108 protein-coding genes (2 of these 108 cut by a window edge) are annotated in these 114278 nt (G+C 64.1%); 51 read left to right on the forward strand and 57 right to left on the reverse strand.

Going from position 1 to position 114278, the window contains the following annotated elements; all coding sequences use genetic code 11:
• A protein-coding gene (locus FXB41_RS19570) for a UTP--glucose-1-phosphate uridylyltransferase (RefSeq protein ID WP_007599884.1) crosses the window boundary here: on the reverse strand, window positions 1-441 show its 5' portion. 435 nt of this gene lie to the left of the window's left edge; the window shows 441 of its 876 coding nt (coding positions 1-441); the start codon lies at window positions 439-441; the stop codon falls past the left edge of the window.
• Between the two features lie 203 nt (window positions 442-644).
• Between FXB41_RS19570 and FXB41_RS19575 the strand changes: the two genes are divergently transcribed.
• Window positions 645-2042 carry a lytic murein transglycosylase gene (locus FXB41_RS19575; protein ID WP_007599883.1) on the forward strand — a complete coding sequence of 466 codons (1398 nt, stop codon included), beginning with the start codon at window positions 645-647 and terminating at the stop codon, window positions 2040-2042.
• A 170-nt stretch (window positions 2043-2212) separates the two neighbouring features.
• Window positions 2213-3901 (forward strand): SGNH/GDSL hydrolase family protein, encoded by a 1689-nt coding sequence (locus FXB41_RS19580; RefSeq protein WP_219682882.1) that lies wholly within the window; start codon window positions 2213-2215, stop codon window positions 3899-3901.
• 161 nt (window positions 3902-4062) lie between these two features.
• On the opposite strand, the gene FXB41_RS19585 is transcribed toward FXB41_RS19580, so the two are convergent.
• Together FXB41_RS19585 and FXB41_RS19590 are read right to left on the reverse strand one after the other, a co-directional pair.
• A complete protein-coding gene (locus FXB41_RS19585; protein ID WP_007599877.1) occupies window positions 4063-4437 on the reverse strand; it encodes a CsbD family protein in 375 nt (124 codons plus the stop codon).
• Window positions 4438-4455: 18 nt separating this feature from the next.
• Window positions 4456-5247 (reverse strand): SDR family NAD(P)-dependent oxidoreductase, encoded by a 792-nt coding sequence (locus FXB41_RS19590; protein WP_246648984.1) that lies wholly within the window; start codon window positions 5245-5247, stop codon window positions 4456-4458.
• Between the two features lie 98 nt (window positions 5248-5345).
• Here FXB41_RS19590 and FXB41_RS19595 point away from each other — a divergent pair, with 98 nt between their 5' ends.
• Together FXB41_RS19595 and FXB41_RS19600 are read left to right on the forward strand one after the other, a co-directional pair.
• Complete coding sequence (locus tag FXB41_RS19595) at window positions 5346-6125, forward strand: SDR family NAD(P)-dependent oxidoreductase (protein ID WP_219682883.1); 780 nt, start codon at window positions 5346-5348, stop codon at window positions 6123-6125.
• Between the two features lie 190 nt (window positions 6126-6315).
• Window positions 6316-7203: a TauD/TfdA dioxygenase family protein gene (locus FXB41_RS19600; RefSeq protein WP_007599867.1), complete on the forward strand. Its 888-nt coding sequence runs from the start codon at window positions 6316-6318 to the stop codon at window positions 7201-7203.
• Between the two features lie 126 nt (window positions 7204-7329).
• Here FXB41_RS19600 and FXB41_RS19605 read toward each other — a convergent pair whose 3' ends face one another.
• Window positions 7330-7974 carry a YqgE/AlgH family protein gene (locus tag FXB41_RS19605; protein WP_007599866.1) on the reverse strand — a complete coding sequence of 215 codons (645 nt, stop codon included), beginning with the start codon at window positions 7972-7974 and terminating at the stop codon, window positions 7330-7332.
• A gap of 142 nt (window positions 7975-8116) precedes the next feature.
• Between FXB41_RS19605 and FXB41_RS19610 the strand changes: the two genes are divergently transcribed.
• From FXB41_RS19610 to FXB41_RS19630, 5 genes are all read left to right on the forward strand, one after another.
• Window positions 8117-8956, forward strand: coding sequence for a protein-disulfide reductase DsbD domain-containing protein (locus tag FXB41_RS19610; RefSeq protein ID WP_007599865.1), 840 nt, complete (start codon window positions 8117-8119; stop codon window positions 8954-8956).
• Between the two features lie 249 nt (window positions 8957-9205).
• Window positions 9206-10573: a flippase gene (locus FXB41_RS19615; RefSeq protein ID WP_219682884.1), complete on the forward strand. Its 1368-nt coding sequence runs from the start codon at window positions 9206-9208 to the stop codon at window positions 10571-10573.
• A 53-nt stretch (window positions 10574-10626) separates the two neighbouring features.
• Entirely contained in the window at window positions 10627-10863 is a 237-nt protein-coding gene (locus FXB41_RS19620; RefSeq protein ID WP_219682885.1) for a hypothetical protein, read from the forward strand.
• The gene (locus FXB41_RS19625) at window positions 10860-11204 is read left to right on the forward strand and encodes a type II toxin-antitoxin system RelE/ParE family toxin (RefSeq protein WP_219682886.1); all 345 of its coding nucleotides are present in this window, start codon (window positions 10860-10862) and stop codon (window positions 11202-11204) included. Before FXB41_RS19620 ends, FXB41_RS19625 begins: the two co-directional genes overlap by 4 nt.
• Window positions 11205-11404: 200 nt before the next feature.
• Window positions 11405-12229 (forward strand): sulfite exporter TauE/SafE family protein, encoded by an 825-nt coding sequence (locus tag FXB41_RS19630; RefSeq protein ID WP_219682887.1) that lies wholly within the window; start codon window positions 11405-11407, stop codon window positions 12227-12229.
• A gap of 136 nt (window positions 12230-12365) precedes the next feature.
• Here the strand turns inward: FXB41_RS19630 and FXB41_RS19635 are convergent, their stop codons facing one another.
• The 12 genes from FXB41_RS19635 to cysG all read right to left on the reverse strand — a co-directional run bounded on the left by FXB41_RS19635 (window position 12366) and on the right by cysG (window position 23599).
• A complete protein-coding gene (locus FXB41_RS19635) occupies window positions 12366-13154 on the reverse strand; it encodes a 3-hydroxybutyrate dehydrogenase (RefSeq protein ID WP_007599857.1) in 789 nt (262 codons plus the stop codon).
• 1 nt (window position 13155) lies between these two features.
• Window positions 13156-14331, reverse strand: coding sequence for a DUF3734 domain-containing protein (locus tag FXB41_RS19640; RefSeq protein WP_219682888.1), 1176 nt, complete (start codon window positions 14329-14331; stop codon window positions 13156-13158).
• A 78-nt stretch (window positions 14332-14409) separates the two neighbouring features.
• The gene (locus FXB41_RS19645) at window positions 14410-14913 is read right to left on the reverse strand and encodes a CAP domain-containing protein (RefSeq protein ID WP_219682889.1); all 504 of its coding nucleotides are present in this window, start codon (window positions 14911-14913) and stop codon (window positions 14410-14412) included.
• Between the two features lie 90 nt (window positions 14914-15003).
• On the reverse strand, window positions 15004-16041 hold the full coding sequence (locus FXB41_RS19650) for a sulfate/molybdate ABC transporter ATP-binding protein (protein ID WP_219682890.1): 1038 nt from the start codon (window positions 16039-16041) through the stop codon (window positions 15004-15006).
• Window positions 16031-16942 carry a sulfate ABC transporter permease subunit CysW gene (gene cysW / locus FXB41_RS19655; RefSeq protein WP_007599850.1) on the reverse strand — a complete coding sequence of 304 codons (912 nt, stop codon included), beginning with the start codon at window positions 16940-16942 and terminating at the stop codon, window positions 16031-16033. Before cysW ends, FXB41_RS19650 begins: the two co-directional genes overlap by 11 nt.
• 10 nt (window positions 16943-16952) lie before the next feature.
• Complete coding sequence (gene cysT, locus FXB41_RS19660; RefSeq protein WP_007599849.1) at window positions 16953-17738, reverse strand: sulfate ABC transporter permease subunit CysT; 786 nt, start codon at window positions 17736-17738, stop codon at window positions 16953-16955.
• A gap of 87 nt (window positions 17739-17825) precedes the next feature.
• The gene (locus tag FXB41_RS19665) at window positions 17826-18839 is read right to left on the reverse strand and encodes a sulfate ABC transporter substrate-binding protein (RefSeq protein WP_088941139.1); all 1014 of its coding nucleotides are present in this window, start codon (window positions 18837-18839) and stop codon (window positions 17826-17828) included.
• Between the two features lie 112 nt (window positions 18840-18951).
• A complete protein-coding gene (locus FXB41_RS19670; protein ID WP_007599847.1) occupies window positions 18952-19683 on the reverse strand; it encodes a phosphoadenylyl-sulfate reductase in 732 nt (243 codons plus the stop codon).
• A complete protein-coding gene (locus FXB41_RS19675) occupies window positions 19680-20195 on the reverse strand; it encodes a DUF934 domain-containing protein (protein ID WP_007599845.1) in 516 nt (171 codons plus the stop codon). Before FXB41_RS19675 ends, FXB41_RS19670 begins: the two co-directional genes overlap by 4 nt.
• Window positions 20182-21837: a nitrite/sulfite reductase gene (locus tag FXB41_RS19680; protein ID WP_007599843.1), complete on the reverse strand. Its 1656-nt coding sequence runs from the start codon at window positions 21835-21837 to the stop codon at window positions 20182-20184. Before FXB41_RS19680 ends, FXB41_RS19675 begins: the two co-directional genes overlap by 14 nt.
• An 11-nt stretch (window positions 21838-21848) precedes the next feature.
• A complete protein-coding gene (locus FXB41_RS19685; protein ID WP_007599842.1) occupies window positions 21849-22166 on the reverse strand; it encodes a DUF2849 domain-containing protein in 318 nt (105 codons plus the stop codon).
• Window positions 22163-23599: a siroheme synthase CysG gene (gene cysG, locus FXB41_RS19690; protein ID WP_219682891.1), complete on the reverse strand. Its 1437-nt coding sequence runs from the start codon at window positions 23597-23599 to the stop codon at window positions 22163-22165. The genes FXB41_RS19685 and cysG overlap by 4 nt, the downstream gene beginning before the upstream one ends.
• A gap of 245 nt (window positions 23600-23844) precedes the next feature.
• Here cysG and cysD point away from each other — a divergent pair, with 245 nt between their 5' ends.
• From cysD to FXB41_RS19705, 3 genes are all read left to right on the forward strand, one after another.
• Window positions 23845-24639 carry a sulfate adenylyltransferase subunit CysD gene (cysD, locus tag FXB41_RS19695; protein ID WP_026232781.1) on the forward strand — a complete coding sequence of 265 codons (795 nt, stop codon included), beginning with the start codon at window positions 23845-23847 and terminating at the stop codon, window positions 24637-24639.
• 19 nt (window positions 24640-24658) lie between these two features.
• Entirely contained in the window at window positions 24659-26575 is a 1917-nt protein-coding gene (gene cysC / locus FXB41_RS19700) for an adenylyl-sulfate kinase (RefSeq protein WP_219682892.1), read from the forward strand.
• Window positions 26576-26945: 370 nt separating this feature from the next.
• Entirely contained in the window at window positions 26946-29111 is a 2166-nt protein-coding gene (locus tag FXB41_RS19705) for a malate synthase G (protein WP_219682893.1), read from the forward strand.
• Between the two features lie 152 nt (window positions 29112-29263).
• Here the strand turns inward: FXB41_RS19705 and FXB41_RS19710 are convergent, their stop codons facing one another.
• Window positions 29264-29419, reverse strand: a complete 156-nt coding sequence (locus FXB41_RS19710; protein ID WP_007599832.1) for a Thivi_2564 family membrane protein — start codon at window positions 29417-29419, stop codon at window positions 29264-29266.
• 274 nt (window positions 29420-29693) lie between these two features.
• On the opposite strand from FXB41_RS19710, the gene FXB41_RS19715 reads away from it, so the two are divergent.
• Window positions 29694-31787 (forward strand): methyl-accepting chemotaxis protein, encoded by a 2094-nt coding sequence (locus FXB41_RS19715; protein ID WP_219682894.1) that lies wholly within the window; start codon window positions 29694-29696, stop codon window positions 31785-31787.
• A 167-nt stretch (window positions 31788-31954) separates the two neighbouring features.
• Here the strand turns inward: FXB41_RS19715 and FXB41_RS19720 are convergent, their stop codons facing one another.
• Window positions 31955-32608, reverse strand: a complete 654-nt coding sequence (locus tag FXB41_RS19720) for a DUF2865 domain-containing protein (RefSeq protein ID WP_219682895.1) — start codon at window positions 32606-32608, stop codon at window positions 31955-31957.
• Window positions 32609-32625: 17 nt separating this feature from the next.
• Complete coding sequence (locus tag FXB41_RS19725; RefSeq protein ID WP_219682896.1) at window positions 32626-33471, reverse strand: L,D-transpeptidase; 846 nt, start codon at window positions 33469-33471, stop codon at window positions 32626-32628.
• Window positions 33472-33679: 208 nt separating this feature from the next.
• Here FXB41_RS19725 and FXB41_RS19730 point away from each other — a divergent pair, with 208 nt between their 5' ends.
• The 5 genes from FXB41_RS19730 to FXB41_RS19750 all read left to right on the forward strand — a co-directional run bounded on the left by FXB41_RS19730 (window position 33680) and on the right by FXB41_RS19750 (window position 37792).
• On the forward strand, window positions 33680-34792 hold the full coding sequence (locus FXB41_RS19730; protein WP_219682897.1) for an AI-2E family transporter: 1113 nt from the start codon (window positions 33680-33682) through the stop codon (window positions 34790-34792).
• Between the two features lie 78 nt (window positions 34793-34870).
• The gene (locus FXB41_RS19735) at window positions 34871-35242 is read left to right on the forward strand and encodes an ElaB/YgaM/YqjD family protein (RefSeq protein WP_007599824.1); all 372 of its coding nucleotides are present in this window, start codon (window positions 34871-34873) and stop codon (window positions 35240-35242) included.
• A gap of 76 nt (window positions 35243-35318) precedes the next feature.
• Entirely contained in the window at window positions 35319-35774 is a 456-nt protein-coding gene (locus tag FXB41_RS19740) for a hypothetical protein (protein ID WP_007599822.1), read from the forward strand.
• 179 nt (window positions 35775-35953) lie between these two features.
• Complete coding sequence (locus FXB41_RS19745; RefSeq protein ID WP_219682898.1) at window positions 35954-37096, forward strand: OpgC domain-containing protein; 1143 nt, start codon at window positions 35954-35956, stop codon at window positions 37094-37096.
• 87 nt (window positions 37097-37183) lie between these two features.
• Window positions 37184-37792 carry a TetR/AcrR family transcriptional regulator gene (locus tag FXB41_RS19750; RefSeq protein WP_198288318.1) on the forward strand — a complete coding sequence of 203 codons (609 nt, stop codon included), beginning with the start codon at window positions 37184-37186 and terminating at the stop codon, window positions 37790-37792.
• Here the strand turns inward: FXB41_RS19750 and FXB41_RS19755 are convergent.
• From FXB41_RS19755 to urtA, 15 genes are all read right to left on the reverse strand, one after another.
• Window positions 37789-39456: a CHASE domain-containing protein gene (locus tag FXB41_RS19755; RefSeq protein ID WP_219682899.1), complete on the reverse strand. Its 1668-nt coding sequence runs from the start codon at window positions 39454-39456 to the stop codon at window positions 37789-37791. The two genes, FXB41_RS19750 and FXB41_RS19755, sit on opposite strands and share 4 nt — an antisense overlap.
• Before the next feature lie 298 nt (window positions 39457-39754).
• On the reverse strand, window positions 39755-40378 hold the full coding sequence (gene ureG, locus FXB41_RS19760) for an urease accessory protein UreG (RefSeq protein WP_219682900.1): 624 nt from the start codon (window positions 40376-40378) through the stop codon (window positions 39755-39757).
• A 159-nt stretch (window positions 40379-40537) separates the two neighbouring features.
• Entirely contained in the window at window positions 40538-41266 is a 729-nt protein-coding gene (locus FXB41_RS19765; RefSeq protein ID WP_219682986.1) for an urease accessory protein UreF, read from the reverse strand.
• Window positions 41247-41861 (reverse strand): urease accessory protein UreE, encoded by a 615-nt coding sequence (locus FXB41_RS19770; protein WP_219682901.1) that lies wholly within the window; start codon window positions 41859-41861, stop codon window positions 41247-41249. The genes FXB41_RS19765 and FXB41_RS19770 overlap by 20 nt, the downstream gene beginning before the upstream one ends.
• A gap of 14 nt (window positions 41862-41875) precedes the next feature.
• Entirely contained in the window at window positions 41876-42175 is a 300-nt protein-coding gene (locus tag FXB41_RS19775; RefSeq protein WP_007599815.1) for a putative quinol monooxygenase, read from the reverse strand.
• A 143-nt stretch (window positions 42176-42318) separates the two neighbouring features.
• Complete coding sequence (gene ureC / locus FXB41_RS19780) at window positions 42319-44034, reverse strand: urease subunit alpha (protein ID WP_219682902.1); 1716 nt, start codon at window positions 44032-44034, stop codon at window positions 42319-42321.
• Between the two features lie 37 nt (window positions 44035-44071).
• Entirely contained in the window at window positions 44072-44611 is a 540-nt protein-coding gene (locus FXB41_RS19785) for an HD domain-containing protein (RefSeq protein ID WP_007599813.1), read from the reverse strand.
• A 57-nt stretch (window positions 44612-44668) separates the two neighbouring features.
• A complete protein-coding gene (locus FXB41_RS19790; protein WP_007599812.1) occupies window positions 44669-44974 on the reverse strand; it encodes an urease subunit beta in 306 nt (101 codons plus the stop codon).
• Window positions 44975-45084: 110 nt separating this feature from the next.
• Window positions 45085-45387 carry an urease subunit gamma gene (locus tag FXB41_RS19795; protein ID WP_007599811.1) on the reverse strand — a complete coding sequence of 101 codons (303 nt, stop codon included), beginning with the start codon at window positions 45385-45387 and terminating at the stop codon, window positions 45085-45087.
• 24 nt (window positions 45388-45411) lie between these two features.
• Window positions 45412-46242, reverse strand: a complete 831-nt coding sequence (locus FXB41_RS19800) for an urease accessory protein UreD (protein ID WP_007599808.1) — start codon at window positions 46240-46242, stop codon at window positions 45412-45414.
• 31 nt (window positions 46243-46273) lie between these two features.
• Complete coding sequence (gene urtE, locus FXB41_RS19805) at window positions 46274-46969, reverse strand: urea ABC transporter ATP-binding subunit UrtE (protein WP_007599806.1); 696 nt, start codon at window positions 46967-46969, stop codon at window positions 46274-46276.
• Window positions 46970-46972: 3 nt separating this feature from the next.
• Window positions 46973-47734: an urea ABC transporter ATP-binding protein UrtD gene (urtD, locus tag FXB41_RS19810; protein WP_007599801.1), complete on the reverse strand. Its 762-nt coding sequence runs from the start codon at window positions 47732-47734 to the stop codon at window positions 46973-46975.
• On the reverse strand, window positions 47731-48909 hold the full coding sequence (gene urtC / locus FXB41_RS19815) for an urea ABC transporter permease subunit UrtC (RefSeq protein ID WP_007599799.1): 1179 nt from the start codon (window positions 48907-48909) through the stop codon (window positions 47731-47733). The genes urtD and urtC overlap by 4 nt, the downstream gene beginning before the upstream one ends.
• The gene (urtB, locus tag FXB41_RS19820) at window positions 48906-50513 is read right to left on the reverse strand and encodes an urea ABC transporter permease subunit UrtB (RefSeq protein WP_007599798.1); all 1608 of its coding nucleotides are present in this window, start codon (window positions 50511-50513) and stop codon (window positions 48906-48908) included. The genes urtC and urtB overlap by 4 nt, the downstream gene beginning before the upstream one ends.
• Before the next feature lie 84 nt (window positions 50514-50597).
• Window positions 50598-51920: an urea ABC transporter substrate-binding protein gene (gene urtA / locus FXB41_RS19825; RefSeq protein ID WP_007599797.1), complete on the reverse strand. Its 1323-nt coding sequence runs from the start codon at window positions 51918-51920 to the stop codon at window positions 50598-50600.
• A gap of 479 nt (window positions 51921-52399) precedes the next feature.
• Here urtA and FXB41_RS19830 point away from each other — a divergent pair, with 479 nt between their 5' ends.
• From FXB41_RS19830 to FXB41_RS19840, 3 genes are all read left to right on the forward strand, one after another.
• Complete coding sequence (locus tag FXB41_RS19830; protein ID WP_051058446.1) at window positions 52400-53980, forward strand: DEAD/DEAH box helicase; 1581 nt, start codon at window positions 52400-52402, stop codon at window positions 53978-53980.
• A gap of 23 nt (window positions 53981-54003) precedes the next feature.
• Entirely contained in the window at window positions 54004-54291 is a 288-nt protein-coding gene (gene infA / locus FXB41_RS19835; protein ID WP_007599789.1) for a translation initiation factor IF-1, read from the forward strand.
• A 266-nt stretch (window positions 54292-54557) separates the two neighbouring features.
• Window positions 54558-54770 carry a cold-shock protein gene (locus FXB41_RS19840; protein WP_007599788.1) on the forward strand — a complete coding sequence of 71 codons (213 nt, stop codon included), beginning with the start codon at window positions 54558-54560 and terminating at the stop codon, window positions 54768-54770.
• Between the two features lie 77 nt (window positions 54771-54847).
• Here the strand turns inward: FXB41_RS19840 and FXB41_RS19845 are convergent, their stop codons facing one another.
• From FXB41_RS19845 to FXB41_RS19860, 4 genes are all read right to left on the reverse strand, one after another.
• Window positions 54848-55477, reverse strand: a complete 630-nt coding sequence (locus FXB41_RS19845; RefSeq protein ID WP_007599787.1) for a TadE/TadG family type IV pilus assembly protein — start codon at window positions 55475-55477, stop codon at window positions 54848-54850.
• A gap of 23 nt (window positions 55478-55500) precedes the next feature.
• A complete protein-coding gene (locus FXB41_RS19850; RefSeq protein ID WP_007599786.1) occupies window positions 55501-56073 on the reverse strand; it encodes a TadE/TadG family type IV pilus assembly protein in 573 nt (190 codons plus the stop codon).
• 299 nt (window positions 56074-56372) lie between these two features.
• A complete protein-coding gene (locus tag FXB41_RS19855) occupies window positions 56373-56870 on the reverse strand; it encodes a pilus assembly protein N-terminal domain-containing protein (RefSeq protein ID WP_007599785.1) in 498 nt (165 codons plus the stop codon).
• 153 nt (window positions 56871-57023) lie between these two features.
• Window positions 57024-57851 (reverse strand): sterol desaturase family protein, encoded by an 828-nt coding sequence (locus tag FXB41_RS19860; protein WP_219682903.1) that lies wholly within the window; start codon window positions 57849-57851, stop codon window positions 57024-57026.
• A gap of 261 nt (window positions 57852-58112) precedes the next feature.
• Between FXB41_RS19860 and FXB41_RS19865 the strand changes: the two genes are divergently transcribed.
• From FXB41_RS19865 to FXB41_RS19910, 10 genes are all read left to right on the forward strand, one after another.
• Window positions 58113-58277 carry a Flp family type IVb pilin gene (locus FXB41_RS19865; RefSeq protein WP_007599783.1) on the forward strand — a complete coding sequence of 55 codons (165 nt, stop codon included), beginning with the start codon at window positions 58113-58115 and terminating at the stop codon, window positions 58275-58277.
• A gap of 73 nt (window positions 58278-58350) precedes the next feature.
• On the forward strand, window positions 58351-58491 hold the full coding sequence (locus tag FXB41_RS19870) for a hypothetical protein (RefSeq protein ID WP_198288341.1): 141 nt from the start codon (window positions 58351-58353) through the stop codon (window positions 58489-58491).
• A gap of 122 nt (window positions 58492-58613) precedes the next feature.
• Window positions 58614-59138, forward strand: coding sequence for an A24 family peptidase (locus FXB41_RS19875; RefSeq protein WP_219682904.1), 525 nt, complete (start codon window positions 58614-58616; stop codon window positions 59136-59138).
• 127 nt (window positions 59139-59265) lie between these two features.
• Entirely contained in the window at window positions 59266-60063 is a 798-nt protein-coding gene (gene cpaB, locus FXB41_RS19880) for a Flp pilus assembly protein CpaB (RefSeq protein WP_219682905.1), read from the forward strand.
• An 11-nt stretch (window positions 60064-60074) separates the two neighbouring features.
• Complete coding sequence (locus FXB41_RS19885; RefSeq protein ID WP_007599778.1) at window positions 60075-61550, forward strand: type II and III secretion system protein family protein; 1476 nt, start codon at window positions 60075-60077, stop codon at window positions 61548-61550.
• A gap of 17 nt (window positions 61551-61567) precedes the next feature.
• On the forward strand, window positions 61568-62305 hold the full coding sequence (locus FXB41_RS19890; RefSeq protein ID WP_007599776.1) for a CpaD family pilus assembly protein: 738 nt from the start codon (window positions 61568-61570) through the stop codon (window positions 62303-62305).
• Window positions 62302-63570 (forward strand): CpaE/TadZ family protein, encoded by a 1269-nt coding sequence (locus FXB41_RS19895; protein WP_007599774.1) that lies wholly within the window; start codon window positions 62302-62304, stop codon window positions 63568-63570. Before FXB41_RS19890 ends, FXB41_RS19895 begins: the two co-directional genes overlap by 4 nt.
• A 21-nt stretch (window positions 63571-63591) precedes the next feature.
• Window positions 63592-65052: a TadA family conjugal transfer-associated ATPase gene (locus tag FXB41_RS19900; protein WP_219682906.1), complete on the forward strand. Its 1461-nt coding sequence runs from the start codon at window positions 63592-63594 to the stop codon at window positions 65050-65052.
• Between the two features lie 16 nt (window positions 65053-65068).
• Complete coding sequence (locus FXB41_RS19905; RefSeq protein ID WP_219682907.1) at window positions 65069-66046, forward strand: type II secretion system F family protein; 978 nt, start codon at window positions 65069-65071, stop codon at window positions 66044-66046.
• Window positions 66047-66055: 9 nt separating this feature from the next.
• Window positions 66056-67030, forward strand: coding sequence for a type II secretion system F family protein (locus tag FXB41_RS19910; RefSeq protein WP_007599767.1), 975 nt, complete (start codon window positions 66056-66058; stop codon window positions 67028-67030).
• Between the two features lie 74 nt (window positions 67031-67104).
• Here the strand turns inward: FXB41_RS19910 and FXB41_RS19915 are convergent, their stop codons facing one another.
• The 3 genes from FXB41_RS19915 to FXB41_RS19925 form a co-directional block, all read right to left on the reverse strand.
• Entirely contained in the window at window positions 67105-67947 is an 843-nt protein-coding gene (locus tag FXB41_RS19915; protein ID WP_219682908.1) for a tetratricopeptide repeat protein, read from the reverse strand.
• A 94-nt stretch (window positions 67948-68041) separates the two neighbouring features.
• Entirely contained in the window at window positions 68042-69556 is a 1515-nt protein-coding gene (locus FXB41_RS19920; RefSeq protein WP_219682909.1) for a metallophosphoesterase family protein, read from the reverse strand.
• A 266-nt stretch (window positions 69557-69822) separates the two neighbouring features.
• Complete coding sequence (locus FXB41_RS19925; RefSeq protein WP_007599763.1) at window positions 69823-70026, reverse strand: hypothetical protein; 204 nt, start codon at window positions 70024-70026, stop codon at window positions 69823-69825.
• Window positions 70027-70226: 200 nt separating this feature from the next.
• Here FXB41_RS19925 and FXB41_RS19930 point away from each other — a divergent pair, with 200 nt between their 5' ends.
• Together FXB41_RS19930 and FXB41_RS19935 are read left to right on the forward strand one after the other, a co-directional pair.
• Window positions 70227-71600, forward strand: coding sequence for a leucyl aminopeptidase family protein (locus FXB41_RS19930; RefSeq protein ID WP_219682910.1), 1374 nt, complete (start codon window positions 70227-70229; stop codon window positions 71598-71600).
• Window positions 71593-72447, forward strand: a complete 855-nt coding sequence (locus FXB41_RS19935) for a C40 family peptidase (protein WP_219682911.1) — start codon at window positions 71593-71595, stop codon at window positions 72445-72447. The genes FXB41_RS19930 and FXB41_RS19935 overlap by 8 nt, the downstream gene beginning before the upstream one ends.
• A 6-nt stretch (window positions 72448-72453) precedes the next feature.
• Here FXB41_RS19935 and FXB41_RS19940 read toward each other — a convergent pair whose 3' ends face one another.
• The 6 genes from FXB41_RS19940 to FXB41_RS19965 form a co-directional block, all read right to left on the reverse strand.
• Window positions 72454-74091, reverse strand: coding sequence for an ABC transporter ATP-binding protein (locus FXB41_RS19940; protein WP_219682912.1), 1638 nt, complete (start codon window positions 74089-74091; stop codon window positions 72454-72456).
• 4 nt (window positions 74092-74095) lie between these two features.
• Complete coding sequence (locus tag FXB41_RS19945; RefSeq protein ID WP_219682913.1) at window positions 74096-75277, reverse strand: ABC transporter permease; 1182 nt, start codon at window positions 75275-75277, stop codon at window positions 74096-74098.
• Window positions 75277-76386, reverse strand: coding sequence for a microcin C ABC transporter permease YejB (locus FXB41_RS19950; protein WP_007605353.1), 1110 nt, complete (start codon window positions 76384-76386; stop codon window positions 75277-75279). Before FXB41_RS19950 ends, FXB41_RS19945 begins: the two co-directional genes overlap by 1 nt.
• Window positions 76383-78263, reverse strand: a complete 1881-nt coding sequence (locus FXB41_RS19955; RefSeq protein ID WP_219682914.1) for an extracellular solute-binding protein — start codon at window positions 78261-78263, stop codon at window positions 76383-76385. The genes FXB41_RS19950 and FXB41_RS19955 overlap by 4 nt, the downstream gene beginning before the upstream one ends.
• A gap of 14 nt (window positions 78264-78277) precedes the next feature.
• Window positions 78278-80179: an extracellular solute-binding protein gene (locus FXB41_RS19960; protein ID WP_219682915.1), complete on the reverse strand. Its 1902-nt coding sequence runs from the start codon at window positions 80177-80179 to the stop codon at window positions 78278-78280.
• Between the two features lie 208 nt (window positions 80180-80387).
• A complete protein-coding gene (locus FXB41_RS19965; protein WP_219682916.1) occupies window positions 80388-80942 on the reverse strand; it encodes a c-type cytochrome in 555 nt (184 codons plus the stop codon).
• Between the two features lie 218 nt (window positions 80943-81160).
• Between FXB41_RS19965 and FXB41_RS19970 the strand changes: the two genes are divergently transcribed.
• Together FXB41_RS19970 and FXB41_RS19975 are read left to right on the forward strand one after the other, a co-directional pair.
• Window positions 81161-81901: a 3-deoxy-manno-octulosonate cytidylyltransferase gene (locus tag FXB41_RS19970; protein WP_007599748.1), complete on the forward strand. Its 741-nt coding sequence runs from the start codon at window positions 81161-81163 to the stop codon at window positions 81899-81901.
• A gap of 21 nt (window positions 81902-81922) precedes the next feature.
• Window positions 81923-82768, forward strand: a complete 846-nt coding sequence (locus FXB41_RS19975; RefSeq protein WP_007599747.1) for a prephenate dehydratase — start codon at window positions 81923-81925, stop codon at window positions 82766-82768.
• Window positions 82769-82813: 45 nt separating this feature from the next.
• Here FXB41_RS19975 and FXB41_RS19980 read toward each other — a convergent pair whose 3' ends face one another.
• Entirely contained in the window at window positions 82814-83827 is a 1014-nt protein-coding gene (locus tag FXB41_RS19980) for an LLM class flavin-dependent oxidoreductase (protein WP_219682917.1), read from the reverse strand.
• A gap of 391 nt (window positions 83828-84218) precedes the next feature.
• Between FXB41_RS19980 and metF the strand changes: the two genes are divergently transcribed.
• The 5 genes from metF (at window position 84219) to FXB41_RS20000 (ending at window position 91396) form a co-directional block, all read left to right on the forward strand.
• Entirely contained in the window at window positions 84219-85139 is a 921-nt protein-coding gene (gene metF, locus FXB41_RS19985; protein WP_219682918.1) for a methylenetetrahydrofolate reductase [NAD(P)H], read from the forward strand.
• Window positions 85140-85145: 6 nt separating this feature from the next.
• Window positions 85146-89009 (forward strand): methionine synthase, encoded by a 3864-nt coding sequence (metH, locus tag FXB41_RS19990; protein ID WP_219682919.1) that lies wholly within the window; start codon window positions 85146-85148, stop codon window positions 89007-89009.
• Window positions 89010-89424: 415 nt separating this feature from the next.
• Window positions 89425-89556 carry a hypothetical protein gene (locus tag FXB41_RS41535; RefSeq protein ID WP_007599743.1) on the forward strand — a complete coding sequence of 44 codons (132 nt, stop codon included), beginning with the start codon at window positions 89425-89427 and terminating at the stop codon, window positions 89554-89556.
• Window positions 89538-90305, forward strand: a complete 768-nt coding sequence (locus FXB41_RS19995) for a hypothetical protein (protein WP_311985863.1) — start codon at window positions 89538-89540, stop codon at window positions 90303-90305. The genes FXB41_RS41535 and FXB41_RS19995 overlap by 19 nt, the downstream gene beginning before the upstream one ends.
• A gap of 83 nt (window positions 90306-90388) precedes the next feature.
• The gene (locus tag FXB41_RS20000; protein ID WP_088941392.1) at window positions 90389-91396 is read left to right on the forward strand and encodes a DUF3592 domain-containing protein; all 1008 of its coding nucleotides are present in this window, start codon (window positions 90389-90391) and stop codon (window positions 91394-91396) included.
• Window positions 91397-91680: 284 nt separating this feature from the next.
• Here the strand turns inward: FXB41_RS20000 and FXB41_RS20005 are convergent, their stop codons facing one another.
• On the reverse strand, window positions 91681-92310 hold the full coding sequence (locus FXB41_RS20005) for a glutathione S-transferase family protein (protein WP_035995420.1): 630 nt from the start codon (window positions 92308-92310) through the stop codon (window positions 91681-91683).
• Between the two features lie 118 nt (window positions 92311-92428).
• On the opposite strand from FXB41_RS20005, the gene FXB41_RS20010 reads away from it, so the two are divergent.
• Window positions 92429-92848: a DUF6636 domain-containing protein gene (locus tag FXB41_RS20010; RefSeq protein WP_219682921.1), complete on the forward strand. Its 420-nt coding sequence runs from the start codon at window positions 92429-92431 to the stop codon at window positions 92846-92848.
• Window positions 92849-93130: 282 nt separating this feature from the next.
• Here the strand turns inward: FXB41_RS20010 and FXB41_RS20015 are convergent, their stop codons facing one another.
• Window positions 93131-93736: a GNAT family N-acetyltransferase gene (locus tag FXB41_RS20015; protein ID WP_219682922.1), complete on the reverse strand. Its 606-nt coding sequence runs from the start codon at window positions 93734-93736 to the stop codon at window positions 93131-93133.
• A 266-nt stretch (window positions 93737-94002) separates the two neighbouring features.
• Window positions 94003-95508 (reverse strand): glycerol kinase GlpK, encoded by a 1506-nt coding sequence (gene glpK, locus FXB41_RS20020; protein ID WP_219682923.1) that lies wholly within the window; start codon window positions 95506-95508, stop codon window positions 94003-94005.
• A gap of 417 nt (window positions 95509-95925) precedes the next feature.
• On the opposite strand from glpK, the gene FXB41_RS20025 reads away from it, so the two are divergent.
• Both FXB41_RS20025 and FXB41_RS20030 read left to right on the forward strand, forming a co-directional pair.
• Window positions 95926-97284, forward strand: a complete 1359-nt coding sequence (locus FXB41_RS20025; RefSeq protein ID WP_219682924.1) for an MBOAT family O-acyltransferase — start codon at window positions 95926-95928, stop codon at window positions 97282-97284.
• A gap of 1 nt (window position 97285) precedes the next feature.
• Window positions 97286-98179 carry a hypothetical protein gene (locus FXB41_RS20030; protein ID WP_219682925.1) on the forward strand — a complete coding sequence of 298 codons (894 nt, stop codon included), beginning with the start codon at window positions 97286-97288 and terminating at the stop codon, window positions 98177-98179.
• 14 nt (window positions 98180-98193) lie between these two features.
• Here FXB41_RS20030 and FXB41_RS20035 read toward each other — a convergent pair whose 3' ends face one another.
• The 6 genes from FXB41_RS20035 to FXB41_RS20060 form a co-directional block, all read right to left on the reverse strand.
• On the reverse strand, window positions 98194-98967 hold the full coding sequence (locus FXB41_RS20035; protein WP_219682926.1) for an SDR family NAD(P)-dependent oxidoreductase: 774 nt from the start codon (window positions 98965-98967) through the stop codon (window positions 98194-98196).
• Between the two features lie 125 nt (window positions 98968-99092).
• Window positions 99093-100235: a pimeloyl-CoA dehydrogenase small subunit gene (gene pimD, locus FXB41_RS20040; RefSeq protein WP_219682927.1), complete on the reverse strand. Its 1143-nt coding sequence runs from the start codon at window positions 100233-100235 to the stop codon at window positions 99093-99095.
• Window positions 100236-100418: 183 nt separating this feature from the next.
• Window positions 100419-101609, reverse strand: coding sequence for a pimeloyl-CoA dehydrogenase large subunit (gene pimC / locus FXB41_RS20045; protein WP_007599723.1), 1191 nt, complete (start codon window positions 101607-101609; stop codon window positions 100419-100421).
• Between the two features lie 132 nt (window positions 101610-101741).
• Window positions 101742-102929: an acetyl-CoA C-acyltransferase gene (locus FXB41_RS20050; protein ID WP_219682928.1), complete on the reverse strand. Its 1188-nt coding sequence runs from the start codon at window positions 102927-102929 to the stop codon at window positions 101742-101744.
• On the reverse strand, window positions 102926-104620 hold the full coding sequence (gene pimA, locus FXB41_RS20055) for a dicarboxylate--CoA ligase PimA (protein ID WP_219682929.1): 1695 nt from the start codon (window positions 104618-104620) through the stop codon (window positions 102926-102928). The genes FXB41_RS20050 and pimA overlap by 4 nt, the downstream gene beginning before the upstream one ends.
• Before the next feature lie 205 nt (window positions 104621-104825).
• Window positions 104826-106922, reverse strand: a complete 2097-nt coding sequence (locus tag FXB41_RS20060; protein ID WP_219682930.1) for a 3-hydroxyacyl-CoA dehydrogenase NAD-binding domain-containing protein — start codon at window positions 106920-106922, stop codon at window positions 104826-104828.
• 128 nt (window positions 106923-107050) lie between these two features.
• On the opposite strand from FXB41_RS20060, the gene FXB41_RS20065 reads away from it, so the two are divergent.
• From FXB41_RS20065 to FXB41_RS20100, 8 genes are all read left to right on the forward strand, one after another.
• On the forward strand, window positions 107051-107917 hold the full coding sequence (locus tag FXB41_RS20065) for an IclR family transcriptional regulator (RefSeq protein ID WP_007599713.1): 867 nt from the start codon (window positions 107051-107053) through the stop codon (window positions 107915-107917).
• Between the two features lie 66 nt (window positions 107918-107983).
• Complete coding sequence (locus FXB41_RS20070; RefSeq protein ID WP_007599710.1) at window positions 107984-108781, forward strand: ABC transporter ATP-binding protein; 798 nt, start codon at window positions 107984-107986, stop codon at window positions 108779-108781.
• Window positions 108778-109491: an ABC transporter ATP-binding protein gene (locus tag FXB41_RS20075; protein ID WP_007599709.1), complete on the forward strand. Its 714-nt coding sequence runs from the start codon at window positions 108778-108780 to the stop codon at window positions 109489-109491. The genes FXB41_RS20070 and FXB41_RS20075 overlap by 4 nt, the downstream gene beginning before the upstream one ends.
• A gap of 12 nt (window positions 109492-109503) precedes the next feature.
• Window positions 109504-110382 carry a branched-chain amino acid ABC transporter permease gene (locus FXB41_RS20080; protein WP_007599708.1) on the forward strand — a complete coding sequence of 293 codons (879 nt, stop codon included), beginning with the start codon at window positions 109504-109506 and terminating at the stop codon, window positions 110380-110382.
• Window positions 110383-110384: 2 nt separating this feature from the next.
• Window positions 110385-111401 carry a branched-chain amino acid ABC transporter permease gene (locus tag FXB41_RS20085; RefSeq protein WP_007599707.1) on the forward strand — a complete coding sequence of 339 codons (1017 nt, stop codon included), beginning with the start codon at window positions 110385-110387 and terminating at the stop codon, window positions 111399-111401.
• Window positions 111402-111432: 31 nt separating this feature from the next.
• Window positions 111433-112668: an ABC transporter substrate-binding protein gene (locus FXB41_RS20090; protein WP_007599706.1), complete on the forward strand. Its 1236-nt coding sequence runs from the start codon at window positions 111433-111435 to the stop codon at window positions 112666-112668.
• Between the two features lie 120 nt (window positions 112669-112788).
• On the forward strand, window positions 112789-114015 hold the full coding sequence (locus FXB41_RS20095) for an ABC transporter substrate-binding protein (RefSeq protein ID WP_007599705.1): 1227 nt from the start codon (window positions 112789-112791) through the stop codon (window positions 114013-114015).
• A gap of 239 nt (window positions 114016-114254) precedes the next feature.
• On the forward strand, window positions 114255-114278 hold the beginning of the coding sequence (locus FXB41_RS20100; RefSeq protein ID WP_007599704.1) for an ABC transporter substrate-binding protein. Its footprint extends 1206 nt past the window's final position; the window shows 24 of its 1230 coding nt (coding positions 1-24); the start codon lies at window positions 114255-114257; its stop codon lies off the right edge, out of view.

Here is a 114278-nt window from a genome sequence, read left to right on the forward strand (position 1 = left end):
GTCGATCATCTGCTTCAGGCAGCCGGGCGAATTGAGCACGAGTTCGTCCGGCAGCACGACCGCGAACGGTTCGTTGCCGACGATGTCGCGCGCGCACCAGACTGCGTGACCGAGGCCGAGCGGCGCCTGCTGGCGAGTGAAGCTGACGGCGCCGGCCTCCGGCTGGTTCTGCGCCAGAACGTCCTGCTCGGTCTTCTTGCCGCGCGCGGCCAGCGTCGCATCAAGCTCGAACATCCGGTCGAAATGATCTTCGATGACACTTTTGTTGCGGCCGGTGACGAAGATGAAGTGCTCGATGCCGGCTTCCCTGGCTTCGTCATAGACGTACTGGATCAGCGGCTTGTCGACGATCGTCAGCATTTCCTTCGGCATCGCCTTGGTGGCGGGCAGGACGCGGGTGCCGAGGCCGGCAACGGGAAATACGGCTTTGCGGATTTTCATGGGATTGATCGAATACCTGAGGAACAAGTGAAGGGAGCAATGGCATCTTGCTAGCTTGTTTGCAGCCGCCAACAAAGGCGGATGTGGGGCCTCATCCTCACAGAGTTAAGAAAAAGGCCACCATCAAAATTTCACCTTTGTTAAGCTGTTGGCAACCGTAACCAGGCCTCCTGAGGGCGGATTTTGGCCGGACAGGTGTGGACATGATGCAATCAATGGCAGGGCTGGCGAAACGGGGCGGGTCCGTGACCGGTGCGACGATGATTGCGGCCGCCCTGCTGTTCCCGCTTCCCGCCGGCGCGCAGGCTCAGAACGGTCTGTCCAATCTGTTCGGCGGTATTTTCTCAGGCCCGAACCCGGCGACTTCGCAAGCAGCGCCCGGATCCAGCGGCGCTCAAACGGGAGTTCAACCCTGGACCGGCGAGGACGGCGCCTCCGGCCATCCGCTGATGACAGCCGCCGCGATCCGCGAGGCCGCGGGTAGCTTCAACAATTGCGTCGCAGGGATGTGGCCCGATGCCGCACGGCGCAACATCACGCAGGAAAATTTCCAGCGCTTCACGGCAGGCCTCGCGCCCGATCTGCGCATCATGGACCTGATGGACTCGCAGCCCGAGTTCACTAAGTCGATCTGGGATTATCTCGACATCCTCGTGAACGACAACCGCCTCGCCAAGGGCCGCGAGGTTCTCGCCAAGTACAAAGCGCAGTTCGACGCCACTGAAAAAGCCACCGGCGTCGACCGCTATATCATCGCCTCGATCTGGGGCATCGAGTCCAACTACTCGACGCAGATGGGCGATCGCAGCGTGCTGCAATCGACCGCGACGCTCGCCTGCATCGGGCGCCGCCAAGCTTACTTCAAGGACGAATTCCTCTCGGCGCTGGAGATCCTCAACCGCGGCGATCTCAGGCCCGAACAGTTGCGCGGCTCCTGGGCCGGCGCCTTCGGCCCGACGCAGTTCATGCCGACCGCGTTCAAGCGCTTTGCCGTGGACGGCGACGGCGACGGCCGGCGTGACGTCGTCGACAATCCCTCCGACCTGATCGCGTCGACCGCCAACAATCTGAAGAAGGACGGCTGGCAGGCCGGCCAGACCTGGGGCTACGAGGTCGTGGTGCCCCAAGGCTTCAACTACATGCTGGCCGACCGCGCCAAGGCGATGACGATGGCGCAATGGGAAAAGCTCGGCCTCAAGCGCCCGACCAACCAGCCCTTCCCGCATCCGGCGGAGAAGGCCTATCTGCTTGCGCCGGCCGGTGCCCAAGGGCCGGGCTTCCTGATGCTGCAGAACTTCCGCGTCATCATGAAGTACAACCCGGCCGAGGCCTATGCGCTGGCGATCGGCCATTTCGCCGATCGCCTCCGCGGCGGCCAGCCCTTCGTGCAGCCCTGGCCGCGGCAGGAGCGGGAGCTGTCCCGCACCGAGCGGCTGGAACTGCAGCAGCTGCTGGCCCAACGCGGCTTCTACAAGGGCACCCCGGACGGCCAGTTCGGCGGCCAGACCCGGGAGGCCCTGCGCAACTTCCAGGCCTCGATCGGGGTCCCCGCCGACGGTTTTGCCTCCTCCGACGTGCTGGACCGGCTGCGCGGGCGGTAAAATCGCGTCGAAAGTAACCCTGAACAGGGATTTTGGCAGGCAGCCTTGACGGCGGCGCCTGTTCCTCGGCGTATGGGTCAAAATCTGCAACAGAATCTGCCCGTTTGGCGCCCGATTCCGTTATTATATCGAGCGTGTCCCGATCCCCCATTGCGCGTGCCCGAGATCGCATGTCGAAGAAGTCCCTGCTCAAGGCGCTGACCGAGACCGGCCCGTTGATCGCGCTGGGGACGGCGCTTGCGATTCTGGCATCGGTTGCCGGCCCGGCCTCGGCGCAGTTCTTCAACTTCCCCGGCTTCGGCGGTCCACCGCAGCGCGCGGCCCCGCCGCCGCGCAATGGCGGAGGCGGCGGCTGGTTCGGCGGAGATTTCTTCGCGCCGTTCCAGCAGCAACAGCAGCAGGCGCCGCGCCAGGATTTTTCGCGCGCGCCGGCGCCAGCCAAGCGTGACACCACGCCCGACAAGAACGTGCTGGTGATCGGTGACGCCATGGCCGACTGGCTCGCCTACGGCCTGGAAGACGCCTACACCGAGCAGCCCGACATGGGCGTGATCCGCAAGCACAAGACCACATCCGGCCTGATCAAGTACCAGCCGAAGGGCGAGCCCTCTGATTGGGTGGCTGCGGCCAAGGGCATTCTCGAGACCGAGAAGCCTGAAATCATCGTCGTCATGCTCGGCCTCAACGACCGCATCTCGATCCGCGAGCCGGTGGCCGAGAAATCCGACAAGGCCTCGGACAAGGACAAAGACAAGAAGAACGACAAGGGCGCCCGCGCCAAGCCGCAAGGAAAGCCGGGTGACAAGCCGGGCGATGCCAAACCCGACACGGCCGCCAAGCCGGACGACAAGCCCGCCGACACCGACCTGCCGCAGGATGATGCCGATAGCGCCGACACGCCTGCGGCCGCGCCCGAAAAGACGGCGCGCAATCCGAACGGTGTCTACGAATTCCGCGACGAGCGCTGGGTCGAGCTCTACGGCAAGAAGATCGAGGAGCTCGCCAACGTCCTCAAGGCCAAAGGCGTGCCGGTGCTCTGGGTCGGCCTGCCCGCGATCCGCGGCCCCAAGGGCACGGCGGACATGCTGTTCCTGGATTCGCTCTATCGCGAAGGCGCGGCCAAGGCCGGCATCACCTATGTCGACGTCTGGGACGGCTTTGTAGACGAAGCCGGCCGCTTCCTTCAGAAGGGCCCGGACTTCGAAGGCCAGATCCGTCAGCTCCGCAGCGGCGACGGCGTCTATTTCACAAAACCCGGCGCGCGCAAGCTCGCGCATTATGTCGAGCGCGAGATCACGCGCCTGCTCGCAGGCCGCTCCGGTCCGATCGCGCTGCCGAGCGAGCCGGCGACACCCGATACCAGCGCCGAGCCCGGCAAGCCCGCACCGCGGCCGCTGGCCGGCCCGATCGTGCCGCTGGTTGCGGCCTCGATCTCGACCGATCAATTGCTGGGTGGGCCGGGCTCGCGTCCTGCCGCCGTCGATGCGCTCGCTGCGAAGACGATGGTGAAGGGCGAGCCACTGGCTGCGCCTGCCGGCCGCGCCGACGACTATGCCTGGCCGCGCCGCGAAGTCGGCCGCGAGCAGGCCAAGGGCGATACGCCGGTCGCCACGACGACACCCGATGGCGGTACGCCGGGTGCGGCCGCAGCGATCGCCCCGCCAAAGCTTGCGCCGAAGAAGCCACCGGCGCAGCAGCAACCGGCACAGGCAGCGCCATCGATGCGCGATTTCTTCGGCTTTGGCTCGCCGCCGCCCCCGTCGCGTCAATTGGCGCCAGCGCCGCGCAATCCGACTCCCAACCCCGCGATCCCGCGGCCGCCTGGCAATGTCGGGCGATCGGCGGAAGTGTTCCGATAATTTTTCTAAGCTGAGGTCTTCGTGTTCCGGACGCTCTGCAGCGTGAAACGCTGCTGCGCAGAGCCGGGACCAGCACGTCCAAAAAGAATGGGCCCCGGCTCAGCAACGCGGCGTTACACGCCGTGTTGCGTCCGGGGCCTGATGCTTATCGTGCGTTGGCTTCAGCCGTAATAGCGCCAGCGCGGCGGCGGGCGGCGCGAAGGCCGTGCCATCAGCAACGCGAGGGCGAAGCCGATACCGCCGGCGACCAGCAGCGCGCCGAGCGGGTTGTCCTGCACCTTCTGGGCAATCGCCTGCGAACCGTCGCGCAAGGTTTCGGCCGGCTTGTCATAGGCGTCCTTGGCATAGCTGGCCGCGGTGTCCGTCGCGTCACGGACGGCATCCTTGGCTTGGCCGTAGAGATTCTGCACGGAGCCTGCGGCTTCCCGCGCCTTGCCCGACGCCTGTGTCTGCGCATCGCCTGCGAGATCACCGACAGCGCCTTCCGCGCGTCCGGCGAATTCCTTGGCCGATCCGACAATCCGATCTTTATCCATGATGCTCCTCCTCGGGGGTCAGCCCAAGTAACCGATCAGGAGCGGCGCAGTTCCATGTGACTTGAAATTGGACTCAAAGAATGAGCCCTCGTCGACGACCAATGTCTGGCCGATGATGTAGGACGACAGCGGCGATGCCAGGAACAGCGCCGCGCCCGCCATGTCAGCCGGCGTGCCCAATCGCCGCAGCGGAATGCGCGAAAGTGCACCTTCGAGCCGCTTGGGATTGTCGGTCGTCACCTTCGTCATCTTGGTGTCGACCAGACCGGGCGCGATGCCGTTGACGCGGATGCCGTCTTCGGCCCAGGCCTCGCCCAGCGTCCGCGTCAATCCGACCGCGCCCGTCTTCGACGCGTTGTAAGCAGGATTGCCCATGGTGGAATGATAGGCCGCGGTCGAGGACACCATGATCAGCGATCCCCGCGAGTCCCGCAGCATCGAATGAAAGCGCGTGGCGCAGGCCATCAGGCTCATCAGATTGACCTCGACGACCTTGCGGAAGCCCGCCATCTCGAACTCGCCACGGCGATAGAGCACCGCGCCCTGCGCGAGCACCAGGATATCGAGCCGTTCGAACGACGGCTTGAACGCTTCGACCGCTCCGGCATTGCCGACGTCGAGCTGCGCGTAGGAAAGACCGGTGAGATCCGAGCCCTCCGCTTGCGAATATTCCTTCGCGTGAGCCCGCGTGCCGCAGACCGCTACTTGCGCGCCCCTGACGCGAAAGGCTTGCGCGATGCCGTTGCCGATGCCGCTGGATCCGCCGACGACCAGCACCTGCTTGCCTGGGAAATCGAGTTCGTTCGTCATCGGGGCCTCCCTTTTGTTCTGCTTGTTTGACCTGTCTGCGGATCGATGCCAGCCTTGTCCATCTCATAACAAGAAACAAGACGCCGCGAGGAAACAGCATGTCCGAGTTCAAACAGCTCAGCCGGTCCGTGAAGGGCCTGACCGTTCTCGTCACCGGCGCGGCCAGCGGCATGGGGCGTGCAACGGCACGCGTGTTCGCCGCTGACGGCGCCAACGTTGCCATCACGGATTATGACGAGCAAGGCGCCCTGGCCGTCGCGAAGGAGATCGCGGCAAGCGGCGGCGCCGCGAAAGCCTGGAAGCTCGACGTTGCCGACGGCGATGAGATCAAACGCGTGGTCGGCGACGTCGCCGCGCATTTCGGCGGGCTCGACATCATCGTCAACAATGCCGGCATCTCCGTGCGCGTCGCGATCGACGACGAAGCCTATGAGGACGCCTGGACCAGGGGTATCGCGGTGATGCTGACGGCGCATCCGCGCATCATCCGCGCCGCGCTGCCTCACTTGCGCAAGTCGAACAGCCCGCGCATCGTCAACATCGCCTCGACCGAGGCGCTCGGCGCCACCGCATTGCACAGCCCCTATTCGGCGGCGAAGGGCGGCGTCGCCAGCCTCACCCGCTCGCTCGCGGTGGAGCTCGGCCGCGAAGGCATTACCGTCAATTGCATCTGCCCGGGGCCGGTCCGCACCGCCATCACCGACCGGATCTCGGAAGAGCACAAGACCATCTACGCCAAGCGCCGCACGGCACTCGGCCGCTACGGCGATCCGGAGGAGGTCGCGCACATGACGCTGAGCCTGTGCCTGCCGGCGGCGTCCTTCCTCACCGGCGCGGTCATCCCTGTCGACGGCGGCCTGATGGCGCGCAACGCGTGAGAGCTGTAGCCCGGATGGAGCGCAGCGCAATCCGGGAAGGTCTTTCCGCGGCACGATGCCCCGGATTGCGCTTCGCACCATCCGGGCTACAGGCAGCTATGCGCACCGAGCGTTGACATCGCCCGTTACGGGAGTAACTTTTTCCTCGACAGAGCGGGACCAACCGCTTGCACGCCCGGGAGAAAACGCCATGACGATCGCCATCCGGCAACTTCAGACACATTTTGTCGGCGAGGTTTCCGGCCTCGATCTGCGACAGCCTCTCACACCAGATGAGGCGCGCGAGGTCGAAGCCGCCATGGACAAATATGCGGTGCTGGTGTTCCACGATCAGGACATCACCGACGAACAGCAGATGGCCTTTGCGCTGAATTTCGGCCAGCGCGAGGACGCGCGCGGCGGCACCGTGACGAAGGAAAAGGACTACCGGCTCCAGACGGGCCTGAACGACGTCTCCAATCTCGGCAAGGACGGCAAGCCGCTGGCGAAGGACAGCCGCGCGCATCTGTTCAATCTCGGCAACTGCCTGTGGCATTCCGACAGCTCGTTCCGCCCCATCCCGGCAAAATTCTCGCTGCTGTCGGCGCGCGTGGTGAACCCGAAGGGCGGCAACACCGAATTCGCGGACATGCGCGCGGCCTATGATGCGCTCGACGACGAGACCAAGGCCGAAATCGAGGACCTCGTCTGCGAGCACTCGCTGATGTATTCGCGGGGATCGCTCGGCTTCACCGAATACACCGATGACGAGAAGCAGATGTTCAAGCCGGTGCTGCAACGTCTCGTGCGCACCCATCCCGTGCATCGCCGCAAGTCGCTCTATCTCTCATCGCATGCGGGCAAGATCGTCGGCATGAGCGTCCCCGAGGGCAGGCTGCTGCTGCGCGATCTCAACGAGCACGCGACGCAAAGCGAGTTCGTCTACGTCCACAAATGGAAGCTGCATGATCTCGTGATGTGGGACAACCGCCAGACCATGCACCGCGTCCGCCGCTACGACCAGTCGCAGCCCCGCGACATGCGCCGCGCGACGGTGGCAGGCACGGAGCCGACGGTGCAGCAGCAGGCGGCGGAGTAGGTGCTACCCAGTAATCGGTGTCATCGCCCGGCTTGACCGGCGATCCAGTACTCCGAGACGGTTGTGACAGAACCGATACGCCGCGGCGTACTGGATGCACCGCCTTCGCGGGGCATGACAGCAAGGCTACGCGTGGCCCGCCTCGTTCGAGAGCATGCCGGGATCGATGCCGATCTTGCGCAGCGCGCGTCCGTATTTTTCGTCGACGTCGTCGCCAAAGATCAAATCCGAATCCGCGTCGCAATGCAGCCAGCCATTGCTCTGGATTTCGGTCTCGAGCTGGCCCGGCGCCCAGCCGGCATAGCCGAGCGCGAGGATGGCGTGCTTGGGACCGGAGCCGTTGGCGATCGCACGCAGGATGTCGACGGTCGCGGTGAGGCAGACGCCGTCGTCGATCCGGAGCGTCGCGTTCTCGATGTAGAAATCGCTGGAATGCAGCACGAAGCCGCGGCCGGTATCGACCGGACCGCCGCGTAGCACCTTCATGCTTTCGGCATTCTCCGGCAGCTTGATGTGCTCGCCCTTCTTGATGATGCCGAGTTGCTCCAACAGCTCGGGGAAGTCGATGCTGCCGGCCGGGTGGTTGACGATGATGCCCATCGCGCCTTCGGCGGAGTGGGCGCAGAGATAGATCACCGAGCGCTCGAAGCGCTCGTCGCCCATCACGGGCATGGCGATCAACAACTGGCCGTCGAGGTAGCCCGCCGAACTCGGGAGCGCGGGGGCTGACTTGCGGGTGCTTTCGCCCGTCCTCTTGCCTGTGGGAGCCATCGGTGAAGCACTCCGGTTTCAGTTCCTATCCTGATGTCGGGCCGACCGGCTGTCAAATCAAGGCTTGCAGGGACTCGATTCAAGTGCATCCATCACAAGCAATTCAATGGTTTGCCGCGGGGTCACCCTGTAAAGACGTACCATGCTGACAAGAGTTCCCCTGCGTGCGGCGGTTGGCGTCGCGACAACCCTGCTCGCGTCGTCGCTGGCGCTTGATGCCCATGCCGACGATTCATCGCCATGGCAACGCGACGGACATTCCGCGGTGCGGTTGCTGGCGGGATCGCGCAGCGGCGCCGTCCTGCTCGGCGGTATCGCCTTCCAGATCCAGCCCGGCTGGAAGACCTATTGGCGCATGCCGGGCGATTCCGGCGTTCCGCCGCGCTTCGATTTCTCGAAATCCGACAATGTCGAAGCGGTGACGGTGATGTGGCCGGCCCCGCAGAAATTCGACGACGGCGCGGGCGGCCATTCGATCGGCTATCACAACCAGATCGTGCTGCCCCTGCGCATCATCGCCAAGGCGGCCGACAAGCCGGTGACGCTGCGCGCCGAAATCAATTATGCGGTGTGCGAAAAGCTGTGCATTCCCGTCGAGGCCCGCGCCGAGCTCGGCTTCAACAGCGTCGCCTCGACCGAGGATGCCAATCTGCGTGCAGCGCTCGACACCGTGCCCAAGCCTGCCACCATCGGCGATCCCAACCCGCTCACCATCCGCGACGTCAAGCGTGACGGGCCCAAGAATGTCGTAGTCGACGTGGTCGCGCCCGATGCGCGCACCGTCAATCTCTACGTGGAAGGCCCGACGCCTGATTGGGCGTTGCCCATCCCGGCACCGGTCGAGCCCAGCCCACCGGGCGTGAAGCGATTTTCTTTCGAGCTCGACGGACTGCCGCCGGGCGCCAAGCCCGACGGCGCAGCGCTGAAGTTCACGCTGGTCGGACCGGAGAAGTCGTACGAGTTCAATACCAATTTGGAGTGATTGTCGTCCTGGACAAGCGGAGCGTAGATCCAGGACCCATTACCCCAAGGCGTAGTGCTGGCGCGAAACTGCTAACCTCGAATCTTCGCCAAACCTCTCCCTGGGGTAATGGGTCCTGGCTTTCGCCAGGACGACGTTGGAGTTGCAACACACTCCACCCAACCGAATCTTAACGAATGGTTGCTAATCCCCTAGGCTAGCGCGGCAAGTCTGCCGCAGCATTCCTGTGCGCCTCGGGGATCCTTCGAATTGGCCGTGATGGATGCAGAACCCGCAACGACCGGACCTGCCGGCCTTATCGCGCGGCTGCGCCAAAAATTGACGGGCGGGTCGAGCGAGGCGTCGCTGACGCGGCGGCTGGCCGGCACCATCTTCGTCATCCGCGTGATCAGCGCCGGTCTTGCCTATTTCTCGCAGGTCCTGCTCGCGCGCTGGATGGGAACGTCGGACTACGGCGTCTATGTCTATGTCTGGACCTGGGTGCTGCTGCTCGGCAGCATGATGGACTTTGGCATCTCGGCCTCCGCGCAAAAAATCATTCCGGAATACCGCGGCCGTGGCGAGCATGCGCTGCTCCGCGGCTTTCTCTCGGGCAGCCGCTGGCTGACCTTTGCCGTTTCCGCACTGGTGTCGCTCGGCCTTGCCGGTATCGTCAAATTGCTGTCGCCCTGGATCGATCCGGCCGAAGAGCTGCCGCTCTACATCGGCTGCATGACGCTGCCCGCTTTCGTCGTCGCCAACACCCAGGACGGCATCGCGCGTTCGCATGACTGGATGCAGCTCGGCCTGATGCCGCAATTCATCATTCGCCAGGCGCTGATCATCGTCATCACGGCCTGCGCCTTCCTGCTCGGCTATCATCTCGGCGCGGTCGCCGCGATGGTCGCGAGCGCCGGCGCGGTGTGGATCGCGATGACCGGGCAGATGGTGGTGCTGAACCGCAAGCTCGGCGGTCATATCGAGCCGGGCCCCAAGGCCTACGACATCGGCGGCTGGCTCGCCGTGTCGCTGCCGATCCTGCTGGTCGAAAGCTTCTACCTGCTGCTGTCCTACACCGACGTGCTGGTGCTGCAGCAGTTCCGCCCCTCCGAGGAGGTCGGCGTCTATTTCGCCGTGGTGAAGACGCTGGCGCTGGTCTCCTTCATCCACTACGCGATGTCGGCGACAACAGCGCATCGCTTCGCCGAATACAACGCTGCGGGCGACAAGGCGCGGCTGTCGGCCTACGTGGCGCATGCCATCAACTGGACGTTCTGGCCGTCGCTGGCGGCGACCATCGTGCTGCTCGCGCTCGGCAAGCCGCTGCTCTGGCTGTTCGGACCGCAATTCGTGGTCGGCTACGACATCATGTTCGTCGCCGCGATCGGTCTCGTGGTCCGCGCCGCGATCGGCCCGGTCGAACGGCTGCTCAACATGCTCGGCCAGCAGAAGATCTGCGCGCTGGCCTATGCGCTGGCGTTTGCGATGAATCTGGTGCTCTGCATCGCGCTGGTGCCGCGCTTCGGCGGCCACGGTGCTGCGGCCGCGACCTCGATCTCGCTCAGTTTCGAGACGGTGCTGCTGTTCTGGATCGTGCGACAACGGCTCGGCCTGCACGTGCTGGCGTTCGGACGCTAGCCATCGGCTCAAGGCGATTGGAAAGCCATCCGCCGCCTGATATGGTCGGATCCATGGCTGCAAGCGATCTGCGAAACCTTCTGGAACGTGCCCAGACTTGGCCTGAAGAGGCCCAGAAGGAGTTGGTTGCCATTGCAAGCGAAATCGAGAGTGAGCTGCTCGGCGGCGAGTATCTTGCAACGCAAGAGGAATTGCGAAGCATTGACGCGGCCTTGGCGTCGATAGATCGCGGCGAGGTCGCTACGGATGCCGAGGTTGCGGAGGCCTTCGCGAAATTTGCGCGGGGATGAAGATCGTCTGGACGCGAGGGGCGCTTGCTGATCTCGCGGACATCGCGACCTATTATGCCAGCAACGCCAGCCCTGTGATCGCGGAAGCTGTCGGCCAGAGATTCGTTGACGTCGTGGAACGTGTCCGTGTCGCGTCTTTCTCGGCGCTACGCGTTGCGCACCGTTCCGAGGTTCGTGTCGCAGCGGTCGTCCGCTACCCATTCGGGATATTTTACCGTGTCCGTGGCGACGTCATCCATATCGTCCACATCCGCCACACGTCACCGCGACCGGTCGCGGCGCTGAATGAGCCCGGAAGGCAGTATGCCTATTCTAGAGCGTTATCTGTTCTGATTGAATGAGAACCGAAGCTCTGGATTCCGGTTTTGACGTCTAACCGAAATGTCCGTTTCGCGAGAGGGCGATGAATTGGAGAAAACGCCTCCGCTCCGCCCCCCTGCAGGAGGATTTTTCTTATTCGGTGCAAGCGGTTGCACCGCAGGGAAAGTTTATTCTACGTCATATTGCCCAACTGACGAGATAAACCTAAGATTCCCCGGACATGATCGATCCACTCTACGTCGCCTCCGGTTTCGGCGTCGGCCTGCTGGTCGGGATGACCGGCGTCGGCGGCGGTTCGCTGATGACGCCGCTGCTGATCCTGCTGTTCGGGATTCATCCATCGACCGCGGTCGGCACCGACCTGCTCTATGCCGCCGCCACCAAGACCGGCGGCAGCGTGGTGCATGGCTGGTCGCGCAGCGTGCACTGGCCGGCGGTGCTGCGGCTCGCCTGCGGCAGCCTTCCGGCGAGCGCGCTGACGCTGCTCGTGCTGTGGAAGCTCGACCTCAAGAGCGATTCCGAGCGCAATCTCGTCAACCTCGTGCTCTGCTTCGCACTGCTGCTGACTGCGACCTCGCTGATTTTCCGCAGATCGATCATGGAGCGCTATCGCCGGCGCCTGGAGCAGGTCGATGACCGCACCACGGCGATCGCGACCGTCATCACCGGAATCGTGCTCGGCGTGCTGGTTTCGATTTCATCGGTCGGCGCCGGCGCGGTCGGCGTCACCGTTCTGCTGCTGCTCTATCCGCGACTGCCGGTGGTGACCATCGTCGGCTCCGACATCGCCCATGCGGTCCCGCTGACGCTGATCGCCGGAATGGGGCACTGGGCGCTTGGCGACGTGGATTGGGCGCTGATGGGCGTGCTGCTGTTGGGCTCGCTGCCCGGCATCGTCGTCGGCAGCTTTAGCGCGACACGCGTGCCCGAGACGGTGCTGCGCCTGACGCTGGCCAGCGTACTGTTCGTGGTCGCCGGCAAGATCATGTTCGCGGAGCTGCACCTGTCCTCGGCGTTCGAGACGGCGCTGGCCTGGACACACTGAACGGAGAACGGCGTCGTCCGATATCATCTTGTAGGGTGGGCAAAGCGAAGCGTGCCCACCACTTTTTTCCTCATTCGAACAAACAATGGTGGGCACGGCGCTGACGCGCCTTTGCCCACCCTACGGCACCGCCGAACTACTCCGCGGTCCAGCCGCCGTCGATCGACAGATTCGTGCCGGTGATCTGCGCGGCATCGTCGCCGCACAGGAATAGCGCGAGGGCTGCGACCTGCTCGGAGGTGACGAACTCCTTGGTCGGCTGCGCGTCGAGCAGCACGTCGTTGATGACCTGCTCGCGCGTGAGATTGCGGGCCTTCATGGTGTCGGGGATCTGCTTCTCCACCAGCGGCGTCCAGACATAGCCCGGGCTGATGCAGTTGCAGGTGATCTTGCTGGTCGCGACCTCCAGCGCCACGGTCTTGGTCAGGCCGGCGATGCCGTGCTTGGCCGACACATAGGCCGACTTGAAGGGCGAGGCGACCAGCGAATGCGCCGACGCCGTGTTGATGATGCGGCCCCAACCCTTCTTCTTCATGCCGGGGACGGCGGCGCGAATGGCATGGAAGGCCGAGGACAGGTTGATCGCGATGATCTGGTCCCATTTCTCCGGCGGGAATTCCTCGATCGGCGAGACGAACTGGATGCCCGCATTGTTGACGAGGATGTCGACCGAACCAAAACTCTTCTCGCCGAGCGCGATCATCCCGGCGATTTCGGCCGGCTTGGTCATGTCGGCCGGCGAATAGACCGCCTTCACGCCGAAATCGGACTCGATCTTGGTGCGCTCCTTCTCGATGTCCTCCGGCGAGCCGAAGCCGTTGATGACGACATTGGCGCCGGCGGCGGCGAAGGCGCGCGCATAGGCGAGCCCGATGCCGCTGGTCGACCCGGTCACGACGGCGTTCTTGCCTGACAGACTACCCATATTACTCGCTCCTTTTTGGCGGGGGCACAGTGATGTCCCCCGTGAGATCGTAGGTCACCATGGTCTCGCCGGATTGCGGCCGCTCGAGCCAGTCCTTGTGGCGCATCGACAGATGCACGTCACGCACGCCGGCTTCCCAATGCTCGACCATGGCGACATGCGAGAAATCGTAATCCTTGGACGAGGATTCGTAATTCTTGCTGCGGTAAATCAGGTGCACGACAGTCACGGTGCTTTCGCGCGATACCTTGGCAAGGAATTCCACGGAAGGGTCGTTCTTGAGATAATCGGGCAATTTGGAAATCAGGTCGCGCACGGCCCTCCGGGCGTTGTGCACCTGCTTGTTCTTGTCGGTGTTCATCCGCGTGCGGCTGGAGAAGCGGATGTCCTTCTCGCGCTCGGTCGCCTCGAGCAGCGAGGTCGGCAGATCGCCGCGGGCGCTGAACAGGTCGATCTGAAAGATCAGGAGGTCGCGGTCGGTCTCGGCGTCCAGCACGTAGTCGAGCGGCGTGTTGGAGGCGATGCCGCCGTCCCAATAATGCTCGCCCTCGATCACAACGGACGGAAAGCCGGGCGGCAGCGCGCCGGAGGCCATGATGTGCTCGGGGCCGATTTTCTTGCCGAGCTTCCTGAACTCGAAATTGTCGAAATATTTGAAGTTGCCGGAAGTGACGCCGACCGCACCGACCGACAGCCGCGTCTTCAGATCATTGATGCGGTCGAAATCGACCAGACGCTCCAGCGTCTTCTTCAGCGGTGCGGTGTCGTAATAGCTCTCGGCCTGCGGGCTGCCGGGCGGCCAGAGCGGCGCGGGCGGAATGCGCGGCGTGAAGAAGCCGGGCACGCCGAAGGTCGCGATCAATGCGGCGCTGGTCGAGTTGAACAGCTCGCGGCTGTGGTCGCTCTTGCCGATCGGCTTCCACGGCACGGGCGCGGAGACCATCTCCCAGAATTCCTTGAGCCGCTTGACGCGCGTCTGCCCTTCGTTGCCGGCGATGATCGCGGCGTTGACCGCGCCGATCGAGATGCCGGCGACCCAGTCCGGCTCGAAGCCGGCATGGCAGAGCGACTGATAGGCGCCGGCCTGATAGGAGCCGAGCGCGCCGCCGCCCTGGAGGACCAGGACACGTTGCGCGTTCGCGGGGATTGTTGCGACTTCTGGACTATGATCAATCATGCGGGAACAGTAGCAGATGGCGAGCGACCGTGGCGACAGTCTGCCGCGGCGTCAATGCATCCCGGGATCAAGTCTGGCTTATCGGGCGTCCGTCGAGGCCAGGATCATGGTCCAGAACACCTTGTATTTGGTGCCGGGAGCATAGCCCGCCGCGATGCCCAATTTTGTGACACCGCTCTTGAGCATGTTGGCGCGGTGCGGGGGCGAGTCGCGCCAGCCGGAAAACGCTTCCGCCAGCGTATGATAGCCGGCCGAGACGTTCTCGACCGCAACGGTCGCCGGATAGCCGCCGGCGCTGAGGCGCTTAGCCAGCGGCGCGCGGACGTCGTGGTCCATCTTGTTGGCGGCAGCCATGGCCTGGGACTGAGATTCGGCGAGACTCATCAGGGCAGGATCGATCACGACGGTGCCGAGCCCGTTGTTCTGGCGGTATTGCGAGATCATGATCGCTGCCGCCTGCGCATCGAGCTTTGCGCCCGGGACAGCCATATCGGCATACATCGAGGGCTGCTGGACCGGTGCCTCGTTGCCGGCACAGCCGGCGAGCAGCAAAAGGATGAGTATCGCGGCCGCGACGCGCATGAACAGGAGCCCCCAAATCAGGCGCCGTTGTTGCATACCAACCGTGGCTGAAAGGTGAATATTGAGGAAAAATTGACCCGTTGAGCGCGCTCAGGTGCCCGCAAAGATCCGGTAGCGGCGGGGCTCCAGGCCGATCGTGTCGCCGGCGCGCAGTTCCCTGTCGCGGGGAGCGTCAATCTCGATGGTTTCTCCGCCTGATAGTGCCACCTCGGCCCGCTGCACGGGACCGAAATTCCGGACATGCCGCACGGCGCCCTCAAAGGCACCGCTGCCGGGCGGGCCAACCAACATGTCGTGTCGCCGCACGAACAGTCTTGACGCGCCAGGCGCATGCCCGTCTGCCGCGAGCCGAAGCGGCCGGTCGCCGAGCGTGATGAGACCGTCCGCGATCAGGACCGGAAGCTCGATGGATTCGCCGATGAAGCTGTGGACGAAGGCGGTCGCCGGGCTCTCATAGACGTCATCGGGCGAGCCGATCTGCTCGATCTTGCCCTTGTCCATCACCACCACGCGGTTGGCGACTTCGAGCGCCTCCTCCTGATCATGGGTGACGAAGATCGAGGTGACGTTGATCTCGTGGTGCAGCGAACGCAACCATTTGCGCAGCTCCTTGCGCACCTTGGCATCAAGCGCGCCGAAGGGTTCGTCGAGCAGCAGGATGCGCGGCTCGATCGCGAGCGCGCGGGCCAGCGCGATGCGCTGGCGCTGGCCGCCGGAGAGCTGGCTCGGATAACGGTCGGCGAGCCAGTCGAGCTGCACGAGATCGAGCAGCTCCTTGACGCGCGCGCGGATGGTCGCTTCGTCCTTGCGGATCGCGCGCGGCTGCACGCGCAGCCCGAAGGCCACGTTCTCGAACACGGTCATGTGCCGGAACAGCGCGTAGTGCTGAAACACAAAGCCGACGTGCCGCTCACGCGCGCCCTGCGCCAGCGCGTCCTCGCCGTTGAAGGACACCTCGCCGGAATCGGGCCAGTCGAGGCCGGCGACGATGCGCAGCAGCGTGGTCTTGCCGGAGCCGGAGGGACCGAGCAGCGCCAGCAGCTCGCCATTGTCGACTTTGAGGTCGACGCCATCGAGCGCTTTGAAGCTGCCGAACTTCTTGACGAGATTCCTGACTTCAATGCTCACTTGCGTCATGTCCTTCGTCGAGGTGATTTTCCAGAACGGTCTTGGCGATCAGCGTGATCAGCGCCAGCATCGCCAGCAGCGAGGCGATCGCGAACGCCGCGACGAACTGGTATTCGTTGTAGAGAATCTCGACCAGCAGCGGCATGGTGTTGGTCTCGCCGCGGATATGGCCGGAGACGACGGAGACCGCGCCGAACTCGCCCATCGCGCGCGCGTTGCAGAGCAGGACGCCGTAGAGCACGCCCCATTTGATATTGGGCAGCGTGACGCGGAAGAAGGTCTGCAGGCCCGAGGCGCCGAGCGAGATCGCGGCCTCCTCCTCCTGCGTGCCCTGCTCCTGCATCAGCGGGATCAACGCCCGCGCCACGAAGGGGAAGGTCACGAAGGTGGTCGCAAGCGCGATGCCGGGCACCGCGAACAGGATCTGGATGTCGTGATCGCGCAGCCAGCCGCCGAAATAGCCCTGCGCGCCGAACAGCAGCACGAAGACGAGACCCGAGATCACCGGGCTGACCGAGAACGGCAAATCGATCAGCGTGATCAGGAAGGTCTTGCCCGAGAATTCGAATTTTGCAATCGCCCAGGCCGCGACGAGACCGAACACGAGATTGAGACCAACCGAGATGGCCGCCACCACGAGCGTCAGCTTGATCGCGGACAACGCTTCCGGGTCGGCGAGCGCGGAGAGATAGGCGAGGACGCCCCTTGAGAAAGCTTGTGCGAAGACCAGGGCCAGCGGCAGCACGACGAACATGGTGAGAAAGATCACCGCCAGCGCGATGATGACGATGCGGACCGCCTTTGGCTCGGTGCGGAGATTGTTGCGTGCGGCCGCGGCATGCGCGCGTGCCCTGGCGTCCGGAGCCGAAAGTGAGACGGAATCTGCGATCTGCATCGTCATCGCATCCTCCTCAGCGCACAGGTATCCGGCTCTGCGCCCAGCGCTGGAGCCGGTTGACGGCGAAGATGATGACGAAGGAGACGACGAGCATGACGACGGCGATCGCGGTCGCGTCGGCATAGCGAAACTCCGATAGCCGGATCACGATCAGGAGCGGCGCGATCTCGGAGACGTTGGGCAGATTGCCGGCGATGAAGATCACCGAGCCGTATTCGCCGACGGCGCGGGCGAAGGCGAGCGCGAGGCCCGTGAGCAGCGCCGGCCCCAGCGAGGGCAGGATCACGCGAATGATGGTCTGCCAGCGACTGGCGCCGAGACTGCCCGCGGCTTCCTCAATCTCGGGGTCGATATCCTGGAGCACCGGCTGCACCGTACGCACCACGAAGGGGATGCCGATGAAGATCATGGCGACGAAGATGCCGACCGGCGTAAACGCCACCTTGATGCCGAGCGCGGCAAGCGGCGCACCCAGCCAGCCCTTCTCGGCGAACAGGGCGGTCAGCGCGACGCCGGCAACGGCCGTCGGCAGTGCGAACGGCACATCAACGATGGCATCGAAGATGCGCCGGCCCGGAAAGCGGTAGCGCACCAGCGCCCAGACGATGATGCTGCCCATTACCAGATTGACGCAGGCCGCCGCGAAAGCGAGTCCGAACGACACCCGCAGCGCGTTCAGGGTGCGGCGGCTGGAGAGGATGTTCCAGAATTGCTCGGGGCTCAGCTCAAGCGATTTCAGGAACAGCCCGGCGAGCGGAATCAGGATGATCAGGGTCAGCCAGGAAAGCGTCAGTCCCATGGTGAGACCAAAGCCCGGCAATGTCCGGCGTCGTGCTGCGATTACGCTCACCAGGCCCCCTGCTAAAGCCCCTCCGACGGCGCCCGATCAGTTCTTGTAAATCTGATCGAAGACGCCACCGTCGGCAAAATGTTCCTTCTGCGCCTTGGTCCAACCACCAAAAACGTTGTCGATCGTGAATAGTTCGACCTTGGCGAAGGCGTTTTCGTATTTTTTCGCGATCTCGGCATCGCGAGGACGATAGAAATTGCGCGCGGCGATCTCCTGACCTTCCTTGGTGTACCAGTACTGAAGGTAGGCGTCGGCAGCGTTGCGGGTGCCTTTTTTATCGGCGACCTTGTCGACAATCGTAACCGGCGGCTCGGCGAGGATCGACAGCGGCGGCGCGACGATCTCGAACTTTTCGGGGCCGAATTCCTTAAGCGCGAGATACGCCTCGTTCTCCCAGGCGAGCAGCACGTCGCCGACGCCGCGCTCGACGAAGGTCACGGTGGCGCCGCGCGCGCCGGTATCCAGCACCGGAACCTGCTGGTAGAGTTTTCCGATGAAGTCCTTGGCCTTGTCGGCCGAGCCGTATTTCTTCTGCGCAAAGCCCCAGGCGGCAAGATAATTCCAGCGCGCACCACCCGACGTCTTCGGGTTCGGCGTGATCACGGCAACGCCCGGCTTGAGCAGATCGTCCCAGTCCTTAATAGCCTTGGGATTGCCCTTCCGCACCAGGAACACGATGGTGGAGGTATAGGGCGATGAATTCTGCGGCAGTCGCTTCTGCCAGTCGGCTGCGGTGAGCCCTTTCCCGGCGATGGCGTCGATATCGTAGGCAAGCGCCAGCGTCACCACGTCGGCCTGCAATCCGTCGATCACCGCGCGCGCCTGCGATCCGCTGCCGCCATGCGACTGCTTGATCTCGACGCTCTTGCCGGTTTCCTTCTGATAGGCAGCCGCGAACGACTTGTTGAACTCGGCATAGAGCTCGCGCGTCGGATCGTACGACACGTTCAGCAGATTGATGTCAGCAGCGAGAGCCGAGCTTGCCAAAGAAGCCGTCACGAGGAGGCCTGCCGCGAGCGGGACGATACGGCGCATCATGTCCATCTCCATTTACCTCGACGACATCTGTGTCATCGATGGCATGCGGGCATAACTCGGGTCGAAACGCGCTCAAGTCAACGGAACCGGATTTCCTTGTTCGTAGCCGGGCAGCGCGACTGTGCTACGAAATCTTCATCGTATGGATGCCGCATTCTGTCTTCGCTCGGCCGCGCCAGCGACCGGCGCGTGCGTCCTCGCCTTCGGCCGTTCTGCTGGTGCAAGGCATACACCCAACCGACAGAAAACCGGAGGCGGCCAGTGGATGACGCGGCAATTTGGCGCGGACGAAAATCGCTTCGAGTTCCTCACGCGAGACATTGGCGAAGGGGTTGAACTTCAACCTTGTGCCATCGTCTTCGACCACAGGAATGTCGGCGCGGGTACTGCCCTGGAAGCGCTTGCGACCGTTGAGCCATGCATCGAACGGTTTCAGCGCACGCGCCAGCGGCTCGACCTTGCGAATACGGCAGCAGGCATCCGGATCGGAGAACCAGAGGTCGCGATCGCCATCCTCGCGCGCCAGCGTCTCCTCCGCCGGCTTGATCGAGCGGACATCCTTCAGGCCGAGCATCGCAATCAGCGTATCGCGATAGGCAAGCGTCTCCTCAAACAGCCAGCCGGTGTCGAGAAAAATCACCGGGATCGCCGGATCGACGTCGGCCATGACTTTCAACAGCGTCGCCGATTCCGTACCGAAGGACGACACCAGCGCGAGCTTGTCGCGACCGACCGCCTTCAAGGCCGCTGCGATGACCTCCGCGGGCGAGGCATCGCGCAAGGCACGATCAAGTTCCTGCGCCGAAGGCGGCGCAGAGCCGGATATGGGCGAAACCTGAGGCGCGATGACGCTCATGTGCCGACACCTTCGGAGTGGCGCAGCTGCATGCGCCGGTGCAGCGCGGTGATGCGGCCATCGCCGGTCGGCTGGTAGAACACCGAATAGCGCTTCGCGGTCTGCATGAAGGCTTCCGCGTCGGCCTGCTTCTTGACCTCGAAGGAATCGAAGCCGGCGCGCAGCATGAACACGAACTGGTCGCGCAGCACCTGGCCCGTGGCCCGCAATTCGCCGCGGTAGTTGTAACGCTCGCGCAGCAGCCGCGCCTGGCTGTAGGCGCGCCCGTCGCGGAAGGTCGGGAAGACCAGCGCGACCACGGCGATCTTGCCGAGGTAGGGCACCAGTTCGGCGATGTCGCGATTGTTCGGCCAGATCACGCCGACCTTGCCGGCCCGCTTGAGCAGCGTATCCACCTCGCCGATGAAACGCTCGGCCGGGACCAGGACATCGCCGCTCTCGGGTAGCGGCGTGTCGACGGCGAGCTTGACGAAGCTGTCGTCGGCGATCTTTCCGCCGTTAACGAGTGGCATAGACGCGCTCCTTGAAGGGTTCGACGCCGAGGCGCTTCACCGTGTCCATGAACAGCTCTTCGGGCCGCTCGCGCAGCGCCAGATAAGCTTCCACGATGTCCTCGACCACGTCGGCGACCTCGTCGAACTTGACGCCTGGACCGATCAGATTGCCCAGCGCGGCGCTCTCGTCGGCGCGGCCGCCGATGGTGATCTGGTAGACTTCCTCGCCGTTCTTCTCGACGCCGAGAATGCCGATATGGCCGACATGGTGATGGCCGCAGGCATTGATACAGCCGGAGATGTTGATGTGGAGCCGGCCGATCAGATTGGCGAGTTCGTGGTTGGCGAAGCGCCGCGTCAGCTCCTGCGCGATCGGAATCGAGCGCGCATTCGCCAGCGAGCAATAGTCGAGGCCCGGACAGGCGATGATGTCGGTGATCAGATTGACGTTCGGGGTTGCCAGCCCGAGCTTGTCGAGCGCCTTCCACAAGCCCGGCAGGTCGCGCTTGGCGACATGCGGCAGCGCCAGGTTCTGCTCGTGGCCCACGCGAATCTCACCGAAGGAATATTTGTCGGCGAGATCGGCGAGCGCATCCATCTGCTCGGCGGTGGCATCGCCCGGAGGCGCGCCGATCGGCTTCAGCGAGATCGTGACGATGGAATATCCCGGGTTCTTGTGCGGGGCGACCGAGTTCTTGCGCCATGCCTCGAAATCCGGATCGGCCGCGGCCTGGCGCAGTTCGTCCGGATTGTGCGGCAGCTTCTCGTAAGCGGGGTAGGTGAAACGCGAGCGGATGTCCTCGATCACCTCGTCGTCGATCTGGAGCGAGGAGTTGCGGATATGCTGCCACTCCTCCTCGACCTCGCGCGAGAATTTTTCGATGCCGAGCTCGTGCACCAGGATCTTGATGCGCGCCTTGTAGATGTTGTCGCGGCGGCCGTACTGGTTATAGACCCGCAGGATCGCCTCGATGTAGCTGAGGATGTCGCGGCCGTGGACGAAGTGCTTGATGGTCTTGGCGATGAACGGCGTGCGGCCGAGACCGCCGCCGACCAGCACCTCGAAGCCGGTTTCGCCCTTCTCGTTCTTGATCAGACGCAGGCCGATATCGTGGATCTTGATCGCGGCGCGATCGTGATCCGACGCGGTGATCGCGATCTTGAACTTGCGCGGCAGGAACGAGAATTCCGGATGCAGCGTGGTGTGCTGGCGGATCAGCTCCGACCAGATACGGGGATCCTCGATCTCGCCGGGCGCGACGCCGGCCCACTGGTCCGAGGTGACGTTGCGCATGTTGTTGCCGGAGGTCTGCATCGCATGGATGCCGACCTCGGCGAGATCAGCCAGCGCGTCCGGCAGTTCGGCGAGCTTGATCCAGTTGAACTGGATGTTCTGCCGCGTGGTGAAATGGCCGTAGCCGCGGTCGTATTTGCGCGCGACGTGGGCCAGCGCCCGCAACTGGTTCGACGCCAGCGTCCCGTAGGGGATCGCGACACGGAACATGTAGGCGTGCAGTTGCAGATAGACGCCGTTCTGAAGCCGCAGGATCTTGAACTCGTCTTCGGTGAGCTCGCCGGAGAGGCGGCGCTTCACCTGGTCGCGGAATTCCGAGACGCGCTCGTTGACGAGCGTGCGATCGATTTCGTCGTAAGCGTACATGAGAGAATGCCTTAAACCTGGACCGGCTGTCCGATGGTCACGCCGGTGCGGCGGATCTGTTCGCGCAGATTGCCGGGTTCGACCTTGCCGTCGGCGCCGACCTGTACCGGGGCGATATAGGGACCGATCGCGCCGACGTCATCGGCCACGGACTCGGCAAGCAACGCTTTCGCCTCGTCGGAGTTGCGCACGATCGCAGCTTCCGACAGGTCCGCGGACCAGCTCTTGGCGGCGGTACGGTACACCACGATGCCGTCCCAGGTGCGATTGGCGGTCACGACCGAGGGGCCGGCGATCTTGATCTTCTTCTGTTCAAGCGGGGAGGTCATTCGGCTGCATCCAATAGGTCAGAGATGATTTGCTTTGGGGTTTTCTCGGCGGTTTCGCGGCGAAGCGAGCCGGCATGCCGGACCACGTCGCCGATGATGAGAATGGCGGGACCGCCATGGGTCCGGCGCACCAGTTCGGGCAGGTCGCGCAGCGTGCCGATCGCGCCTTGCGCATCGGGACGCGTGACGCGGGCGAACACGCCGACGGGCGTCTCCGGCGAACGGCCGGCGGCCAGGAGACCGGCGCGTATGGCCGGCGCAGCCGTCATGCCCATGTAGACCACGACGGTCATCCTGGTGTCGGTCAGCGTCGACCAGTCCACGACTTCCGCGTCGCGCGCATTGTGCGCGGTGAGGAAGGTGATGCGGGTGGCTTCATGACGGTAGGTGAGCGGCACCTCGAAATCGGCGGCGCCGCCGAGCCCTGCGGTGATGCCGGGAATGATCGAATAGGCAACGCCGGCGGCACGCAGGGCTTCGACTTCTTCGCCGCCGCGACCGAACACGAAGGGATCCCCGCCCTTCAGCCGCACCACGCGCTGGCCGGATTGCGCGGCCTCAATCATGCGCTTGTTGATGGCGTCCTGCCCGATGCCGGGCTTGCCGACGCGGCGTCCGACCGGCACGCGCGTGGTGTCGCGGCGGATGCGATCGAGAATCTCGGGCGAGACCAGTTCGTCATGGAAGACGATATCGGCGTCCTGGAGCGCGCGCAGCGCCTTGATGGTGAGCAGATCCGGATCACCCGGACCGGCGCCGACCAGCGCGACCGAGCCTTCCGGCTTGTCGGCCCGCGCGAACGCGGATGGATCGGAGATCGCCTTGAGCGCAGCGTCCGCCTCGCTTTTGCGGCCGGCCAGAACGGCGGCGCCGATCGGGCCGTCGATGATGCGCTCCCAGAAGCGGCGGCGCAGCGGAAACTCGGCAATACGTTCGTTGATGGATTTGCGGAAGCCGCCGATGAATTCGGCCAGCTCGCCGATGCGCGCCGGCAGCAGCGCCTCGATCTTTTCGCGCACGCGCCGCGCCACCACCGGCGACGTGCCGCCGGTGCCGACGGCGACGACGACATCGCCGCGATCGACGATCGCCGGGAAGATGAAGCTCGAATGCGCGAGATCGTCCATGACATTGACCGGCAGGCCGAGTGCCTTGGCGCGGGCCGACATCGCCACGCCGACATCGCCGGCGCCGGCGCAAACGACGGCGATGATGCCCGAGAGATCGGCGGTCAGCGGGTCGGCGGCCGCGATGTTGATACGCGCCGCGTCCTCGGAGCTCAGACCCAGGTCCTGATTGCCGTCGATCGCATGCACGCGGATGCGCGCACCGGCAGCGGCCAGAACGCGCAGCTTGGCGCGCAGAAGCTCACCCGCACCGATGAGGACCACCGGACCGGCCTTGAGATCGAGGAACACCGGCAAGAACCGCATACGATACTCGCTCCCCCTAGATCCGGGGTTGACTGGAATTATTTTCTATATATGTGTCGTTTCTAGCGCGCAAAGAGAAAATTTTTTCTTCTCTCTTGCACCGCAACTATAGAATTTTCGCCTCCAAACGCAAAGTGGCAGAGATGCATCTTCTCAAGGACAATTCCACTGCTGGCGGGCTGAGCAGCCCCGCTCTCGCCGAGCGCGTGCCCGCGCAAGAATTTTCTGCCGACCTGGCACCGAGCATGGACCATCTCGACCAGCTCGAGGCCCAGAGCATCTATATCTTCCGCGAAGCCTTCGGCCGCCTCAAGAAGATTGCCCTGCTGTGGTCGCTCGGCAAGGACTCCAACGTCATGATCTGGCTGGCGCGCAAGGCGTTCTTCGGGCGTCTGCCGTTCCCGGCCCTCCATGTCGACACCGGCAAGAAGTTTCCGGAGATGTATCGCTTCCGCGATCACTACGGCAAGGAATGGGATCTCGATCTACGCGTCGAGCCCTGCCCGCCGATTGATGCCGTCGACCCAACGTTGCCGCCGGCTGCCCGTTCCGCCGCGCGCAAGACCGAGGGCCTCAAGATGGCGCTCGCCAAATACGGTTTCGACGGACTGATCGCCGGCATCCGCCGCGACGAGGAGGCAACGCGCGCCAAGGAGCGCGTGTTCTCGCCGCGCGGCTTGGAGGGCAATTGGGACGTGCGCGACCAGCCGCCGGAGTTCTGGGACCATTTCAATGCGTCGCCGCCGCAAGGCGCGCATTTGCGCATCCATCCGATCCTGCATTGGACCGAGTCCGATATCTGGGCCTACACCAAGCGCGAGAACATCCCGATCATCCCGCTGTATCTGTCGCAAAACGGCAAGCGCTATCGCTCGCTGGGTGATCAGGACATCACCAATCCGGTCGCCTCAAACGCGTCGACCATCGACGAGATCCTGATCGAACTCGAGCAGACCAAGGTGCCGGAACGTTCCGGCCGCGCGCTCGATCACGAGACCGAGGACGCTTTCGAGCGCCTGCGTGTCGCCGGCTATCTCTGATCAAGGACGCGAGCGTCGTATGAACATGATCGTCACCCCCGCTTCGCCCGCCACCCCGAACGGCACCACGCGTCCGCAGGTCCGCATCGTCATCGTCGGCCATGTCGACCACGGCAAGTCGACGCTGGTCGGCCGCCTGCTGCACGAGACCGGCAGCCTGCCCGACGGCAAGCTCGAAATGCTCAAAGCCGTCAGCGCCCGGCGCGGCATGCCGTTCGAATGGTCGTTCCTGCTCGACGCGCTGCAGACCGAGCGCGACCAGGGCATCACCATCGACACCACGCAGATCCGCTTCCGCACCAATTCGCGCGACATCGTGCTGATCGACGCGCCCGGCCACGCCGAATTCCTGCGCAACATGATCACCGGCGCTTCCCAGGCCGACGGCGCGGTGCTGATCATCGACGCGCTCGAAGGCGTGCGCGACCAGACACGGCGGCACGGCTACCTCTTGCATCTGCTCGGCGTGAAGCAGGTCGCGGTCGTCGTCAACAAGATGGACCGCGTCGACTTCTCCGCCGAACGCTTCAAGGCGATCAGCGACGAGATTTCGGCGCATCTGCAGGGTCTTGGCGTGAAGCCCACGGCCGTGATCCCGATTTCCGCCCGCGACGGCGATGGCGTCGCCGAGCGCACCGACCGCATCGACTGGTACAAGGGTCCGACCGTGGTCGAGGCGCTCGACCGGCTCGAGCCGGCGCGGCCGCTGGAAGCGCTGGCGCTGCGCCTGCCGGTGCAGGCGATCTACAAATTCGACGATCGCCGCATTGTTGCGGGCCGGATCGAATCCGGCAGCCTGGTTGCCGGCGACGAAATCGTGATCATGCCGGCCGGCAAGATCGCCAGGATCAAGACGGTCGAGAGCTGGCCGGTGACGCCGGTCGCAGGACGTCAGGGCGCAGGCCGCTCGGTCGGCATCACGCTCGACCGCGAGCTGTTCCTCGAACGCGGCGATATCATCGCGCATACGAACAGCGCGCCGCGCGAGACGCGACGGCTGCGCGCGCGGATCTTCTGGCTGCACGACAAGCCGCTGGCCAAGGGCGACCAGTTCCTGGTTCGCTGCGGACCGAAGGAAAGCCGCGCCACTGTCGTCGCAATCGAGAAGGCGGTCGATCCCGGCGAGCTGTCGAGCGTCGAGAACAAGGCGATCGGGCGCAACCATGTCGGCGAGATCGACATTTCCCTTTCGAATCCGATTGCCACCGATCCCTACACCGAGAATCCGCGCACCGGCCGTCTCGTGATCGAGGTGTCCGGGCGCATCGCCGGCGGCGGTCTCGTGCTGTCGGTCGACGCCGGTCAGCGCGCTCTGCCCGTCGACATCGTGCCGGTGGAATCCGCGCTGCGGCCCGACGAGCGCTCCGCGCGCTATCGTCACAACGGCGCCGTGGTCTGGCTCACCGGCCTCCCCGCCTCCGGCAAGTCGACTCTCGCAAAAGCGCTGGAGCGGCGGCTGTTCAGCAATGGCGGCTCGCCGATCCTGCTCGACGGCGATACGCTACGTGCCGGGCTCAACAGCGATCTCGGCTTCTCGGCCGCCGATCGCAGCGAGAACATCCGCCGTCTCGCCGAAGTCGCGACGCATCTCGCCCGCAACGGCCACATCGCCATTGTCGCCGCCGTCTCGCCCGCCCGCGAGGACCGCGCCACCGCGCGCCGCATCGCCGACACTGCGTTCCGCGAGATTCACGTCGCGACGCCGGCGGAAATTTGCGAGGAGCGCGACCCCAAGGGCCACTACAAGAAGGCCCGCGCCGGCACGCTCGCGTCGTTCACCGGCATCGGCAACGACTACGAGACGCCGCAAGCCGCTGAGCTCGTGATCGACACCTCGACGCGGACGGTCGCCGAGGCGGCGGACGAGATCGAACGGATGCTCAAGACGACCGGCGTGCTGTTCGACGAACTCGTGGACCTCGCCGCGAATATTTGAGCCGGGCTGCTGCCCCGACCCGTGCTGTCGTCCTGACGAAGGCCAGGACCCATACCGCGTGATTTATCGGTTGGGACGGCAGCAGTACCGGGACGAGTCTTCGCCTAACTCCTCCCTGGGGCAATGGGTCCTGGCTTTCGCCAGGACGACGCCGGGGAGAGATCGCGCCGAATGCTTCAGCAGCGGGCATCAAGGGCACGGCGCGTCCGCGCTCCCCACCTCGTCTTGACATTTTGACAACTTTTGGGGGCCTTCTCACGGCCCCGATTTTGGGGCTAATAAGACCCCGAAAGCCGCTCCTTGGAGCGCATTTTGCTGCTGTCGGGTCAAAAGCAGCCAAAAACAGCCATTTCCAACAAGAAAGCCCATCATGAAACGCGTCGACGCCCACGGATTGAAGATCGCTCCCGTCCTGTTCGATTTCATCGCCAAGGAAGCGGCCCCGAAGACGGGGATCGCGCCGGATGCGTTCTGGGCCGGGCTCGCCGCCATCATCAAGGAGTTGGGGCCGAAGAACCGCACGCTGCTCGCGGTGCGCGACACGTTGCAGGCCAAGATCGACGACTGGCACCGCGCCAACAAGGGCAAGGCGTTCGACCTCAACGCCTATACGGCCTTCCTGAAGGAGATCGGCTATCTCGTCCCGGAGCCGGCGACGCAGAAGGTCGAGACCGAAAATGTGGACGAAGAGATCGGCAAGATCTGCGGCCCGCAGCTCGTCGTGCCCCTGACCAACGCACGCTACGCGCTGAACGCGGCGAATGCGCGCTGGGGCTCGCTCTATGACGCCTTCTACGGCACCGACGCGATCCCGCACGATTCATCCGAGAGCGGCAAGGGTTACAACAAGGCGCGCGGCGACAAGGTGATCGCCAAGGCCAAGGCCTTCCTCGATGCCGCCGTGCCGCTGGCGACCGGCAGTCACACCGACGTCACCGCCTATAGCGTGGTCGCGGGCCAGCTCGCGGTGAAGCTGAAGAGCGGCAACGCCACCGCGCTGAAGAACGCCGCGCAATTCGCGGGCTTCCAGGGCGACGCAGCCGCACCGAGCGCGGTGCTGCTCGCCAACAACGGCCTGCATGTCGAGGTGAAAATCGACCGCACCAGCGCGATCGGCAAGGACGATCCGGCCGGCGTCGCGGACATGGTCATGGAGTCCGCGGTCTCCACGATTCTCGACATGGAAGACTCGGTCGCTGCGGTCGATGCCGAGGACAAGGTGCTGGTCTACCGCAACACGCTCGGCCTGATGAACGGCACGCTGTCGGCCGATTTCGAGAAGGGCGGCAAGACGCTGACGCGCTCGCTCAATGCCGACCGCAGCTACAAGACGCCTGACGGCAAGGGCGAGGTCAAGCTGCACGGCCGCAGCCTGCTCTTGATGCGCAATTGCGGTCACCACATGTTCACCGACGCGGTGCTGGACGAAAAGGGCGAGGAGATTCCGGAAGGCCTGCTCGACGCTGCCGTCTCCGGGCTTCTTGCTGTCCATGACTTGAAAGGCAACTCCAAGGTCAAGAACAGCCGCACGGGATCTGCCTATATCGTCAAGCCGAAGATGCACGGTCCCGACGAGGTGTCGCTGACCTGCGAGATCTTCGACCGCGTCGAGAAGATGCTGTCGCTGCCCGAGAACACGCTCAAGGTCGGCATCATGGATGAGGAGCGGCGCACCACCGTCAACCTCAAGGCCTGCATTCAGCGCGCCTCCAAGCGCATCATGTTCATCAACACCGGCTTCCTCGACCGAACCGGCGACGAGATCCACACCTCGATGGAGGCGGGTCCGATGATCCGCAAGAACGAGATGAAGGCGCAGCCCTGGATCAAATCCTATGAGGACTGGAACGTCGATATGGGCCTGACCTGTGGCCTGCCCGGCCATGCCCAGATCGGCAAAGGCATGTGGGCCGCGCCGGACAAGATGGCGGACATGCTGGCGCAGAAGCTCGCCCATCCGCAGGCCGGTGCCACCACCGCCTGGGTGCCCTCGCCGACCGCCGCGACGCTGCACGCGCTGCACTACCACCAGGTCAACGTCACCGCGCGCCAGCAGGAGCTCGCCAAGGGCGGCCCACGCGCAAAGCTTTCCGACATCCTCACCATCCCGGTGTCGAAGTCGAACTGGGCGCCCGACGACGTCAAGCAGGAGATCGACAACAACTGCCAGGGCATCCTCGGTTACGTCGTGCGCTGGATCGACCAGGGCGTCGGCTGCTCCAAGGTGCCTGACATCCACGACGTCGGCTTGATGGAGGATCGTGCCACCTTGCGCATTTCCAGCCAGCACCTCGCCAACTGGCTGCACCAGGGCGTCATCACCGAAGCCCAGGTAATGGAATCGCTCAAGCGCATGGCGGTCGTGGTCGACAAGCAGAACGCGGGCGATCCCATCTACAAGCCGATGGCGCCCGGCTTCGACGGCACAGCCTTCAAGGCGGCTAGCGACCTCATCTTCAAGGGGCGCGAGCAGCCGAATGGCTACACCGAATACATCCTCACCGCCCGCCGCCGCGAGGCCAAAGGGGCGGGATAGGCCCGAATAGGCGAGCACCAAAAGCCCCGGCTCACGCCGGGGCTTTTTTGTTGGCGCAGCAGCCCGGATGGAGTGGAGCGTAATCCGAAGCCGCTATCGATTGGGGCAAGACCCGGATTGCGCTGCGCTCCATCCGGGCTACGAAAGCGCGGCTAGAACACGGCCAGATATTTCAGTAGCGACACGATGCCGATGATGATGACGACGACGCGCGCGATCTGCTTGGCGCGGCCGTCCATCGGCAGCATGTTGATGAGATAAAGTACGAGAATGACGACGAGAAAGGTGACGAGTACGCCGACCAGCATCGCTAGGACCCCCCTTTAGGCAAAATTGCTGACCCTCTCCTAACGCGCAACTCCCGGCTTGGTTCCATCGACGCAACCCTCTGCAACTTCTAGTAAATACGTACTTCTACGATCAGCCGGCCGGCCTAAAACTTTACCCTTTTCCTTTGAGATGCGGAAACCGTTTGGGCCGTGAGCCGCAAACGGCATGCGATTGCCTCGTCTTACGGGCCCCTTTTTCTGTTGTTGCCGGGGCGACTTCACGAACTTTGTATTGGGAATTGGGGGGACTTCGATGCTGAATCGTCTGACCGTATCCGCGCTGCTGAAGGCGGTGATCGCGATCACGTCGGTCTGCGTGGTGATCGTGCTCTCCCTTACCGCCTACGAGTCCTGGGATCGCCTGAAGACCGCCAATCGCATCTCGCAGATCGCCGACACGTCCGCCGATCTGTTCAAGGCGATGCACAATCTGCGCACCGACCGCTCGACCACGGTCCGCCTGCTGAACGCGACCGAGCCGATGGACGGCGAAATCGAGAAATATCTGCGCGCCCTGCGCGATGCCCAAATGCCCGCCATGGCGCGCGCGCTCGCGCTGCTGCCGGCCATGGACTTTCCGCAATCGGGCACTCTGGTACCGGAGCTCGCGCGCCTCTATAAGCTGCTGATCGAGGAGCAGAAGCAGTTCTGGGAGGATGTCGCCAAGCCGAAGGACCAGCGCCGCGCCAGCCTGCCCAAGGAATACATGGAAACGACGCAGGGCCTGCTCGACACGCTCGACAAGCTCTCGAACACGTTGGCCGCCACCGTCAATCACCTGGACGCCGCGATCGACCAGTTGCTGTCGATCAAACAGAACGCCTGGCTGCTCCGCAACACAGCAGGCGAAGCTTCGCTGATCGTCTCGACCGGGCTGGCCGCCGGCAAGATCACGCCGGAGGGCCGCTACGCCTATACCCAACATGTCGGCGGCACGAGCGCGATGTGGAAGGCGCTGGAGTTGTCGACGGCCGGCATGCAGTTGCCGGCGGGGCTCGCCTCCGCGATGGCCTCCGCCAAGACCTCCTATTTCGAGCCGCAGTATCTGGCCTTGCGCGACCGTCTCGCGGACGCGCTGGTCAAGGGTGAGAAGCCCGAGATGACGGCGAACCAATGGAGCCCGCTCACGGTCGGCCGGATGGCGAGCGCGGTCGCAGTGGCAGAAGGTGCGCTCGATGCCGCCAAGATCCACACGCAGGAGCAGCGCGGCGCCGCAGAGCGCGCACTGATCGTGCAGCTTACGCTGCTGGCGCTCGCCGTGGGGCTTGCCGTCGGCGCGATCATGCTGGTCAGCCGCCGCGTCATCACTCCGCTCAACACCATCCGCGACGCCATGCTGAAGGTCGCCGGCGGCGACCTTGCCGTCGACAGCGGCTATCTCGATCGCAACGACGAGATCGGCGCGCTTGCCGGCGCGCTGGAGACCTTCAAGCAGCAGGCCAACGAGAAGCTCACGATCGAGGCGCAGGAGCGCGAACGCAATGCGGGCGCCTCCGCGCGCCAGCGCGCGGTCGAGACCTATGTCGGCGAGTTCGAGGGCGCGGTGCGCAAGACACTCGGCGAATTGAGCGAAGCCTCCGGCGAAATGCGCAAGACCTCGGGCGATCTCTCCGCGGTGTCGCGGCAGACCAACGACCGCGTTCAGGTCGCGGGCAAGGCCTCCAACGACGCCTCCATGAGCGTCGACAGCGTCGCCGCCGCAGCGGAAGAGCTCAGCGCCTCGATCAACGACATCAGCCAGCAGGCCGCGCATGCCGCGGGTATCGCCAGCCGCGCCGTGACCCAGGCACGCGAGACCGACGGCACGGTGCAGGGACTTCAGAAGTCGGCCGGTCGCATCGGCGAGGTCGTGGGCCTGATCAACACCATTGCGCAGCAGACCAATTTGCTCGCGCTCAACGCCACGATCGAGGCCGCCCGCGCCGGAGAAGCCGGGCGTGGCTTTGCCGTGGTCGCCTCCGAGGTGAAGTCGCTGGCGAGCCAGACGGCCAAGGCGACCGAGGAGATCTCCGAGCAGATCGCCGACATCCAGAAGGTCGCGGGCGACGCCATCAGCGCGATCCAGACCATCGGTGGCATCATCGGCGAAGTGAACGAGGTCGCGACCGCAATCGCTGCCGCCGTGCAGGAGCAGGGTGCGGCCACGCAAGAGATCACCCGCAGCACTCAGTTTGCGGCGCAGGGCACCAAGAACGTCTCGGACAACATCACCGGCGTCAAATCCGATGCTGACGCTGCTGCCGCCGCCGCCGACAACGTGAAGCATGCCTCCGAGATGCTGGAGAGCCAGAGCCGCCAGCTCGGCCATGAGGTCAGCGACTTCCTCGGCAAGATTCGCGCAGCGTAGGGTGGGTATATGGGAACGACGAGCCACACATGCCGGTGTCGTCATGGCGAAAGCCAGGACCCATAGCCACCCCACTCTGCAAGGGGCAGGCTGGTGGTCAGCGGTGTGGGGGCAACACCGGCATTTGGGGTAATGGGTCCTGGCTTTCGCCAGGACGACCTTGAGGGCTACTCCTTCGCCACCACCGGCACTTGGCGGAATCTTGCGCGCACCGAATCCGGCAGCGGGGAGAAATTCATCGCGACACCGCGGCGGTCGTTGGCATTGCGGCTGGCGACCACCAGGCCGTCGGCGCCCGCGACGATGTCACCCTTGCGCAAGGTGGGATCGTCGTCGACCTTGACCTGAGCGAGCCCGACCGGATCCTTGCCGTTGCAGGTGCAGCCTGAGACAATCTCATTGCGATAGCGGAACGCGTTAGGCAGGTCGGAATAGGATTTCCCCTTCTCCGTCGTCGCGTCGTCGATGTTGCCGCCATAGACCAGCGACGTCTCCGAGGCCGGGCAGAAGCTCTTGCAGGATTGCGCCTTGCTCTCGGAATCGTTTCCCTGCGCCGGGAAATAACGTCCGTCGCAGCCGCGCACGCAATAGGCCGTGCCGCCGCCATAGGACGCCCGCTGACGCGGCGTGTCGTAGCGTGGCGTGTCATCGGTCTGGAACGGCATGCGAATCTCGGGCGCCGGTCGCCCGCGGAAGCCGCCGAACAGCGCCGAGAAAAAGTCCTCCGCATGGGCCGATGGCGTGAGCGCGAGGCCGACGGAGGCAACGGCGACGAACGCCACCGCGCCACCGGCGAGTTTGCCGATCGAACGTCTCTTCATGTGACCTCACACGATCCTTAGTTCACGGCCGAATTCGAAACGTTCAGCGCCTGCCGGCCCGAGGGCAGCGCCGTCACGGCCGGGCGCTTGCGCACGGAATCGCTACCTTTCGCCATCAGCGGCGCGTTCTTCGGCAGCACGACGACCTTGGCGCCGACATTGACGCGGCCGAACAGGTCGGTGACGTCCTCATTGGTCATGCGGATGCAGCCGGACGAGACGAACTTGCCGATCGTGGCGGGATCGTTGGTGCCATGGATGCGGTATTCGCTCGACCCGAGATACATCGCACGCGCGCCGAGCGGATTGCCGGGGCCGCCAGCGACGAAGCGAGGCAGATAAGGTTGTCGCGCAATCATCTCAGCCGGCGGATGCCAGTCCGGCCATTCCGCCTTGCGGCTGACGCTCTGCACACCCGACCAGGTAAAACCCTCGCGCCCGACGCCGACGCCATAACGGATGGCGCGGCCCTGGCCGAGCACGTAATAGAGATAAGTATTGTTGGTATCGATGACGATGGTACCGGCCGGCTCGCTGCGGTCGAAGCTGACAATCTGCCTGCGCAGGCGATCGGGCAGCGCGGCATCCTCGTCGGCGGCCTGCGCGTTCGGGCTTGCATAGCCCTGATTCGCATAGCCTTGGTTCGCATAGCCTTGGTTCGCATAGCCTTGGTTTGCATACCCTTGGCTCGCATAACCCTGCGAATAGCCCTGGTCCTGCGGGTAGGGCTGATGCGGATAGGTGTAGCCCAGCGTCTGTGCGCTCGCGGCGCCGAACGGCACTGCCAGCAAAGCGGTTGCGAACGCGAATGCGGTGATGCGGCGCGGCGATATGCGGCGTCGGACTGCAGAGAACTTCGTCATGTGCTGCCCCGTTGGATGCCTGCATCAGGGTGATGCGCTGGTTCGATCAACGCGGTCGAACCGCTACAAGTTCCGCTGCGGGATGCAGCAGCGACGTCACAGTCAAGCGAGCCCTTCTTCACGAAGCCGCGATGGAACCCGCAGGGCGCTTGGACGTTCTCCCTGATCATAGGCGCGAGGACCGAAGACTCCGTGCCGGAGAGGTATTGTGCGCGTCCTTCCCAGTGAACGTATGATTCCCGGCAACGGCGAAGGCACTCCGCTTCCCGAGAGCCACGGCGAACTCCCCCCGGTGATCCGCCGCACAGAGTTCGTCGCCTTCTCGCTCGCCGGGCTGCTCCTCATCGCAATCGTCGCGGTACTCTATGTCGGTAAGGCGTTCTTCCTGCCTGTCGTGATGGCGTTCGTCACCGGCACGATGCTCTCGCCGGCAGCGACCTTTCTGGAGAACCGGAAAGTGCCGCGCGGGCTTGCCGCCGTCTTGATCGTGTTCGCGGTGACCGCCGTGGTCGGCTTCATCGTCGCGCTGATCGCCTCGCCGGCGATGGAATGGAGCTCGCGCCTGCCCGAACTCGGCACCCAGCTGAAAGACAAGGTCCACGTGTTCGACCGGCCGCTGGCGCTGTGGCGAGAGCTGCAGACGATGCTCGGCGGCTCGGAGGGATTGCCGAGCTTCCAGATGCCGAAATTCGATTGGGTGCAGCCGACGATCGAATTCCTGTCACCGACCTTTACCGAATTCCTGCTGTTCTTCGTCACGCTGATCCTGTTCATCGCCAGCTGGCGGGACCTGCGACGGGCGATGATCATGACCTTCAGCGATCATGAGGCACGGCTGCGCACGCTTCGCATCCTCAACGAGATCGAGGTCCATCTCGGCAACTATCTCTTGACCGTGACCCTCATCAATGTCGGCGTCGGCGTCGCCGCCGGCATCGTCTGCGCGCTCACCGGAATGCCCAATCCGGCTGGCCTCGGCGCGCTCGCGGCCACCCTCAATTTCATTCCGATCATCGGACCGGTGGCCATGTTCGCCATTCTGGTCGTGGTGGGACTGGTCACCTTCCCGACCGTCAGCGGCGGCCTGATGGCGGCGCTCGCCTTTGGCGGCATCACCTTCCTGGAGGGACATTTCGTCACGCCGACCATCATCGGCCGGCGGCTGGCGCTCAATGCGCTCGCGGTGCTGCTGGCGCTGGCGTTCTGGACCTGGCTGTGGGGCCCGATGGGCGCGTTCCTGTCGTCGCCGCTGCTGATCGTCGCCCTGATCCTGAAGGAGCATCTGTTGCCGCAGGATTCGCCGCAGCTCCCGCAGGACTGACCGGTTTCCGTGAACGGAACTTACCCGACGACGAAACGTTTCCCGGCTGTCTCAACCGTCAACAGCTCGGAGCCCCCGATGTCCACCACCAATGCCGAAGCCGGGATGAGAGACTGGACCGACAAAGCCACCCGAGAACGCCTCGAGAAGGATGTAGCAGCCGTGAAAAGCGATATCGCCGCCCTCACCGATCAGATCACCGACGCGCTCAATACTTTTGCCAACTCCTCCGGCAAGCAGGCCCGCCGCGGCTATCGCCAAGCGCGCGAAAACGTGGATTCCGCGATCGACGACATGTCGGAGCGCGGCAGCGCGATGATGGGCGCGGCACAGGAGGCCTACGGCTCGATCGAGGAGACGCTGGAGGACGCGATCAGCCAGCGGCCGCTCGCGACCGTCGGGCTCGCGCTCGGCATCGGCTTTCTGATCGGCGCGGCCTGGCGCCGCTGAGGTCGCGAATGGGTATCGAGACGGTGGCGCAGCGGCGCCGCCGGCGCCGGCTTGTGGGGATCTGAGGAGCAAGACCATGTTTCAGCGCATCATCGACGGGATCAGCGCATCCACCGGCAGCGCTGTGCGGCTGACCTCGTTGGCGGCAGGCGCGGCGTTCGCGCTCTTCATCACCACCTGCTTCCTGTGCGCAGCGGCGTTCATCTCGGTGCTCGAGAAATATGGTCCGGTGCAGGCCTGCCTTGCCGGTGCAGGCGTTTTCTTTCTCCTGACCCTGACCGCGGCGGTGAGCTATTGGGTCTACAAGCGGCAGCTGCGCAAGCAAGCTTATATCGCGGCCGAGCGCGCCACGAAGTCGGCGGCCTCGAGCATGCTCGCGGACCCCATGCTGCTCGCCACCGGACTCCAGATCGTTCGCGCCATCGGGATCAAGCGGCTGTTGCCGATCCTGGCGATCGGCGGTGTCGCCCTCGGAATCATGGCGAGCCGCGCCGGCGTACCCGACGAGGCCTCGGCCGAACCTGCCGAGTAGCAGCTAGCACGCCTTAGAAAGTTTCGTCCCAGGTCCCGTATACGCATCTATCGAATCGGCACCAGTGGCCCCGCGCCGATTTTGCGCCGTTGCCTGCGCCATCACGCAAACGCTACTCGGATAGGCAGGCGGTTGCCGGTAAAAGCAGCGCCCCTGATTCCAAAAAGCCATTTTTTTCGATGAAACCGTCCGTCCAGGCGAACCTCGCCGCATTCCATCACGACCCTCGTCTCTATTTGACGCTCGGCATCGCCAACTGGTCGGTTTTCGTCGACCACATCCCGAACAACGTCGTCAATTTGCTGACGCTGCGCAACTTCGGCTTCAGCGGCGCCGCAGACTTGTTCGTGTTCGTGGTGGGCTATGGCGTCGCGATCATTCACGGCAGGATAGCACTGGAGCGCGGCTACGTCGTCGCGGCGACGCGCATCTTTCGCCGCGTCTGGCGGCTGTATGCCGCTTATGTCGTGCTGTTCGTGATCTATATCGACACCATCGCCTACGTCGCCTCGCAATCGAAGGCGCCCGAGATCATCCACGAATACAACATATCGGGAATTCTCGAGCACCCGCTGCGCATCCTGGTGCGTGGCCTCGTGCTCCAGGAGGAGCCGCTGAATCTCGACCTGTTACAGCTTATGATCCCGCTGATGGCCTTCTTTCCGTTCGCGCTGTGGGGCCTGTTGCGGCGTCCGAACCTGATGCTTGCGGCATCGGTCGCGCTGTACGTTGCGGCGCGCTGGTTCGACTGGAATTTCCGGGTCTATCCGGACCAGGATTGGACCTTCAACCCGTTCTGCTGGCAGATGCTGATGGTGCTGGGCGGCTGGTTCGCCGTGACCGGTGCGTCGGGCCGCGCGCTGCATGGCCTGTCCTGGCTGCGCGTGCTTGCGGGCGCCTATCTCGTATTCGCAATGGCGATCACGCTGATGCGCCACTCGCCCGCGCTTGCCGCCTACTTGCCGAACATCGTGCTCGACAATATCACGCCGACCGACAAGGAAAACCTCGCACCCTATCGCGTGGTCCACTTCCTCGCACTCGCTTTCCTCGCGACATATCTCGTCCCGGCCGATCATCCCGCCCTGCAATGGAGACCGTTACGGGCGGTCATCAGATGCGGCGAGGAATGGCTCGCGGTGTTCTGCGTCGGCGTGTTCCTGTCCCTCGCCGGCCATCTCGTCCTGATCACCGGCGCCAATCTGGTGGTGATGCAGATCGCCGTGAGTCTGGCCGGCTTCGCGGCGATGGCCGCGGTCGCATATTACATCGGCTGGTCGAAGCGGCAGGACCTGCCCGCGGCCTTGCGGCAGCAGACCTAACTCGACACCTTCCGATTCCGCTAGGCCGGCCGTCACGGCTGGGCTATGCGGAGCGGCAGCGGATTGCGCGAGGAGGCCGGCGTGGTGATGGCGAATGGCGGGAGTGAGGGAGCCGACAGCGCGCCCCGGCGCGGCCGGCCGAGGTCGATCGAGACCACCAACGCCATTCTCCAAAGCGCCTATGCGCTGATGGCCACCACCGGCCTTGCCGCCACCACCATCGACGCAATCGCGCGCCACTCCAGCGTCTCCAAGATGACGATCTACAAATGGTGGCCGTCCCGCGAAGCCTTGCTGATCGACGCCTTCCTTCACCATGCCGCGCAGATGCTACCGCTGCCGCCTGCAAGCTCGGGCAGCCCCGCCGCGCGCGCACGCCGCCATGCCGCGGCCTACGCCGAAGCGCTCCAGGGCGAGTTCGGCAAGGTCCAGCTCGCCGTCATCTCCGAATGCATCTCCAAGACCGGCTCGGCGGAGCTGTTCTACGCCCGCTACCTGCAATTCCGCCGCGACGCACTGATCGAGATGATCGCCGCGGGCCAGAACGACGGCAGCATTCTGGCGGAAGCGCCGCCCCAGGATCTCTACGACGCGATTTATGGCAGCCTGTTCTACCGCTACGTCTTCGGCATCGCGCCGATCACGCCGGCCTACGCGCGGACTCTGGTTGACCTCGTGCTGCGCCCGAAGAGTTAGGGCGTTTTCCGCGCCGGCCGGATCGGTGCTGATAGCTTGTCGGTGCGGTCGCGCTCGGTCATGTCCTCGACCGTCTCCATCGGCGCGGTCAGCTCGTAGACATAGGAGACGTCGGTGAAATAGCGCTTGGCGGTGCCGCCGAGCGCCTCGGGCGCGACGCGGTCGAGCAGGATCAGGCCGAAATCGGAATCCGGGCGGCGCGTCGCTTCGCTGGTGTTGAACTCCTCCCAGCGGAAATAGAAGACCTCGCCGGCCCCCTCGTTCGTCACCGTCCAATTGGCAGTGATGTGCGGATGCTTGCCGACCAGCGACAGGCCCTCGTCGGAGTGCGAGGCGAGCTCGAAGAACAGCAGCGACAGGCTCTGCGCCGCGCGCGCGCTGACTGCGATATCAGGACCGGTGACGGCGATGCGGTCGGCATGCGGGATGGCGCGCGCCTCGAACAGGCCCTTCAGCTTGACCCCCTGCCACTGGCTCTCGCTGAGCAGTGAGACGACGTTGGACATGGCGTGGATGCGGCCGATCAGGAGCTCGCGCGCGACATCGATGTCCGAGCCATGGCGCAGCGTGCGGGTCACGATCGACTGGATCACCGCCAGGATGTTTTTGACCCGGTGGTTGAGCTCGTCGATGACAGCAGTCAACCGGCGCTCGAAGCCGATTCTGACCTGGATTTCCCGGCTGAGCCGCAAATTGTTGTAGGCGACATAGCCGAACAGGCCGCACACCATCGCGGTGATCGCAAAGCCGATCGCCGCCACGATGATCGCAGTCTGCTCGGCGCGGCGCGCCGAATTGGTCTTGGCGTAATAGCCGAGCTGCCAGTCGCGACCACCGAAGCTCACCGTGCGCGTCGCCGACGGCGCCGGCCCCTCAGCCGCTGTCGTTCGGGCCGAGACCACGCCTTGATCGTTGGCGACGAGTTCGCCCCCCTCCCGGCGCGGATCCTTCAGTGCGACCGCGAACAACGACATGTCGTCGTTGGTCAGCATCAGGGAAGAGAGCTCGTAGGAAAATGTGATGAAGCCCGCCGGCTCCGTCGCGCCCTCGGGGATGACGGGAGCGGCCACAATGATGCCGATCGGCCCGCCGCTGCGCAGGAGGGCAACCGGTTCTGAGGCAACCGATCTCTTCTCCACTCTGGCGCGCGCCAGCATGGCGCTGCGCACCTGATCCTGGTCGTAGCTGCGGCCGGGCAGCCCCTTGGTCTCGTTGCTGCGCGGCTCGAGATCCATCAGCACGTCGATCGGCTGGGTGACACCTGCGGGATCGATCGGCTTGTCGTCATAGGTGCGGATTCGCGGATTGGGGAAGCCGGCGCTCGCGATGGCGGCCTGTGCTGCGGCAAGTTCGTTCGGCTTCAGGCGGGCGACCCAGCCCGCCACCACGAAATCGGTCTTGAAGGCGTAGATGGCCGAGCGCAGCGGCTCGAGCATGTTTGGCTTGAGCACCGACGGCGCCCGGAACAGGCCGGAGGCAACCCGCGCGAGCAGTTCGCGCTCGGTGAGCCGGTCCTGGACGAGGCTCGCATGGACGTCGATCGCGCGCGCCAGCGCGATCCGGTCCAGCGCCAGCTCCTGGTCGTGGACGCGATAGGCCGCAAGCCCGGAGAGCAGGGCTCCGAGAAGAGCAATGAAGCCAATGATGAAACCCAGCCGGACCACGCGACTACTCAGGCGAAAGCAGGAGGTCGGCAATAAACACGGAGCATATGGACGCCGCTCGAACGGGCACGTGCCGAAACAGGGTGGACCCCAATGGCCGGGATAATGAAGGAGGAGACATCGGTACGCAACTTGGTCGCCTGAGAAGCTTAAATCGGCCCGCCGCTGGTCCGGCCGGGACGGATTTGCTCCGGGCACCGGAGGTAATCAATTGCCGTGACCGAAATTTGTTCCGTGGACACGGCTCTGCCCATGGCGTTAACGGGGGGAAACGCCTGCGTTAGGTTGGTCGCGCCGGTCAGCCGGCCCGTTTCAAGCCGCCTTTGGCCTCAATGAAGCCGATGATGCGGTCCAGCCCCTGGTTCTTCTTCAGGTTGGTCATGACGAACGGCCGCTCGCCGCGCATCCGCCTGGCGTCCGTCTCCATCTTTTCCAGGGAGGCGCCGACATAGGGCGCCAGGTCGATCTTGTTGATGACAAGGAGGTCGGACCGGGTGATGCCGGGGCCGCCCTTGGACGGGATCTTGTCGCCGGCCGCCACGTCGATGACGTAAATGGTGAGATCGGCGAGCTCGGGGGAAAAAGTGGCAGCGAGGTTATCACCGCCGGATTCGATCAGCACGAGATCGAGCCCGGGAAACTTGGCGCGCATATCCGCCACCGCGGCGAGATTCATCGAGGCGTCCTCGCGGATCGCGGTGTGCGGACAGCCGCCGGTCTCGACCCCGGCAATGCGATCCGGCGTCAGCGAACCCGAGCGCACGAGAAATTCCGCATCCCATTTGGTGTAGATGTCGTTGGTGATCGCCGCGATGTCGTAGCGCTCGCGCATGGTTTTGCAGAGCAGGTCCATCAGCGCGGTCTTGCCCGATCCGACCGGACCGCCGATGCCGACGCGCAAGGGACCGTGAGATGTAGGCATTGAGTCTTTCCTATCGTCGTCCTGGCGAAAGCCAGGACCCATTACCACTGAACCCGATTGTCACGGCACGCTGGAGCCGCATCTGTGCATAGCCACGCGCATTCGTGGTTATGGGTCCTGGCTTTCGCCAGGACGACGGCGGAGAGCAACTCACCCTGCTCATGACCGAAACAGCCGCGTATATTGCGTCTCGTGCCGCAGGCTGGCGAGGTCGGCGCGAAACGTCGCGCCGCCGAGATCGTCCAGCGTCGCAGCCAGCGCACGATTTGCCGTCGCGGCAACCGCGGCTTCCAGCTTCACCAGCACGCGCTGGCTATCGGTCTGGCCGAGCGGAATGAGCCGGCTGGCCGCGGAAATCCAGTTCGAGACCAACGCATGCAGGAAGGCGTGCAGCGTCGGTGCCAGCGGCACGCCGTGCATCGCGGCGACCACGCCAACAGCAACGGGATAGACCAGTGGCGTGCGGCATGCCGCAACCATGGCGTCCAGCCCGTCGGCATCCCACGCGGCGCGGGCGATGTCGACGAAGGCATGGCCCTGCGATGTCGTCTCCAGTTGCCGCTCGCGCGAGGGCACGAAGGCCGCGGCGAGCTCGGCGATATCGCTCAAGGTGTCGCCCTCGCCCGCTTCAGTGGCGCGATAGGCGTGGACCAGAAAAATCGCATCGCAGAAGCCTGAGCCATCGCGAAGCATCGCGTCGAGCCAGTCCGCCAGCGACGCGACGTCGGTGATGTCGCCGGCCTCGACCGCCCATTCGATGCCGCTGGAGTAGGAAAAGCCCCCGACGGGAAACGCGGGCGACAGCCACGTCATCAGCCGGTACAGCGCCGCCGCCTCGCCCTCCGCGAGGTCGCGGGCCGCGACCGGCTCATTTGTGGTCATGAGCATGCTTGTGGCCGTGGTGATGATCGGGGTGATCGCAATGCTCGTCGTGGTGATGGTGATCGTGACCGTCGCCATGTGCGGCATGATCATGATGGTGGTCATGACCGTGATGATCATCGTGGCCATGATCGTGATGCGCGTGGTCGTCGTGTCCATGCGCATGACCGGCATCGGCATAGGCGCCGCCCTCGGGATCGAACGGCGCCTCGATCTCGATCACGCGCGCACCGAGGCCCTTCACCATGGCTTCGATGACGTGGTCGCGGCGGATGCGCAGGCCCTTGGCCATGATCTGCGTCGGCAGATGGCGATTGCCGAGATGCCAGCCGACGCGAATAAGGTGGTGCGGATCGTGGCCGCGAATCTCGAGCAACGGCTCGGGCGCGGCGACCACCTCGACCAGTCGGCCGTCCTCCAACACCAGTGCATCGCCGCCGCGCAGGGCGACGGCATTCTCCAGGTCGAGCAGGAACTCGAGCCCCCGCGTTCCCGTCATCGCCATCCGGCGGCGGTGTCGATCGTCGAAATCGAGCACGACCGTATCCGCCGGCGCTTCCGCGAAGCGGTGTTGTCCCCTGACCTGCGTCGCCCGGATCATGCGCTTTTACCCCGTTACCGTGTCTCGACCTTCTCGGGCGTGATCACTTCGATCTTCGGCGGCGCCGTAAAACACTTCACCGCGACGCGGCCGAACGTCTTCATGTGCTCCATGGCGCGATGCGGCACCAGTGCTTCGGCATTCTCCCACTGCTCGACGAACACCATCTTGGCGGGATCGGTGACGCTCTCATGCAGATCATAGGCGATATTGCCGGGCTCTTTCCGCGTCTCCTTGATGCAGGCGGTGGCAGCTGCAATGAATTCGGCGCGCGTTTCAGGCTTGATGGTCAAGGTGGCGACGACGTAGATCACGAGAAATCCTCCCGGCTTTTCTTCTGGGCTTCAGATACCCGGCGGGTACCTTAGACCAGGCGGGATCGAACGCAAAACCCGGAAAAGCTGCCCCCGGATATGCGACCAGGACATGTTCCTGAGACATGCGTTGAGGCGCTATTTCAGTACATGAAATATCGCTGCGCCATCGGCAGCACCTCGGCGGGGGCGCAGGTCAAAAGCTCGCCGTCGGCGCGAACCTCATAGGTCTCCGGATCGACTTCGATATTGGGCGTGGCGTCGTTGTGAATCATGCTCTTCTTCGAGATCCTGCCGCGGGTGTTCTGGACCGCATAGAGCTTCTTGTCGATGCCGAGCTTACGCGCGAGGCCGCCGGTGATCGCGGCCTTCGAGGTGAACACCACTGAGGATGCGGTTATCGCCTTGCCGAAGGCGCCGAACATCGACTGATAATGCACCGGCTGCGGGGTCGGGATCGAGGCGTTGGGATCGCCCATGGGAGCGGCGACGATCATGCCGCCCTTGACGACGCAATCGGGCTTGACGCCGAAGAAGGCCGGCGACCACAGCACGAGATCGGCGAGCTTCCCCTTCTCCACCGAGCCGATCAGCTTCGAAACGCCATGGGCGATCGCGGGATTGATCGTGTATTTGGCGATGTAGCGCTTGACGCGGAAATTGTCGTTGTCCTTGCCCTTATCCTGCGGCAGCGAGCCGCGCTGCTTCTTCATCTTGTCGGCGGTCTGCCAGGTCCGGATGATGACCTCGCCGAGGCGGCCCATGGCCTGGGAGTCCGACGAGATCATCGAGAGCGCGCCGAGATCGTGCAGGATGTCCTCGGCCGCGATGGTCTCCTTGCGGATGCGGCTTTCCGCGAACGCCAGATCTTCCGCGATCGAGGGATCGAGGTGGTGGCACACCATCAGCATGTCCAGATGCTCGTCGATGGTGTTGCGCGTGAAGGGCCGCGTCGGGTTGGTCGAGGACGGCAGCACGTTCTTGAGCCCCGCGACCTTGATGATATCGGGGGCATGACCGCCGCCGGCGCCCTCGGTGTGGAAGGCGTGGATGGTGCGGCCCTTGAAGGCTTTGATGGTATCCTCGACGAAGCCGGATTCGTTCAACGTGTCGGTGTGGATCATCACCTGGATATCGTAGTCGTCGGCGACCGAGAGGCAGGTGTCGATCGCGGCCGGCGTCGTGCCCCAGTCCTCGTGCAGCTTCAGCGCACAGGCCCCGGCCTTGATCATCTCGACCAGCGCGGCGGGCCGCGAGGCGTTGCCCTTGCCAGAGATGCCGAGATTGACCGGGAAGGCGTCGAACGACTGGATCATCCGCCCCATGTGCCACGGCCCCGGCGTGCAGGTCGTGGCGAACGTGCCATGCGACGGCCCGGTGCCGCCCCCTAACATCGAGGTGACCCCAGACATCAGCGCGTGCTCGATCTGCTGCGGACAGATGAAGTGGATGTGGCTGTCGAAGCCGCCGGCGGTGAGGATCTTGCCTTCACCCGCGATTACGTCGGTGCCCGGGCCGATGATGATGGTGACACCCGGCTGGATGTCGGGATTGCCGGCCTTGCCGATGCCGGCGATCATGCCGTCCTTGATCGCGACGTCGGCCTTCACGATGCCCCAGTGATCGACGATCAGTGCGTTGGTGATGACGGTGTCTGCCGCGCCCTGCTTGTTGGTGACCTGCGACTGACCCATGCCGTCGCGGATCACCTTGCCGCCGCCGAACTTCACCTCCTCGCCGTAGGTGGTGAAATCCTTCTCGACCTCGATGATGAGGTCGGTGTCGGCCAGCCGCACCTTGTCACCGGTGGTCGGGCCGAACATGTCGGCATAGACCGAACGCTTTATTTTGACGGACATCACAAGCCCCGTTTGCGTTTGAATTTTGGACCGGTGCTCACAGCGAGGTCCTCGCTGTGAGCACCGTGTCGTCGAATGTCGTATCGAGCCAAGAGTTGCCGCCGCGGCAACCGGCGACAACCTGCTCGGCCCAGTCGGTGTAGTCGACGAGATCGTCACGTTCCTCGGCCGTCGGATCGGAATGCACGCGCGCGCCGATATTGCTGATCTTGTCGGCGATCTTGATCAGCCTGGCGCCAGCCGATTTCTTCGGTGCGTCGAGCACCTGACGCCGCCGCCGCTCCGGCTTAGGCAGGCTCATATCGTCGGTGCATTCCTCGACAAGCGACGCGACACGGTCGGAGAATTTTTGCGCGAGCTCCTCGCGCGTGGTGTCGGTGTCCTCGATCGCATCGTGCAGCCAGCCTGCGGCAACGAGTTCGGCGTCGGCGCCGTCGGTCGCGGTGGCAAGCAGGTTCGCGACCTCGGCGAGGTGGTTGATGTAGGGCTCATGACCACGGCCCTTGCGCGCCATGCCGTTGTGACGGCGCGCGGCGAGCTCGGCGGCTTCGGAGACGAGGCGGACAGGTGACAGCATGGCAAAGTCCTCCGTTTTCGCCTCAACCATGCCGCGCCACGCTCGTTCCTGTGGATTTCACAGCTTCCCCATCACGTCGCCGCGGAAGCCGTAGATGGTCTTCTTGCCGGCCACCGCGACGAGCTGAACGTCGCGGGTCTGGCCGGGCTCGAAGCGAACGGCGGTGCCGGCGGCGATGTCGAGGCGCATGCCGCGGGCTTTCTTGCGGTCGAACTTCAGGGCCGGGTTGGTCTCGAAGAAATGGTAGTGCGAGCCGACCTGGATCGGGCGGTCACCGGTGTTGGCGACCGTCAGCGTCACGGTCTTGCGGCCGGCATTGAGCTCGATCTCGCCGTCCTGGATGAAGAGTTCGCCGGGAATCATTCTATCCTCCTCGTCATTCCGGGGCCCGCGCAGCGAGAACCCGGAATCTCGATCAACAATCTCTGGATTCCGGGTTCGCCTTCAGGCGCCCCGGAATGACGAATTCAAAACTACCTGATCGGCTCGTGCACGGTGACGAGCTTAGTGCCGTCCGGAAAGGTCGCCTCGACCTGGATGTCGTGGATCATCTCGGGAATGCCCGGCATCACCTGGTCGCGCGTGAGGACCTGCGCACCCGCTTGCATCAGCTCGGCGACGGTGCGGCCATCCCGCGCGCCTTCGAGGATGAAATCGGAGATGAGCGCGATCGCCTCCGGATGGTTGAGCTTGACGCCGCGATCCAGCCGGCGGCGGGCCACGATCGCCGCCATCGAGATCAGAAGCTTGTCCTTTTCGCGCGGAGACAGGTTCATACGAAATCTCTTCCGTTCACTTCGTCAATTCAGCCAGAGCCGCGGCAGCGCCGCACCGGTGCGCGCCAATACGGCCATCATGTCGCCACGCAGGCGCGCCGCATCTTGGGCACAGAACCGCGCCATTGCAAAGCCATTCCAGGCGGACATCCCGACCTCACCGGCGAAGGATTCCGAGGCCTCGCGGAGACGCTCGATCAGGGCCTCGTCGCCGGGCACGATCAGCGCCGTCCCGATCGCAGCGCCGCCCTTCGCCACCGCCGATCGCGCAAGCTTTGCGCCGATATTGCCGTCGAGCCTGACGGTCTCGGCGAACACTAGCTTGCCGCCGCGACGCAGTCGCCAGCGGTCGACGAACTCGCCCTGCTCCATCCGCTCACCCATCGCGGTACGGCCGAACACCACGATCTCGCACAGCAGGAGCGAGGCAGTCGCATCGAGGTCTATGTCGAAGCGACGGCGCACGCGCGCCCGGTCGAACAGGATCGTCTCCTGCGGCAGCCAGCCGAGATGTGCGCCTGCGGCAACCTTCAGCGCTATATTGAGCTCCGCCGCCTGCCCTGGCGCGCGATAGACCTTTTCCGCGGCCGCCGTCGTCAGCGTCAGCTTCGCACCATCTGCGGCCGCGATTTCGATGTCGAAGCGATCGCCGCCGGCGACGCCGCCGGCCGTGTTGACGAACACGCCGGAGAGCCCCTCGTCCTCCGGCGAAGGGAAGCGCACGCGCAGGGAGCCGGACTCATGCAAGATCCCGCGACGTGTCACACCGTCGCGCGCGTGGACGTCGAAGCGCACCGCTCCGCGGGCACGGTTGGCGTCGAACACCGAAGATGTCGCTAAAACGTCGCTGCGCATCCGCCTCCCCAGCCGGTCGCGGCAGAATGGCCTACAGCGCCATCTGGCGGCTGATTTCGCTCGCGTCGAGATTGGAGCGGTCGCAGGTGAACTTCACCGCGCCGCGATCCATCACCGCAAAACTGTCGCCGAGTTCGCAGGCAAAGTCGAGATATTGTTCGACCAGCACGATGGCGATGTTGCCGAGATTGCGCAGGTACGAGATGGCGCGGCCGATATCCTTGATGATCGAGGGCTGGATGCCCTCCGTCGGCTCGTCGAGCAGCAGCAGCTTTGGCCGCATCACCAGCGCACGCCCGATCGCGAGCTGTTGTTGCTGGCCGCCGGAGAGATCGCCGCCGCGCCGGCCGAGCATGGATTGCAGCACCGGGAACAGCGAATACACGTCGTCCGGAATGTGCTTGTCCTCGCGCCTGAGCGGGCCGAAGCCGGTCTTGAGATTCTCCTCGACCGTCAGAAGCGGGAATATCTCGCGCCCCTGCGGCACGAAGCCGATGCCCTTGCGCGCGCGCTCATAGGGCTTCAGGCCCGTAATATCGTTGCCGTCGAGCACGATCGCGCCCGATGAGATCGGGTATTGCCCGACCATGGCGCGCAAGAGCGAGGTCTTGCCGACGCCGTTGCGCCCGAGCACGCAGGTCACCTTGCCGGGCTCGGCCGCGATCGACACGCCGCGCAGCGCCTGCGCCGCGCCGTAGAACAGGTTGATGTCCTTGACCTCAAGCATCGCTCACCGCCCCAGATAGACTTCGATGACCCGCTCGTTGGACGAGACCTGGTCGATGGTGCCTTCGGCGAGCACGGTACCCTCGTGCAGGCAAGTGACCTTGACGCCGAGTTCGCGCACGAACGTCATGTCGTGCTCGACCACCATCACGGTGTGGGTCTTGTTGATTTCCTTGAGCAGCTCGGCGGTGAGATGCGTCTCGACGTCGGTCATGCCGGCGACGGGCTCGTCGACGAGAAGCAGTTTTGGATCCTGGGCGAGCAGCATGCCGATCTCAAGCCACTGCTTCTGGCCGTGGCTGAGGCTGCCGGCGAGACGGTTGCGGGCCTCGGTAAGGCGGATCGTTTCCAGCACCTTGTCGATCTGCTCGGATTCCGCCCGGCTGCCGCGCCAGAACAGCGTAGCCTTGACGCTGTGGTCGACATTGAGCGCGAGCAGCAAATTGTCCTGCACGGTCTGGCTCTCGAACACGGTCGGCTTCTGGAATTTGCGGCCGATGCCGAGCTCGGCGATGCGGGTCTCGTCAAGCCGCGTCAGGTCCGTGACGCCGTCGAACAGCACGGTGCCTTCGTCGGGCTTGGTCTTGCCGGTGATGATGTCCATCATCGTGGTCTTACCGGCGCCGTTCGGGCCGATGATGGCGCGCATCTCGCCGGGCTCGAGCGTCAGCGAGAGGTTGTTAATGGCGTGGAAGCCGTCGAACGAGACGTGCACGCCGTCGAGATACAGCATTGCGGAGGTCGCGCGGGTGTCCATGACGTTCATTGCGCCTCCTCCGCCATTTTGGGTTCGGCGACGCCATCTTCGGCCGCGGCGCTCGCAATGGTCGCGGCGTCGCGCCTTTCCTTCGACGAGTCCCACCAGGCGTTGAAAGTGCCGACGATGCCCTTGGGCAGCAGCAGCGTCACCAGAATGAACATCGCACCCAGCATGAACAGCCAGTACGGCGCGAGCATGCCGGAGGTGAAGAACGTCTTTGCGTAATTGACGACGACGGCACCGAGCGCAGCGCCGACCAGCGTACCGCGGCCGCCGACCGCAACCCAGATCACCGCCTCGATCGAATTGCCGGGCGCGAATTCGCTCGGGTTGATGATGCCGACCTGCGGCACATAGAGCGCGCCGGCGACGCCTGCCATGCAGGCCGACACCGTGAACACGAACAGCTTGTAGGATTCGACGCGGTAGCCGAGGAAGCGCGTGCGCGATTCGGCATCGCGCACCGCGATCAGCACCTTGCCGAGCTTGGACGAGACGATGGCGCGGCAGATCAGGAAGCCGGCGATCAGCGCCAGGCAGCTCAGCGCGAACAGCGCAGCACGGGTGCCTTCTGCCTGCACGTTGAAGCCCAAAATGTCCTTGAAGTCGGTCATGCCGTTGTTGCCGCCGAAGCCGAAATCGTTGCGGAAGAAGGCCAGCAGCAGCGCATAGGTCATCGCCTGGGTGATGATCGACAGATACACGCCCGTGACGCGGGAGCGGAAGGCGAGCCAGCCGAAGCAGAAGGCGAGCAGGCCCGGCACGATCAGCACCATCAGCGCGGCAAACCAGAACATGTCGAAGCCGTACCAGTACCAGGGCAGCTTCGAATAGTTCAGGAACACCATGAAGTCAGGCAGGATCGGGTTGCCGTAGACGCCGCGGCTGCCGATCTGCCGCATCAGGTACATGCCCATCGCGTAGCCACCGAGCGCGAAGAAAGCACCGTGGCCGAGCGAGAGGATGCCGCAATAGCCCCAGATCAGGTCGATCGAGAGCGCCAGGATGGCGTAGCAGACATATTTGCCCCAGAGCGCGACCAGATAGGTCGGCACTTGTAGGAACGAGCCCGCGGGCAGCAGAAGGTTGGAGAGCGGGATCAGGATGCCGCAGGCCACGACGACCGCAAGGAAGATCGTCGCGCCGCGGTCCAGCGATCGCGTCAGCATGTGAGGGGTCATGCTTCCACCGCACGGCCCTTGAGCGCGAACAGGCCGCGCGGCCGCTTTTGAATGAACAGGATGATGAGAACGAGGATGGCGATCTTGCCGAGCACGGCGCCGGCGACCGGCTCCAGGAATTTGTTGGCGATGCCGAGCGTGAAGGCGCCGACCAGCGTGCCCCAGAGATTGCCGACGCCTCCGAACACGACGACCATGAAGCTGTCGATGATGTAGCTCTGGCCGAGATTGGGGCTGACATTGTCGATCTGCGACAGCGCCACGCCGGCGATGCCGGCAATGCCCGAGCCGAGGCCGAAGGTCAGCGCATCGACCCGCGAGGTCGCGATGCCCATCGAGGCCGCCATGCGGCGGTTCTGCGTCACCGCGCGCATCTCGAGCCCTAGCGCCGTGTAGCGCAGCATCGCGAGCAGAATGACGAACACCGCGAGCGTGAAGACAAGGATCCAGAGCCGGTTATAGGTAATCGTGATCTGGCCGAGCTCGAACGCGCCGCTCATCCAGGAGGGGTTGCCGACCTCGCGGTTGGTCGGGCCGAACATGGTGCGCACCGCCTGCTGCAGCACCAGCGACAAGCCCCACGTCGCCAGCAGCGTCTCCAGGGGACGGCCATAGAGAAAGCGGATGATGCTGCGCTCGATCACGACGCCGAGCGCGCCCGCCACCAGGAAGGCGAGCGGCACCGCGATCAGCAGCGAATAGTCGAACAGGCCGGGATAGCGGGTGCGGATCACCTCCTGCACCACGAAGGTGGTGTAGGCCCCGATCATCACCATCTCGCCATGCGCCATGTTGATGACGCCCATCACGCCGAACGTGATGGCAAGCCCGATTGCAGCAAGCAGCAGCACCGAACCCAGCGAGAGGCCGTACCAGGCATTCTGCACCATCGACCAGACCGCGAGCGAACTCTGGATCGAGCCGATTGCGCTCGCGGCAGCCTTGGTCACCGAGGCCGGCTGGTCGCCCATGCCGGTAAGCAGCGCCATCGCCTCCTGGTCGCCGCGCGCCTTGATGGTGGCAACGGCTTCGAGCTTCTCGACCTCGGTGGCATCAGGCTTGAACAACAGGATCGCCGCGCGGGCGTCGCCCAGCGCAGCTTTGACGGATCGGTTGGTTTCCTTGGCGAGCGCGCCATCGACGGCTTCGAGCGACGTCTCCTCATGCGACTTGAAGACGGATTGCGCGGCCTGCAGCCGCGCTCCGATGTCCGGTGACTGCAGCGTCAGGCTGCCGATCGCGGCATCGACGCTGCGGCGCAAGCGGTTGTTGAGGCGGACCGCGCTTGCACTGTCGGGCACGCTCGCCACAGCCAGGCCGGTCGCGGCATCGATCGACTTGCCGTCGGTGCCGGTGACGTAAACCTTCTTGCTATCCGGGTCGGCCATGAGTCGGCCGTCCTGAAGCGCGCTGATGATGGGGAAAGCCAGCTTGTTGCCGCTGCCCGCGACCACGCCGATCGCCTCTTCCGTGTCGGAATAATCGTCGTTGGCGAATTTGGCGACCGCATCCTCGAACGGGCCGGCCAAGGCCGGCAGTGCGAACGCGATCAGGAACAACGAGAGCAGGAGCGAACAGAGGCGGGCGGACAAATTGGCTGGCACTGTGAAAGACCCCGGCAGAAAAGGGTGGAGAAGGCGGCGGGATCGCCGCCTTCTCCGATCGTGCAATGGAGCGTCAGATCCGGATCAGGAGCCCGAACCGAGGCACTTGTTGGTCTTGGTGTTGAAGTTGCCGCACTTCTTGCCGACCCAGTCGCCGACCAGGTCCTTGGAGCCATCGAGCTCCTTCGACCAGGCGTCGCCTGCGACAAGACCCGGGGTCTTCCACACCACGTCGAACTGGCCGTTGGCTTTGATTTCGCCAATGAACACCGGCTTGGTGATGTGATGGTTCGGGAGCATCTTGGAGGTGCCGCCGGTCAGGTTCTTGGCTTCGATGCCCGGGAGCGCATCGATCACCTTGTCCGGATCGGTCGACTTCACCTTCTCGACCGCCTTGACCCACATGTCGAAGCCGATCACGTGCGCTTCCATCGGATCGTTGGTCACGCGCTTCGGGTTCTTGGTGTAGGTCTGCCACGCCTTGATGAACTTCTCGTTCTCCGGCGATTTGATCGACTGGAAGTAGTTCCAGGCGGCGAGATGGCCGAGCAGCGGCTTGGTGTCGATGCCGGCGAGTTCTTCCTCACCCACCGAGAACGCGACGACCGGGATGTCCTTCGCCTTGATGCCCTGGTTGCCGAGCTCCTTGTAGAAGGGAACGTTGGCGTCGCCGTTGATGGTCGAGACCACCGCGGTCTTCTTGCCGGCCGAGCCGAACTTCTTGATGTCGGCCACGATCGTCTGCCAGTCGGAATGACCGAACGGCGTGTAGTTGATCATGATGTCTTCCTGGGCGACACCCTTGGACTTCAGATAGGCTTCCAGGATCTTGTTGGTGGTGCGGGGATAGACGTAGTCGGTGCCCGCGAGCACCCAGCGCTTCACCTTCTCGTCCTTCATCAGATAGTCGACGGCGGGGATCGCCTGCTGGTTCGGCGCGGCGCCGGTGTAGAACACGTTGCGCTCGCTCTCCTCGCCCTCGTACTGCACGGGGTAGAACAGGATGCTGTTCAGCTCCTTGAACACCGGGAGCACCGACTTGCGCGACACGGAGGTCCAGCAGCCGAACACCACCGAGACCTTGTCCTTGGTGATCAGCTCGCGCGCCTTCTCGGCGAACAGCGGCCAGTTCGAAGCGGGATCGACGACGACGGCTTCGAGCTTCTTGCCGTTGACGCCGCCCTTCTTGTTCTGCTCGTCGATCAGGAAGAGGATGGTGTCCTTCAGCGTGGTTTCGCTGATGGCCATGGTGCCGGAGAGGGAGTGAAGCACGCCGACCTTGATGGTGTCGTCCGCGGCTTTCGCACCAGAAATGGAAGCCAGACCAAGCATCAGTCCGGCGGTCGCGGCGAGAACGCCACGGCGGCTAAATGGCGCCGCTATATCGTGAGTGGATTTGCTATGCATGAGTGTCTCATCTCCCTGACGCAGACGTGAAAAACGCTGCGAAACGGCCCCAACGGCCGCCTGCGATTAACGGATTCGCAAGAACCGTGCCATGGATTAGACACCAACTAAGCCATTGGCTTTGTTGCTAAAATGGACGGAAAACAAAGCCTCGCCATGACCGCGCCGCCTAAACACTGAGCAAATCGAATGTATGCGAATGTGGCAGACGGGCTATTTTTTGAGCAAATTTGCCACTCTGGCTAAATTTCCGGCATAACTATTTCTGCACCGCGATCGCCATTTGGGGTGAGCCTGCCTTGAAAGCGCCGCCTCAATGTTCCATATGGAGGGCGAGGTCTCTTGCGAATCAGAGACCGTTGCGAGCCGCGTGTTCTTAAGCCCTTACGGGCGTCTGGCTTGCCCCATCCCATCAAGCCATCCGACACCCCAAACACGCAGGTGTCCCTCTCGACACCCTTTTGCGCGCGCCGCGCCGAATGCGCCGGGCGCCCGCTTTTGACATGGAAAGAACCCATCTTTTGACTTCGTTTCAGGATTTCGGCCTCGCCGAACCCATCGCTCGTGCTCTCACCGAAGAGAACTACGTCACCCCCACCCCGATCCAGGCCCAGACGATTCCGACCGCGCTGACCGGCCGCGACGTCGTCGGCATCGCCCAGACCGGAACCGGCAAGACCGCGTCCTTCGCGCTGCCGATCCTGCACCGCCTGCTCGAGAATCGCATCAAGCCGCAGCCGAAGACGACCCGCGTCCTGGTGCTGTCGCCGACGCGCGAGCTGTCCGGCCAGATCCTTGACAGCTTCAACGCCTATGGCCGCCACATCCGTTTGTCCTCGACACTCGCCATCGGCGGCGTGCCGATGGGCCGTCAGGTCCGCTCGCTGATGCAGGGCGTCGAGGTGCTGGTCGCCACCCCCGGCCGTTTGCTCGATCTCGTGCAGAGCAACGGACTGAAGCTTGGAAGCGTCGAATTCCTCGTGCTCGACGAGGCCGACCGCATGCTTGACATGGGCTTCATCAACGACATCCGCAAAATCGTCGCCAAGCTGCCGATCAAGCGGCAGACGCTGTTCTTCTCGGCCACCATGCCGAAGGACATCGCCGAGTTGGCCGACGCCATGCTGCGCGACCCCGCCCGCGTCGCGGTGACCCCGGTCTCCTCGACCGTGGAGCGCATCCAGCAGCGCATCATCCAGGTCGACTTCTCCGCGAAGCCGGCCTTACTGGCCAAGCTGCTGAAGGACGAGCCGGTCAACCGAGCCCTGGTCTTCACGCGCACCAAGCACGGCGCCGACAAGGTCGTAAAGACACTCGAGAAGGCGGGAATCCCCGCCAGCGCCATCCACGGTAACAAGTCGCAGAACCATCGCGAACGGACGCTAGCCCAGTTCCGCACCGGTGAAATCCGCACGCTAGTCGCCACCGATATCGCCGCTCGCGGCATCGACGTCGACGGCATCACCCACGTCATCAATTTCGACCTCCCCAACGTGCCCGAGACTTACGTGCACCGCATCGGCCGCACCGCGCGCGCCGGCGCCGAGGGCACCGCGATCTCGCTGGTCGCGGGCGGCGAGGAACTTGCCTATCTCCGCGACATCGAGCGGTTGATCAAAGTGACGCTGCCGCGCGAAGACCACCGCACCGACGCGGGCCGCCGCGATGCGGGTCCTCCCCCGTCCCAGCAACGTCAGGGCCGGCCCAGCCGCCCAGGCCAGCGTCCGCACGGCGCACGGCATGGCGACGGGCGGCGTGCCGACGAAAGGCATGCTGACGGTCGTCACCACAGTGCCGCCAAGCAGGGCGACGGAAGGCCCGGCGAGGGACGTCATGGCGACGCCAGGCGTGCTGACGCACGGCCCGGCAGTGGCCCGAAGGCTTCGAAGACTCCTCGTCGCGACCACACCGGAGGCAAGGCGCATTCTTCGCCAAACGGCCGTCCGGAACAGCGTTCCGCGCATAGCGCCGGGGCGTCTGATGGGATACAAGGCGTTGCCTTTTTGCGCCGCGAGAGTCGGCCGAACGGCCAACCGAACCGCAAACCCCATTCGCACTAGCCGTCCACGACCTGGAGAAATTCATGGCTAAGGAAGAGCTGATCCAGTTCGAAGGACTGGTCACCGAAATCCTCCCCGACGCGCGCTACCGCGTGCAGCTCGACGCCGGACACGAGATCGTCGCCTACACCGCCGGCAAGATGAAGAAGAACCGCATCAAGACTCTGGCGGGCGACCGCGTGACGGTGGAGATGTCGCCCTATGACCTCGAAAAGGGCCGGCTGATTTTCCGCCACAAGGACGAACGTCCGAGCGGGATGGGCGGACCTCCGCGTCCCGGACAGCGCGGCGGCCAGTTCCGCCGCCGCTAGGGGCTCGGCGCGCGAGCGCGAACCTAAGATTCCGACCTGCATGCTGATCCGCCGTGACCATCACGGCGGATCAAAAAATCGTGCACGTCAGCATTGTTTTGGAGCTCTGTTTCCAATAAAATGAACTAATCGATTTTCGGCCGGACGACATTAGCATCCACCGGTACAGCCGGTTCAGACACGCTGACGACCCTTCCAAAAATTCGATCTAACCTGTCCGCGCAAGCGGGCTCTGACATTGTGTTATCTGAGAAGGGACTACCCCCATGAGCATGGGAACCGTGAAGTGGTTTAACGCGACCAAAGGCTTCGGCTTCATCCAGCCCGACGATGGCGGCCAGGACGTGTTCGTCCACATCAGCGCTGTGGAACGTGCGGGCCTCGGCACGCTGCGCGAAGGTCAGAAGATCTCCTACGAGATCGTGGCCGACCGCCGTTCCGGTAAGTCGGCAGCGGACAACCTTCGTTCCGCCGGTTGAGCCTACCGCTTACGGCCCCGATCGGCTCGAGCGAACAAATCAAAAGAAAAGGCCGGGCGCGATGCCCGGCCTTTTTTCTAGTTTAGGGGGCACGGCGACGGTACACCGTCGTAAGGAACGCAGGTGACCTGGCGCGGCCGCGTGTAGGAGACATCGCTCAGCGTGATGCCCGACTTCAGGACGAATTTGACGGAAGGCGTGTAGAGGTAACTCGCCTCACTGTAAATGAGGTAGGTCTTCGCGATCAAGAGCGTCGGCGGAATCATCGAGGTGACCGTGGTATCAGGCGCCAGAGACGGAGGCGCGTCCGTCACCGTGGCCTGCGTCGCGCCGTTCGCAATGGTGGCGGACTTGCTCCATTTAATCGTGGCGACTTTGCTTGAGTCGATATAGATCTGGGCAACCGTACCGTTCACGAGCGTAGCGTCATACGGCATGATCATCGATATGCTTGCCGTGAACGTGTCCTGCATGGCCGGACCGTTGGTCGCGATCGACTGCGACGTCAAGTCGGACAGCGTCCGTGCAATCATCGTAACTTTGCGATCGATCGCCACGGCCGATGAAAATTCGACGGTACCGAAGAACATCACCAGCATCAGCGGCACGATGACCGCGAATTCGGTCGCCGCGATCGCGCGCCTGTCGGCGACGAAGTCGCGGACGGAACTACTGGCATTTTTCCAGATATTTGCAATCGCCTGCATCGGTGGGCTCGGATCCATCTGTCTCAGAAGGGTTCATTCTTGAAGGCCGCAGTCGCAATCAGCAGCCGCTTGTTGCTGCAGCCCATGTTGAAGCCAAGGCCCGTGACGAAGAGCGGCCACTGATAGAACAGCCGCACCACGACGACCTGGTTGGCGGCCCCGGCACTGTACTGCACGCCGGTTGGATTGAAGCTGCAGGAATCGCCATAGTTGGTGAGGCTTAGCGCTCCGAACGAGCTTGTACTCACGACGTCGACGTAGAGCTTGGTGCAATCAAACAGCGCCGGGATCTGATTGCAGACGTAAGCCTTGAACGTCGTTTGCGAGCAGGGTGTGCTCACGCCGGACACCGCGCAGGCTGTTAGCGTGCCGGTTTGCGCCTGCCCGGTCAGCAACACGCGTGCAGAATTCTGCGCGGCACTCTCGAGCACCTGGCTCGCCAAGAACATCAGCGCCGACTCGATGATGGCGAACAGCAATGCGAAAAACATCGGCGCGACGAGCGCGAACTCGACGGCTGCGGAGCCGCGGCGGCTGCCGCGAAACCGGCGCAACGTGGCGAGGAGCGTGAATCTCGTAGGTGCAGGCGAAGGCATCAAATTCCCCAGCAGCAGCAGCAATCATCTGCCATGTTCAATAGCGGAAACTGATTGTTTAAGTGTTCAGGCGATCCGCACCCGGCGGCCCGGGCCGTTAACGGCGGGTTAACCGCAAACGACCCAGGGCACGGAGACGAGGGCATGGGGCGGGGCATGGAGACGAGGACGCGGAGAGAGAAACTCGCGCGCGTGCGTCGGGCGAGGACGATCCTTGCCCCGGCAAACCTGCCATCAAACTCGCTGGTTGGTCTTACTTGGTTAGTCTTGCTCAGTTCGTCTTGGTCAGTTCGTCTTGGTCAGTTCGTCTTGGCGCCCGCACCGGCATTGCCGCTGGCCGTGCTGCTCAACGAACCGGCCTGACTCATCGTGTTGTTGAAGTAGGTGTCGCTGTCGCCGAGCGTCACGCGACGCTGGCAAATCGGCATGCAGCTGTAGGACTCGCGGTCGATCCCGCGATAGACGGTGACGAGCCGATCGCTCGGACCTTCGACCTGGATCTGGCGATCGACCAGGATCTCGCCGCCCCGATCGAGCGCGATGAAATTGGTGGCGCCATAGCCCTTTCCGGTCACGACGATCATGCCACCGGGCTGGAGCGTGACGTCGGCGATCATGGGATTGCCGACCACGATGGTCGCCACCTTGCCGGGCAACCGCACCAGCTTGGCCTGGTCGACATTCACGGCAATGGCATCTGCGGTCGGCTCGGCAATGACGACAGCCGGCGATGCCAGCACCGCGGCCGCAACCAGAAGACAGACGCGCGCACGACGGCGCAGCAATTGTTTACGCATACTCTTACCCCCGGGACGTCACAAACCGGCAGAAGCAATCACATAACAGCCGAGCCGGTGCCCGACCCGGCTAACCTGCCCTCAATTCGTGAACGTTCCGCAAATTCGCCGACTATTGTTTGAACGGACTGGCGTTTCGCGGCCCTCGAGAACCTAGCGGCGGAACGGATAGGCAAGCTGCCCTCCGATTTCCTTCGGCATGGTGGCTTCATCCTTGCCGTAATCCTGCGGCAGTTGCCCCTCGGGCATGCGGAAAGTGCCGAACAGCACATCCCAGATCGGGAACGTGCCGGCAAAATTGGTGTCGCCGCCCTCTGCTAGCGAGGTGTGGTGCCAGCGGTGGAACACCGGCGTCGCCAGCACATATTTGAACGGCCCGAAGGTCCAGTTCAGGTTGGCGTGCACGAAGGCCGAATGGAAGGTCGTGAACGGGGCGAGCCAGACCATGGCGTTCGGCGAAATGCCGGCCATCAGCAGTACGACGTCGACCGCGATCGTACCAAGCACGAGATTGACTGGATGGAAGCGGGCCGCAGAAATCCAGCTGATCTCCTCCGAAGAGTGATGGATCGCGTGGTACTTCCAGAACCCCCCGCCGTGGAACAGCCGGTGCAGCCAGTACAGCATGAAATCGGACAGCACCAGGAACAGCATGGCCTGGACCCAGAGCGGCAATAGCGCCAGCGGGCCGTGGCCATTGTCGTAGAAGGCGATGAGCTCGTCGGCATCATGGATGTTGAAGACGAAGCTCGCACCGACGATCAGAAGGCCGATCCGCATGACGCGTGCGAACACCGGAACGACAAACCAGTAGCAGATGTCCGTGACGATCTCCCGCTTGCGCCACCAGGGTGCGCCGGGATTGCAGGCCCAGACATGCTCGAGCACGGTGAAGACCACCGCGAGCGCGAAGGTCGTGGGGATCACCTTCGCGATGGTCTCGCCGAGCATCAGGGCGATTTCCATGGGCAGGCTCGACATCGTCGCCTCTCTTGCGAATTGCTGGTCCTCCCTACGCGTACTCCCCTAAATTTAAGGGACGGTGAAGCCGGTGCCGCGCTTGCTGCGCATCCGGAACCGGAACGAATTGCAGATTGCGGCCTTAAGGCGAAATTCACTCTGGCCAGCGGCAAGCGCGTTTGCCCGACCTAATTAACTCTCCCGAAAGAGCTCGGATCTCATGGTCATTGCGTCAAGCACAACGCCGAACGAGGCGATCCCACCCCAGATGGAGTTTTGTTCATGAAGAACCTCATTGCGCGTTTCGCGAAAGATGAATCCGGCGCCACCGCCATCGAATACGGTCTGATCGCCGCCGGCATCGCGCTGGCCATCATCACCGTCGTCAACAATCTCGGCACCACGCTGAACGCCAAGTTCACCTCGATCAGCAGCTCGCTGAAGTAAGCGATCGACGAACGACGGCAAAAGCCCCGGGCCTCCGGGGCCTTTGTGTTTCAGACGGCGAGTTCCAGTGGCGTTGAGCAAGTACAGAACCGATGCCGCGGTCGCGGCAAATGCGGCGGAGGCCACGCAGACCGGCTCGCCGGTCTACTGGGTCTGCCTTGCCCTGCTGCTTGCGACCGTCGCGCTCGCCGCACGCATCGCCTCCCTCTGGTGAGCACGCCTTCGGCTGGTTCCACCCCTTGAGACCGCTGCCGCCGTTTTCGGTTTGTTTAGCACTGCCGGCTAGAATCCGGCGACGCCAGCTCCGCGGCAAACCCAGGCCTCAAGACGCAGCCCATGATCCTCGACCTTGCGCGCCTTCTGCTCTTCCCGGCCCTGATGGCGTTTGCCGCCGCAAGCGACCTCTTCACGATGACGATCTCCAACCGCGTATCGCTGGCGCTGGTCGCCGGCTTTTTCGCGCTCGCTCTCGCCGGTGGCATGGCACCTTACGAGATGCTGAGCCATGTCGGCTCAGGCACGCTTGTCCTGGTCGTGGCCTTCACCTGTTTTGCGATGGGTTGGGTCGGCGGCGGCGATGCCAAGATCGCGGCCTCCGTCGCACTTTGGTTCGGTTTCGCACAGCTGATGAACTTCCTGCTCTACGCCTCGCTGTTCGGCGGGGCGCTGACGCTGCTCCTGCTCCAGTTCCGGCAGTGGCCGCTGCCTTACGGGCTCGCCGGCCAAGCCTGGCTCGCGCGGCTGCACGCCAAGGAGAGCGGCATTCCCTATGGCATCGCGCTCGCACTGAGCGCGCTGATGGTCTACCCGGAGACCGAATGGGTGAAGGCGATCGATCTCGCTCACCTCGCATTGCGCTGAACGCATCGGGTAAACCCGGCGTTAAGGCGATTTAGATACGCCTCATTAACCATGCTTTGACGAATAGCTGGTCAACTGCCGATTACGGCGGCGTCAGCGTCGCGGCGTTTGGTGGAAAGTGAAGCGTATGAATAGGGCACGCATTGTCGTCCTGACGGTCGCCATCTGCGCCGGCGGTGTCGCCGCGTATCTGGCGAGCGGCTCGGACAATTCTGCGCCGCCTCCGGCTCCGGTCGCGCAGCTTCCCACCGTCGACGTCCTGGTCGCCAAGAACGACATCGGCCTCGGCCAGACCGTCAAGCCGGAAGACGTGCAATGGCAGACCTGGCCGTCCGCGACCGCCAGCGCCACCTTCATTCGCCGCAACGAGCGCCCCGAGGGCGTAACCCAGGTCACCGGCTCGATCGCACGATCCCCCTTCATCCAGGGTGAGCCGATCCGCGACCAGAAGCTGGTCAAGGCGGAAGGCTCCGGCTTCATGGCAGCAATCCTGCCCACCGGCATGCGGGCGATCTCGACCGAGATCTCGCCGGAAACCGGCGCAGGCGGGTTCATCCTCCCCAACGACCGCGTCGACGTGCTTCTGACGCGCCGTCTCAAGAACCCGGACCAGAGCAGCGGCGCTCCCGATGTGGTCACGTCCGAGATCATCCTGGCCAATATCCGCGTCCTGGCCATCGACCAGGCGCCGAAGGAGAAGGACGGGCAGAACGCGGTGGTCGGCAAGACCGTCACCCTCGAGCTCAATCCTGCGCAGACTGCGACGCTCTCCTCGGCACGCCAGAGCGGCACGCTGTCGCTGGCGTTGCGCAGCATCGTCGACGTCAAGCTGAGCGAGATCACGCTCGATGATTCCGCGCAGAAGCGCGATGGCGTCTCGATCATTCGGTACGGTATCCCAAGCTCGACGGCGAAGGCACGATGAGGACTGTCGACATGAAATGCAGGGCGAATTTGGCGACGATGCGAACCTCTGTGGTCCGCGCCCTGTCGTTTTCGGCCGCCGTCGCGCTCGCGCTCAACCCAGTGCTGACCCCTGTGGTCGCCGCCGACTATCGCCCTGTGGCGCAGGCTGCGGCCGACGGTCAGATGAACGCGCGATTCCTCTCGCTCGGCATCGGCAAGTCGATCGTGATCGACCTTCCGCGTGACATCAAGGACGTGCTCGTCGCCGATCCCAAGATCGCCAATGCGGTCGTCCGCTCGGCGCAGCGCGCCTACATCATCGGCGCCTCGATCGGCCAGACCAATATCGTGTTCTTCGATTCAGCCGGCCAGCAGATTGCGGCCTATGACATCGCGGTCAAGCGCGACCTCAACGGCGTGCGGGCCGCGCTGAAACAGGTCCTGCCGAATTCAGACATCCAGATCGACGGCCTAGGCGACGGCATCATCCTGACCGGTTCGGCCGCGAATCCAGCCGAAGCCCAGCAGGCCAACGACCTCGCTGCGCGCCTCGCCGGCGGTCCCGAGAAGGTCGTGAACTCGATCGTGGTCCGCGGCCGCGACCAGGTCATGCTCAAGGTGACCGTCGCCGAAGTGCAGCGCAGCATCATCAAGCAGCTCGGAATCGACCTCACCGCCAACCTCAGCTACGGCACCTCGGTCGTCACCTTCAGCAACTCCAATCCGTTCACGGCTCTCGGCCATAACCTCGTCGACAGTAACAACCTGACCACCAAATTCGGCGGGGCGCCGTCGGTGCAGGCCACCCTGCGAGCGATGGAAACCGCGGGCGTGATCCGGACGCTGGCCGAACCGAACCTGACCGCGATCTCCGGTGAATCGGCAACATTCATCGCCGGCGGTGAATTCCCGGTGCCCGCCGGCTACGCGTGCGACCCCACCACGCACGTTTGTACCACCCAAATCAGCTTCAAGAAGTTCGGCATCTCGCTCAACTTCACCCCCGTCGTTCTCACCGAGGGCAAGATCAGCCTGCGGGTGATGACCGAGGTCTCTGAGCTCTCGAACGAAAACGCGATCACGCTGTCCCAAGCCGTGACCTCGACCTCGGTCAACTCGCTCACGGTGCCCTCGATCAAGACCCGCCGCGCAGAAACGTCGCTGGAAATTCCCTCCGGCGGCGCGATGGCGATGGCCGGCCTGATCCAGCAGCAGACCAAGCAGGCGGTCAGCGGACTGCCGGGTCTGATGCAGCTCCCGGTCCTCGGCACGCTGTTCCGCAGCCGCGACTTCGTCAACAACGCGACCGAGCTGGTCGTGATCGTGACGCCCTATATCGTTCGCGCAGTTGCGCAAAAGGATCTGTCGCGGCCGGATGATGGCTTCTCCGCGCCTGCGGATCCGCAGGCCGAACTGCTCGGCAACATCAACCGCATCTACGGCGTGCCCGGCCGGAGCGAACCGGCCAAGAACTACCGTGGCACCTACGGCTTCATCACCGACTGAGGCGGAACGGGGACTTCATGAAGATCACTAGACCACCCCAGATTCGCAGGCGCGCCATCCACCTCGGCGGCGCGCTCGTCGGCATGGCGCTCGCCCTTGGCGGTTGCCAGCACGACGAAGCGGTCACGGCCTCCATTCCCGACGACTACAAGCAGCGCCATCCGATCGCCATCGAGGAGCAGAATCGCTCCATCGTCGTCTTCGTCGGCCATGCCCGCGGCGGCTTGACCGCGGCCCAGCGCGCCGACGTGATGGGCGTCGCTTCGGCCTGGATGCACGAAGGCACCGGCGCGATCCGGATCGACGTGCCGTCCGGCACGCCCAACGCGCGTCCGGTCGCGGACACCATGCGTGAAATCCAGGCGATCCTGTCGGCGGCGGGCGTTCCGCCGCGCGGCGTCAGCGCCCGCTCTTACCAACCGGAGGACAAGCGCTTCCTGCCGCCGATCCGGCTCACCTATTCCAAGATCGCGGCGGTCGCGGGCCCCTGCGGCCTGTGGCCGGAAGACATCGGCCCTTCGATGAAGAACAAGAGCTGGTTCGAGAACAAGGACTATTACAATTACGGCTGCGCCTATCAGCGCAACCTCGCGGCGATGGTCGACAATCCGTCGGATCTCGAGCAGCCCCGGCCCGAAACGCCGTCCTACACGCCGCGGCGGACCGCCGCGTTCGAGAAGTATCGCAAGGGAATGCCGACGGCGGTCGCCTATCCCGAGGCCGACAAGGCCAAACTCAGCGACACCGGCAGATGATCAGCTACGCTCGCCAGCCCCAAGAAGAACAGTCCGAGGCATCGCTCCCGCCGGTCGAGGAGCATATTGCGCCGGCGCCACGCGTTTCCGTCCAGGCTTTCTGCGAGACCGTGGAAACGGCGGCCGCCGTGCAGTCGGCCGGCGAAGATCGCCGTCTCGGCAAGGCCCATCTGAAGATCCAGATGGGGGGTATGGCGGCTGCGGTCGAAGCCTACCGCTCGGCACCCACGCCGAACGTGATCGTGCTCGAAAGCGACGGCCGCAACGACCTCCTGGGCGGGCTCGACCATCTGGCGACCGTCTGCGACGCCGGCACCCGCGTGGTCGTGATCGGCCGCATCAACGACGTCACGCTCTACCGCGAGCTGGTGCGCCGCGGCGTCAGCGACTACGTGCTCGCGCCGGTCGGCGCGATCGACGTCGTGCGCTCGATCTGCAACCTGTTCTCGGCGCCGGAAGCCAAGGCCGTCGGCCGCATCATCGCCGTGGTTGGCGCCAAGGGCGGCGTCGGCGCGTCAACTATCTCCCACAATGTTGCCTGGGCGATCGCCCGCGATCTCGCGATGGACGCGGTCGTCGCCGACCTCGACCTCGCCTTCGGCACGGCCGGGCTCGACTATAACCAGGATCCGCCGCAGGGCATTGCCGACGCCGTGTTCTCGCCCGATCGCGTCGACACCGCCTTCATCGACCGCCTGCTGTCGAAATGCACCGACCACCTCAGCCTGCTGGCGGCGCCGGCGACGCTCGACCGGGTCTATGATTTCGGCGCCGACGCCTTCGACGCCGTGTTCGACACGCTGCGCTCCACCATGCCCTGCATCGTGCTCGACGTTCCGCACCAATGGTCGGGCTGGACCAAACGCGCCCTGATTGGGGCGGACGACATCCTGATCGTGGCGGCGCCCGACCTCGCCAATTTGCGCAACGCCAAAAACATGTTCGATCTCCTGAAAGCCGCGCGCCCCAACGACCGGCCGCCGCTCTACTGCCTGAACCAGGTCGGCGTGCCGAAACGGCCCGAAATCGCCGCGGCGGAGTTCGCCAAGGCGATCGAGAGCCAGCCCGTCGTCTCGATCCCGTTCGAGCCGCAGATCTTCGGCTCGGCGGCCAATAACGGCCAGATGATCGCGGAAATCTCGGCCAACCATAAGTCGATCGAGATGTTCCTTCAGATCGCCCAGCGCCTGACCGGCCGCAGCGAAACGAAGAAGCAAAAATCGTCCCTGCTTTCACCCCTGATTGACAAGTTGCGGGGAAAATAGGCCGCCGCATGGAGTTTTTAAGTGTTCGGTAAGCGTAGCGGAACAGACGCCGACGCCCGGGCCCCGAAGCCCGGTGCCGTGTCGCCAGAGCCTGCCCAGGCTCCGGCGCCCGCCGTGTCGCGCGTGCCGCCGCCGGCAGTCTCGTCGCCGCCGCTCGCCCCGGCGAAGCCTGCGCCGACCATGGAAGCCCGCCGCTCGGACAATTATTACGAGGTTAAGGCGACCATCTTCGGCGCGCTGATCGAGGCCATCGACCTCGCCCAGCTCGCCAAGCTCGATTCGGAGTCCGCGCGCGAGGAAATCCGGGACATCGTCAACGAGATCATCGCGATCAAGAACATCGTGATGTCGATCGCCGAGCAGGAAGAGCTGCTCGACGACATCTGCAACGACGTCCTCGGCTACGGTCCGCTGGAGCCGTTGTTGTCGCGCGACGACATCGCCGACATCATGGTCAACGGCGCCGACACCGTCTACATCGAGGTCGCCGGCAAGATCCAACGCACCGGTATCCGCTTCCGCGACAATCAGCAGCTCCTCAACATCTGCCAGCGTATCGTCAGCCAGGTCGGCCGGCGCGTCGACGAATCCTCGCCGATCTGCGACGCGCGCCTGGCCGACGGCTCCCGCGTCAACGCCATCGTGCCCCCGCTGTCGATCGACGGCCCTACGCTCACCATCCGCAAGTTCAAAAAGGACAAGCTGACGCTCGATCAGCTCGTCAAGTTCGGCGCAATCTCGCCGGAAGGCGCGGAAATCCTCCAGATCATCGGCCGCGTCCGCTGCAACGTGCTGATCTCCGGCGGTACCGGCTCGGGCAAAACCACGTTGCTCAACTGCCTGACCAACTACATCGAGCACGACGAGCGCGTCATCACCTGCGAAGACGCCGCCGAACTCCAGCTCCAGCAGCCGCACGTAGTGCGACTGGAGACCCGCCCGCCCAACATCGAGGGCGAAGGCCAGGTGACCATGCGCGAACTGGTGCGCAACTGCTTGCGTATGCGTCCCGAGCGCATCATCGTCGGCGAAGTCCGCGGACCCGAGGCGTTCGACCTGCTCCAGGCCATGAACACCGGCCATGACGGCTCGATGGGCACGCTGCACGCCAACAATCCGCGCGAGGCGCTATCGCGCTGCGAATCCATGATCACGATGGGCGGCTTCTCCCTGCCTTCACGCACCATCCGCGAGATGATCTGCGCCTCGATCGACGTCATCGTCCAGGCAGCGCGGCTGCGCGACGGTTCGCGCCGCATTACCCACATCACCGAAGTGATGGGCATGGAAGGCGACACCATCATCACCCAGGACGTCTTCCTCTACGACATGGTCGGCGAGGACGCCAACGGCAAGATCATCGGCCGGCACCGGTCGACCGGAATCGGCCGCCCGAAATTCTGGGAACGCGCCCGCTATTACGGCGAAGAGAAGCGCCTTGCCGCGGCGCTCGACGCCGCGGAAGTGGCGCCGCCGACGTGAGCAGGTCAGCACAGCCATGAACATGCAAGTCCTTGCCCTCGCCTTCCTTGCCACCGCGACCGTCGGCGGCCTCGCCTGGGTCTTCCTTTATCCGATGCTGTCCGGGGAACGGAAGGCCGAGAGCCGCCGCGCCTCGATCTCGCGCGCCGAGGCGCCCACGGCCCGCGCCGCCGAGAAGACGCAGCGCTCGCGCCGCGAGCAGGTCGAAACCTCGCTCAAGGATCTCGAGGCGCGGCGCCAGCAGGAGAAGAGCGTATCGCTCAGTGTTCGCCTGTCGCAGGCCGGCCTCGACTGGACGCCGCAGAAATTCTGGATCGCATCCGCCGTCGTGGCGGGCGTGCTGTTCGCAGTCGCCTTGTTCATCGGCGGCGGCCTGCTCGGTGCCGCCGGCTTCGCTTTTGCCGGCGGGCTCGGTCTGCCCCGCTGGGCGCTCGGCTTCCTGAAGAAGCGCCGCGAAAACAAGTTCCTGGCCGCCTTGCCCGATGCCGTCGACGTCATCGTCCGCGGCATCAAGGCGGGCCTGCCGCTGTTCGAATCGATCAAGGTGGTCGCCGCCGACGCGCCAGAGCCGCTACGCTCCGAGTTTCTGTCCATCATCGAGACGCAGGCGATCGGCATGCCGCTCGGCGAGGCCTGCACGCGACTCTACGATCGGATGCCGCTGCCCGAGGCCAATTTCTTCGGCATCGTCATCTCGATCCAGCAGAAATCGGGCGGCAACCTCTCCGAAGCGCTCGGCAACCTCTCCAAGGTGCTGCGCGACCGCAAGAAGATGAAAGAGAAGATCCAGGCGATGTCGATGGAAGCCAAGGCCTCGGCCGGCATCATCGGCTCGCTGCCGCCGATCGTGATGTTTCTCGTCTACCTCACGACGCCGGGATACATCTCGATGCTTTGGACTCATCCCACCGGCCAGCTCATGCTGGTCGGCTGCGTCGTCTGGATGTCGATCGGCATCATGGTGATGAAGAAGATGATCAATTTCGACTTCTGATGGTGCCTTATGGTAGAGTTCCTCGTTGCGAAACTTCACGACGTTCACTTCATGACGATGCTGCTGGCGGCCATCGCCGCCAGCGCCACCGTCTATACGCTGGTGATGCCGCTGTTCGCCGGCGAGGGCCTTTCCAAGCGCATGAAGGCGGTTGCGAACGAACGTGAGCGCATCCGGCAGCGCGAGCGCGAGCGCCTCCACAAGAGTGAAAAAGTCTCGCTGCGACAGACGCCGAAGCAGCTCGTCTCGAAGGTCGTCGATGACTTCAACCTGACCAAATGGCTCGCGCAGGAAGCTGCGCGGGACAAGCTCATCATGGCGGGCTATCGAGGCCAGGCGCCCTACATCACCTTCCTGTTCGCCCGCCTGGTTGCCCCGATCGTGCTATTCGTCGGTTCGGTCATCTACGTGTTCCTGATCGCGCACATGCAGCAGTCGTTGCCGATCAAGATCGGCATCTGCGTCGGTGCGGCCTATCTCGGACTTCAGGCGCCAATGCTGTTCCTCAGGAACGCGATCTCCAAGCGCCAGCTCTCGATCAAGCGCGCCTTTCCCGATGCGCTCGACCTGCTCCTGATCTGCATCGAATCCGGCATGTCGGTCGAGATGGCGTTCCGGAAGGTCGCGGTCGAAATCGTGAGCCAGTCGATCGCGCTGTCCGAGGAGTTCACCCTGACCACGGCCGAGCTGTCATATCTGCAGGATCGCAAGGTCGCCTACGAGAACCTCGCGCGGCGCACCGGGCTCGAGGGCGTCAAGTCGGTATGTCTCGCGCTCCAGCAGGCCGAGCGTTACGGCACCCCGCTCGGTCAATCCTTGCGGGTGATGGCGCAGGAAAATCGCGACATGCGCATGAACGAAGCCGAGAAAAAGGCCGCAGCACTGCCGCCGAAGCTGACGGTACCGATGATCCTGTTCTTCCTGCCGGTGCTGTTCGTCGTCATCCTCGGGCCGACGGGGATCAAGGTCACCGAGATGCAATGACGTTAGACGCGGACCGCGCACGGTCCGCGGGCGCCTTCAAGATTGGAAGATCAAGACTCGAAGATCACGTCTGATCAGTCGGGCTGGCCGAGCGAGGCGACCGGAATCCGCTTCGGCGCACCCCGCCGGACGTCGTTGCGGGTCAGCATTTCCTTGAGATAGGCGACGTTGGCCACAGCCTGGTCCGGCGGCAGGTCCGCTTTCACGATGGTCTCGGCTTCGGCGAAGCGGCCCTGGAGACCGACGACCAGACCGAGATTCTGCCGCACCCGCGCGTTTGCGCGCGGCGAGGCATAGGCTTGCCGCAGGGCGTCTTCGGCCTTCGGCAGGTCTCTCGACAACATATAGGACAGGCCGAGATTGGAGAGCACACCGGGATCGCCAGGCGCGATCTTGAGCGCGCTCGCATAATAGGAGCGCGCTTCCTCGTGACGGCCCATCTGATCGAGCGCGGTCCCCTGTACCGAGAGCAGGCGCCAATCCGGGTTATCGGGCGAATGCGCCTTCGACAACACGTCGAAGGCTTGCTGGAAATTGCCGTTGTCGGAGAGCGCGCGGCCGTATTGGGCCATCAGCGCCTTGTTGCCGGGATTGGCGATGGTCGCCTGCTCGAGCACGGCGGCGGCCTGGGCGTGCTGGCCGTTGGCGCGCAAGGCCTGACCGTAGGCGAGCGCCGCATCGGCGTCTTTGGGATTGGCACGATAGCGCTCGCCATAGACTTCGGCAGCACGCGCGGGATCGGTGGGAGCGGCTTCCGCTCGCGGCCCGCCCGAGCCCGTGACGTCGGAGAGTTTCGACATCGCCGTGCAGCCGCCGAGGCCCATGGCCACCGCCGCGACCAGCGAGGTGGACGCGAAAAGCCGGGCAAGACTGAGCCGTCCAAGACTGAACCGTTCAAGACCGAACCGTTGACGCATGACGCTTTGACTCTCGAGCCGATTGATCGAGCCGAACGCGCCAGCAATAGACTGTTAACCCTAACGGCCGGTTAATTCCCCGGACCCGCGTCCCTCACTGCGGCGCCGGCGGCGGGACCTTGCCGCCGAGACCCGGATCGAGACCGAGCGCCTTTGCCTGCTCGTTCAGGTCTCGCAGCAATTGCAATCGTTGCCGCGTCTCGATCTCGAGATCGATACCCGGGCGCGCCACCCTCGGCAATTCGCGCCGAAGGTCGTCACGATTGACCAGACGCCTCGCGCGGAGCTCGTCGAGCTGAAAATCGTCGATGCCGAGCACATTTGCAGATTGTTCGATCAACCGACGCAGCAGCGATGTCACCGTGGCCGCGGCGTCGACCTCATGCTTGCGTGCGGATCTCGATAACTTGCTTTCGAGATCTGCCCAGACGTGGGAGGTGACGAGATAGACGTGGAGCAAATCGGCCCAATCCGCCTCGCCATCGGCATAGAAGGCGCGGCGCAGCAGGAGCCGGCGGGCGAATGCCGCGACCTGATCCCGTTTCAGCGTCGTGCATGCGTCGATCTCGATGCCCGACTGGACGGCCGGATCTCGGGAAAAATCCCGCCCGGCCGGCAGCCCGACGACGCCGTGCGGCAGGTTGGAATCGAGGAGCCTGAAGACACCATCCTTGCGCGGACGTGAGTAGCGGGCGATCGCGAAGCGATACTCGGTGCGGCCGCCATGGGACATCGGATGGGACATCGGGCCGAAATGGATGACGTTGAAGCCGGCGTCGTCACCGGCCTGCCCGGTCGATGACGGACAGGACAAGACGTAGATCGTGCGCCAGAATGCTTCATCGCTCTCGCTCGACATGGCGCGCGGATCGGGAATCGAATAGCGCGTCAACCCTTCGACATGCCGGTGTCCGTGCAGAACCAGATCGACGTTGAGCGATGTCGCCGCTTCGAGGAAGGTCGCGGGCGCGGCGAGATACATCAGCGGTTCGTCGGGCACGCCGAGAAACCGCTTTCCTTCTCCGGTCGCCTGCGGCAGTGGATGATGGTGCAGCGCCAGTACGCGCACGAGGTTTTCCACCGGCTCGGCATAATCGGCGCGGCCGCCCGAGCCGAGGCTGCCCGCGAGCTCGACGCTCAGCCGCGCGGAATCCGAAACCATGGCGTTATAGGCGCTCTGGTCGACGTTGCCGCTCGCGAGCGTCGTGAGGCTCGCGCGGTTGGAATCCAGCAGCACCAGATCGAGGCCGGCCTGACGGTAGTAGACGCTCTTCGAGGTCCGCGGCAAATGCAGGTAATCATAGACGTCGTAGCGGCCTGCACGCTGGCTCGAGCGCTTGACGTCGTGATTGCCGGCGATTGCCTGGATGTCGGTGAACAGCCCGGTCTGTCGGAAGGACGCGATGACTGCGAGCGCTTCGTCGAGCGCAGGCGGCGTCGGGTCGCCCACGATATCGCCGGTGATCAGCAGGATGCGATCGGGAATGTCCGCGAAGTCCGCCATCCTCTCGCGAATTGCGGCATTGAGCGTCTCGATCGTCGCAAGCAGTCGACCAGACCCGTCCAGATGCAGGTCGGAAATCTGTACGATGACGAACGATCTATCCATTTTGCGTCGCTCATTTGCGAATGTCGCGCCGCGCAAACGATGAGAGAAATGCCTTCGACGATCAGGTTCAGGCCGGTTTCAACCCAGGCCGTGATGAGCCAGGTAGCAATGACTTTCGCCACGTGCAGAACCCGCACGACACAATCTAAAATATTGGCCAATAATGCCACAACCGCAGCGCTAGTAAAGCCCCGCGGCCGCTCGCGCGAACCGCGGATCTTGGCATGAGATACGGAGCCCGCCCGATGATGGTTTCGCACACTTGATCAATATTCGATGGCGAGCCGCTTGCGGATTTCGTCAATGCGCTTGTCCAGTGCATCGAACCGCGCGTGAACGGAGCGGTCGTGGAGATAAAAGGCGTAACCGCCGGCAAGGAACGCGAATATCCAATGATGATGCTCGACATAGCCAAAAATCGCCTCGACCGCCTGGCCGATGAATGTGACCACGCTCCACACAAATTCCATTGCATTTCCTCCCGGCCGGCTTTGTCGTCGGCCGCCGGAGATCTCCGCACCCGACGGCCGTTGCCGGAACCTAGCATGGCCCCCTTGCTGCGAGTAGCGGATCGCTGAACGGTGGCAGCAAAGCTGATTGCGGCGGCGGCAAAACTCTGCGAAATCTCGTCCGTTCGTATGACCCGCTCGATCTGGATCCGGACCCGCCAATGCCTTCTGTCTTCGAGACGTCGCCTACCGCCATCCCGATCACCTTCGTCACCAAGTCGAGCTGGGATCAGGTCGCCGAGGGGCTACCGGCGGCGCAACGCCAGTTCGCCATTGCGAGCGCCTTTACCGCAAAGCCGGGCGGCTATCTCGCGCTGCCCGCGCTCGATGGCGCGATCGCGCAAGTGCTGTTCGGGCTCGAGGACGAAGGTGCAAGATCGCGCGACCTGTTCCGACCGGGCGCCCTGCCCGGCCTGCTGCCGCCGGGCATCTATCGCTTCGCCAATGCACCGCACGATGCACGGCTCGCCGCACTCGCCTTCGCGCTCGGCAGCTACCGCTTCGCCCGGTACCGCAAGGCGGATCGCCCCGAGGTCCGCCTCGTGCCGCCCTACGGCGTCGACGCGACCGAGATCAACCGCATGGCGGACGCCGCAACACTGGCGCGCGACCTCATCAACACGCCGGCCAATGACATGGGGCCGGAAGAGCTGGCCGCGGCCGCGCAGGATCTCGCCGCCGAATTCGGTGCAAGCTTTGCCTGCACCATCGGTGACGACTTGAAGACGAATTTTCCGCTGATCCACGCCGTCGGCATGGCATCTAGCCGCGCGCCGCGGCTGATCGACATCGGCTGGGGCGACCCGGCCCATCCCAAGGTGACGCTGGTCGGCAAGGGCGTCTGCTTCGACACCGGCGGGCTCGACTTGAAGCCGTCGAGCGGCATGCTGATCATGAAGAAGGACATGGGCGGCGCCGCCAACGTGCTGGCGCTGGCGCGCATGGTGATGGATGCGAAGCTGAAGGTGCGACTGCGCGTGCTGATTCCGGCCGTGGAGAACGCGGTCGCGGGCAATGCCTTCCGCCCGCTCGACATCTTCACCTCGCGCAAGGGCATCACCGTCGAGATCGGCAATACGGACGCGGAGGGACGGCTGGTGCTCGCCGACGCGCTGGCGCTGGCGGACGAGGAAAAGCCGGACCTGCTGATCGATCTCGGCACGTTGACGGGAGCGGCACGCGTCGCGCTGGGGCCGGATTTGCCGCCCTTTTACACCAATGATGAGGCGCTGGCCGCCGACGTCGCACGATGCGCGGCGAGGGAGAACGATCCGTTGTGGCGCATGCCACTGTGGCCGCCTTACGATGCGTGGCTGGACTCCAAGACGGCCACCATCACCAACGCACCGTCAGGCGGCTTTGCCGGCTCGATCATCTGCGCGCTGTTCCTGCAACGCTTCGTCGAACAGGCCAAGAGCTGGCTGCATGTCGACATCTACGGCTGGACGCCGTCGGCGAAGCCCGCACGCCCCGAGGGCGGCGAGTGCCAGGCCGCGCGCGCGATCTACACATTGTTGAGCGAGCGCTATGCGTGATCCGGGACGAGATCCAAGGCTGACACCGTCGCGAGGCGACCTCGCCGCGAAGTATCTCGAAGGCACGGTGCAGGCGGATCGCTTCGTCACGGGCGAGGAATTCGAGATGATCGAGGCGATCGCGCCCGTGCGCGAGCAGCCGTCGCCGAACGCGATGCTGATGACGCAAGCGTTGCGCGGCGAGCGCGTCACGGTCTACGATCGCAACGGCGAAGGCTGGGCATGGGGTCAGCTTTCCGGTGACGGCTATGTCGGCTGGCTGCCGGACGCAGCGCTCATGAAGCCTGCGGCCGCGCCGACCCACATAGTCAGGGCTTTACGAACCTTTGCCTTCCCCGGCCCCTCGATCAAGCTGCCGCCGGCGGACACGCTGGTGATGGGATCGAAGATCGCGGTTGCACGCGAGGACGGCAGCTTCGCCGTGACGGGCGACCGACAATATCTGCCCAAGGCCCATCTCGCCCCGCTTGGCCATCGCGAGCCGGATTTCGCCGCAGTCGCCGAGCGTTTCGTCGGCACGCCCTATCTCTGGGGTGGCAAGAGCAGCCTCGGCGTCGATTGCTCCGGCCTCGTCCAGATCTCGCTGACATCAGCGGGCATCGGCTGCCCGCGCGACAGCGACATGCAGCAGGCCGGCCTCGGCCGCGCGCTGGAGCCGCATGAGCGGAGCAGCTTGCTGCGCGGCGATCTCATTTTCTGGAAGGGTCATGTCGCCATCGTCCGCGACGCCGACACTATGGTCCACGCCAATGCGCATCACATGGCAACGGCGATCGAGCCGATCGAGCCGGCCATCGCAAGGATCAAGCAAGCCGGCAGCGAGGTCACCGCGATCAAGCGGCTCTGACGGACGCTAAGTCGCCGCAGACCCATTCCCCGCCGTCTCCAGCCGGAACGCCGCCGCAAACAGCGCGCGCGTGTAATCCGTCTTCGGGTTCTTGAAGAGCTCGGCGGCCTGGCCTTCCTCGACCACCTTGCCGCCGCGCATCACGATCAGATGGCTGGCGAGCGAGGCGACGACGCGCAGATCGTGCGAGATGAACATGTAGGTGAGATCGCGCCGGCGCTGCAATTCACGTAGCAGATCGACCATTTGCGCCTGAATCAGCATGTCGAGCGCACTGGTCGGCTCGTCCAGCACGACGAAATCCGGCTCCAGCACCACCGCCCGGGCGATGCTGATGCGCTGGCGCTGGCCGCCGGAGAATTCATGCGGATAACGGTGGCGGGTATCCGGCTTCAGTCCGACGTCCTCGAGCGCCTTGACGACGCGCTCCTCACGCTCGCCGCGCGAGAGCTGCGGCTGATGCACGGTGAGGCCTTCGGCGACGATGTCGACGACCGACATGCGCGGGCTGAGCGAGCCGAACGGATCCTGGAACACGATCTGCATGTCGCGCCGGAACGGCCGCATCTCCTTGAAGCGCAGGCCCTGGATATCCTTTCCCAGGAACACAATGCGTCCGTTCGACGAGATCAGCCGCAGCAATGCGAGCCCCAGCGTGGTCTTGCCCGAGCCGGACTCGCCGACGACGCCAAGCGTCTCGCCCTTGCGCACGGCGATGCTGACACCGTCGACCGCCTTGATGTGACCGACCGTCTTGCGCATCAACCCGCGCTTGATCGGAAACCAGACTTTCAGGTCGTCGGCCGACATCACCACCGGCGCATCCGGCTGCGGCGGCGCCGGATCCGGCTTCGGCTCCGCGGCAAGCAGGTCGCGCGTGTAAGGATGCTTCGGGGTCTTGAACACTTGCTCGACCGGCCCCTGCTCGACGATCTCGCCGCCCTTCATGACGCAGACCTGGTCGGCGATGCGGCGCACGATGCCGAGATCGTGGGTGATGAAGAGCAGGCTCATGCCGAGGCGACTGCGGATCTCCGCGAGCAGCGTCAGGATCTGCGCCTGCACGGTGACGTCGAGCGCCGTGGTCGGCTCGTCCGCGATCAAGAGGTCAGGCTCGTTGGCGAGCGCCATCGCGATCATCACGCGCTGACGCTGGCCGCCGGAGAGCTGGTGCGGATAGCTCTTCAGCCGCGTTTCAGGCTCGGGAATGCCGACCTGCGTCAGCAATTCCAGCGTCCGCCTGCGCGCCTCGGCGTTGCTGGTCGGATTGTGCAGCTGGATGATCTCGCCGATCTGCGCCTCGATCGTGTGCAGTGGATTGAGCGAGGTCATCGGCTCCTGGAAGATGATGGAGATGTCGCTGCCGCGAATCTCCCGCATCTCCTGCTCCGACCGGTCGATCAGTTCCTGGCCCTTGAAGTGGATGCTGCCCGAAGGATGCGAGGCGTTCGGATAGGGCAAGAGCTTGAGGATCGAGAGCGCGCTGACCGACTTGCCGGAGCCGGACTCGCCGACCAGCGCCACGCACTCGCCGCGCCTGATCTGGAACGAGATCTTGTCGACCGCGAGCGTGGTGACGCCGCCCTGGTGGAAGGCCACCGAGAGCTCGCGCACGCTGAGCAGGGGCTGGTTGATCGCGTCCATTGGCTTACCTGAACGTCTTGCGCGGATCGAACGCGTCGCGCACGGCCTCGCCGATGAAAATCAAGAGCGACAGCATGATGGCGACCGAGAAGAAGCCGGAGAAACCGAGCCAGGGCGCCTGCACGTTGGACTTGCCCTGCGACAGCAGCTCGCCGAGCGACGGCGAGCCGGGCGGCAGTCCGAACCCGAGGAAGTCGAGCGCCGTTAGCGTCATCACCGAACTCGACACGATGAACGGCAGGAACGTCATGGTCGCGACCATCGCGTTCGGCAACAGATGCCGGAACATGATGACCTTGTTCGACACGCCGAGCGCCCGCGCCGCCTGGATATACTCGAAATTGCGCCCGCGCAGGAATTCCGCGCGCACGAGTCCGACCAGCGACACCCAGGAAAACAACAGCAGGATGCCGAGAAGCACGAAGAAGCCGGGCACGAGCACCGACGACAGGATCAGCAGTAGATAGAGCGAAGGAATCGCAGTCCATATCTCGATGAAACGCTGGAACAACAGGTCGATCCAGCCGCCGAAATAGCCCTGCACCGCGCCGGCCGCGATACCGACGATGGAGGAGACGATGGTCAGGCAGAGGCCGAACAGCACCGAGATGCGGAAGCCGTAGATCAGCCGCGCCACCACGTCACGGCCCTGATCGTCGGTGCCGAGCCAGTTGTATTCGAGATCGCGGCAGCTCTTGAGGCCTTTCTTCTCGACGACAGGCTTGCATTGCGCTTCCGTCAGCATCCAGGTCGGCTTCGACGGCGCCGGCGTCGGCAGATCGAGATTGTGGGTGTCGTAGGAATAGCGGATCAGCGGCCAGACGATGCTGCCACCCTTGTCCTTGATCAACTTCTGCAGATAGGGATCGCGATAGTCGGCCGCCGTTTCGAAATCGCCGCCGAAAGTGGTTTCCGAATAGGTGACGACGGAGGGCCAATAAAGGTGGCCATCATATTTGATCAGGAACGGCCGATCATTGGCGATCAGCTCGGCGAACAACGACACCACAAACAGGATCAGGAAGATCCAGAACGACCAATAGCCGCGCCGGTTCGCCTTGAAATTCTGCCAGCGGCGCCTGTTGAGCGGCGACGGCACGAACGGTCTGCGCGTGATCGGCACGGCATTGCCGAGCGGCGACTTCGCAGTGGTTTCGATCGGCGTGGTGGGGGCGGCCAGCGTCATCAGACCTCCCGCGCCTCGAAATCGATTCGCGGATCGATCCACATATAGGTCAGGTCAGAGATCAGGTTGATCACGAGGCCGACGAGCGAAAAGATGAAGAGCGTGCCGAACACCACGGGGTAGTCGCGGTTGAGAACGCTCTCGAAACTGAGCAGTCCCAGTCCGTCCAGCGAGAAGATGGTCTCGATCAGAAGCGAGCCCGAGAAGAAAGCGTGAATGAAGGTCGAGGGAAAGCCGGCGATGACGATCAGCATCGCGTTGCGGAAGACGTGGCCATAGAGCACCCTATTCTCGCTGCAGCCTTTCGCGCGCGCGGTCATCACGTATTGCTTGCGGATCTCGTCCAGAAACGAATTCTTTGTCAGGAACGTCATGGTGGTGAACGCACCGAGCCCCATGGCGATCAGCGGCAGCGTCAAATGCCAGAAATAATCGATGATCTTCCAGTACCACGGAAATTGCGACCAGCCGTCTGACGTCAGTCCGCGCAGCGGGAACCAGTTGAAGAACGAGCCACCGGCAAACAGGATGATCAAGAGGATCGCGAACAGGAAGCCGGGTATGGCGTAGCCGAGCACGAGCACGCTCGACGTCCAGGTGTCGAAGCGCGTCCCGTCCCTGACCGCCTTGCGGATGCCGAGCGGAATCGAGATCAGGTAGGTCAGCAGCGTCAGCCATATGCCGAGCGAGATCGAGACCGGCAACTTCTCCTTGACGAGTTGCAGCACGCTGACATCGCGAAAATAGCTCTTGCCAAAATCGAAGCGGGCGAAATTCCAGACCATCAGTGCGAAGCGCTCCGGGGCCGGCTTGTCGAAGCCGAACTGCACTTCCAGCTTTTTGATGAAATCGGGATCGAGGCCTTGCGCGCCGCGATATTTCGAATTGATAGCGTCGCCGCCAGCGCCTAACTGCCCCGGGGCGCGTTGCGCAAAGTCGCTGCCGCCCGAAATGCGCGAGGTCCCGCCGGTATCGGCGCCCGAGAGCTGCGCGATCACGCGCTCGACCGGCCCGCCCGGCGCGAACTGCACGACGATGAAGGAGACGAAGAGGATCCCGAGCAAGGTCGGGATCATCAGCAGGATGCGGCGGGCGATATAGGCGCTCATGGCTGTTTCGCCTGCTCGAGCCTGGCGGCCTTGCCGCCATCATGCCACCAGATGTCGGGGGCACCGACGCCGTTGGCATAACGCGGCGGCTTCTGCGGATGACCGAATTGGTCCCAATAAGCAAGCCGGTGCGTTTTGTTGTACCATTGCGGCACCCAATAACGGCCGGCGCGGAACAGGCGATCGAAGGCCCGGCAGGCGACGGTCAAGTCCTCGCGATTGTCCGCCGCCATGATCTTCTCGATCATGGCGTCGATGGCCGGACTGGCGACGCCCGCGAGATTATACGAGCCCTTGGTCGCCGCGACCTGCGACGAGAAGAACGCGCGCATAGCATCGCCCGGTGTCGCCGACATGCTGAAGCGTTGGATCGTCATATCGAAGTCGAAATCTTCCTGGCGCGCCTTGTGTTGCACGGCATCGACGAGGCGCACGCTCGCTTCGATGCCGAGCGTCGCGAGATTCTTGATGTAGGGCCCATGGTGCGGCTGGAACGAAGCCTCGTCCAACAGGAATTCGATCCTGAAGATCTCGCCGTTCGGCAGCACCCTCTTGCCGTCCTTGATTGGCAGGCCGGCGTCGCTGAGCAGTTGCTGCGCCTTGCGCAGCAGGCTGCGGTCCTGCCCGGAGCCGTCCGAGACCGGCGGCGTGAACGGCGCAGCGAACACCTCGTCGGGAATCTGGCCGCGAAACGGCTCCAGCAGCTTCAGCTCTTCCGGCGGCGGAGGCCCGTCGCTCGCCATGAGGTCCGAGTTCTGAAATGGCGACACCGTGCGGGCATAAGCACCGTACATGATGGTCTTGTTGGTCCACTCGAAGTCGAAGGCGTCGATCAGTGCCTCGCGCACGCGGGGATCCCTGAACTTGTCGCGCCGGGTGTTGATGAACCATCCTTGCGCGCCGGAGGGCGTGTCGTCGGGCACGACCTCCATCTTGACGCGACCGTCCTTCACCGCAGGGAAGTCATAGCGGGTCGCCCAGATCCGAGAGGTGAACTCCTCGCGGTAGAGATAGTTCTTACCGGTGAAACCTTCGAAGGCGACATCGCGGTCGCGGTAGAATTCGTAGCGCACGACGTCAAAATTGTAGCTGCCGCGACAGGGGGGCAGATCGGCAGCCCACCAATCCTTGACGCGCTCGTATTCGATGTAGCGGTTGACCTCGAACTTGCCGACCTTGTACGGCCCCGAACCCAACGGGATCTCCAGAGACGTTTCGTCGAACGAACGGGAGGCATAGTAGGCTTTCGAGAAGATCGGCAGACTCGCCACATAGAGTGGCACGTCGCGCGCGCGTCCCTTGGCGAAGGTCACAACAAGCGTCGCATCGTCAACAGCTTCCGCGCTGACCATATCGCGCATCTGCACGATGATCAGGGGATGGCCCTTCGTCTTCAGCGACGTCAGCGAAAACGCCGCGTCGTGCGCGGTCAGCTTGGTGCCGTCGTGGAACTTCGCCTCGGGCCGCATCGTGAAGCGATAAACCAGCTTGTCTGCCGATATATTTACAGACTTGGCGGCAAGCCCGTACATCCCGTCCGGTTCGTCATTGGCTCGCACCATCAGCGGCGCAAACGTCATGTCCATGCCCTGCGCGCCATCGCCTTTGAGGATGAAGGCATTGAGCGAGTTGAAGGTTTGGTAGGACTGGTTGTAGGCGCGCACCGACGGAATCAGCGAGAAGGTGCCGCCCTTCGGCGCGTCGACATTGACGTACTCGAAGTGATGGAAATCGGCGGGATATTTGAGGTCGCCGAAGGCCGACATGCCGTGGGCCTCGGCGGGCATCTCGGACGCTGTCGCGCCCCGGAGCCAGGCCGCGCTGAACGCGCCACCGGCACCCAAAACCAGCACATGCCGGCGTGAAAGCTGCGCCATGCGGAGAATGTCCTTCACGACTTCTTTGCGATCCGCGCCGCCTTGTCCGCGTCGTACCACCAGATGAACGGAAAGCCGGACTGACCGTATTTGGGCAATTCCGCCGGCCGGCCGAACCGATCCCAGCGCGCGGTGCGCACCTTCGTATAAGTCCACTGCGGCACGACGTAGTGATTCCACAACAGCACGCGGTCGAGTGCCTTGGTTGCCGCGACAAGATCGTCGCGACCCTTGGCGTAGATCACCCGCTCGATCAGCTTGTCGACCGCCGGATTCTTGATGCCGGTGATATTGCGCGAACCGGCGATGTCAGCCGTCTTCGAGGACCAGAATTCGCGCTGCTCGTTGCCCGGCGACTGCGACTCGCCCCAGGAGTTGGTGACGATGTCGAAATCCCACTCGCGCGTCCTGTTCTCGTACTGGGTGGGATCCACCGTCCGCACGCTGACGGCAATGCCGAGCCGTTCCAGCGACGGCTTATAGAACAGCGTGATCCGCTCGAAGCTCGGATCCGAGTTCAACAGTTCGAGGGAGAACTGGGCGCCGGTCTTGACGTCGATCAGCTTGCGGTCGCGCACCTCGTAGCCGGCCTCCTTGAATAGGCGCAGCGCCTCGCGCAGGTTATCGCGCACGGCTTCCGGACTGCCGCCGACTGGATTGGTATAGGCCGTCGTGAAGACTTCGGGCGGGACCTCGGCGCGGACCGTCTCGAGAATCTCGAGCTCCTTGCCCTGCGGCAACCCGGTCGCCATCAGCTCATCGATGCCGTCGAAATAACTGCTGATGCGCTTGTACTGGCCGTAGAAGATCTGCCTGTTCATCTCCTCGAAGTCGAACGCGTAATTGAGCGCGCGTCGCACGCGCGGATCTTTGAACTTGGCGCGGCGCAGGTTCGGCACGAAGGCCTGCATGACGCCCGAGCTGCGATTGGCGAACTCCTCGAGGATCACGCGCTTTTCGGTGACGGCCGGGAAGTCGTAGGCTGTCGCCCAGTTCTTCGCGCTGTTCTCGGTGCGCCAATCGACCTGATCGGCCTTGAAGGCCTCGATCGCCACGGTGGCGTCGCGGAAATACTCGTAGCGCAGCTCGTCGAAATTATTACGGCCCACATTGGCCGCGAGGTCGCGCCCCCAATAATCTTTTACGCGCTCCAGCGCGATCGACCGTCCGGCAACGAATTCCTTGACCCGGTAGGGGCCCGACCCCAGCGGCACTTCGAGCGTGGTAGCGGAGACATCGCGCTTGCGGCCCTGCGCGTCGGTGCCCTCCCACCAATGCTTCGGCAGGACCGTGAGCTGCCCGACGATCTGCGGCAATTCGCGGTTGCCCGGCGCGTCGAACACGAACTTTACCTCGCGCTCGCCGACCTTCTCGGCTTTCACCACATGGCTGTAATAGGCCGAGTACTGCGGGTGGTGCTTCTTGAAGGAATCGAGCGAGAAAATCACGTCGTCGGCGGTAACAGGCTTGCCGTCGTGCCATTTGGCTTGCGGCCGCAAGCGGTAAGTCACGAAGGAGAAATCATCCGGATGGCTGACGGCCTCGGCCAGCGCGCCGTATTCCGTCGAGACTTCGTCGAGCGCGGCCGTCGTGAGGGATTCGTAGATGAATGCCACGGCGCCGGCGACTTGCCCCTTCACACCGGAGACGACGATGTTGAAATTGTCGAATGTGCCGACGGCGATCTGGCGCGCGACGCCGCCTTTTGGCGCTTCCGGATTGACATAGTCGAAGCGCTTGAAGTCCGCGGGGTATTTGACCTGTCCGAACAGCGACAGAGCATGGCGCCAGGTGGGCTCGTTGGCGGATTGCGCGTGTGCCACGCCGACGGCGGGAAGGCCCGCTACGGAACCAAGGGCGGGGAGCGTTACGGCAGCAGTGCCAGTGAGCAGGAGATCGCGTCGGGTAAGGGCCAAATCAACATTCCTGTCTTGAAGGAGGCTACTCCTTTAAGTTCCCAATATAGGCGAGGTTTCGACGGAATATGTTGCTTTTTCCTCATCTTGGAAGGCCGGCTGGCTGATCGCTGCGGCCAAACGCCCCGATAACAACGCCGCGAGGCCCGGATAAGCGAACGGCCGGGCTTTGAGCCCGGCCGCGTACGAAGAGCGAAGTCGACAGGCCTTACTTCGCCGCGGTGGGCAGCGGCTTCGGGCTGTCGGAGAGGCTGTTCAGGTAAGCGATCACGTCGGCGCGCTCGCTATCCTTCGGGATGCCGGCAAAGCCCATGGCGGTGCCCGGGACAGCCGCCTTGGGATTGGCGATGAATTTGTTGAGCGCATCGAAGTCCCACGTGCCGCCCTTGGCCTTCATCGCAGCCGAGAAGTTGAAGCCGCCGCGACCTTCGCCAACATGGTCGCCGACAACGCCGTAGAGGTTCGGACCGACACGGTTGGGGCCGCCCTTCTCGAAGGTGTGGCAGGCGCCGCACTTCTTGGCGGCGGCGGCGCCCTTCTCGACCGAGGCGGTCTGGAGCAGCTTTTCGATCGGCTCGGCGGCCGTGGGGGCAGCTCCGCCTTCCTGGCCGTGGCCGGCGTCTTCCTTCACTGCGATCTCGAACCCCGGCTTTTCCGGCATCTTGGGCGAGAACAACGCCTGGGCGGTGAAGCTCGTCACCAGCAGAAGGAGACAGGTGCCGAGCACGGCACCGAGAATCTTGTTCAGTTCGAAAGAGTCCATTTCCGGCCAGGCCCCACACCGCAAGAAGGATCGAGCGGCCCAATGCGGCCGCCAGGACGAGCCTCGGAGAATCAACGTTCCTTACTGTTTCCCCGAGTTTTGCCATTGAGATATCGGTTTGCCCGGGGTCTGGCAACCCGTATAAGCGAGCGGGCTTCACGCCCGTCCCCACCCCATTTCTCGGCGCGGAAAACGCCCCGTTTCCAGGCCCTTGAACGATGATCGATCCCCGCATCCTGGTGCTTATTCCGGCCCGCATGGCCGCCACCCGCCTGCCCGGCAAGCCGCTTGCCGATATCGCGGGGCAGCCGATGATCGTGCACGTGATGCGCCGCGCCGAGGCCGCCGGGATAGGCCGGGTCGCGGTCGCAACCGACACAGCGGAGATCGCGTCCGTCGTGACCGCCCATGGCGGCGAGGCCGTGATGACCCGCCCGGAGCACCCGTCCGGCTCCGACCGCATCCACGAGGCCATGCTGAAGCTCGATCCGGACGGCAAAGCCGAGATCGTGGTCAATCTGCAGGGCGATTTCCCGACCATCACGATCGACAACATCCGCGAGGTGCTGCCGCCGCTGCAAGACCCCGTCGTGGACATCGCAACGCTGGCTTCGCAGATCCACACCGAGGAGGAGGACCTCGCGCCGAGCGTCGTGAAGGCGATCGGGACCTCGCTCGGCGGCAGACGTATGCGCGCACTTTATTTCACTCGCGCAACCGCCCCGACCGGCGACGGACCGCGCTACCACCATATCGGTCTCTATGCCTATCGCCGTGCTGCGCTGGAACGCTACGTCCGGCTCCCGCCCTCGCCGCTGGAATTGCAGGAGAAGCTCGAGCAGCTCCGGGCGCTCGAGGCCGGAATGCGCATCGACTTCACCATTGTCGATACCGTACCCCGCGGGGTCGACACGCCGGCGGACCTGGAAACCGCCCGCAGCATCCTTTCCAAATCCTGAGCCGCTGTTACAAGGCCGAGCATGAGCAAGCTGAAAATCGCATTCCAGGGCGAGCCTGGCGCCAATTCCCACATCGCCATCGTCGAGGCCTATCCCGACGCCGAGCCGATGCCCTGCGCCACCTTCGAGGACGCCTTGTCGGCGATCTCGTCCGGCGAAGCCGATCTCGGTATGATCCCGATCGAGAATTCGGTCGCGGGCCGCGTCGCCGACATCCATCATTTGCTGCCGGCCTCCGGCCTCTTCATCATTGGCGAATGGTTTCTGCCGGTCCGGCATCAGCTGATGGCGGTGAAGGGCACCCGGCTCGAAGACATCAAGAGCGTCGAAAGCCATGTGCACGCGCTCGGCCAGTGCCGGCGCATCATCCGCAAGCTCGGCATCAAGCCCATCGTGCACGCCGATACCGCCGGCAGCGCCCGCGACATCTCCGAGCGCAACGACAAGACGGTGGCCGCGATCGCCTCGCGCCTGGCCGCAAAGATTTACGGCCTCGACATTTTGGCCGAGGACATCGAGGACGAGGCCCACAACACCACGCGCTTCGTGGTGCTGGCGCGCGAACCGAAATGGGCCGCACAGGGCTCCGGTCCGCTGGTCACGACTTTTGTGTTCCGGGTGCGCAATTTGCCGGCCGCGCTCTACAAGGCGCTCGGTGGCTTTGCCACCAACGGCGTCAACATGACCAAGCTCGAGAGCTACATGGTCGACGGCAATTTCTTCGCCACCCAGTTTTACGCCGACGTCGACGGCCACCCCGAGGACAAGGGGCTCGCTTTCGCGATCGAGGAGCTGAAATTCTTCTCGCGCGAATTCCGCATCGTCGGCGTGTATCCAGGCCACCCGTTCCGCGCGACGATGGAATAGTCCCGTGTCCGGGACGCGCGAAGCGCGAGCCGGGGCACGAGAGCTTTATCCGACCGCCTTAAGTCCGAACGCCTCCGCCAGCAGCGAATACGATTTCTTCCGCGCCTCGTGATCGTACACGGCGGTGATCACCATCAACTCGTCCGGCTTGCTCGCGTCGATCAACGGCTGCAGTGTCTTCTGCACGGTTGCAGTGCTGCCGACGAACAGGCGCGAGCGGTTGCGCCGGATCGAGATGCGCTCCGAGTCGCTATAGGGATAGGCCAGCGCCTCTTCGACGCTCGGCAACGGAAGATACTGGCCGCGGTCGCGGCGCAGGCGGTTGAGGTCGAAAGACGCGGCGAGCTTTTCGGCTTCGTCATCGGTGTTGGCCGTGATGACGGCGACCGCGAGGATCGCGCGCGGACTCGCACTCCAGGCCGAGGGCTGAAAACGATTGCGATAGTGCACCATCGCATCGATCGCATCGTGGGACGCAAAATGATGGGCGAATGCGAAGCCCATGCCGACCTGCGCGGCGAGCTCCGACGAATAATCGCTGGAGCCGAGCAGCCAGATCGGCGGCAACGGCGTATCGTCGGGCATCGCGACGACGTTGTGGTAGGGATGGCCCGAGGGGAATTCCCGGGTCTGCCACAGGATCAATTCGTGCAGCCGCTCGAGGAAATCATCGCCTTCGCGGCGGTCGAGCCGGCTGCGCAGCGCATAGGCCGTGGCACCGTCAGTGCCGGGGGCGCGGCCGAGGCCGAGATCGATGCGGCCGGGAAACAACGCCTCCAGCATCTTGAAGCGCTCGGCCACGACCAGCGGCGCGTGATTTGGCAGCATCACGCCACCGGAGCCGACGCGGATGTGCTTCGTCACCGCCGCGATTTGCCCGATCATCACGTCGGGCGCCGGACTAGCGACAGAGGCGAGATTGTGATGCTCAGCGAGCCAGTAGCGGACATAGCCGAGCCCATCGACATGGCGCGCCAGGTCGATGCTGTTGCGCAGCGCCGCGGCGGGCTTTGTGCCGCTTGTGACGACGGAGAGGTCGAGGACTGAGAGCGGGATCATGGCGCGCTAACGTAGTGGAGAGCGGCGCAGCGGCAATGGGCCGGGCGCGCAGGTCTGACGTGCAGGCCGCGGACTCGCGGGACTTCGCCGCAGTGTTGGGACAGCGACCGCGCTAATAGTATCATCTTCATATTGCCCACCGATAATTCGCGCCGAACGAACCACCCTCTTCTATTATATATCTGATATATCAGATATTTTATCTAGAATCGAACTTCCCACCTCGACCTCTAACCTCAGACGTTTCTTAATTTATACCGGTAAAGTGGGCAATTTCCCATCACTGATGGGCTGTCGAGTGCGGCCGCTTTGGCCTATCTTGACCTCTCCCAATCTAGACCTGACCGCCGGCCGCCAGCGACCCGGCGAGCCCTTGGAGTGAGTGGTGCCCATGACTGACGCGACGATGCCTGCCCACACCGACGGGCAAGACGGGTACCTGAAGCGGCCTGCGATCTCCTTCGAGTTCTTTCCGCCCAAGACGGAAGATATGGAGCGCAATCTCTGGGACACCATCAACCGGCTGGCCCCGCTCGACCCGAAATTCGTCTCGGTGACCTATGGCGCCGGCGGCTCGACCCGTGAGCGGACCCACGCGACCATCTCGCGCATCCTGAAAGAGACCGCGCTGCTGCCGGCCGCGCATCTGACCTGCGTCGGCGCCTCACGCGGGGAGATCGACGAGATCGTCGACCGCTATCACGAGGTCGGCGTCCGCCACATCGTGGCATTGCGCGGCGATCCCGCCGGGGGCATCGGCACGGCCTATTGCAGCCATCCCGATGGTTACCAGAGCTCCGCCGATCTCGTCGCCGGCATCAAGAAGCGGCACGGCGATATCGAGGTGTCGGTCTCGGCGTACCCCGAGAAGCATCCCGAGGCGCGCGACTTCGACGATGACATCGACACGCTGCAGGCCAAGGTCGATGCGGGCGCGACCCGCGCGATCACGCAGGTGTTCTTCGATAACGACCTCTACTTCCGCTATCTCGACCGCGTGCGGGCGCGCGGGATCAACATCCCGATCGTGCCGGGCATCATGCCCATGCACAATTTCAAGCAGGCTCGCAATTTCGTCACCCGCGCCGGCACCTCCGTGCCGGATTGGTTCGCCGCGAAATTCGAGGGCCTCGACGACGACGCCGAGACCCGCAAGCTGGTGGCGGCCACCGTCGCCGCCGGCCAGGTGCAGAAGCTGGCCAAGCACGGCGTCGACACCTTCCATTTCTACACCATGAACCGCGCCGATCTCGTGTTCGCGATCAGCCATTTGCTCGGCATCCGCGCCAAGAGCGCGCAGAAGGCGGCTTAAGACACCATGACCGTATCCACCTCTCCCAAGCGAACCGCCCTGCTCAACGCCGCGCGCGAGCGCATTCTCGTGCTCGACGGCGCCATGGGCACGATGATCCAGAACCTCCAGTTCGACGAAGCCGCCTTCCGCGGCGGGCGCTTCAAGAACTTCCATCGCGATTTGCGCGGCAACAACGACCTCCTGATCCTGACCCAGCCGCAGGCGATCGAGGACATCCACGCCGCTTATCTGCGTGCCGGCGCCGACATCGTCGCCACCAACACCTTCTCCACGACTTCGATTGCCCAGGCCGATTACGATCTCGCCGACATCGTCTACGAGATGGCGCGTGAAGGCGCCCGCCTCGCCGGCAATGCCGCACGCCGCGTCGAGGCCGAGGACGGCAAGCCGCGCTTCGTCGCGGGCGCCATCGGACCGACCAACCGCACCGCCTCGATTTCGCCCGACGTTTCCAATCCCGGCTACCGCGCCGTCACGTTCGACGATCTGCGCAAATCCTATGGCGAGCAGATCAACGGCATGCTCGACGGCGGCGTCGATCTGCTGCTGGTCGAGACCATCTTCGACACGCTGAACGCCAAGGCGGCGCTCTACGCGATCGCCGAGATCACCGAGGAACGCGGCATCGACATGCCCGTGATGGTGTCGGGCACCATCACCGACAAGTCCGGCCGCCTGCTGTCCGGCCAGTTGCCGGAAGCGTTCTGGCATTCGGTGCAGCACGCCAAGCCCGTCACCATCGGCTTCAACTGCGCGCTCGGCGCGGAAGATCTGCGCGCGCATATCGCCGATATCGGCCGCGTCGCCGACACGCTTGTTTGTGCCTATCCCAATGCCGGCCTGCCCAACGAGTTCGGCCAGTATGACGAGACCCCGGAATACATGGCTCGCCTGGTCGGCGAGTTCGCACGCGATGGCCTGGTCAATATCGTCGGCGGCTGCTGCGGCACCACGCCGGACCATATCGCGGCGATTGCGGCTGCGGTCGCGCCGCACAAGCCGCGCATCGTGCCGGAGATCGAACCTCGCTTGCGGCTCTCCGGCCTCGAGCCGTTCATCCTGACCGACGCGATTCCTTTCGTGAATGTCGGCGAGCGCACCAACGTCACCGGCTCCGCCCGCTTCCGCAAGCTGGTCACTGCCGGCGACTACACCGCCGCGCTGCAAGTCGCGCGCGACCAGGTCGAGAACGGCGCGCAGATCATCGACGTCAACATGGACGAGGGTCTTCTGGACTCGGAAGCCGCGATGGTGACCTTCCTCAACCTCGTCGCCGCCGAGCCCGACATCGCCCGAGTCCCGGTGATGGTCGATTCCTCGAAATTCTCGGTGATCGAGGCCGGCCTGAAATGCGTGCAGGGCAAGCCGGTCGTCAACTCGATCTCGATGAAGGAGGGCGAGGAGAAGTTCGTTCACGAGGCCAAGATCGCCCGCCGCCACGGCGCGGCCGTCGTGGTGATGGCGTTCGACGAGGTCGGCCAGGCCGACACGTTCGCCCGCAAGACCGAGATCTGCAAGCGCGCCTACGACATCCTGGTGAACCGCGTCGGCTTCCCGCCGGAAGACATCATCTTCGATCCGAATATTTTCGCGATCGCAACCGGCATCGAGGAGCACAACAATTACGGCGTCGACTTCATCGAGGCGACGCGCTGGATCCGCAAGAATCTGCCGGGCGCGCACATTTCTGGCGGTGTGTCCAACCTGTCGTTCTCGTTCCGCGGCAACGAGCCGGTGCGCGAGGCCATGCACTCGGTGTTCCTGTATCATGCCATCAAGGCCGGCATGGACCTGGGCATCGTCAATGCCGGGCAGATGATCGTCTATGACGACATCGATCCCGAATTGCGCCAGGTGTGCGAGGACGTCATCCTCAACCGCGACCCCGGCGCCTCCGAGCGTCTGCTGGCGCTCGCGGAAAGATTCCGCGGCAACAAGACCCAGACCAAAGAAGCCGATCTCAGCTGGCGCGAATGGCCGGTGGCGAAGCGGCTGTCGCATTCGCTGGTGCATGGGATCACCGAGTTCATCGAGCAGGATACCGAGGAGGCCCGCAAGGCTTCGACGCGGCCACTCGACGTGATCGAGGGCCCGTTGATGGCCGGCATGAACGTGGTCGGCGATCTCTTCGGCGACGGCAAGATGTTCCTGCCGCAGGTGGTGAAGTCGGCCCGCGTGATGAAGCAGGCGGTCGCCTGGCTTATGCCGTTCATGGAGGAAGAGAAGGCGCGCAATCTCGCCAACGGCATCGGCACGGAAGGCTCCTCGTCCGCCGGCAAGATCGTGCTCGCGACCGTCAAGGGCGACGTCCACGACATCGGCAAGAACATCGTCGGCATCGTGCTCCAGTGCAACAATTACGAGGTGATCGACCTCGGCGTGATGGTGCCCGCGGCCAAGATCGTCGAGACCGTGAAGGCGGAGAAGGCCGACATCGTCGGGCTGTCCGGCCTGATCACGCCCTCGCTCGACGAGATGGCGTTCTTCGCCGCAGAATTGCAGCGAGAAGGCCTCAAGCTGCCGCTGCTGATCGGCGGCGCCACCACGAGCCGTGTGCATACGGCGGTGAAGATCGACCCGAGCTATCGCGCCGGCCCCGTGGTGCATGTCAACGACGCCAGTCGCGCGGTCGGTGTTGCGTCCGCGCTGCTGTCGCCCGAGCGGCGCGAGGCCTATGCTGCCGAAGTCCGCGCCGAATACGCAAAGATCTCGGATGCGCATATGCGCGCCCAGGCCGACAAGAAGCGGCTGAAGCTGGCGACCGCCCGCGCCAACCGCGTGCCGGTCGACTTTGCCGCCAACAAGCCGGTGAAGCCGACCTTCCTCGGCACCAGGAGCTTTGACGACTACGATCTCGCCGAGCTGGTGCCCTATATCGACTGGACGCCGTTCTTCCAGACCTGGGAGCTCGCCGGGCGCTTCCCCGCCATCCTTAGCGATGCCAAGGTCGGCGAGGTCGCGCGCTCGCTCTACGAAGACGCGCGGAAAATGCTCGACCTGATCGTCAAGGAAAAATGGTTCCGAGCGCGCGCCACCGTCGGCTTTTGGCCGGCCAATGCAGAGGGCGACGACATCGTGCTTTATGCCGACGAGAGCCGGACCAGGACGATCGCGACGCTGCACACGCTGCGCCAGCAGCTCGAGAAGCGCGAGGGCCGTTTCAACGCCGCGCTGTCCGACTTCGTCGCACCCGCCACCACCGGCGTGCCCGATTATGTCGGGGGCTTCGTCGTCACCGCCGGCATCGGCGAGGATGTGGTCGCCGACCGGTTCAAGATGGCCAATGACGACTACTCCTCGATCCTGTGCAAGGCGCTGGCCGACCGCCTCGCCGAAGCCTTTGCCGAGCGCATGCATGCCCGCGTCCGCCGCGAGTTCTGGGCCTATGCGCCCGACGAGGCGCTCTCGACCGACGAGTTGATCCTCGAAAAGTACCAGGGCATCCGTCCCGCCCCCGGCTATCCCGCGCAGCCCGATCACACCGAGAAGGCGACGCTGTTCGAGCTGCTCGACGCCGAGAACACCGCCGGCGTGAAGCTGACCGAGAGCTTTGCGATGTGGCCGGGCTCTTCGGTGTCGGGGCTCTATCTCGCGAATGCCGAGAGCTATTATTTCGGCGTCGGCAAGATCGAGCGCGATCAGGTCGAGGATTATGCTGCGCGCAAGGGCATGAGCGTCGCCGAGGCCGAGCGCTGGCTCGCGCCGATCCTGAACTACATCCCGGCGCGAGAGAGCCCAGGCGACAAGGCGGCGTTCGCGGCAACGCCGGCGAACGACGAGACGTCGAAGGAGCTTGCCTCGCATCCGCCGGGCTGCACCTGCGCGGTGCACCTGGTCTGGCAGAAGAAGCGCGCGGGCGCGGGTTAGGCGCCCTCCAAACAAAAAGCGAGAAATCAACCCCATGCACAGTAGACATGGGGTTGAAAAAGCTCGATAAATTTCGGTCTTGCCGAAATGACTTGCGGCGTCGGGCAAAACACCTGTACGAATGCATGATCGCCGACCACGCCCGTTTGACACTCGCTGCCGCGTCCGCCGCGATCATGGCCGCCTGCCACGCGTTCGGTGTCGAACGTTCGGTGTCGTCCCTGGCTTTCGCCAGGACCACATTGGCGAAGCAAATGCTCAGCCTGTACCGGAACGACGCAACGTATCGAGCAGCTGCGAATGCGCCCTCGCAAGAATCGGCCGCTTGTGAACTCGTTCACTTGTCCGCTCAACCTTGGTTCGCTACTCTCTCGGCCTACTACCTTCAACCGACGATTTGCTTGGGATCGAACAAATGAAGCAGTTCATTGCACCGTTCCTCGCCGCGATCGCTCTCGTCGTGCTGCCCACGATTGCCGCGGCGGACTGTCCGAAAGGCTATGTGCCATGCGGCGAGAAAAATCAGTTGTGCTGCCCGGGAAAATAGCAAGCCGCAAATGGCTTTGGCTTGGTAGCGGAGTCTTCATCGCGATCGGCCTCGTGATGGTCGCGGTCTACGCCGGATTCCCGCGGAAGAAGCAGACGATCACGGCCATCCTCTCCGAGACCGGATATTTCGAGGTGGTGCCGCCAAGCACGTTCGGCGGCCCCGGCACGATCAACACCATCGAGTATCTGAGTAACGGCCGGCTGGAGCTGCATCCGACTTGTGATGTCGATCCGACGCTGCTGACCGGCAAGATCCAGAAATCGCGGACCGTCGACCGGGACCTGAAGCAGTCGCTCGAGAAGAGGCTCGACGTGTCGGCCCAGGTCAAGGACAAGCTGTCGGCCCTCGCCGGAATGCAGCAGGTCGAGGCCGTCAACCTCAAGCTCGAGAACGCCAGCATCCTGCTGATATCCGACGAGTCGCTGATCTCGGCCCGCAACGCCTTGCTGAAGGCCGAGTGTGAGGACGCGGTCACCCAGAACGTTTCGAGCGGCGGCGTCGTGTGCCAGACGCGGTCCGTGCTGGAGGCCGACGTCGTCTACGAAATCAAATATCACAACGCGATTTCGATGGAGGAGAGGGCCAAACTGACCTCCGAGATCGCGACGAAGCTCGATCTGGACGTCCATGAGGGGACGAACGACAAGGTCTCCGGCTCTCAATTGTTCTTTGGCATCAGACTGTCGCCCAATCCGATCGTGATGCACTCTGCCTCGGGCGAGATCAAGCCCTGCACGAGGAGATAGGATCGGCGCCGCACCCCTGCCATGAACGCAACCCGCGTTCGCTGCGACCAATGGCGGTCGCCGCCGAAGCGCAGGGGAATCGGATGCTGAACGCCCAACAATTGATGTGGACACAGATTGCCGCCGGCATCGCCGTGCTGCTGTTTGGATTGACGCTGTTCAACCTGGTCCGCATGCGCGGCCGGATGGTGGCCGCGCGGAGCTGGGACAAGGTGGAGGGCATCATCACGGTCTCCCGAGTCGACCAGCCGGCGGCGCATTCCTCGGACGATCGGAACGACGCCAAGCCCATCATCCGCTATCGCTATCAGGCCGGCGGCCAGGAGCTGGAAAGCGACAAGATCTTTGTCGGCGGCCCCGTCATCACGACGAGGGTCTTGGCCGCAAAACTGACCGGACGCTATCCGGTCGGCGCCCATGTCGAGGTCCATGTCGATCCGAAGCAACCGACCGAGGCGCTGCTGGAGCCCGCCGCCGCGCAGAACGTCGCGGCGCTGGTGGCGTTCACGTTGGTGTTCGGAATCATCGCCGCCACCCTGACCGCGCATTCGTTCGCAGGCCACGTGCTCTACGCCGACAAGGGCGTCCCGCTATTCGCGTTCGCGGTGCCGATCATCGTGCTCGTGGGCGGGGTGTTCTTCGCCGCCGATTATGTCCGGACGCGCCGGCTGGCGAGCGCCAGCCTGCGCTGGCCGACCGCGTCGGGCAGGGTCATCCATTGCGACGTGATCGAGGAAATCATCGAAGAGAAGACCGAGCACGACAATCGACCGACGACATCAAAGCTCGTCCACCGCTATCAGGTCGACCTGCGCTACGCCTACAGGGTCGGCAAGCGCGACTTCATCGGCACCGAAGTCGATTGGAACGGCACCATGATCTCCGGCCTGCGCGAGGTCGCCGAAGAGGGCGCTGCGAAATATCGGCCCGGGAAGAGCGTCCAGGTCTATTACGATCCGGACCAGCCGGGACAGGCCGTGCTGGAGCCGGCACGCCGGGAGGGCGCGCTGGGGCCGCTGATCGGTGCCGCGGTCTGCGCGGTCGTCGGCGGCCTTTTCCTGATGATCCTGATCAAGGTCGGGTTCGCGTAGCGGCGCTTCTCGGTTCGCCTCTCCCCTCTGGCTGAAGGACAAACGGATATGACGTCTCGGCGGCGCTTGAGCGAGCGCCTCGTCCTTCGAGACGGCCGCTTCGCGGCCCCCTCAGGATGAGGCTCAGCTGCATCCATCCGCGTGAAGTGCTGCCGCATACGCATCCCTCATCCTGAGGGCCCGCCGCAGGCGGGCGTCTCGAAGGATGGCCGCAGCCGAGCTTCCAGCCATATGCTTCTTCATATGCGATGGCCCTACCGCCCGCGGGAGAGATTGAAAGAGCCTCACCCCTTCGGCGGTGCCAGCGGTTGCACGATCTCCCGGAACGGCGCCAGCGCCTCGCAAGCGTCGGCATGCGCCGATAGCGACGGATAGCGCGATGGCTCGAACAGAAGCGGGTGCGCCTCACGGGTGAAGCGGACGACGCAGGCGACCACAACGTCGGCGTGGCCGATACGATCGCCCAGCCAGTATGGCGTGGTCACCCTGGCGCGCTCGGCCTCCAGCGCTTTCAGCACGTCCGCGATCTGCGCCTGGCAACGCTCGACCCACAGCGCAAGCTGCTCCTTCCGCAACACGCGCTCGTAGAGCAGGCTGACCGCCTTGTCGCCGAGGCCGGACGCGAGCGCGCAGATGCGCAAATGACGCCGGCGCTCGGCGCCGGAGCGCGGCAGCATCGCCTTCTCCGGCCCTACCAATTCGTCGAGATAATCGAGGATGACCGTGCTCTCGATCAGCGCCTCGCCATCATCGAGCACCAGCGTCGGCACGCGTCGCAGCGGATTGTAGGGCGCGATCTTGTCGGCATCGCCGAAGGTCGACCACGGCTTGTGCTCGAAGGCGAGGCCGTAAAGCCGCAGCGCGATCGCGACGCGGCGGACGAAGGGGGAATCGTATTGGCCGATCAGGAACATGGTTTGGCAGCCTTTGTCATTGCCGGGCTTGACCCGGCAATCCATCTCTCCTCAGATTAGGAAGCGATGGATGCCCGGATCAAGTCCGGGCATGGCAGAGCTGGGGGCAGGAGCATGCATGACGCAACGACTTGCAACGGTCGCACTTGGGCTCTCCCTGCTGGCCGCGAGCCTCGCCCACGCGCAGGACCGCCCGATCGGCTTTTTGACGCCGTCGAAAAACATCGCCTGCCAGTTCTTCACTGACAATGGTCAAGGCGTGCTCCGCTGCGACATCATGAACCTGGAGACGCGGCCGCGCCGTCCGGCCGATTGCGAGCTCGAATGGGGCAACGCCTTCGAGATGAGCGCGAAAGGCAGCGCAGGCCGCATCTGCGTCGGCGATACCATCATGGACCCGTCATTGCAGGTGCTGTCCTATGGCGAGGTCTGGCAGCGCGCGGGGTTTACGTGCCGGTCGGAGCCGACGGGGCTGACGTGCTTCAATGCGATGCAGCGCGGGTTCTCGCTGGCGCGGGCAGAGCAGAAGGTGTTTTGAGGAGTAGCCCGCATGGAGCGGAGCGGAATGCGGGAACGCCGTCCCGGATTTCGCTCCGCTCCATCCGGGCTACGCTTCCGAGGCTTGATTGCTTGCGTCGCGTCAACTTGGGAGCGCGTAGCCCGAATGAAACGCGACGACAGCGCCACACTCCGTCGTTGCGAGCGCGGCGAAGCAATCCAGCCACCGATTTAGGGGAGGCTCAGTATCTTTCCACGGAAACAGTCTGGATTGCTTCGTCGCAAGGGCTCCTCGCAATGACGGCGGGGAGGCAGCTGCGCACTATTCGATGATCGGCACATGCTTGGCCGCGGTCCGTGGCGCGGTGCCATCGAGGCGCGGGTCGTCGGCGATCTCGATCTGGCGGCGGAACGGGCGGAAGCCCGAGCGCTGGTAGAACGCGACGGCCGACGGATGATCGAAGGTGCAGGTGTGCACCCAGACGCGAGACAGGTCGCGTGACCATGCGAGCTCAAGTGCACGGTTCATCAGGAAGCGTGCGGCACCGCTGCCGATCAGTTTCGCGGTGACACCGAAATACACGAGCTCGCACTGGCCGGCCTCGCGAAAGTCCAGCTCCAGCAGGCCTTCATCGTTGCCGTCCACGACAAGCGCATAGACCTCGACGCCCGGTGCATGGATGATTGCGGCGAGCTCGGCGTCGTTCATGCGCGCCCGCGAAAACCACAACCACTCCTCACCGACGCGGCGATGGAGGTCGCGATACCAATGAAGCGCGGGGGTATCGACCTTGCGCAGGGTCCAAAGACCTGATGGAGCGCCCGGCGGATCGGCGCGGCGCGCAGGGCGCGCGGTCATCTCGAGATGGGTAACGACGGCAACGATCTTGCCGGCGGGGATGTCGGAATAGCCGTCGGGGAGGATCATGGGATGCGTCCCGTTGAAGCTGAGCGCCGGCCACACATTCCGGGTCGTCCTGGCGAAAGCCAGGACCCATTACCACAGCTGGTCGCCGTTGCGGCAGGCTGGGGCCGACAGCGGTCCAAGGCAACTTAGCACGGTGGTTATGGGTCCTGGCTTTCGCCAGGACGACGGCGGAGTTTGTGGATACGCCTCGTTCATCGCGGCGTCAGGGTAATCGCTTCCAGAGAACCCCGGATTTCACTGCGCTCCATCCGGGCTACGAGATCGGCCTAACCCTCGCCCTCGTCGCTCGCGAGCACGCCCTTCACCGCCCTCGCCCAGCCCGCCAGCTTCCGCTCGCGCGTCGCCTGGCTCATGTTCGGCTTGAAGCGATGCTCGAGGCGCCAGTTGTCGGCGAACTTGGTCGGTTCGGGATAGACGCCGGCCTCGAGACCCGCGAGATAGGCGGCGCCCAGTGCCGTCGTCTCCTGGATCAGGGGGCGATCGACCGGCGCGTCGAGCAGGTCGGCGAGGCGCTGCATGGTCCAGTCGGATGCGGTCATGCCCCCATCGACGCGCAGCACCACGCTGGCGGTTTCCGAGCTCGGCCAGTCGGCGCGCATCGCGGCCCAGAGGTCGAAGGTCTGGTAGCAGACGCTTTCCAGCGCGGCATGGGCGAGCTCTGCCGGGCCGGTGTTGCGGGTGAGGCCGAACAGCGCGCCGCGCACGCGCGGATTCCAGTACGGCGCGCCCATGCCGACGAAGGCCGGGACGAGATAGACGCTCTGCATCGAATCCGATTGATCGGCGAGAGGTCCGGTCTCGGCGGCGTGCTTGATGATGCCGAGGCCGTCGCGCAGCCACTGCACCGCGCTGCCTGCGACGAAGATCGAGCCTTCGAGCGCGTAGGTGCGCTTGCCGCCGAGCTGGTAGGCGATGGTGGTGAGCAGCTTGTTCTTCGAGGCCACGGGCGTGGTGCCGGTGTTGAGCAGGGCGAAGCAGCCGGTGCCGTAGGTGGATTTCATCATGCCCGGACGGAAGCAGGCCTGGCCGATGGTCGCGGCCTGCTGGTCGCCGGCGATGCCGGAGATCGCAATCGCGCCGCCGAACAGATCCGGCGTGCTCTCGCCGAAGCGGGCTGAGGAATCCTTCACCTCGGGCAGCATCGAGCGCGGCACGCCGATGATCTCCAAGAGCTCGTCGTCCCACTGCCCGGTGTGGATGTTAAACAACAGCGTGCGCGAGGCGTTGGTGGCGTCGGTGGCATGGACCTTGCCGCCGGTGAGGCGCCACAGCAGATAGCAATCGACGGTGCCGAACATCAATTCGCCGCGCGCGGCACGCGCCCGCGCGCCGGGGACGTGGTCGAGAATCCAGGCGACCTTGGTGCCGGAGAAATAGGGATCGATGATCAGGCCGGTCTTCTGCGAGATCACGGGCTCGCGGCCGTCGGCTTTCAGTCTCGCGCAGATGTCGGCGGTGCGGCGGTCCTGCCAGACGATGGCGCGATGCACGGCCTGCCCGGTGGCGCGATCCCACACCACGGTCGTCTCGCGCTGGTTGGTGATGCCGATCGCGGCGATGTCCTTTGCGCTGATGCCGGCTTGCGCGATCGCGTCGCGGCAGACCGTCACGGTCGAGGTCCAGATGTCCTCCGGCTCGTGCTCGACCCAGCCCGAGGCGGGGAAATGCTGCGGAAACTCGGCTTGCGCCTTTGCCGCAATGGATATGTCGCCGCGAAACACGATCGCGCGCGAGGAGGTGGTGCCCTGGTCGATGGCGAGGACGAAAGACATGGCAGCTTGCCCTTGGCGTGTTCCCGTGAGGAGGGGTTGTTGTGTTGGGGCAGAGAAAACGGGATTGCCGGCAGCAGGTCAAGGCGCCGGCGTTGATCCTCCCCGGGGGGGGCGGCGGCATCGGCAGTGCGCTCCCTCCCCCGCTTGCGGGGGAGGGCTGGGGTGAGGGCTGTCTCCGCAATGGGATTGTCGAGAATTGCGGAGGGAATCCCCAAGGGGTGAGAGCCCTCACCCGCCGCGCGCGGACGATGCTTCGCATCGCCCGGGGCGCGTCGGCCTCTCCCGCAAGCGGGAGAGGCGGAGCAAGCGGCGCGGTCCTTTTGAATTTCATATGCCACTGCCCTGGAGCGGGGGAGGACACCGGACTAGGACGGAGAATGCGAAAATGCTACATGCCGGGCGGGCAGATGGGGCGGCATGACCTTCACTTCTTTTCAGTTCGGCGTCTTCGTCGCGATCGTCTTTGGCGTCTATTACCTGCCTTCGCTGCGCAGCTTCCAGGTCCCGCTGCTCGTCCTCGCAAGCGTGTTCTTCTATGGCTTCGGCCAGCCCGAGCTGCTGCCGCTGCTGCTCGTTGCGGTGCTCGGCACCTATCTCTGCCTCGTGCTTGCGTTTGATAACCGAACTTTCTGGATGCCGGCCGGCATCGTCTTGAATCTCGGCCTGCTGGCGTTCTTCAAATACAAGTTCCTGTTCGTTGACGCCGCCGCGGCCCATCTGACCGGCTCCGCGCCGATCGACTTCCTGCTGCGGCTGCCGCTGCCGATCGGCATCTCGTTCTTCGCGTTCCACAACATCAGCCTGCTGGTCGATCTGACGCGCGAGAAGCGCACCGTGCGCTTGCGCGAGGTGTTCCTCTACATCATCTTCTTTCCGCAGCTGGTGTCCGGCCCGATCACGCGTGCGGCCCAGTTCATGCCGCAGATCGTTCCCAAGCGGATCGGCGACGTCGCCTTCGTCGAGGCCGCGAAGTGGATTCTGGTCGGCTATTTCTTCAAGCTGTATGTGGCGAACAATCTCAACGAGATGACGTCCTATATGGACTTCCCGCTCTACGAGACGCTGCGCACGCAGGACCGCTGGCTGCTGGTGTTCCTCTACAGCTACCAGATCTACGCCGACTTCTTCGGCTACTCGGCGATTGCGCTCGGCCTCGGCCTGCTGTTCGGCTATCGCCTGCCCGTGAACTTCAATTTGCCCTACATCTCGATTTCATTCTCGGAGTTCTGGACGCGTTGGCACATCTCATTGTCGAGCTGGCTCAGGACCTATTTGTACATTCCGCTCGGCGGCAACCGTCATGGACCGGCACGAACCACTCTCAACCTGATGATCGTGATGACGCTTGGCGGTCTCTGGCATGGTGCAAGCCTGAGCTACGCGCTGTGGGGGATGGCGCACGGGTTTCTGCTCGTGATCGAACGACCGTTCCTGAAGCTGCTGGGCGATCGAAGCCCCGCGGTGCGGGTGATCCGGATGGGCATCGTGTTCTTCTGCGTCACGATGCTCTGGATCTTCTTCAAGCTGCCGAACTTCGACCACGCGCTCAGCTACCTCAAGGGCATGTTCGTAGCGACGGACGCGCCCAATCCGCCAAAACTGTTCACCAATCTGGCTTTGCTTTACGCCTTGCCTGTTATCCTCCAGCATATCGGCATCGGCGCGTTCGTCGAAGGCCGCTTGCGGCGATGGGAGCCGTATCTCTATGGCGCGCTCGCAGCGCTCGCCTGTCTCGAGGCGGGGCCCGACAGCACTTTCATCTACTTCCAGTTCTGACATGCAGCAGGATTTTTCGCTTTCATGGCTGATCAAGTGCGCGGTGGCGGCAGCCGCGCTGCTGCTGGCCTGCGCCTTCACCACGGCGCGCTTCGGCTCGGCCCTGCAGCAGCCGGCGGTCACGACCCGCGGCGGCAGCCTCGTCAGCCTCAACCGCTATGTGCGGGATCCCACGCCTGATATCGTGCTGGTCGGCAGCTCGGTCGCCTGGCGCCTCAAGGAGGAGTATTTCTCGCCGCCGCGCGTCCGCAATCTTTCGCTGGCGGGCGGCTCACCGGTGACGGGTCTCGAGATCGTCGCGAACCGACCGACCCCGCCGAAGATCGTGCTGATCGAGACGAATGTCCTGACGCGCGAGCCGGATAGCGCGCTGATCGAGAAATTTTCCGGCGGCGCGCGCACCGAAGCGCTGCTGCTGCGCCCGGTGCGAACAGCGGTCGCGGGCTATGAAAGCTGGAAACACGGTGAACCCGATCCCGCCCGGGCGCGCGCCGAGCGGGATCGCCTGCTCAGCCAGCCGCCGGGCACGTTCGACAACAAGGTCTATCTCGACCGCGCGCTGGAGCAGATGAACGAAGCTGACCCGACCGTGCCGGTACGCGCGAATGTGGTCCGCGTCAGACAGCTCATCGAGGAACTGCAGCGGCGCGGCACCCGCGTGTTTCTGATTCACGTTCCGTTTGCGCCGGAGATCGAAGGCTCGCGCATGGTCGGGATCACCAACGAGATCGTCGACGAAGCCTTCCCGGATCGCGCGCTTTGGCTGCCGATCGATCCGCCGCGACGCGAGCTGCGTTGGGACGACGGCGTGCATCTCGACGAACGTTCGGCCCTGATCGTCGTACGCGCCATCGAGAGCGCCATCGAACGCACCTTGGCCGAGCGCCGCCCGTAGCGGAGGAGCGGCGGCTACGGCGCCGCCGTGGTCACGCCGCCGTCGATGACGATGGTCTGTCCGGTCATGAAGCTCGAAGCATCCGAGGCGAGGTAGGCCACCGCGCCTGCGATTTCGTCGGGTTCGCCGATGCGGCGCAGCGGGGTGGTGGCGGTGCGGCGCTTTAGATTTGCGTCGTCTTCCCACAGCGCGCGGGCAAAGTCGGTCTTGACGAGGCCGGGCGCGATGCAGTTGACGCGGACGCCTTTCGGGCCCCATTCGCCGGCGAGCGAACGACACAGCGCGAAGTCAGCGGCTTTCGAGATGCCGTAGGCGCCGATCACGGTCGAACCGCGCAGGCCGCCGATCGAGGAGATGATGACGACGGAGCCGCCTCCTCGCTCCGCCATCTGCGGGATCGCCAGCGCGGAAAGCCAGATGTTGCTCTTGACGTTCGAGCCCATGATCTTGTCGAAGGCTTCGTCGGTGATGTCGAGCAGCGGGCCGTAATACGGGTTGACGGCGGCGTTGCAGACGAGGATGTCGATCTTGCCGTAGTGCTTGATCGTGCCCGCGATCAGCGCCTCGACCTCTTGCTTGCGCGCGATGTTGCAGGGAATGACGGTTGCCTCGCCGCCGGCCGCCTTGATGCCGTCGGCGACGTCCTGGCAGGCATCGGCCTTGCGCGAGGAGACCACGACTTTGGCGCCGAGCTTTGCGAGCAGTTCGGCGGAAGAGCGGCCAATGCCGCGGCTGGAGCCGGTGACCACGGCGACCTTGCCGGTGAGATCGAACGGGGTGTTTTTCATTGTTGTTGCTCCGTTGAGGCCGCGTACTCCGTCATTGCGAGGAGCGTAGCGACGAAGCAATCCAGACCGTCTCCGCGGAAAGACTCTGGATTGCTTCGCTTCGCTCGCAATGACGGTGGAGAGCCCTAGATCAACCCGGCACCATCCGCCACGCGGCGCTGATGGTAGTCGGTGTCGCCGAACGAGTTCTCGATCATGGTCAGGCGCTTGAAGTAATGGCCGATCTTCGCCTCCATGGTCATGCCGATGCCGCCGTGGAGCTGGATCGCCTGCTGCCCCACGAACTTCAGCGACTTGCCGATCTGCACCTTGGCCGCGGCAACGGCGTTGCTGCGCTCCTTGGCGTCCTCGAAATCAGCAGCCATGGTCGCGAACATCGACATCGATCGCGCCTGCTCGGTGGCGACGAACATGTCGGAGGCGCGGTGCTGCAGCGACTGAAACGAGCCGATCGCGACACCGAACTGCTTGCGCGTCTTGATGTACTCGACCGTGGTCTTGAGCGATTCGTCCATCAGGCCGACCGCTTCGGCGCAGAGCGCGATGCGGGCTTCGTCGACCACACGCTCGATCAGCGCGAGCGAGTCGTCGGGATTGCCGAGCACCGCATCGGCACCGATTTCGACGCCGGTGAAGGTGATGTCGGCGGCGTGCAGGCCGTCCTGGGTCGGGTATGACTTCTTGGCGACGCCCTTGGCGTTGGCCGGCACCAGGAACACGCCGATGCCGCTCTTGTCGCGGCGCTCGCCCCTGGTGCGCGCGGTCACGATGAGGGTGTCTGCGTTCTCGCCGTTGAGCACGACGAACTTCTCGCCGTCGATGACCCAACCATCACCCCTCTTCTTCGCCGTCGTGGTGACGTCGAAGAGATCGTAGCGCGAGTTCTTCTCAAGCTGGGCAAAGGCGAGCGTCTTGCTGCCGTCGACGATGCTGGGCACATGCGCGGCCTTCTGCCCATCGCTGCCCGCATGCCGCAGGAAGCCGCCGCCGATCACGACGGTTGCGAGATAAGGCTCGAGCACCAGCGCCTTGCCGAGCGCTTCCATCACGATCATGGTCTCGACGCCGCCGCCGCCGAAGCCGCCATCGGCCTCCGCGAAGGGCAGACCGAGCAGGCCCTGCTCGGCGAGCTTGCCCCAGACGGTCCGGCTCCAGCCGCCCTTCTCCTTCACGTACTTCTTGCGGCTCTCGAAATCGTAGGAATCGGTCAAGAGGCCGTCGATGCTTTCCTTGAGAAGCCGCTGCTCCTCGTTCAGATCAAAATCCATGTTTCTCTCCAAATCGGCCGGAATTGCCGTGCCGTCGCCTCACTCTCAGACGTCATCCCCGCCTTGTGCGCAATTGCGCACTGGAGCGGGGATCCAGTAAACGCAGCCGTCCGCTTGTACTCACGACCGCCGCGGCGTACTGGGTCCCCCGCCTTCGCGGGGGACGACACCGTCATCCTTGACTCACAGCCCCAGCACCGCCTTGGCGATGATGTTGCGCTGGATCTCGTTGGAGCCGCCGTAGATCGAGACCTTGCGGTTGTTGAAGTAGCTCGGCGCGATCTGGGCGGTCCAGTCCATGGCTTCGTTCGAGCCGTCGTCGCCGTGCACGTCATAGGGTGCCGCGAACGGGCCGATCACTTCCATCAGCAGTTCGGTGGTGGTCTGCTGGATCTCGGAGCCCTTGATCTTCAGCACTGACGACGCCGGATTGGGCTTGCCCTTGCCATGCTTGCCTTCGTCGGCGACGACGCGGAGCTGCGTCAGCTCGAGCGCCTTGAGCTCGATCTCGCAGGCCGCGAGCTTGTCGCGGAAGGCGGCGTCCTGGATGATCGGCTTGCCGCCCGACTCGACCTTGCCGGCGAGGTCGCGGATGCGGCGCAGCCGCTCCTTGGAGACGCCGACCCGGGCGATGCCGGTGCGCTCATTGCCGAGCAGGAATTTGGCGTAATCCCAGCCCTTGTTCTCCTCGCCGATCAGGTTCTCATAGGGCACTTCGACGTCGTCGAAGAACACTTCGTTGACCTCGGCGCCGCCGTCGATGGTCTGGATCGGGCGCACGGTGACGCCCTTCGACTTCATCGAGAACACGATGAAGGAGATGCCCATCTGCTTCTTGGCGGATGGGTCGGTGCGGCAGAGGCAGAAGATCATGTCGGCGTGCTGGGCGAGCGTGGTCCAGGTCTTCTGGCCGTTGATGATCCACTTGTCGCCCTTGCGCTCGGCCTTCGTCTTCAGCGAGGCGAGGTCGGAGCCGGAGCCGGGCTCGGAGAAACCCTGGCACCACCAATCGTCGACATTGGCGATGCGGGGCAAATACCGCTTCTTCTGCTCTTCATTGCCGAAGGTGTAGATCACGGGACCGACCATGCTGACGCCGAAGGCGAGCGGCTGCGGCGCCGGATAGGACTGCAGCTCCTCGTTGAAGATGTAGTGCTGCACGGAGGTCCAGCCGGTGCCGCCATATTGCTTCGGCCAGTGGCTGACGCCCCAGCCCTTCTTGTTGAGGATGCGCCACCACGTCACCATCTCGTCCTTCGAGAGGTGGCGGCCCTCGACCAGCTTGCGCCGGGTATCCGGCGGCACGTTGTCGCGGAAGAATGACCGCACTTCCTCGCGAAACGCCTGCTCTTCTTTCGTGAATGCGAGATCCATCGGATCCTCCTGTTTCCTCGTCGTCCTGGCGAAAGCCAGGACCCATTACCACCGGCCTTCGTTATGCGAAGGCTGTCTGAGCACCACACTCCGGCTGCGGAGTATGGGTCCTGGCTTTCGCCAGGACGACGGCTACTGCAACACCTCAAAAAGCCCCGCCGCGCCCATGCCGCCGCCGACGCACATGGTGACGACCGCGTACTTCGCCTTGCGGCGGCGGCCTTCGATCAGAGCGTGGCCGGTGAGGCGCGCGCCCGACATGCCGTAGGGATGGCCGACCGCAATCGCGCCGCCGTCGACGTTGATCTTGTCGGGGTCGATGCCGAGCTTGTCGCGGCAATACAGCACCTGCACCGCGAAGGCTTCGTTCAGTTCCCACAGGCCGATGTCGTCGACGGTGAGGCCATGACGCTTGAGCAGGCGCGGCACCGCGAACACCGGGCCGATGCCCATCTCGTCCGGCTCGCAGCCGGCGGAGACGAAGCCGCGGAAGATGCCGAGCGGGTTCAGCCCGCGCTTCGCCGCTTCCTTGTCGCTCATGATCACGCTCGCGCTGGCGCCGTCCGAAAGCTGGCTGGCATTGCCGGCGGTGACCGAAAATCCCTCGCCGCGCACGGCCTTGAGGCCGGCGAGACCTTCAGCGGTGGTCTCGGGGCGCGGGCCCTCGTCCTGCGAGAGCGTGACGTCCTTGAACGAGACTGCACCGGTCGCCTTGTCGGTCACCGCCATTTTGGTGGTGATCGGCGCGAGTTCGTCCCTGAACTTGCCGCCCTGCTGGGCCGCGGCCGTGCGGCGCTGGCTCTCCAGCGAATATTCGTCCTGCTTCTCCCGTGAGATGCCGTAGCGCTTGGCGACGATCTCCGCGGTGTCGATCATGGGCATGTAGACATCGCCCTTGATCTCGAGCAGCGCCGGGTCCTGCGCGTGGAAGCCATTCATCTTGTCGTTCTGCACCAGCGAGATGGACTCGCCGCCACCGCCGACCGCGATTTCGACGCCGTCGAAGATCACCGAACGTGCGGCGAGCGCGATCGCCTGCAGGCCCGAGGCGCATTGCCGGTCGATGGTGGTGCCGGCGACCGTGACGGGGAGACCGGCACGGAGCAGCGCCTTGCGCGCGATGTTGCCGCCGGTCGCGCCCTGTTGCAGCGCAGCGCCCATCACGACGTCCTCGACCTCTTTGGGGTCGATCTTGGCGCGCGCGACGGCTTCGCCGATGGCGTGGCCGAGCAGGGTTGCGCCCTCGGTGGCGTTGAGCGCGCCGCGATAGGCCTTCCCGATCGGGGTGCGGGCGGTGGAAACGATGACGGCGTCGGTCAAGAGCGATCTCCTGATGCAAGTCGGGTGACAAGTTGGGCGGATTGTGATGGTTTCTGCTGCTGGCGCAACTCATGGCGCGACAGCTTTCCGACCGGCGTGCGCGGCAGATCGTCGACGAATTCGACCTCCGCCGGCAATTCGTGCCTGCCGAGCTTGCCGGCGAGCTGCGCGCGCAGCTCGTCGAGCGAGAACGGCTTTGCGCCGGGCCTGAGCTTGATGAAGGCTTTTGCGGCCTCGCCGCGATACGAGTCGGGAATTCCGAGCACGATCACCTCGTGCACGCCTGGTAGGGTGTAGATCGCCTGCTCGATCATTTGCGGATAAACGTTGAAGCCGCCGGAGATGATCATGTCCTTCTTGCGGTCGACCAGGAAGAAATAGCCGTCGCTATCGACATAGCCGATGTCGCCGGTGACGAAGCGGCCGTCGACGAAGGCCTCCGCGGATCCCTCGGGCTTGTTCCAGTAGCCCATGGTGACGTTCGGGCCCTTGATGCGGATCTCGCCGACTTCGCCCGGCGGCAGCACTTTTGTGGGATCTTCCAGGGAAACGACGTCGAGCTCGATGCCGGGCAGCATCAGGCCGATCGAGCCCGGCTTGTCAGGGCCTGTGGGCGGATGGCCGGTGCCGGGCGAGCAGGTCTCGGTCATGCCCCAGCCGCTCTTGAGCTTCTTGCCGACCTTGCGCTCGAAGAAACTCGCAATCTCCACCGGCAGCGGCGCGCCGCCGGAGCCAATGGTGCTGAGCGAGGAGAAGTCGCGCTTGTCGAGATCCGGGAGCGCTGCAATCGCGATCCACATCGTCGGCACGCCTGGGAAATAGGTCGCGCGCTTGACCTCGATGTCGCGCATCACGGCTTCGACATCGAAGCGCTGATGCAGCGAGATCAGATAGCCGCGGCGGAGCGAGCACAGCAGCACGAGGGTCAGCGCATAGATGTGGAACAGCGGCAGCACGCCGATCACGCGCTCGACCACATCGCCACGCGCGGCTCGGGACGGCTTGCCCCAGATGTCGAAGATCGACACCGCCGAGGTGAGATTGCCGTGCGTCAGCATGGCGCCCTTGGGCAGGCCGGTGGTGCCGCCGGTATATTGCAGCAGCGCGACATCGTCGATCGTCACGGATGGCCACTGCGCCGGTGCGGTCGCGCCCTCGACAAAGGCCTTGAAGGTGACGATGCGGGGATCATTGGGGATCGCGGCCTGCGGCGTGCCGACCTTGCCCCAACTGTCCTCCTCGCAGACGACCAGGCGGTCGATCAGGCCCTTTTCCAGGAATTTCAGCGCGGTCGGCAGCAGCGCCGCGAGGTTGGTGGTGACGAGCAGGCGCGAACCGGAATCGGAGACCTTGTGGGTCAGCGCGATCTCGCCGTCGAGCGGTGAGAGATGCGCGACACGGGCGCCGGCCTTCAGCGCGCCGAAGAAATTGACGGGGTGGTCCGGCGTATTGCCGAGGAACAGCGCGATGGATGTGTGCTTGCCGCAGCCGGCGCGCAGGAACGCGGCAGCCGCACGCTCCGCCATCGCGGCGAGTTCGGTGTAGGTGATCGGACGATCCCGGAATTCCAGCGCGGTGCGCGGTCCGTACTCTGCCGCGGCTTTTGCCAGCAGGTCAGGCAGCGGGCCCTGGACGATGGTGTCGTCCCAGCGCACGCCTTCGGGATAAAACTGTTCGCCGGGATGGGTCATCAACGATCAATGCTCTGCAAACGTAAGGCGGGTACGGACAGACGGGCTCCCTTCCCCCTTGTGGGGAAGGGTTGGGGAAGGGGGTGCCACGAACTCGGACCTCGCCCGGGGCTACCCCCCTCCCTGACCCTCCCCCACAAGGGGGGAGGGAACGGAGAGAGCGTTGCCCTGGCGAAGGTGTTCGCGGTCACCGAGCCCAATCCAATCACGCCGCCTTTGATGTCGCGGCCAATGACGCGAAGGTCTTGCCTTCGGCCGCGAGCTTCTTCAGCAGCGGCGCGGGCTCGAGGCTGGGGTCGTTGGTCTCCTTGGCATAGAAAGAGAGACGATCGGCGATGTGCTTGAGGCCGACGGTGTCGGCCCAGAACATCGGGCCGCCGCGGTAGATCGGCCAGCCGTAGCCATAGAGCCAGACCACGTCGATATCGGACGGGCGCGCGGCAATGCCTTCTTCCAGGATCTTCGCGCCCTCGTTGATCATCGGATACATCATGCGCTCGAGGATCTCGTCGTCGCTGACGACGCGCTTCTTGCGGCCCAAACGAAGCAGCGTCTCGTCGATCAGCTTCTCGACTTCGGGATCGGGCAGCGCCGAACGGGAGCCGGCTTCGTATTTGTAATAGCCCTTGCCGGTCTTCTGGCCGAAGCGCCCGGCTTCACAGAGCGCATCCGCGATCTCCGACTTGATGCCGCGGTCCTTGCGCGAGCGCCAGCCGATGTCGAGGCCGGCGAGGTCGCCCATGGCGAACGGCCCCATCGGCATGCCGAACTTCGTCACGACGGCGTCGACCTGCTGCGGCAGCGCGCCTTCGAACAGCAGTTTCTCCGACTGCTTGCCGCGCTGGGCCAGCATGCGGTTGCCGACAAAGCCGTCGCAGACACCGACCACGGCCGGCACCTTTGCGATTTTGCGTGCGATCGAGACAGCCGTGACGAGGGCATCGGGCGCGGTCTTGTCGGCGCGCACGATCTCGCACAGTTTCATGACGTTGGCGGGCGAGAAGAAGTGCATGCCGAGCACGTCCTGCGGCCGCTTGGTCGACTTCGCGATCTCGTCGATGTTCAGGTACGAGGTGTTGGAGGCGAGCACGGCGCCCGGCTTGACGTACTGGTCGAGCTTGCCGAACACTTCCTTCTTCACCGCCATGGTCTCGAACACGGCTTCGATGACGAGGTCGGCGTCGCCGACGTTCTCGATGCCCACGACGCCGTTGATCAGCGCCATGCGCTTGGCGGGCGCGTCCGCCGGGATGCCGCCGCGCGCCGCGGTCGCTTCCCAGTTCTTCTGCATGATGCCCATGCCGCGCTTGAGCTGCTCCTCGCCGGTCTCGATCAGAGTGACGGGAACGCCGGCATTGGCAAAGGACATCGCGATGCCGCCGCCCATCGTACCGGCGCCGAGGATGGCGACGCGGTTCACGGGCCGCGGCTTGGTCCCCTCAGGAACGCCGGCGATCTTGCTGGCCTCGCGCTCGGCGAAGAAGGCATAACGCTGCGCCTTGGACTGATCGCTGGCGACGAGCTTCAGGAAGCCCTCGCGCTCCTTCTTCAGCCCTTCATCGAATGGCAGGTCGATGGCGTAGCCGACGGCGTCGGCCGCCGCGAACGGCGCTTCCAGGCCGCGTGACTTCTTGGTCATGGCCGCGACCGCATTGGTGAAGATCGAGCGGTCGGCCTTGGCCGCCGCGATCTTGGAGTCGTCGTCACGCAGGCGGCGCAGCGGACGCTTTTCAGCCAGCAGCTTTCGTACGAAGGCTTCGCCTCCGGCGGCGGGGCCCTCGACGATCTCCTCGATCAGACCGTTCTTCAGCGCTTCCGCAGCGCCGATCGGATCACCGCCGACGATCATCTTGACCGCGAGCTCCGGTCCGACTGCGCGCGGCAGGCGCTGGGTGCCACCGGCGCCCGGCAGCAGGCCGAGCTTCACCTCGGGCAGGCCGAGCCTGGCTTCCTTCACCGCAACACGGAAATGACAGGCGAGCGCGACCTCGAGGCCGCCGCCGAGCGCGGTGCCGTGGATCGCGGCGACGACCGGCTTCGGTGAATTCTCGATCTCGGAAAGCACGTCGTTGAGGGCGGGCGGCTTCGGCGGCTTGCCGAATTCGGTGATGTCGGCGCCTGCGATGAAGGTACGGCCGGCGCAGGTCAGCACGATGCCCTTGATTGCGGGATCGGCGACCGCGGCCTTGATGCATTCCAGAATTCCGCCGCGAACCGCGGCGCTCAGCGCGTTGACCGGAGGGCTGTCGACCGTGACGATCCCGACTTCGTCATGACGCTCAAGCTTGACCACTTCGCTCACGGTGTCCCTCCTTGGTGGGGTAACTTTTGTTCAATTTCGCACTGCGGAATTTAATTCCGCATCTTGACGGCAGGGTTATTTTGAAGCACGTGGCTTGTCAACGACTCCGCGCAAGAAGCAGATCAGGGATGAAGCGTACAGGAAAGAAGACAGCGACCGATCGGAATTTCGTCGTCGCGCTTTCCCGCGGGCTAGACGTATTGCGCGCATTCCAGCCCAGCGACGGACTTCTTGGCAATCAGGAAATCGCGGCCCGTACCAATTTGCCCAAACCGACCGTTTCGCGGCTGACCTATACGTTGACGAAGCTCGGCTATCTGACGCCGGTTCCCCGCTTCGAGAAATATCAGCTTGCGCCGGCCGCGATGGCGCTCGGCTACGCCGCGTTGTCCAATCTCGGCGTTCGGCATTTGTCCGAACCGTTCCGCGAGGAAATGATGCGCGCGACCGGCGGAGCCGTTGCCGTCGGCGGCCGCGACCGTCACAGCATGATCTATTTCGGGCAAAGCCGCGGCAGCGAGACGGTCGGCGTTCAACTTGACGTCGGCTCCCGCGTGCCGATTGCAACCAGCGCGATGGGCCGCGCCTATTTTTGGGCGCTCGAGGAAAACGATCGGGCGGAACTGTCTCGTGTCTTGCGCGAACATTACGGCAGCCGCTGGCCCAAGATGCGCGACGGTTTGGAACGCTCCGGCGAGACGGTCGCGAAATACGGATTTGCGATTTCGGTCGGCGACTGGCACGACGATATCGGCGCCGCCGGCGTCGCGCTCAGGCTCAACGACGGAACCGGTCCTTACGCATTCAATTGCGGCGCGCCGGCATTCCGCTTCACGGAAGAGCGTTTGATCAACGACATTGGACCGCGTCTGCTTGCGATGGTAAGGAACATCGAAGCGGCACTTGGGGGTCTGATGCCGCATTCCAAAAAAGACGTCAGCAAAAAGCTGAAATCAGGAGGGAAAGTTGCGCGTGTGGCCGAGGGGATCAGATAGCCTTTGTCGTCATCGGGAGCGGTTCACATCGCCCCTTCGCTCACTGAACACAGTGGGCGAGACGAGATGACGCAGGCACAACTCGCGCAGGGGACATCGCCCCTGCTCGCGGTTCGCGACGTCAGCGTCGTGTTCGGCGGCATCGTCGCGCTCAACGGCGTGTCCTTTGACATGCACAAGGGCCAGATCCTCGGCTTGATCGGCCCTAACGGCGCCGGCAAGACCACGCTCTTCAACTGCCTCTCGCGGCTGTACCAGCCGTCGTCCGGCGACATCCTGATGGAGGGCGCGAGCATCCTGACGCGCCCGCCGCACCGAATCGCGGAGATCGGCATCGGCCGCACCTTCCAGAACGTGGCGCTGTTTCCGAATTTGTCGGTGATGGACAATGTCCGCGTCGGCACCCATGCCCGCACCTCCAGCGACATCATCAGCGACTCGCTGCGGCTGGCCTGGGTCCGCCGCAGCGAGAGCGACGTCAACAAGAAGGTGCATGAGATCCTCGCCTATCTCGACCTCGAGGATGTCGCCCACACCGTCGTGTCGGGCCTGCCGTTCGGCACGCAGAAGCGCGTCGAGCTGGCGCGCGCGCTCGCTGCCGATCCGAAGATCCTGCTGCTCGACGAGCCCGCCGGCGGCCTCAACCACGAGGAAGTCTACGTGCTCGGCGACCTCATCCGCCGCATCCGCGACGAACGCCATATGACCGTGCTGCTGGTCGAGCATCACATGGGCCTCGTGATGTCGATCGCCGACCACGTCGTCGCGCTGAATTTCGGCAAGAAGCTCGCGGAAGGCACGCCGGCCCAGGTGCAGGCGGATCCCGACGTCATCAAGGCCTATCTCGGGAGCAAGGACCAATGACGACGCTGCTCAACGTCAAGGACCTGCGCGCCTATTACGGCCAGGTCCAGGCGCTCCACGGCCTGTCCTTCTCGCTCAGCGAGGGATCGCTGACCACGCTGCTGGGGGCCAACGGCGCCGGCAAGACCACCACGCTGCGCGCGATCTGCAACATGGTGCGCTCGACCGGCGGCATCGAGTTCGACGGCAAGCCGCTGAACAACCGCTCCACCGAAAGCATCGTGCGGTTCGGCATCGCCCATGTGCCGCAGGGCCGCGGCACCTTCACCACCATGACGGTGGAGGAAAACCTCCAGCTCGGCGCCATCACCCGCAAGGACAGCGCCGGCATCGTCTCCGACATCGAGCGCATGTATGCGCATTTCCCGGTGCTCAAGCAGCGGCATACGCAGCAGGCCGGCACGCTCTCGGGCGGCGAGCAGCAGATGCTCGCGGTCGCCCGCGCCCTCATGCTGCGGCCGCGGCTAATGCTGCTGGACGAGCCCTCGTTCGGACTGGCGCCGCTAGTCGTGCGCGACCTGTTCGGCATCCTCGGCAAGATCAACCGCGAGGACAAGGTGTCGATCCTGGTGGTCGAGCAGAACGCCCAGCTCGCGCTCGAGCTCGCCGACCAGGCCTATGTGATCGAGACCGGGCGCATCGTGATGTCGGGCAACGCCAAGGACATCGCGAACAACGAAGAAATCCGCAAATCCTACCTGGGTTACTGAGGAGCCGGCACGATGGAGCTGTTCACCAACCAAGTGCTGGCCGGCATCGCCACGGGCGCGATCTACGCCTGCATGGCGCTCGCCGTGGTCATGATCTATCAGGCGATCGACCATCTCAACTTCGCTCAGGGCGAGATGGCGATGTTCTCGACCTTCATCTCCTGGCAGCTGATGCAATGGGGCATCCCCTATTGGGCCGCCTTCGTGATCACGCTGGCATTGTCCTTTGTCGGCGGCATCGCGATCGAGCGCATCCTGTTCAAGCCGCTCGCCAAGGCGCCGGTGCTGACCAACGTCGCCGGCTTCATCGCGCTGTTCGCGATCATCAACTCCTCGGCCGGTCTGATCTGGGACTTCACCATCAAGCAGTATCCGACCCCGTTCGGCTCCTCGCCGTTCCTCGGTAGCCAGCTGATCTCGACTCACCAGGCCGGCATGATCGGCGTCACGGTGCTGCTGCTGCTCGGCCTCTACTTCTTCTTCCAGTACACCAAGATCGGCCTCGCCATGCGCGCGGCCGCCTCCGTGCCTGAATCGGCCCGGCTGGTCGGCATCAACACCAGCTGGATGATTGCGCTGGGCTGGGGCATGGCGTCCGCGATCGGTGCGATCGCCGGCATGCTGATCGCACCAGTCGTGTTCCTCGAGCCCAACATGATGGGCGGCGTGCTGATCTACGGCTTCGCCGCGGCGGTGCTCGGCGGACTGACCAGCCCGTTCGGCGCCGTGGTCGGCGGCTTCCTGGTCGGTGTCTTCGAAAACCTCGCCGGCACCTACATTCCCGGCGTCGGCAACGAGCTGAAGCTTCCGATCGCGCTCGCGCTGATCATTTCCGTCCTGGTCGTCAAACCCGCTGGCCTGTTCGGCCGGCAAATCGTCAAGCGAGTTTGATCATGAGCGCTGCAGAAGACGTCGTCACGGAAGCCCCGGCCGTCGAGGCGGTTCCGAAGCGGGCGATGACGCTGGGCACGGGCACCTCCCTGTTAGTGCTGGCGGTGCTGTTGATCGTGCCGATGTTCGTCAAGAACTTCATCATCTTCCAGATGACGATGCTCCTGATCTACGGGCTCGCGGTGCTGGCCTTGAACATTCTGACGGGCGGCTCCGGCCAGTTCTCGCTCGGCCAGAGCGCCTTCTATGCCGTGGGCGCTTATACGTCGGCGGTGCTGATGGAGTACTTCAACGTCAACTATGCGCTGACAATTCCGGTTTCCGCCGCGGTCTGCTTCGCCTTCGGCTACCTGTTCGGCAAGCCGGCACTGCGGCTGTCGGGCGTCTATCTCGCGCTCGCGACCTTTGCGCTTGCCACCGCGATGCCGCAGCTGCTGAAGCTGAACTTCCTCGAGCACTGGACGGGCGGCGTGCAGGGCCTCGTCGTCACCAAGCCCGACGCGCCGTTCGGGTTGCCGATGTCGCAGGACACATGGCTCTACTACTTCTCGCTCGCGGTCGTGCTCGCGATCTACATCTTCTCTGTCAACCTGCTGCGCTCCCGCTCGGGCCGCGCCTTCATGGCGATCCGCGACAACGAGATCGCGGCCTCCTCGATGGGCGTCAACGTCGCACTGTACAAGACACTGGCCTTCGGCGTGTCCGCCGGCATCACCGGCGTTGCCGGCTCGCTTGGCGCCATCGCCGTGCAGTTCGTCGCGCCCGACAGCTACACGATCACGCTGGCGATCTCGCTGTTCCTCGGCATGGTCGTCGGTGGCGTCGGCTGGCTGCCCGGCTCGTTCGTCGGCGCAGCCTTCATCATCTTCGTGCCGAACATGGCAGAGGGCATCTCCAAGGGCCTCTCCGGCGCCGTATTCGGCGTACTCCTGTTCGCCGTCATCTACCTGGTGCCGCACGGCGCGAGGCAGATCGCGATCATGGGCCAGCAACTCGTCGGCCGGCTCAGAAAGAACTGACAACCCGTTGATTAAGCCAAGGAGACCCGAATTGTTTTTTGAAAGAACACTGCGAACCGCTGCGCTGGTAACGGCAACGGCGGTCATCACTCTCACCTCCGGCGCCGCTTTTGCCCAGAAAAAATACGACACCGGCGCGTCCGATACCGAGATCAAGATCGGCAACATCATGCCGTACAGCGGTCCGGCGTCGGCCTATGGCATCATCGGCAAGACCGAAGAAGCCTATTTCAAGATGATCAACGACAAGGGCGGCATCAACGGCCGCAAGATCAACTTCGTCACCTATGACGACGGCTATTCGCCGCCGAAGGCCGTGGAGCAGGTCCGCAAGCTGGTCGAGAGCGACGAAGTGATCGTCGTGTTCAACCCGCTCGGCACGCCCTCGAACAGCGCGATCCAGAAGTATTTGAACGCCAAGAAGATCCCGCAGCTGTTCGTCGCCACCGGCGCCACCAAGTGGAACGACCCGAAGAACTTCCCCTGGACCATGGGCTGGCAGCCCTCCTACCAGAGCGAAGCGCAGATCTACGCGAAATGGCTGTTGAAGGAAAAGCCCGACGCCAAGATCGCGATCCTCTATCAGAACGACGATTTCGGCAAAGACTACCTCAAGGGCACCAAGGACGGCTTGGGCGCCAAGGGCGCGTCCATGATCATCATGGAAGAAAGCTACGAGGTGTCCGAGCCCTCGATCGACGGTCACATCGTCAAGATCAAGGCGGCCAATCCCGACGTCCTGCTGATCTACGCGACGCCGAAATTCGCGGCCCAGACCATCAAGAAGACCGCCGAGCTGAGCTGGAAGCCGCTGCAGATCCTCACCAACGTGTCGATCTCGGTCGGCAGCGTGATGAAGCCGGCCGGCTTCGAGGCCTCGCAGGGCGTGCTGTCGGCGGCCTATGCCAAGGACTCCACGGACCCGCAGTGGGCCAACGACCCCGGCATGAAGAAGTGGAACGAGTTCGTCGACAAGTACATGCCGGGTGCCGACAAGTCCGACACCAGCATGGTCTATGGCTACGGCGCAGCGTCGACGCTGGCCAAGGTCCTGGAGATGTGCGGCGACGATCTGACCCGGGCCAACATCATGAAGCAGGCGGCCTCGTTGAAGGATTTCGCACCGGACACCTTGCTGCCCGGCGTCAAGATCAACACCGGCCCCACCGACTTCGCCCCGATCGCGCAGCTCCAGATGCAGCGCTTCAAGGGCGAGAAGTGGGAACTCTTCGGCGAGATCATCAGCGGCGACATCGCCACCGAGTGACGCTCTGACGCAATAGTCCGACACCTCGAGAAGCCCCCGCGAACGATCGCGGGGGCTTTTTGTTGACGTCCCGCATCAATCTTGTTCAATGCGGCGGCGATCCGTTCCGGGTGGAGAAAGATGACTGCCGTTCGATTTCAGGTTGCGGGCGTACTGGCCGCATTCGCATTGTGCACTGCGATGGGCAGCCCGGCACTGGCGCAGAAGAAATACGACAGCGGCGCTTCCGATACCGAGATCAAGATCGGCAACATCATGCCCTATAGCGGCCCGGCCTCTGCCTACGCGGCGATCGGCAAGGCCGAGGAAGCCTATTTCAACAAGATCAATGCCGAGGGCGGCATCGGCGGCCGCAAGATCAAGTTCATCTCCTACGACGACGGCTATTCGCCGCCGAAGACGGTGGAGCAGGCCCGCAAGCTGGTCGAGAGCGACGGGGTGCTGCTGATCTTCGGCTCGCTCGGCACCTCCACCAACGGCGCCATTCGCAAATACATGAACGAGAAGAAGGTGCCGCAATTGTTCGTGGCGAGCGGCGCTTCGAAGTGGAACGATCCGAAGCAATATCCCTGGACCATGGGCTGGCAGCCGAGCTACGCGAGCGAGGCGCGCATCTACGCCAAGTACATCATGAAGGAGAAGCCGGACGGCAAGATCGGCGTGCTCTACCAGAACGACGATTTCGGCAAGGACTATCTCAAGGGGCTGAAGGACGGCCTTGGGCCCAAGGCCTCGATGATCGTGCTGGAAGACGGTTACGACACTTCGGAGCCGGCGATCGACGAGCACGTCGTGAAATTGAAGGCCTCCGGCGCCGACATCTTCGTCAGCATCACCACGCCGAAATTTGCAGCGCAAGCGATCAAGAAAGCGGCCGAGATCGGCTGGCATCCGGTCCACATCATCTCCAACGTCTCGGCTTCGGTCGGCGGCGTGCTCGAGCCGGCGGGGCTCGAGATCTCGCAAGGCATCCTGTCGGCGAGCTACACCAAGGACGGCTCCGACCCGCAATGGAATGCCGATGACGGCATGAAGAAGTTCTACAACTTCCTCGCCAAATACGATCCCAAGGCCAACAAGCTCGATGCCGGCGTGGTGTTCGGCTATGCCGCCGCGCAGACCATGGTGAAGGTGCTGCAAATGTGCGGCGACGACCTCACCCGCGACAACGTCATGAAGCAGGCGGCAAGCCTGAAGGATTTCGAGCCCGACACCCTGTTGCCCGGCATCAAGATCAACACCGCAGCCGATAATTTCGCCCCGATCGAGCAGCTCCAGATGATGCGGTTCAAGGGTCGGAAATGGGAGCTGTTCGGGGACATCATCTCGAGCGAGCTCGGCCACTGAAGCCACGCAACTCAAACTCGCTCCAGATCGGTTCGTCAACTCAGACGGATGCACCTTCTCGCAGTCGCACACGAGCGCGCGGGCGCCCCTGACTACTAAAGAAGCAGCCCCTGCGCCCCCGCCGCAGGGGCTTTCTGTTGAAGGCGTCCGGTAAATCGTATTGAATTGCGGCTGCGTCACCAAAAACAGGCAACACAAGAAAAGGGACGCGCACACACCAAGAAAATAGGGAGATAGGAATGCCCGCTGTCACCGGCAAACTT

Source organism: Bradyrhizobium canariense (assembly GCF_019402665.1).
In the GTDB taxonomy this organism is placed as follows: Bacteria; Pseudomonadota; Alphaproteobacteria; order Rhizobiales; family Xanthobacteraceae; genus Bradyrhizobium; species Bradyrhizobium canariense.

Excerpts from the sequence above, each read along its gene's own strand:
- FXB41_RS19680 (WP_007599843.1), bottom strand. The coding sequence starts at position 21,837 with ATGTACGCTTACGACGAAATCGATCGCACGCTCGTCAACGAGCGCGTC.
- FXB41_RS19940 (WP_219682912.1), bottom strand. The coding sequence starts at position 74,091 with ATGGACGCGATCAACCAGCCCCTGCTCAGCGTGCGCGAGCTCTCGGTG.
- FXB41_RS20030 (WP_219682925.1), top strand. The coding sequence starts at position 97,286 with ATGCAGCAGGATTTTTCGCTTTCATGGCTGATCAAGTGCGCGGTGGCG.
- FXB41_RS20015 (WP_219682922.1), bottom strand. The coding sequence starts at position 93,736 with ATGATCCTCCCCGACGGCTATTCCGACATCCCCGCCGGCAAGATCGTT.
- FXB41_RS19965 (WP_219682916.1), bottom strand. The coding sequence starts at position 80,942 with ATGGACTCTTTCGAACTGAACAAGATTCTCGGTGCCGTGCTCGGCACC.
- FXB41_RS19575 (WP_007599883.1), top strand. The coding sequence starts at position 645 with ATGATGCAATCAATGGCAGGGCTGGCGAAACGGGGCGGGTCCGTGACC.
- FXB41_RS19890 (WP_007599776.1), top strand. The coding sequence starts at position 61,568 with ATGAAGATCACTAGACCACCCCAGATTCGCAGGCGCGCCATCCACCTC.
- cysC (WP_219682892.1), top strand. The coding sequence starts at position 24,659 with ATGAACATGATCGTCACCCCCGCTTCGCCCGCCACCCCGAACGGCACC.
- FXB41_RS19625 (WP_219682886.1), top strand. The coding sequence starts at position 10,860 with ATGAAGATCGTCTGGACGCGAGGGGCGCTTGCTGATCTCGCGGACATC.
- FXB41_RS20065 (WP_007599713.1), top strand. The coding sequence starts at position 107,051 with ATGAAGCGTACAGGAAAGAAGACAGCGACCGATCGGAATTTCGTCGTC.
- FXB41_RS20005 (WP_035995420.1), bottom strand. The coding sequence starts at position 92,310 with ATGTTCCTGATCGGCCAATACGATTCCCCCTTCGTCCGCCGCGTCGCG.
- FXB41_RS19600 (WP_007599867.1), top strand. The coding sequence starts at position 6,316 with ATGACGATCGCCATCCGGCAACTTCAGACACATTTTGTCGGCGAGGTT.
- FXB41_RS19895 (WP_007599774.1), top strand. The coding sequence starts at position 62,302 with ATGATCAGCTACGCTCGCCAGCCCCAAGAAGAACAGTCCGAGGCATCG.
- FXB41_RS20080 (WP_007599708.1), top strand. The coding sequence starts at position 109,504 with ATGGAGCTGTTCACCAACCAAGTGCTGGCCGGCATCGCCACGGGCGCG.
- pimC (WP_007599723.1), bottom strand. The coding sequence starts at position 101,609 with ATGGATCTCGCATTCACGAAAGAAGAGCAGGCGTTTCGCGAGGAAGTG.
- FXB41_RS20035 (WP_219682926.1), bottom strand. The coding sequence starts at position 98,967 with ATGAAAAACACCCCGTTCGATCTCACCGGCAAGGTCGCCGTGGTCACC.
- cysD (WP_026232781.1), top strand. The coding sequence starts at position 23,845 with ATGGACCATCTCGACCAGCTCGAGGCCCAGAGCATCTATATCTTCCGC.
- FXB41_RS20000 (WP_088941392.1), top strand. The coding sequence starts at position 90,389 with ATGCTGAACGCCCAACAATTGATGTGGACACAGATTGCCGCCGGCATC.
- metH (WP_219682919.1), top strand. The coding sequence starts at position 85,146 with ATGACCGTATCCACCTCTCCCAAGCGAACCGCCCTGCTCAACGCCGCG.
- FXB41_RS19845 (WP_007599787.1), bottom strand. The coding sequence starts at position 55,477 with ATGCAGGCGATTGCAAATATCTGGAAAAATGCCAGTAGTTCCGTCCGC.
- cysG (WP_219682891.1), bottom strand. The coding sequence starts at position 23,599 with ATGCGGTTCTTGCCGGTGTTCCTCGATCTCAAGGCCGGTCCGGTGGTC.
- FXB41_RS19970 (WP_007599748.1), top strand. The coding sequence starts at position 81,161 with ATGATCGATCCCCGCATCCTGGTGCTTATTCCGGCCCGCATGGCCGCC.
- FXB41_RS19795 (WP_007599811.1), bottom strand. The coding sequence starts at position 45,387 with ATGAACCTGTCTCCGCGCGAAAAGGACAAGCTTCTGATCTCGATGGCG.
- FXB41_RS19865 (WP_007599783.1), top strand. The coding sequence starts at position 58,113 with ATGAAGAACCTCATTGCGCGTTTCGCGAAAGATGAATCCGGCGCCACC.
- FXB41_RS19800 (WP_007599808.1), bottom strand. The coding sequence starts at position 46,242 with ATGCGCAGCGACGTTTTAGCGACATCTTCGGTGTTCGACGCCAACCGT.
- FXB41_RS20070 (WP_007599710.1), top strand. The coding sequence starts at position 107,984 with ATGACGCAGGCACAACTCGCGCAGGGGACATCGCCCCTGCTCGCGGTT.
- cysT (WP_007599849.1), bottom strand. The coding sequence starts at position 17,738 with ATGGGACTGACGCTTTCCTGGCTGACCCTGATCATCCTGATTCCGCTC.
- FXB41_RS19950 (WP_007605353.1), bottom strand. The coding sequence starts at position 76,386 with ATGAGCGCCTATATCGCCCGCCGCATCCTGCTGATGATCCCGACCTTG.
- FXB41_RS19955 (WP_219682914.1), bottom strand. The coding sequence starts at position 78,263 with ATGGCGCAGCTTTCACGCCGGCATGTGCTGGTTTTGGGTGCCGGTGGC.
- FXB41_RS19725 (WP_219682896.1), bottom strand. The coding sequence starts at position 33,471 with ATGACGAAGTTCTCTGCAGTCCGACGCCGCATATCGCCGCGCCGCATC.
- metF (WP_219682918.1), top strand. The coding sequence starts at position 84,219 with ATGACTGACGCGACGATGCCTGCCCACACCGACGGGCAAGACGGGTAC.
- FXB41_RS19640 (WP_219682888.1), bottom strand. The coding sequence starts at position 14,331 with ATGATTGATCATAGTCCAGAAGTCGCAACAATCCCCGCGAACGCGCAA.
- urtA (WP_007599797.1), bottom strand. The coding sequence starts at position 51,920 with ATGCATAGCAAATCCACTCACGATATAGCGGCGCCATTTAGCCGCCGT.
- cysW (WP_007599850.1), bottom strand. The coding sequence starts at position 16,942 with ATGACGATGCAGATCGCAGATTCCGTCTCACTTTCGGCTCCGGACGCC.
- FXB41_RS19875 (WP_219682904.1), top strand. The coding sequence starts at position 58,614 with ATGATCCTCGACCTTGCGCGCCTTCTGCTCTTCCCGGCCCTGATGGCG.
- FXB41_RS19830 (WP_051058446.1), top strand. The coding sequence starts at position 52,400 with ATGCGCCGGGCGCCCGCTTTTGACATGGAAAGAACCCATCTTTTGACT.
- FXB41_RS19855 (WP_007599785.1), bottom strand. The coding sequence starts at position 56,870 with ATGCGTAAACAATTGCTGCGCCGTCGTGCGCGCGTCTGTCTTCTGGTT.
- FXB41_RS19630 (WP_219682887.1), top strand. The coding sequence starts at position 11,405 with ATGATCGATCCACTCTACGTCGCCTCCGGTTTCGGCGTCGGCCTGCTG.
- FXB41_RS19605 (WP_007599866.1), bottom strand. The coding sequence starts at position 7,974 with ATGGCTCCCACAGGCAAGAGGACGGGCGAAAGCACCCGCAAGTCAGCC.
- FXB41_RS20025 (WP_219682924.1), top strand. The coding sequence starts at position 95,926 with ATGACCTTCACTTCTTTTCAGTTCGGCGTCTTCGTCGCGATCGTCTTT.
- FXB41_RS19750 (WP_198288318.1), top strand. The coding sequence starts at position 37,184 with ATGGCGAATGGCGGGAGTGAGGGAGCCGACAGCGCGCCCCGGCGCGGC.
- FXB41_RS19975 (WP_007599747.1), top strand. The coding sequence starts at position 81,923 with ATGAGCAAGCTGAAAATCGCATTCCAGGGCGAGCCTGGCGCCAATTCC.
- FXB41_RS19745 (WP_219682898.1), top strand. The coding sequence starts at position 35,954 with ATGAAACCGTCCGTCCAGGCGAACCTCGCCGCATTCCATCACGACCCT.
- urtD (WP_007599801.1), bottom strand. The coding sequence starts at position 47,734 with ATGAACGTCATGGACACCCGCGCGACCTCCGCAATGCTGTATCTCGAC.
- FXB41_RS19935 (WP_219682911.1), top strand. The coding sequence starts at position 71,593 with ATGCGTGATCCGGGACGAGATCCAAGGCTGACACCGTCGCGAGGCGAC.
- FXB41_RS19885 (WP_007599778.1), top strand. The coding sequence starts at position 60,075 with ATGAAATGCAGGGCGAATTTGGCGACGATGCGAACCTCTGTGGTCCGC.
- FXB41_RS19645 (WP_219682889.1), bottom strand. The coding sequence starts at position 14,913 with ATGCGCGTCGCGGCCGCGATACTCATCCTTTTGCTGCTCGCCGGCTGT.
- FXB41_RS19705 (WP_219682893.1), top strand. The coding sequence starts at position 26,946 with ATGAAACGCGTCGACGCCCACGGATTGAAGATCGCTCCCGTCCTGTTC.
- FXB41_RS19980 (WP_219682917.1), bottom strand. The coding sequence starts at position 83,827 with ATGATCCCGCTCTCAGTCCTCGACCTCTCCGTCGTCACAAGCGGCACA.
- FXB41_RS19735 (WP_007599824.1), top strand. The coding sequence starts at position 34,871 with ATGTCCACCACCAATGCCGAAGCCGGGATGAGAGACTGGACCGACAAA.
- FXB41_RS19610 (WP_007599865.1), top strand. The coding sequence starts at position 8,117 with ATGCTGACAAGAGTTCCCCTGCGTGCGGCGGTTGGCGTCGCGACAACC.
- glpK (WP_219682923.1), bottom strand. The coding sequence starts at position 95,508 with ATGTCTTTCGTCCTCGCCATCGACCAGGGCACCACCTCCTCGCGCGCG.
- urtE (WP_007599806.1), bottom strand. The coding sequence starts at position 46,969 with ATGCTTGAGGTCAAGGACATCAACCTGTTCTACGGCGCGGCGCAGGCG.
- FXB41_RS19715 (WP_219682894.1), top strand. The coding sequence starts at position 29,694 with ATGCTGAATCGTCTGACCGTATCCGCGCTGCTGAAGGCGGTGATCGCG.
- FXB41_RS19670 (WP_007599847.1), bottom strand. The coding sequence starts at position 19,683 with ATGAGCGTCATCGCGCCTCAGGTTTCGCCCATATCCGGCTCTGCGCCG.
- FXB41_RS19595 (WP_219682883.1), top strand. The coding sequence starts at position 5,346 with ATGTCCGAGTTCAAACAGCTCAGCCGGTCCGTGAAGGGCCTGACCGTT.
- ureC (WP_219682902.1), bottom strand. The coding sequence starts at position 44,034 with ATGTCCGTCAAAATAAAGCGTTCGGTCTATGCCGACATGTTCGGCCCG.
- pimA (WP_219682929.1), bottom strand. The coding sequence starts at position 104,620 with ATGACCCATCCCGGCGAACAGTTTTATCCCGAAGGCGTGCGCTGGGAC.
- ureG (WP_219682900.1), bottom strand. The coding sequence starts at position 40,378 with ATGCCTACATCTCACGGTCCCTTGCGCGTCGGCATCGGCGGTCCGGTC.
- FXB41_RS19850 (WP_007599786.1), bottom strand. The coding sequence starts at position 56,073 with ATGCCTTCGCCTGCACCTACGAGATTCACGCTCCTCGCCACGTTGCGC.
- FXB41_RS19930 (WP_219682910.1), top strand. The coding sequence starts at position 70,227 with ATGCCTTCTGTCTTCGAGACGTCGCCTACCGCCATCCCGATCACCTTC.
- FXB41_RS20085 (WP_007599707.1), top strand. The coding sequence starts at position 110,385 with ATGAGCGCTGCAGAAGACGTCGTCACGGAAGCCCCGGCCGTCGAGGCG.
- FXB41_RS19840 (WP_007599788.1), top strand. The coding sequence starts at position 54,558 with ATGAGCATGGGAACCGTGAAGTGGTTTAACGCGACCAAAGGCTTCGGC.
- FXB41_RS19925 (WP_007599763.1), bottom strand. The coding sequence starts at position 70,026 with ATGGAATTTGTGTGGAGCGTGGTCACATTCATCGGCCAGGCGGTCGAG.
- FXB41_RS19905 (WP_219682907.1), top strand. The coding sequence starts at position 65,069 with ATGAACATGCAAGTCCTTGCCCTCGCCTTCCTTGCCACCGCGACCGTC.
- pimD (WP_219682927.1), bottom strand. The coding sequence starts at position 100,235 with ATGGATTTTGATCTGAACGAGGAGCAGCGGCTTCTCAAGGAAAGCATC.
- FXB41_RS19635 (WP_007599857.1), bottom strand. The coding sequence starts at position 13,154 with ATGGGTAGTCTGTCAGGCAAGAACGCCGTCGTGACCGGGTCGACCAGC.
- urtC (WP_007599799.1), bottom strand. The coding sequence starts at position 48,909 with ATGACCCCTCACATGCTGACGCGATCGCTGGACCGCGGCGCGACGATC.
- FXB41_RS19945 (WP_219682913.1), bottom strand. The coding sequence starts at position 75,277 with ATGACGCTGGCCGCCCCCACCACGCCGATCGAAACCACTGCGAAGTCG.
- infA (WP_007599789.1), top strand. The coding sequence starts at position 54,004 with ATGGCTAAGGAAGAGCTGATCCAGTTCGAAGGACTGGTCACCGAAATC.
- FXB41_RS20095 (WP_007599705.1), top strand. The coding sequence starts at position 112,789 with ATGACTGCCGTTCGATTTCAGGTTGCGGGCGTACTGGCCGCATTCGCA.
- FXB41_RS19590 (WP_246648984.1), bottom strand. The coding sequence starts at position 5,247 with ATGACGAACGAACTCGATTTCCCAGGCAAGCAGGTGCTGGTCGTCGGC.
- FXB41_RS19860 (WP_219682903.1), bottom strand. The coding sequence starts at position 57,851 with ATGTCGAGCCTGCCCATGGAAATCGCCCTGATGCTCGGCGAGACCATC.
- FXB41_RS19665 (WP_088941139.1), bottom strand. The coding sequence starts at position 18,839 with ATGGAGATGGACATGATGCGCCGTATCGTCCCGCTCGCGGCAGGCCTC.
- FXB41_RS20010 (WP_219682921.1), top strand. The coding sequence starts at position 92,429 with ATGACGCAACGACTTGCAACGGTCGCACTTGGGCTCTCCCTGCTGGCC.
- FXB41_RS19710 (WP_007599832.1), bottom strand. The coding sequence starts at position 29,419 with ATGCTGGTCGGCGTACTCGTCACCTTTCTCGTCGTCATTCTCGTACTT.
- FXB41_RS19915 (WP_219682908.1), bottom strand. The coding sequence starts at position 67,947 with ATGCGTCAACGGTTCGGTCTTGAACGGTTCAGTCTTGGACGGCTCAGT.
- FXB41_RS19765 (WP_219682986.1), bottom strand. The coding sequence starts at position 41,266 with ATGCTCATGACCACAAATGAGCCGGTCGCGGCCCGCGACCTCGCGGAG.
- cpaB (WP_219682905.1), top strand. The coding sequence starts at position 59,266 with ATGAATAGGGCACGCATTGTCGTCCTGACGGTCGCCATCTGCGCCGGC.
- FXB41_RS19685 (WP_007599842.1), bottom strand. The coding sequence starts at position 22,166 with ATGACCTCCCCGCTTGAACAGAAGAAGATCAAGATCGCCGGCCCCTCG.
- FXB41_RS19675 (WP_007599845.1), bottom strand. The coding sequence starts at position 20,195 with ATGCCACTCGTTAACGGCGGAAAGATCGCCGACGACAGCTTCGTCAAG.
- FXB41_RS19785 (WP_007599813.1), bottom strand. The coding sequence starts at position 44,611 with ATGCTGTCACCTGTCCGCCTCGTCTCCGAAGCCGCCGAGCTCGCCGCG.
- FXB41_RS19910 (WP_007599767.1), top strand. The coding sequence starts at position 66,056 with ATGGTAGAGTTCCTCGTTGCGAAACTTCACGACGTTCACTTCATGACG.
- FXB41_RS19790 (WP_007599812.1), bottom strand. The coding sequence starts at position 44,974 with ATGATTCCCGGCGAACTCTTCATCCAGGACGGCGAGATCGAGCTCAAT.
- FXB41_RS41535 (WP_007599743.1), top strand. The coding sequence starts at position 89,425 with ATGAAGCAGTTCATTGCACCGTTCCTCGCCGCGATCGCTCTCGTCGTG.
- FXB41_RS19770 (WP_219682901.1), bottom strand. The coding sequence starts at position 41,861 with ATGATCCGGGCGACGCAGGTCAGGGGACAACACCGCTTCGCGGAAGCG.
- FXB41_RS20075 (WP_007599709.1), top strand. The coding sequence starts at position 108,778 with ATGACGACGCTGCTCAACGTCAAGGACCTGCGCGCCTATTACGGCCAG.
- FXB41_RS19920 (WP_219682909.1), bottom strand. The coding sequence starts at position 69,556 with ATGGATAGATCGTTCGTCATCGTACAGATTTCCGACCTGCATCTGGAC.
- FXB41_RS19620 (WP_219682885.1), top strand. The coding sequence starts at position 10,627 with ATGGCTGCAAGCGATCTGCGAAACCTTCTGGAACGTGCCCAGACTTGG.
- FXB41_RS19580 (WP_219682882.1), top strand. The coding sequence starts at position 2,213 with ATGTCGAAGAAGTCCCTGCTCAAGGCGCTGACCGAGACCGGCCCGTTG.
- FXB41_RS19740 (WP_007599822.1), top strand. The coding sequence starts at position 35,319 with ATGTTTCAGCGCATCATCGACGGGATCAGCGCATCCACCGGCAGCGCT.
- FXB41_RS19585 (WP_007599877.1), bottom strand. The coding sequence starts at position 4,437 with ATGGATAAAGATCGGATTGTCGGATCGGCCAAGGAATTCGCCGGACGC.
- FXB41_RS19720 (WP_219682895.1), bottom strand. The coding sequence starts at position 32,608 with ATGAAGAGACGTTCGATCGGCAAACTCGCCGGTGGCGCGGTGGCGTTC.